Here is a 112159-nt window from a genome sequence, read left to right as displayed (position 1 = left end):
GTGGCGACAGGATGCCACGCCCGAGCCGGAGCGACCGGTGCGGTCGGGGGGAGAGACGCGTCATGGAGTCTGGACGAAGACTGAGCCGCCGAAGCGTGTTACGGACGGGCCTCGGCGCCGGGGGGGGGCTGGCGGTGGCGGCGAACCTGATGCCCTTCCTGCCCGGCAGGACCCGACCCGCCTGGGCCGACGCGTCCGCCGCCGGGGTTGCCTTCCCGGACTGGGCCAGGTTCGCGCGGCTCGCAGACGGCACCTTCGAGGACGACGCCGACCCCGATCGCGACATGGCGCCGGTCATCAGCGCGCTCAAGGCCCAGAACGTGAGCGTGATCGAGCTCGACACGATCCTGTCGAACTGGCTGACCGACCGTCAGTTCACCGACCACATGGCGAAGGTCAAGAGCTTCGTCGGCCTGGCGCACGCCGCCGGAATCCGCGTGGTCATGTACTACCCGTCACTCGAACTCATCAGCCCGGGAGGGGAGAAGGGGCCTTCCTTCTACAAGGACGGCAACGGCAAGGACTGGGTGCAGCGCGGCCTCGACGGCAAGCCGAACGTGTTCTACGGCAGCCTCGTCGTCTGGGTGGACCCGGGCGACGAGAGCTGCTGGCTGAGCCCCAACTCACCTTGGCACGACTACTACTTGACGCGCATCCGGGCGCTCGCCGCGACGGGTGTCGATGCGATCTGGCCGGACGTTCCGATCTACTTCGACGGCGCCCTGAGCTGGTGCGACGCCTCGACGTGGGCGACTTCGGCATTCAAGGCGGACACCGGCCTCGACATGCCCCGCACGGCCGACTTCAACGATCCCGCCTTCCGCCGCTACGTCGACTGGCGGCACCACAACCTGTTCCAGTGGCAGCTCGACATCGCCGCCGCCGGGCGCTCGGTCAACCCGGAGCTGGTCACGTTCGTGGAGACCGTGACCATGGACTACCAGTACGCCTCCACGGTCGGCCTCGACGGCGCGTACCTGCGCCGGACGGACGGCATCAGCCAGGTGTGGGAGGTGGACATCCTCGGCAACTACGACGGGATGCGCCATGCCACGGCGAGCGACTGGGTCTGCCTGATCTCCATGTACAAGTACGCGCGGGCCGCCAGCGGCACCAAGCCCGCCTGGGCGTTCTCGTACGGCTGGAAGGCGGACGACGCCTCGTTGGTGATGGCCGAGCTGCTCGCGGCGGGCTGCAATCCGTACGAGGTGAAGAGCCCGTTCAAGTCGGAGAGCACCGACACGGCGATGCGTACCCGCATGTTCGGCTTCGTCGCCGCCCACCAGGAGCAGCTGTTCAGCGCCACCCCCGGGGCGACGGTCGGCGTCTACCACTCGTCGGCGAGCCGCGACTTCGTGAGCCCCGTCCAGGGAAGCGGCATGTACGTCAACACCAGGCCGCCCGCCGGGGTCAAGGATCGAGGCCTCCGAGGAGAGCTGCACGCAGCAGAAGTGGCTCGGCGAGTTCCGCGGCACGGTCAAGGCGCTGGTGTACGCCCACATACCGTTCGACACCGTGCCGAGTCCCGGGATCACGGGCGCCGACCTCGCCGCCTACCGGGTGCTGTTCCTGCCCAACCTGCAAGCCCTGTCGGACGCCGAGGCGGGCGTGCTGCGGTCCTTCGTGGCGGGCGGCGGCACCGTCGTGATCACCGGCCCCGCGCCCACCGCCCTCGACGCGCTCGGCACCGCCAGGGCGGAGTACGCCCTCGCCGACGTGCTCGGCTTCCGCAAGGCCGACGCCCTGCCCGCCGGCAACCGTCATGCGTTCGGGGCGGGCACCTGCTGGTACTTCAAGGACCTGCTGGGTCTGTCCTACCTGTCGAGTACGGACCAGCCGAGCGCGGCTCAGCTGCTCGAACCGGTGCGCGCGGCGGCCCCGCCCGCCGTCTCGCTCAGCGGTGACCGCCGCATCCACCTGGAGTTGAGCCACCTCGGCAACGACACCGTCGTCCAGCTGGTCAACTTCACCAACTTCGCCGACTCCCCGGCCCCGTTCACGACGACCCCGGCCACCTGCGCGGTCACCCTGACGATCCCGGCAGGCCGGCAGGTGACCGCCGCCGCGGTCAGTTCACCGGACGGGGCCTCACCCGCACCGGTTCCGGTCCCGTGGCGGGTGACGGGCACGACGGTCACGATCGACCTGACGGTCATTCAGTACTCGCTGCTCACGGTGACGGTGAGCTGAGCCGTCACTGCCGCCGTGGGGCGGGGACGCGCCACAGCGTAGTCGGCCGGTCCTCGTCCCCGGGGTGGGACTCGAAGGCGATCCACCGCCCGTCGGGCGACCAGCTGGGTGCTCCGTCGTAGGTGCCGCTCTCGCTGGTCACCCGGACCGGGCGGCCGCCGGCGGAGGGGGTCACGAAGATCTTCGGGAGTTCGAGGCCGCCCGCGGTGGAGGAGAAGACCACCGAGGTGCCGTCGGGCGACCGGCTCGCGTCGGTGTGCTCGCCGACGCCCTCGGTGAGCCTGCGCACCGCGGTGCCGTCGGCGTTCATGACGTACAACGACCAGGCGTCGCCTGCCTGTTCACGCCGCTGGAAGACGAGCCGGTCGCCGCGCGGTGACCAGTTCGGCTGGCGGTTGTCCGTCCCGGTGGAGGGGCCGTCGAGCAGGCGGGTGAGACCGGAGCCGTCCTTGCGCACCTTCCACCTCGTTGTAGCCGCCGCGGAAGAGGGTGAACAGCAACGACTTGCCATTGGGCGAGAACGCGGGGTTCTGGGCGCTGGACTTCCCCGGGTCGCGGTAGAGCAGCTCGGCGCCGTCACCCCGTAGCGTCGGCGACGCGGTCGGAACAGGCGGACGCGGCGGCTCCGGATCGCTGCCGCACGCCGTCAGCACACCGGCGGCCAGGAGTGCCGCGAGGACGGGGCGACTGCGCACCAGGCGACCCTATGCGGCTCAACTCGCCCTGTTCAACGGACGTTTGCGCCATCCGCCCCGTCATCCCTCTGGGGTCCCGTCACTTACCCGGGCTGCACCGCGCATGCCGACCGCAACGACGGTCTCAGTCGTGCTTCCGGTCTTCGGGCCCGCCGTTCAGGCCCCCGCCGCGCCGCTGTCGAGGTGTTCGGCGATGCGCAGCAGGGCGGGCAGGGCGGCTCGTACGGCGGCGCGGTCGGCCTCGTTCAGGGCGTCGAGGGCGGTGTCGAGGCGGCGTTCGTGGGCCTCGGCCCAGGACATGAGCTGGGCGCGGCCGGCGCCGGTGAGGGTGACGACGGAGGCGCGGCGGTCGGCGGGGTCGACAGCGCGGGTGACGAGCCCGGCGGTGATCATCTGCCCGACGAGACCGGAGACCGTGCTCGCGGCCAGCCGCTGGCGGGTGGCGAGATCGCTGATGCGGGCCGGTGAGTGCTCGGCGAGGACTTGCAGCAGCTCGACCTGGGCCATGGGCAGGGTTTCCCACGGGTAGTCGGTGCGGATCGAGGCGCGCAGCGCGCGGCGCAGGCGAGTGACGGCCTCGGTGAGCAGGCGGGCGTCCGGCGTGGCGGCCCCGCCGGGCACGGGCGTCTCGGTGCGGGTCTGCGGCATGGAAGCAGCGTAGGGGGTGCCGGGTGGGTCAGGGCCGGGGTCGACTCCAGCCCGCTCCGACCCACCGGACACCCCGGGGGTGCCGACCACCCACCGTCATCCGAAAGCTTCGGGGTCCGATGTAATGTCGGGCGGGTCCTCCGGCAATGGCCCGGACCGTACGGCGAGAGCGATGATCCCCATGACGCTGGCGTATCTGCCGAGCCCCTCCCAGGGGGTGTGGCACCTCGGGCCCGTGCCGATCCGCGCGTACGCGCTGTGCATCATCGCCGGCGTCTTCGTCGCGGTGTGGCTGACCGGGCGGCGATGGGCCGCGCGCGGCGGCAACCGGGAGGACATCGCGGACATCGCCGTGTGGGCGGTGCCGTTCGGCCTGCTCGGCGGGCGGCTGTATCACGTGATCACCGATCCGGAGCTGTACTTCACCGCCGGGCAGCAGCCCATCCGCGCGCTGTACATCTGGGACGGCGGGCTCGGCATCCCGGGCGCCGTCGCACTCGGCGCGGTCGGGGCGTGGCTGGGCTGCCGCCGGCGCGGCATCAGGCTCGCGGACTTCGCGGACGCCGCCGCCCCGGGCCTGGTGCTGGCCCAGGCGATCGGGCGGTGGGGCAACTACTTCAACCAGGAGCTCTTCGGCGGCCCGACCGGCCTGCCCTGGAAACTCCTGATCGACCCGGCCCACCGCCCCGCGGACAGCCCCACCGTCGCCTTCTACCACCCCACCTTCCTGTACGAGTCACTGTGGGACCTCGGCGTGATGGCCCTGCTGCTGTGGCTCGACCGGCGCTACCGGCCGCGCCGGGGGAGGCTGTTTGCCTGCTACGTGCTGGCCTACACCGCGGGCCGCGCCTGGATCGAGGCGCTGCGCGTCGACCACGCCAACCACTTCCTCGGACTGCGCCTGAACGACTGGGTCTCCATCGCGCTGTTCGCCGGGGCCCTCGTCTACCTGTACGCCACCCGCCGCCCCGGGCCCCACGAGACACCGCCGGAGACGGTGAACACCGGGGCGGACCACGCGGACCATGAGGACAGGGAGCATTGATGGCAGGCGGCACCCCCACCGGCACCCCCATCGGCATCCCCATGGGCACCCCCACCGGCACGGCCCCGGCGGGGTGACTGGCTGGTCGTCGGCCTGAGGGCGGCCGGATTCACCCGCCAAAAACGATTATTTGACGGAATTCATAGGTGTACTGCGTATGTTTCGCCGTATGCCCTCGATGCGCTCCCGCCAGCCCGGATCCACCACCGTCCGCACCTTCCGGTTTCTCGGGGTCAGCATTCTGGCGGGCGCGCTGGCCGCCGGGATCGCGCTGCCCGTGGTGGGCGCGCTCGGAATGGGCGCCAAGTCCGCGGCGCAGAGCTTCAACGGCCTTCCCGACGAGTTCAAGACCCCGCCGCTCTCCCAGGCGTCCCAGATCTACGACGCCGACGGCGGTCTCATCGCCACCGTCTACGACCGCGACCGCACCGTCATACCCGGCGCGCAGATCGCCCCGGTCATGCGGAAGGCGCTCGTCGACATCGAGGACAACCGCTTCTACCAGCACGGCGCCGTGGACCTGCAGGGCGTGCTGCGCGCCCTGAACAAGAACGCGGCCAGCGGCAGCGTCGCCCAGGGTGCCTCCACCCTCACCCAGCAGTACGTGAAGAACGTGTTCGTGGAGCAGGCGGGCAGCGACCAGAAGGCGGTACTCGAAGCCCAGCGTCAGACCCTCGGCCGCAAGATCCAGGAACTGCGCTACGCGATCGAGCTGGAGCAGACCCTGCCCAAGGACCAGATCCTCACCAACTACCTGAACATCACCTTCTTCGGCGAGCAGGCGTACGGGATCGAGGCGGCCGCGGAGCGCTACTTCAGCGTGCACGCCAAGGACCTCTCGCTGCCCCAGGCGGCGCTCCTGGCCGGGCTCGTCCAGTCGCCGTCGATGTACGACCCGGTCACCAACGCCCGCCTGGCCAAGCAGCGCCGCGACACGGTGCTGACCAAGATGGCCCAGTACGGATCGATCACCACCGCGCAGGCCCAGCAGGCGATCGGCACACCGATCAAACTCCAGGTCAGCGCGCCGCGCCAGGGCTGCATCACCGCCCACCAGGGCGAGGGCTTCTTCTGCGACTACGTACACCGGGTCGTCGTCACGGATCCGGCGTTCGGCAAGACGGCCGCCGAGCGTCAGGCCCTGTGGAGCAGGGGCGGTCTGCAGATCCGCACGACGCTGGCCCCGAAAGCGCAGAAGGCCCTCCAGGAGTCGGTCACTTCGCATGCGTTCACGACGGACGATGCCGCCGCCGTGATGAGCCTCGTCCAGCCCGGCACCGGCAAGATCGTCGCGATGGGGCAGAGCCGCGACTACGGTCTGGGCGCCAACCAGACCGAGATCAACCTCAATGTCGGTACGGACATGGGCGGCGGCCTGGGCTTCCCGACCGGCTCGACCTTCAAGCCGATCGTGGCGGCCGCCGCGCTGGAGAACGGCACAGCGCCGGACCAGCAGTTCCCGGCGCCGTACTCCATGCCCTGGCCCGCCATGTCCGACTGCTCGGGCAACACCTACCCGGAGAGCGGCGAGGTCCACAACGACAGCCACTCCCTGGTCGGACCGTTCACCATGCCGGACGCCATGGCCCAGTCCGTCAACACCTACTTCGCCCAGCTGGAGGCCGACACGGGCCTGTGCCCGGTGGCGAAGATGGCCAACGCGCTCGGCATCACCGCGCAGGCGGGCGGCACCAAATTGCAGGTGGTCCCCTCGCTGACGCTGGGCAGCAACGACCTGACCCCGCTGCAGATGGCCAACGTGTACGCGACCTTCGCCAACCACGGCACGTACTGCACCCCGGTCGCCATCACCTCGGTGACCAAGCCGGACGGCCAGAACATCCCGGTGCCGCAGGCCAATTGCCACCAGGTGATGTCCCCGGAGACCGCCGACACCGTCACCACCATGCTCCTGGGCGTCGTCCAGGACGGCACCGGCAAGCCCGCCGGGCTGACCGACCGGGACAGCGCGGGCAAGACCGGCACCACCGACGCCAGCAAGCAGGTCTGGTTCGCGGGGTACACCCCCGAACTGTCCGGCGCCGCCGTCGTCAGCGACAGCAGGAGCCCGCGGGACCTCGACGGCCAGAGCATCGGCGGCACCACCGTCGGCCAGGCATTCGGCGGCACCCTCGCGGGCCCCGTCTGGCGCGACGCCATCGAGGGCGCACTCGCCGGAGACCCCGCCGGAACCCTCACCACGACCACGCTGCCCGGGGCCAAGGGCCCGAGGGGGTAAAAGGGGCAGGGGCCCGCCGAGGACCGGCCCGCGCCCGGGATCCCGGCGGCCGCCGCTCCTGTGCTCCCGGCCGTCTGTGCGGGGGCATTTCAGCCGCCCTTCGAACCCACGTCGCAGCATGTTCCGGCCAAACCCGTGACGGCGACCCCCCGCCATCACGGGGCCGGCAGCGCGGCCGCACCGCCTTACGACACGAAACGGAACGCGGAAGAGCAGGAAACGGCAGGAGCCGTTCCGTAGTGGGCAGTTGAAGATCCCGCACGTTATCGGTCTGTCGTACGATGCGTCATACCAGAGCGGGACGCTGTGCGTGGAACTTTGCCAACTGAGCACCGAGGGTGATGGATTGACGACTACCGTAAGTGGTCGCCGATCAATGTGGGCCCTACATCAGCCGAGTTGGGCCTGCCACAATGATCCCTGGGACCACCCCACGCACCGAGGACGCCGATGTCTCATCTCCGCGCACCTGCCGCGCGGCCGGACCGCCGCGAGGGCGGGCGGCACGGCCGCAACGCCACCCGGCCGCAGCAGCCCCCAGCCGGCGCCGGTCGCCAGGACCCGGCCGGCCGGGCGCCGATGCCCCCCGGACCGCGCCCGTCTCCCGAGTCCCGCATACGTCCGCAGCTGCTGCGCGCCGCCGTACTGCCCGCCACTGTGGCGGTGCTCTGCGGTGCGGCCGCCGTCGCCTTCACCCTGCACTCCACCGGCAAACATCCCTCGCCGGGACTCTGGGCCGCACTCGCGGGCCTGGCTGCGCTCGCGATCGCCGCACTGGTGGCGGCCGGAATCGGCGCGGACCGCGCCGCCAAGACCGTGCTCGGCCGCGCCAACGGACTGCGCCGCGGCAGCGCCCGCTCCGCCGCCGACCTCCGTACGGTCGTCGAGGCTCTGCGCCGCGGCGAAGGCCCGCCCGCGCGCCACGCTCCGGCCCAACTACCCGCGGGAGCGGACGAGTTCGAGCTGCTCGCGCTTGAGCTGACCCGCTCCCACGACGCGGCGGTGGCCGCCGTGGTGCAGGCCTCCCAGCTCTCCAGCAGCGTCGGCAACGAGCAGAAGGTCGAGGTCTTCGTCAACCTCGCCCGCAGGCTCCAGTCCCTCGTCCACCGCGAGATCCAGCTCCTGGACGAGCTGGAGAACGAGGTCGAGGACCCGGAGCTGCTCAAGGGCCTGTTCCACGTCGACCACCTGGCCACCCGCATCCGCCGGCACGCCGAGAACCTCGCCGTGCTCGGCGGCGCCATCTCGCGGCGCCAGTGGTCCCACCCCGTCACCATGACCGAGGTCCTGCGCTCCTCCATCGCCGAGGTCGAGCAGTACCCCCGGGTCAAACTGGTGCCGCCGATCGACGGGACGCTGCGCGGCCACGCCGTCGCCGACGTCATTCACCTCCTCGCCGAACTGGTCGAGAACGCCACCGTGTTCTCGGCCCCGCACACCCAAGTCCTGCTGCGCGCCCAGCATGTGACGGCTGGTCTGGCCGTCGAGGTCGAGGACCGGGGCCTGGGCATGCCGGTCACCGAGCAGAACAAGATGAACGCGCTGCTCTCCGACCCCGACCAGGTCAACGTCGCCCACCTCCTCCAGGACGGCCGCATCGGGCTGTTCGTGGTCTCGGCCCTCGCCCGCAGGCACGGCATCGCGGTCCGCCTCCAGACCAACATCTACGGCGGAGTGCAGGCCGTACTCGTGCTGCCGCAGGGCCTGTTGGGAGCCGAGCAGGAAGGCGTCAACCAGTCGGGCGACGCCCCGCAGCACGCCACCGAGAGCACCGGCCGGATGCCCGCGGTCCCGGCACCCGCCCAGGTCGCGCGATCCGCCGAGGTGAGCGCCCCGCTGCCGCCCGCCGTCCCCGCGCCCGCCCTCGCCTCCGTACCCGTACCCCCGCAACCCGCGCACCAGGCGCGGCCGAGCCACGACCTGCCGCCCGCGCCCAGGCCGCACCTGGCCGAGCCGACCACGGCCGGACACGGCAGCGTGCCCCTGCCGGTCCGCGGGACGCACGACGAGCGGCCCAACCCGGCGGCCGCGCCCCCCGGCATCCACCACGGCACCGCTCCCGATCCCGCCGACCCCCGGCTGCCCCCCGTGCCGCGGGCCCAGAACGGTGCCGTCCGCGGCACCATGGGCCGCCCCGACCTGCCCCGGCGCCGCAGCCAGGAGCACCTGGTACCCCAGCTGCGGGACGCACCCGTACCCCGCCGGGACGACGAGAACGCCCTGCACGACCCGGGGCTGATGGCCGCCTTCCAGCGGGGCATCGGACTCGCCGAGGCCCAGCAGAGCCACTCCGCACAGCCGACCCACCTCTCCCCCCAGGCGCACCAGTTGGACACTGACGCCGAACACTCCAAGGAGTAGATGCACCATGGCGAGCGATGCGCCGACCGGACACGTCTCGGACCTCGACTGGCTGCTGAGCGGACTGGTCCAGCGGGTGCCCTACACCCGCAATGCGGTTCTGCTCTCCTCCGACGGTCTGGTGAAGTCCGTTCACGGCCTGGACACCGACAGCGCCGACCACATGGCGGCCCTCGCCTCCGGCCTGTATTCGCTGGGCCGCAGCGCGGGGGCGCGCTTCGGCGACGGCGGTGAAGTCAGGCAGGTGGTGGTGGAGCTCGACTCCACGCTGCTGTTCGTGTCCACGGCCGGATCGGGCACCTGTCTCGCCGTCCTGGCCGGCCGGGAGGCCGACGCGGCGGTCCTCGGCTATGAGATGGCCATGCTCGTCAAGAGCGTACGGCCCTATCTCGTGACCCCGGCCCGGCAAGGCGCCGGATCACCGAGCGGCCTGAGGAGTTGACCGTGCCGGCCCCGCAGGACGGGCCGTGGCTGGACGATGCGGCGGGGCGGCTGATCCGCCCCTACACCGTCAGCAACGGACGCACCAGGCCGACCGCGACCCTGGACCTGCTCTCGCAGGTCATGGCCACCGGCTCGGTGCCCCAGGCACATCTGGGGCCCGAGCACTCGCAGGCCCTCGGCCTGTGCAAGGGACCCACCTCGGTGGCGGAGATCTCGGCGCACCTGCGGCTGCCGGCCGTCGTCACCAAGGTGCTCCTGTCCGACCTGGTGGACTGCGGGGCGGTGACCGCACGGGCCCCCCGCTTCCACCACACGCCCACCGACCGATCTCTGCTGGAGGCAGTCCTCGATGGCCTACGACGACGGCTTTGAAGCCCTCCCCACCGGGGACGCCGTGGACCTGTTCCCGACCGCGCTGAAGATCCTCGTCGCGGGCGGGTTCGGGGTCGGCAAGACGACCTTTGTCGGAGCGGTCAGCGAGATCGAACCGCTCTCCACCGAAGAGCTGCTCACCACGGTCAGCGTGGCGCACGACAGTCTCGAAGGGGTCGAGTCCAAGACGACCACCACGGTCGCCATGGACTTCGGCCGCATCACCCTCGACGACCGCCACGTGCTCTATCTGTTCGGCACGCCCGGACAGGTGCGCTTCTGGTTCATGTGGGACGAGCTGTCCGAGGGAGCCCTGGGCGCGGTGATCCTCGCCGACACCCGGCGGCTCGACGAATGCTTCTCCGCCGTGGACTTCTTCGAGCGGCGCGGGATCGGATTCCTCGTCGCCGTCAACGAGTTCGACGGTTCCTACCGCTACGAGCCGGAGGAGGTGCGGGCCGCCATAGACCTCAAGCCCGAGGTCCCCGTCGTGCTCTGCGACGCCCGCATCGGCAGTTCCGGCATCAGCACGCTGGTCACCCTGGTCCAGCACCTGCTCGCCACCATCCCGGCAGCCACCAGCCATGGAGCCTGACTATGACGTACGACCCGACCGGACACCTGCTGCTCACCCCCATCGACCGGGAGGCGCCGGTGCGTGTGCAGCGGCTGCGCCAGCTGGGGATAGGGGAGCAGTCCGACCCCGCTTTCGACGAATTCGCCCACAAGCTCGCCGAGGTGACCGGGGCGCCCTTCTCGATGGTCAACTTCATCGATGAGAACCAGCAGTTCTTCGCCGGACTGCACACCCCGAACGGCACCCGCACCGGCTCGGACCTCGGAGCTACGGCCACGGCCGGCGGGGTCAGCCGGATCATGGCTCGCGACCACGGGTACTGCCCGCACGTCGTGGTCCGCCGCAAGGCGCTGGTCCTGGAGGACGTCTGCGACTACCCGCGCTTCGCGGGCAATCCGGTCGTGGACGAGATCGGCATCCGGTCGTATCTGGGGGCGCCGCTCATCGACCGTACGGGCATCGCGCTCGGCACGATCTGCGTGGTCGACACCGAACCCAGGCCCTGGGGCCGGGCCGGGCTCGAAACGATCAAGTCGATGGCGGCGGAGCTGGTCGAGCAGATCCACCGGCGCGAGGACGGCGGCTTCTGACCGCCGTCCCGATCGTGCGGCGCGCGGTCAGTGGGCCGCGGCCAGCTCCTCCATGCGCACCAGCTCGGAGAGCCGCTGGGACCACTGGCCCTTCGCCGTGCCCAGCGCCACCTCGGCCAGCCGCAGCAGCTGTACGTCCGAGGTGCCGGCCGGGGCGAAGATGTGGTGGGCGTCGCGCAGATACCGCTCGATGGGGCGGTCGGTGAACAGGCCGGCCGCCGCGTGGATCTCCATGGCGTTGCGCGCCGAGTCCAGCGCCGACTCCACATTGACCACCTTGGCGTTCATCAGCTCGGCGTCGCACGGCAGGCCCTGGTCGAGCAGATGCACCGCGTGGTAGGCGACGAGCCGGGCCGTCATCAGCCGGGACTGCAACTGCCCCAACTTGATTTTGATGTTGGGGAGTTCGTACAACGGGCTGCCGTAGCGGATCCGCTCCGTGCAGAACTTGGCCGTCTCCTCCAGGATCGCCTGGTGGATGCCGAGCGAGACCGCGGTCAGGTTGGCCCGCCCGTACAGCACGCTGGAGGAGTACGCGACGGCGAGGCCGTCGCCCTCCTCGCCGAGCCGATGGGAGGCGGGAACACGGCAGTTGTCGAAGTGCAGCTCGCCGAAGCTGAAGCCGTGCAGCCCCATCGACTCGCGGTGCTCGCCCAGTGAGAGGCCCGGCCGGTCGGACTCGACGAGGAAGGCGGAAAGCCCCTGGGAGCCGGGCCCGGTGCGCAGCACCACACCGTGGAGATCGCCGACATGGCTGTTGCCGACATAGACTTTTCGGCCATTGAGTACGTAGTCGTCACCGTCGCGGACCGCGCTCGCCGCCATTCCCAGCACGTGGCCGCCCGACTCGGGCTCGGTGACGGCGATCGTGGGCAGGCACTCACCCGCGGAGACCGCCGGCAGCCAGGTCTTCTTCTGCTCCTCGTTCCCGAAGTGGACGATCTTGGCGACACCGAGCTGGGAGGCCTGAACCATGGCGCCCATCGCGCCGCTGACCCGGGACAGCTCCTCGATGATGATGGTCTTGCCGAGGTGCCCGACCCCCATCCCGCCGTATGCGGGGCTGACGGTGGCTCCGATCCAGCCCTGCCGGGCGATGAGCTGCGACAGTTCGTGCTGGACGGTGCGGGCCGCCTCCATCTCGGCGATCCGTGGCCGGACCTCGCGTTCCGCGAAGTGCCTGACGTCTTCCCTGAGTTGATGGTGCAGCCGGGTGTTGAAGTATCCGTCCATCCGTGAGCCCTCCTCCGCGAAACGCCTGTCGCGGGTGGCCCGCGCAGGTGGTGCATCGGCAGTGGTCCCGTTCCGAAGAGGCCGACCCCCCTCATGCTGTTGATCACCGTCGGCTCGTACAACATTCATCGTCAACTTTGGCCAGAATCCGGCGTGTTGACGTGTGATTGACGATGTGTTCTGTGTGGTCCGGCCCGTTCGGTCCCAGTCGATTGCATCCCCTTCACCCATGTTTCTGCCACATGCCCACGGCAAAGGTTTCGTGGGCATGTGGCACTGAGGGACAGCAAGCGGAATCAGATGGGCACGGTCGTGACATCGGAGGACAGTCGAAGAAGCGGTTCGGCTTCGAGATCGACGCAAACGGACTCTCCTTGATGCGTGTGGGTGACCGCCGGGGGCCTGTGCCGCCGTACTGACCGTCCCCGTCCCGCCGCTGGGGTGGCGTCGGGTGGCGGATCGCCCTGCCGCGGAACGGAGTTCATCTGCGAACGGGCGCCCCGAGCAACCGACCCGGAATGCCGTGCGAGCATCTCTGTCACACCTCTCACCTGGCCGTTTTCCATCCGGGGAGGAGCGCGGCGGAACCGTGTCCGAAGCCGGCGCGAGCGGTTGTGGTGCGCGGCGCGGCGAGTGGAGCGCTGAATCGACGGTACGGCACCGCCTCGGGGAGTCCGCGTCGGCTGAGGGTCCCGGTCTCTCAACTCGCGTTCACCGCAAGGGAGTAGATCACATACGGAGGGAGCGTGAACGCCCTCTCGCGCCAGAACGCCAACGCCGGTGAGCAGCGCGTTGGGGTACGGTGCGGCGCGAACGGCGTGACCAGGTGGTGCGGGGCGCATGCCGGTGTGGGCGATGCGGAACCAGGTGCCGCTGCGGCGGGCTCCCTCGGCATCGGCGTGATCCAGCCGGAGAGCAACTGTATCCGGACACGGCACGCCGAGGCCACACCCGGGTTGAACGCGCGGCCCGCGTGGCCGAACAGGCCCGTGTGGTCCCTGAGGTGTGGGGAAGTGGTGAGGAATCCGGCCACCGGTCGTGCCGCGCGGGCGAACGCCCGGCCGGAGCCCGTACCCGGCTGCCGCGATGTACCCGCATCGCGCACCGGCATCGAGAACAATGCGCAGCGTGCCCGTCGGCACCGGCACCCGGCCGGCCCTTCGCACCGGCGTTGCGCTCCGTAGCCCGCCCCTCGGCAACACCGCCCGACGAGAAGGAAGTTGACATGACCGACCTCCGTATCGGCGTCATCGGATACGGCATGCGCGGCAGCATCGCGCGCACCGCGCACCGGCCCGGACGCGGCTCGACCGTCGCCGCCGTCGCGGACCCCGACCCCCGGGCCCGCGCGGCCGCCGCCGCGGCGTTTCCCGGCGTGCTCGTGGTCGGTGACCACCGAGAGGTGACCGAGGCCCCGGACCTCGACGCGGTGCTCGTCCTCACCCCCGACCACACCCACGCCGACCTCGCCTGCGCCGCCCTGCTCGCCGGGAAGCCGGTCTTCGTGGAAAAGCCCCTCGACATCACGGTCGAGCGCTGCGACGAGATCCTGCACACCGCGCGCGAGACCGGCACCCGGCTGTACGTGGGCCACAACATGCGGCACATGCCCGTCGTGCGGATGATGCGCGACCTCATCGGCCGCGGCGCCATCGGCACCGTCAAGACGGTCTGGGTGCGCCACTTCGTGGGGTACGGCGGCGACTGGTACTTCAAGGACTGGCACGCCGAGCGCCGGTACACCACCGGTCTCCTGCTGCAGAAGGCGGCGCACGACATCGACGTGCTGCACTGGCTGTCCGGCGGCTACACGCGCGACGTCCAGGCCATGGGCGATCTGATGGTGTACGGGGACAATCCGCACCGCAGGGCTCCCGGCGAGCCCAAGACGGACGACTGGTACACCGAGGACGGCCACTGGCCACCGCACACCCAGCGCGCGCTCAACCCCGTCATCGACATCGAGGACGTCTCCCTGCTCAACATGCGCCTCGACAACGGCGTCCTCGCCTCCTATCAGCAGTGCCACTTCACCCCGGACTACTGGCGCAACTACACGGTCATCGGCGACGCGGGCCGTCTGGAGAACTTCGGCGACGGCCCCGGTGGCCACGTGAAGGTCTGGAACTCCCGGCGCTCCGAGTACCGCGCCGAGCCCGACGAGACGTACGAGATCCCCAAGGCCGAGGACGACCGCGGCCACGGCGGCGCGGACCCACTGATCATCGACGAGTTCCTGCGCTTCGTACGCGAGGGCGGCCGCACCGACACCTCACCGGTGGCGGCCCGGATGGCGGTGGCGGCGGGCTACCAGGCCACGGCCTCCCTGCGGGCCGGCGGCACCCCCCGCGAGGTCCCGCGGCTCGACCCGGAACTGGTGGCGTACTTCGAGCGGGGGCAGCGGTAGGGGTGCCGCCGGGCCCGGCCGGGCACCGTCGCGCGTCGTGCCGGAAACGGGTTCGTGACCACCCGGTGAAGTGCGGTATTGTTCTGATGCGCGTTCGGCCAGGGGAAACCCCAGGTCAGACGAGCACCGGGACGTGGCGCAGCTTGGTAGCGCACTTGACTGGGGGTCAAGGGGTCGCAGGTTCAAATCCTGTCGTCCCGACCAGCGTATTCGCCGGTCGGAGGCCGCTTTCGCAGAGATGCGAGGGCGGCCTTTCTGCTGCTTCCGGGGCTGCGCGGAGCCGAGCGGTCACGTTCTGCGACCGGCCTCGCGTCGGGGGTGTCACTGCGGTGACAGAGTGGATCACCGTGCCGGGGGAAAGCGATTACGATCCGGGCTCATGAGCACCTCGGATCAGGAGCAAACGGTGGACGCGGCCACGGGAGCGCCCGGAGCGGCGAAGGTGACGGTACCGGAACAGCCCCCGGCGCGGCGGCCCTCGACCCCGGAGAACGCCGAAGCCCGCGATGGCGCACAGGGCTCCGAGTCCCCCCGGTCCGAGGCTCCGGCAGTCGCCCAACAGGCCGATGGTTCCGATGAGTTGAACGACTCGAAGGACTCGAAGGACTCGAAGGGCTTGACCGCGGCCGCGAAGGAACCCGCCGGTTCCGTGGGCGACGTCATGGACCCGGAGGCCCCCGAGGACTCCGACGACTCCACGGACGAGCCCGTGCGGCAGGGCATGGCGCCCCGGCAGGCGCGGCGGCTGCGGATGGTTGCCGCCGGTGTGCTCATGGCGGCGATGGCGGTGGTCCTCGTCGTACGTCTGGCGACCCGTTCCTCCGTGCTCGTCGTCGGCGTGTACGGACTCGCGCTGATCCTGTGCGGTGTGGTCATCGAGCTGAGCCGCAACGGGCGTACCCGGCTGGGTTCCTGGCTCCTGGTGGTGGGTCTCGCCGCCGCGCTCGGCATGGACTGGTTCGTCCTGCCGTAGCGGGATCGGTCGGCCCGGCCCCGAATGTCCTCGGCTCCTTCGGCCGCCGCACCCTTCGAGGGGCGCGGCTGGCGAAGGGGCCGATCCTGTCCGCGCGCCCGCAACCTCCGTAAGGGAACGAGAGATTCACAGGGCCCCCAGCGCCCAGCCGTTGACATGTACCCGGCCCACGGTGAATCTTGATGCTCGAAACTCCACTGTTCCAAGCATGAACGCGCACGCCGCGCGCTCGGCTGCTGCTCGGTACGAACGGAGAACGACCCTTGCGGATCCACCGGCACCGTCCCCACCCGCCCAGACGGCCCGCCGTCGCCGTGCTCTCGGCGCTCGCGCTCGCCCTCACCGCCCTGACCGTTCCGGCCGCCCATGCCGAGGCCGCGGCGCCGCCCGGCGGCGTCCTGGACAGCGGTACGAAGTCCGTGACCTGGCAGAGCCCGGTCTACGAGAAGGGCACGGTCGGCTCGCCCGACAAGTGTCCGCCGCCCGAGCAGGACCCGGTGAACGCGGTCTGCGACCGCTTCGACCTGACCGTGAACCCGCCGGCCGGCCAGTGGGACGACAACCCGGAGGGCGGTGTGCCCGTCTCCATCCAATGGGCCACCCCCACCGACGACTTCGACCTGTACATCTACGACGCCGCCGGCAAGCAGGTCGCCTCCAGCGCGGGCACCGCCGACCCCGAGGCGACCGTCATCCCGAAGGCGTCGGGGACGTACCACGTGGTCGTCGTCCCCTACGACGTGCACCACACCTCGTTCACCGGCAAGGCCTACCTGCCCGAGCCGGCCGACGCCGGGAACCTCACCGGCTTCAGCGGCAAGGACGGCACGTACGACATCGCGGCGGGCGCGCTCAGGGCCCGCGCGGACTTCCTCGCCGACGACACTCTGCGGCTGCGCGCCGCCCCGGACGGCGCCTTCACCGACCCGCCCGGCAGCCACATGATCCGGACCGAGCCGAAGCCGCAGAAGGACACCAAGTCCTTTGACGCGGGCGCCTATTACGGGATCCGGAGCAAGGGCGTCGTCCTGCGCGTCTACAAGAAGCCGCTCCGCTTCGCCCTCTACAAGGCCGACAACCGCACCGCGATCTGGTCGGAGGCCGACCCGCTGCGCTGGACCTCCGGTGGCATGCGGCAGAGCCTGACCCGCGGAGCCGCCGAGCAGTTCTTCGGCGGCGGCGAGCAGAACGGCAGCTTCTCCCACCGCGACCAGGTCAGACACGTCGGCAACAACACCAACTGGAACGAAGGGGGCTGGAACAACTCGCAGCCCTTCTACATCTCCTCCGCCGGATACGGCGTGTTCCGCAACACCTTCACCCCGGGTGTGTACGACTTCGGGCCGCGGGTGCGCACCGGTCAGCAGGAACGGCGCCTGGACGCCTACTACTTCACCGGTGACGTGAAGTCGGTCATCAGCAAGTACACCTCCCTCGTCGGCAAGCCCTTCATGCCGCCCGTGTACGGGCTCGAACCGGGCGACTCCGACTGCTACCTCCACAACGCCAACCGGGGCGAGCGGCACACCCTGGACGCGCTCAAGGTCGCCGACGGCTACGTCCAGAACCAGATGCCGCTCGGCTGGATGCTCGTCAACGACGGGTACGGCTGCGGCTACGAGAACCTCGCCGAGACCGGCAAGGGCCTCCGGGCCCACAACACCCAGCTGGGCCTGTGGACCCAGGACGGCCTCGACAAGCTCGCCGAGCAGGTCAAGGCGGGCCAGCGGGTCGCCAAACTCGACGTCGCCTGGGTCGGCAACGGGTACGGCTTCGCCCTGAACGCCTGCGACCAGGCCAAGGCCGGCATCGAGGACAACAGCGACGCCCGCGGCTTCGTATGGCTGCCCGTCTCCTGGTCCGGCGCCCAGCGCTGCGGCGTCCTGTGGAGTGGCGACCAGAAGCTCAGCTGGGACTACCTCCGCTGGCAGATCCCCACCTATGCGGGCGCCACGCTCTCCGGCATCGCGTACAACACGGGCGACATCGGCAGCATCTTCGGCCATGACCCCAAGATGTACACCCGGGACCTCCAGTGGAAGGCCTTCCTGCCCGCCGTGATGACCATGGACGGCTGGGCCAAGAACCTCACCACCGGAAAGGCCGCCGACCAGCAGCCCTGGCTCGACGGCGAGCCGTATGCCGCCATCAACCGCAAGTACCTCCAGCTGAAGGAGCGGCTCATCCCGTACATGTACGGGCTCTCCAAGGACGCCACGAAGACCGGCGTCGGCGCGGTCCGCCCGCTGTCCCTGGAGTACCCGGACGACCCGGGGACCCTCGGCCCCGACGCCAAGTACGAGTTCCTGGCCGGACCCGACTTCCTGGTCGCACCCGTCTACAGCGACACTAGCGTCCGCAACGGCATCTACCTGCCCAAGGGCACCTGGACCGACTACTGGACCGGCAAGACCTACCAGGGGCCCACGACCGTCAACAACTACGCGGCACCGCTCGACACCCTCCCGCTCTTCGTGAAGGGCGGCTCGATCGTGCCGATGTGGCCCAAGGGCACGACGTCCTGGCAGACCCGGGACAAGGGCGAACTCGACTACGACATCTACCCGCAGCGGGGCAGCTCCGCCTACACGCTGTACGAGGACGACGGGGTCACCCGGCAGTACGCCCAGGGCTCCTCGGCCACCCAGCGGGTCGAGGTCACCTCGGCCGGGCGTGCGTCGGTCGTCAACATCGGTGCCAGCGTGGGTAGTTACCAGGGGAAGCCGTCCACCCGCTCCTACCGCTTCACCGTGCACACCAAGTCGGCGCCCGCGATCGTCGCCCTCGGCGGGGACCGGCTGCACCGGTACGGTTCCGCCGCCGAGCTCGACGCGGCGGGCACCGGATGGTTCCACGACGCCGCGACCGGAGTGACGGAGGTCAGGACACCGTCCCTGTCCACCGGGCACGGCTTCTCGGTCGAGCTCGTCTGAACGACCGCCACAGGGCGGGGGCCGTACCGTGAGCCGTCCGGTACGGCCCCTTCGCATGTCGGGAACCGGGGTGGGGCAAGATCGAGCCGCGGGCGGCCGCCTGCCGCGAACTGGGCGAGGTGCCCGCCGTCGCGGAGCGCATCCGCGCCGGGCAGGTGCGCGGCCGCACGGTCGTGGACGTCAACGCCCGACCGGCGGGTCCGGTGCGGTCCGGGTCGCCCTCAGGCGGCGATCCGGACCGGCTCGGGGGCCGGCAGCTCGGCGGGCAGTTCCGCGGGGGCGGCGCCGGTCAGCATGATCACGCCGCGGGCGGCCACGCCCGCCGACGCGACGGCGACGGCCCAGCCCAGTGGCCCGCCGTGGAAGCTCTCGCCGAGCAGCGCGACACCGATCACCGCGGCCGCCGCGGGGTTGGCCAGGTTCACCACGGCCAGCGGGGCGGCCAGGCCACCGCGGTAGGCCGCCTGCGAAAGGAGCAGCCCGCCGACCGCGAACGTCGAGACGAGCACCGCGACCAGCGTCGTCTGCCACCAGGCGAGCGCGCCCCCGGGCAGCTCGCGGGCCAGGGTCGCGGTGACCGTCTGGGTCAGCGCGGACGCCACCGCGGAGGCGATGCCGGACGCGGTGGCGAGGCCGAGGCGGCCGCCGTGCGCGGAGTGCGCTCCGGCCCGTACCAGGAAGGCGAGCAGCAGCGCGGTGGCCGCGGCGATGGAGAGGGCCTCGCGCAGGTTCAGCGCGTCGCCGGGGGTGGCGGGTCCGGTGACCGCGATCAGTCCGGTGAGCCCGGCCAGCGTCCAGGCCGCGCCGCGCCACTCGCGCCGGGTGACGCGGCGCCGCTCGTAGTACGCGGACAGCGGCAGCGCGGCGACCAGGGTGAGCGCGCCGAGCGGCTGGACCAGGGTGAGCGGGCCGAAGTGGAGCGCGGCCACGTGCATCAGGGCGCCCGCCGCGTTGAGGCCGACCGCCCACCACCACAGCGGCCGGGTGAGCAGCCTGCCCAGACCGCCGCCGCCCTGGGCGGCGAGCCGGGACTGGCCGACGGCGGCCAGCGCGTAACCGGCGGCCGAGGCGAGCGAGAGCAGGATGGCGAGCAGTGCGGACTCGTTCATCGCACGGCCTCGGAGAGCTGGGGCGCGGCGGTGCGCGGGACCGGCACGGATGCCGCAGGCAACTGTGCGCGGCGCTTGGGTGCCGGGACGAAGAGGAGCGCCGCGCCGAGCAGCCCGGCGGCCACGATCGCGTCCAGCCAGTAGTGGTTGGCGGTGCCCACGACCACGAGCAGGGTGAGCAGCGGGTGCAGCAGCCACAGCCACCGCCGGCGGCCGCGGGTCGCCGCGATCAGCCCGATGGCGACCATCAGCGCCCAGCCGAAGTGCAGCGAGGGCATCGCGGCGAACTGGTTCGCCATGGCGTCGTTGTCCGGCGTCGCCGCGTACACGGAGGGCCCGTACACCTGCGCGGTGTCGATGAGGCCGGTCGCCGTCAGCATGCGCGGCGGGGCGAGCGGAAGCGTGATGTGCAGCACCAGGGCGCCGGCGGTGAGCGCGGCGAGCACCCGGCGCGACCACAGGTAGTGCTCGGGGCGGCGCAGGTAGAGCCAGACCAGGAAGGCGACCGTGGCCGGGAAGTGCACCGTCGCGTAGAAGGTGTTGGCGGCCTTGACCAGGGTGTCGCCGTGCAGCAGCAGATGCTGGACGACGCCCTCGCCGGGCAGGTGCAGCGCGCGCTCCCAGCTCCACACGCGGTCGGCGTTGTCGAAGGCCCTCGCCTCGTGCCCGTTCGCCAGCTGACGGCCGAACTTGTAGACGAGGAAGAACGCGGTCACGAGCAGCAGCTCGCGTACCAGGGGCGGCCGGGATGCGGTCGTCTCCGGTCCGACGGGACGGGTCTCACGACGCGTCCCCTTGGTTATACCGGCAGGCATTCTCCGGCCCCTTTGAACCTGAATCGAAACGTGGAAAAAACAGAAGCAAACGTAGGAAGGCTAGATCCAAACTCATCGAGACGCAAACGTCTCGATACGTTTGCGTCTCGGTTGAGCGGAGCCTACTCTCGTACGTGCAGGAGCACCCCGTGTTTTCTCCGGAGGGAACGATGTCGACGCAGGCCGCCACGGCCGCTGCCCGCCGCAGCAAGATCAGCCCCGAGCGCGAGCTGGAGCTGTACGAAGCGGTGCTCGACCTGCTCAGGGAGGGCGGCTACGACTCCGTGACCATGGAGGGCGTCGCCGCGCGCACCAAGTGCGGCAAGGCCACCCTGTACCGGCAGTGGAAGAGCAAGCCCCTGCTCGTCACGGCGGCGCTCGGCAAGCGGCGCTGTTCCTTCTTCTCCGGCATCGACACCGGCACCCTCGCCGGGGACCTGCGCGAGGCGGCCCGCGCGGTCGGCCGGCGCGAGGGGCCCGACACCGAGCTGATGGAAGCCGTCGGCCAGGCCTACATCAAGCACCCGGACCTGCGCGAAGCCCTCCGCGAGACCGTCCTGAACCCGGAGATCGCCGCACTGGACGCGATGCTCCGGCGCGGCGTCGAACGCGGCGAGGTGGCCGCGGACAACCCCGCGATCGGCTACGTCGCCCCGATGGTCATGGGCATGCTGCGCGTCGAGCGGCTCTTCGAGGACCGCTTCCACGGCGAGAACACCCTGCTCGGGCTCCTTGAGTCGGTGATCTTCCCGGCGCTGCGGATCGGCTGAGCGAAGGCGCGGCGCGAACCGGGCTCCCGGCGGGCGCGCCGATGGGGCCGCACCGGGCGGCCGAGGCGATCGAGGACTCCGCGGATCAACCGTCGCTCGCCCTCGGGGAGTTCACCGGGGGAGGCGGTAGGGGCGGCGGGCGAGCGGTCGGCCGCCCCTGGTTAGCATGCGCCATGATCTTCACGCTTCCCGACGGGATACGCCTCGACTACGACGACCGCGGTGAGGGCCCGCTCGCCGTCTACGCGCACGGAGCCCCACTGAGCCGCGAGGCCGAAGCCGGGCTCGGGATGTTCGGCTGGGGGCCGGTCGAGCGGCTGCCCGGACGCAGGTTCGTCCGCTACGACGCCCGGGGCCACGGCGCCTCCACCGGCCGCCCGGACCCGGACGACTACCGCTTCGAGCAGCTCGCGAACGACCTCGTGGCCCTGCTCGGCCACCTCGGCGGCGAGGCGCCGGTGACCGGCATGGGCTCCTCGCTCGGCTGCGCGACCGTGCTGCACGCCGCCGTCCGACAGCCGCTGCTCTTCGCCCGGTTGGTGCTGCTCATCCCGCCGACCGCCTGGGAGACCCGCCCGCCCCAGGCCGCCACCTACCGCAAGGTCGCCGACCTGGTGGAGGAGCGCGGCGCCGCGGTGCTGGCGGCCGCGACGGCCGCCACCCGGGTGCCGCCCTCCCTCGCCGGAGTGCCGGGGTACCCGCCGCGCGAGTTCGGCGTGTCCGGCGAACTCGTGCCCGCCGTGTTCCGGGGCCTCGCCGAATCCGACCTCCCCGACCGCGACCTGCTCGCCCAACTGCCGCAGCCCGCCCTGGTGTTGGCGCTGGCCGACGATCCGGCCCACCCGCTGTCGACCGCCGAACAACTCGCCGCGACGCTGCCCGGCGCACGCCTGCACGTCTCGTCGGACTCCGCCGACGTGGCCACCTGGGGCGAACGGATCGCGGAGTTCCTGGCCGCCTGAGGGCGGGGCGCCGGGCCGGGGATACGACCCGCCGTCATCCCCGCCGGCCGGTCACACCGCGAGGACGCGCACCCCGGCCTCGGTGAACAGCGCGGCCGTCTCCTCGGAGACGGCCGTGTCGGTCACCAGCGTGCCGACCTGGGCCGTCGCGCAGATCCGGGCGAACGTGCGCTTGCCCAGTTTCGTGGAGTCCGCGGCCACGATGACCCGCTCGGCCCGCTCGCACAGCAGCCGGTTGATGCCGGCCTCGTCCTCGTCGTGCGCCGATGCCCCGTGCGTCACGTCGAAGGCCCCGACGCCGAGCACCGCCACATCCATCGTGATCTGGTTCAGCACCCCGCCCGCGAGCGGCCCCGTGAGCTCGTAGGACTGCGGACGGGCCACCCCGCCCGTCACCACGATCTTGAACTGCGGGCGCACCGCCAGTTCGTTCGCGATGTTCAGCGCATTGGTCACGATCGTCAACGCCGGTGATCCAGCCGCCAGTTCGGGCCGCACGGCCAGCGCGCGGGCGACCTCCGTCGTCGTGGTGCCGCCCGTCAGGCCGACCGCCTCGCCCGGGGTGACCAGGGCCGCCACCGCCTTCGCGATCCGCTGCTTCTCCGAGGCCTGCCGCGCCGTCTTGTAGCGCAGGGGCAGCTCGTAGGAGACGCCGTGCACCACCGCGCCGCCCCGGGTGCGCACCAGCATCTGCTGCTCGGCGAGCTGGTCGAAGTCGCGGCGGATCGTCGCCGCCGACACCCCGAGGGCCGTCGCCGCCTCGTCGACGTCGAGGCGGCCCTGCTCCACGAGGAGTTCGAGCAGTGCCTGCCAGCGGGCGTCGCGCGACATCCGCACCCTCCGTTCTTCGTACCGGTAACCGTCCGTAATGACCTTAGCGCACCCCCAGATGCTTGATTGTGCTCGAAATCGAGCTATATTTTGCATAAACAAGCATGGAAGCGCGTTGAGATCCGGACGGTCAGATCCAGAGGGTGGGAGCCCGGCATGAGCCATGTCGAGAACGAACTGAGCAGTCAGCCCGAATGCTGGAAGCGGGCGGCGGAACTCGCCGTCCAGCACAAGGACGCCCTGCCCGCCCCCGGCGAACGCGTCGCCGTCGTCGGCTGCGGCACCTCCTTCTTCATGGCGCAGGCCGTCGCCGCGCTCCGCGAAGGCTCCGGCCTCGGCGAGACCGACGCCTTCGCCGCCTCCGAGTTCCCCGCCGGACGCTCCTACGACCGGATCGTCGCGCTGACCCGCTCCGGCACCACCACCGAGGTGCTCGACCTGCTCACGCTGGTACGGGGCCGGGCCCGTACCACCGCCATCACGGCCGACCCCGCCACCCCGGTCATGCGGGCCGCCGACGACATCGTCGTACTCGACTTCGCGGACGAGGAGTCGGTCGTCCAGACCCGCTTCGCCACCACCGCCCTCACCCTGCTCCGCGCCCACCTCGGACTGCACACCGAGCAGGCCGAGGCCGACGCCCGCACCGCGCTCGCCGAGCCCCTGCCCGAAGGGCTGGTGGGCTGCACCCAGTTCACCTTCCTGGGCCGCGGCTGGACCAACGGCCTCGCCCAGGAAGCCGCCCTGAAGATGCGCGAGGCCTCGCTGTCCTGGACCGAGGCGTACCCGGCGATGGAGTACCGGCACGGCCCCATCAGCATCTCCACCGCCACCACCGCCACCTGGATGTTCGGCGAAGCCCCCGAAGGCCTCGCCGGCCAGGTGGCCGCCACCGGCGCGCTGTGGATCGACGGCCGCCTCGACCCGCTCGCCGAACTCGTGCGCGCCCAGCGCCTGGCCGTCGCCGTCGCAGCCGCCCGCGGACTCGACCCGGACCGGCCGCGCCACCTCACCCGCTCCGTCATCCTCGACGGCGCCTGAGCCGGCCGGGCCCGTGACGGAGATCAACACGACGCAGGTGAAGGGGAAGCACTGATGCCACTCGCACGGACCGGCACACTCGTCGCCGAAGCCGCCGTCAAACGCCGCGCGGTCGCGGCCTTCAACATCATTACGCTGGAGCACGCCGAAGCCGTCATCGCGGGCGCCGAGGCGGCCAAGTCACCGGTCGTCCTCCAAGTCAGCGAGAACGTGGTCAAGTTCCGCTACGGCCGGGTCCTGCCGCTCGCCCGCGCCGCCGCCGCGGCCGCCGAAGCCGCGTCTGTACCGGTCGCGCTCCACCTCGACCACGTCAAGCAGGACGAACTCCTGCGCCAGGCGGCCGACGCCGGATTCAGCTCCGCCATGTACGACGCCGCCCACCTGCCGTACGAGGAGAACCTGGCCACGACACGCGCCGCCGCCGACTGGGCGCACACCCAAGGGCTGTGGATCGAGGCCGAGTTGGGCGAAGTCGGCGGCAAGGACGGCAGGGCGCCGCTCGACGCCCACGCGCCCGGCGCACGCACCGACCCCGACCAGGCGCGGCAGTTCGTCGCCGAGTCGGGCGTGGACGCGCTCGCCGTAGCCATCGGCAGCTCGCACGCCATGACCTCGCGCACCGCCGAGCTGGACCACGCCCTGCTCGCCAGGCTCGACGACGCACTAAGAGTGCCGCTGGTCCTGCACGGCTCCTCCGGAGTCCCGGACCAGGCGCTGTCGGCCGCGGTCGTCGGCGGCATCGCCAAGGTCAACATCGGCACCGCGCTGAACATCGCCATGACCGACGCCATCCGCAGCTACCTCGCCGCCCATCCCGAGGCCGTGGACGCCCGCACCTACCTGACGGTCGGCCGCCAGGCGATGGCGGCGACCGTCACCCGGCTCATCGGGGTGCTCGACGGGACGAGCTGAGGCGTACGTCAGTCTGAGAGCGCTCTCGCGCGTCCCATCTCAGGGAGCGCTCTCAAGCCCCCGGCTGAACGGGAGCGCTCCCACCACCGTCCGCCCCCACACCCGCCCCCTTCCGCCCGCCCGGCGCTCTTCCGATGTCGCCGGACGTCGTAGACGATGGGCCTGTGGACCGGCATGAGCACGCTCGGCTCGACGCGCTGCAGCGCGACCCCTATCCGCACTATGAGCGGGCCCGGCGCGCCGAGGGTCTGACCTTCGTGCCGGAGCTCGACGCCTGGCTGGTGGCCCGCGACGCGGATGTGCGCGAAGTGCTGCGCCGCCCCGAAGCGTTCTCCTCCGCCAACGTGCTGCGCCCCGATGTCCTGCCGGGGCCCGCGGTGCTCGCCGAGATGGGCCGCGGTTTCGGTGGCCGCCCCGTCGTGGTCAGCTCCGACGGAGCCCTGCACCAGCGGCTGCGCGCCCCGATCGTGCACGGCCTCTCGCCCTCGCGCGTCGCCGCGATCGTTCCGTACGCCGTCGAACGGGCCACGGCGCTGATCGACGCCTTCGCGGACCGCGGTTCGGCCGAACTCATGGCGCAGTACGCGCTCCAGCTGCCCGGCGAGGTGATCGGGCGGCTGATCGGCCTGGACCCGGCCGATGTTCCGCTCGCCGTGCACGGCGGCCACCGGGCCGAGCAGTTGCTGTTCCGGCCGATGGAGGAGGCGGATCAGCTCGCGGCGGCCCGTGACGTGGTCGCGATGCAGCATCTCCTCGACACGTACATAAGGGACCGGTACACCCGCCCCCAGGACGATCTGTGCACCGGTCTGATCACCGCGCTCGCGCCCGGCGGCGGGTCGGCCGTCGCCGAACTCACCCTCGACGAGCGCCACGAAATGGTCGCCCATCTGCAGAACTTCCTGCTCGCCGGGCATCTCACCACCAGCGCCCTGATCGGTTCGACGCTGCTGCATCTGATGCGCCACCGCGCGCAGTGGGAGCTGCTGTGCGAGAAGCCCGACATGATCCCGGCCGCAGTCGAGGAGGCCGCCCGCTACGACAGCCCGATCCAGGGCTTCCGCCGCGTCACGACCCGCCCGGTCGTCCTGTCCGGCACCGAACTGCCCACCGGAACCGTGGTGTTCGTCGCGTACGGCTCGGCCAACCGCGACCCCAGCCGCCACGAACGGCCCGACGTCTTCGACATCACCCGCACTCCGGCCCGCCATCTCGCCTTCGGGTACGGGGTGCACGGCTGTCCCGGCTCCCAACTGGCCCGCGAACAGCTGAGGATCACCCTGGAGCAGCTCACCTCGCGGCTGCCCGGACTGCACCTGGCCGAGGACAGACCGGTCGCCATGCGGCCGACGATGATCCACCGCTCTCCGGAGGAACTGCCGCTCGTCTGGTGAACCGATCACGGTCCTACCGTGGGCCCCCGGTGCGGCATATCCTCCGACCATGCGAGTCGCACTCTTCGTCACCTGCGTCAATGACGCGGTGTACCCGGCCACCGGCATCGCGACGGTGCAGCTCCTGGAGCGGCTCGGGGTGGAGGTGGCGTTCCCCGCCGGGCAGACCTGTTGCGGGCAACCTCAGTTCAACACCGGCTACCGGCACGAGACCGAGCCCCTGGTGCGGCGGATGGGCCGGGTCTTCGAGGGCTACGACCACGTGGTCACCCCGTCCGGCTCCTGCGCGGCCATGGTCCGCGACAACTACCCGCGCATCGCCCGCAAGGCGGCCGCGGAGGGGAGCGGCGCGGAGCTGGGGAAGATCGCGGAATCGCTGGGGCCGCGCACGTACGAGCTGACGGAATTCCTCGTCGACGTGCTCGGAGTGACCGATGTGGGCGCGTACTTCCCGCACACCGTCACCTACCACCCCTCCTGCCACGGCCTGCGCACGCTCGGTCTCGGCGACCGCCCCCGCAGACTGCTCGACGCCGTGAAGGGCCTGGAGCTGCGCGAACTCCCGGGCGCCGACGAGTGCTGCGGCTTCGGGGGCACCTTCGCCGTGAAGAACCCCGACGTGTCCGCCGCGATGGGCACGGACAAGGTCCGCAACGCCGCTTCGACCGGCGCGGACGTGCTGTGCGGCGCCGACAATTCCTGTCTGATGCACATCGGCGGCATCCTCCACCGCCAGGACGCCCCGCTGCGGGCGCTGCACATCGCCGAGATCCTCGCCAGTACGGAAGCGGAGCCCCACCCATGAGCGGCACCTTCGTCGGCATGCCTGCCTTTCCCAAGGCGGCGCACGACGCCGTACGCGACAAGACCCTGCGCGCCAATCTGCGCCATGCCACCCACACCATCCGCGACAAGCGCGCCAAGGCGGTCGCCGAACTGGCCGACTGGCAGGAACTGCGTGAGGCGGGCAAGCGCATCAAGGACCATACGCTCCGTCATCTCGACCGGTATCTCGTGCAGTTGGAGGAATCGGTCACCGCGGCCGGGGGCACCGTGCACTGGGCCGCCGACGCGGACGAGGCCAACCGGATCGTCGCCGATCTGGTCAAGGCCACCGGTGAGAAGGAGGTGGTGAAGGTCAAGTCGATGGCCACCCAGGAGATCGGCCTGAACGAGGCGCTCGCCGCCGAAGGCATTCGCGCCTACGAGACCGACCTCGCCGAGCTCATCGTCCAGCTCGGCGACGACCGGCCCTCCCACATCCTGGTCCCCGCCATCCACCGCAACCGGGGCGAGATCCGCGACATCTTCCTTGAAAAGATGGACAGTTGGGGAAAAGCGGCCCCGGAGGGTCTCAGCGACACGCCCGCCGATCTCGCCGAAGCGGCCCGCCTGCACCTGCGGGAGAAGTTCCTGCGGGCGAAGGTGGGGGTGTCGGGCGCCAACTTCATGGTCGCCGAGACGGGCACACTCGTCGTCTTCGAGTCCGAGGGCAACGGCCGGATGTGCCTCACCCTCCCGGAGACCCTGATCTCGGTCGTCGGCATCGAGAAGGTGGTCCCCACCTGGCAGGACCTGGAGGTCTTCCTCCAGACCCTGCCGCGCTCCTCGACGGCCGAGCGGATGAACCCGTACACCAGCATGTGGACCGGCACGGCCGACAGCGACGGTCCGGCGGACTTCCACCTCGTGCTGCTCGACAACGGCCGCACCGACGCGCTGGCCGACGAGGTGGGCCGGCAGGCGCTGCGCTGCATCCGCTGCTCGGCCTGCCTCAACGTGTGCCCGGTGTACGAGCGGGCGGGCGGCCACGCCTACGGCTCGGTCTATCCCGGCCCGATCGGCGCCATCCTCACCCCTCAACTCCGCGGCATCACCAGCGAGATCGACGCCTCGCTCCCGTACGCCTCTTCGCTCTGCGGCGCCTGCTACGAGGTCTGCCCGGTCGCCATCGACATCCCGGAGGTCCTGGTCCACCTCCGCGAGAAGGTCGCCGGACAGGGCGGCCGGGGACACCGCCTGGAGAAGGCCGCGATGAAGGCGGCCAGTTGGGCCATGGACCATCCGCGGGTGATGGCCGCGGGGGAGCGGGCGGCGGCCAGGACGCGCGGGCTGCACCCGAAGCGCCCGCCCGGCGCGACGGCCTGGACCGACAGCCGGGACCTGCCCGAACTCCCCGAAGAGCCGTTCCGGGACTGGTGGAAGAAGAACCGCTCATGAGCTCACGCGACCGCATCCTGGCCCGGGTCCGCGCCGCCGTGGACGGCACCCCCGCGGCCCCCGCCGTCACCCGCGACTACCTGACGAGCCACACCCCGGACGACCCGGCGGCCGTACTCGACCTGCTGCACGAGAACCTCGCGGACTACCGCGCGATCGTGCACCGCACGGACCCGGCCGGGGCCGGGCCCCTCGTGGCGCGGCTCCTCGCCGCCCGAGGGTCCGCGAGCGTCCTGGTGCCTGCGGGACTGCCGCCCGAGTGGCTGGCCTGCTCCACCGCCGTGCTCGTCGACGACAGCCCGGAGACGACGGCCGCCGAACTCGACGCCGTGGCGGGCGTCGTCACCGGCTGCGCCCTGGCCATCGCCGAGACCGGCACCATCGTCCTGGACGGAGGACCGGCTCAGGGGCGCCGCCGCATCACGCTCGTCCCGGACCACCACATCTGCGTCGTACGGGTCCCGGAGCAGGTCGTCGCGTCCGTACCGCAGGCCATGTCCCGCCTCGACCCCGCCCGGCCGCTCACCTGGATCTCGGGCCCGTCCGCCACCAGCGACATCGAACTCGACCGGGTGGAGGGCGTCCACGGCCCCCGCACCCTCGAAGTGATCCTGCTCAGTCCGTGATCCGGGGAGCCTCGGCCGCCGCGTCCACCGGGCCCGGCAGACGGTCCGTCAACTCCCGTGCCCATGCGGTGAGTTCATCGAGATCGAGGCCGTAGGTCGGCACGCCGTCCTGCTCCGCGTAGCGGGCCAGCGAAACCGTGCCCCGCTCCAGCAGGGAGGCGGCGCCGGTCGTGTTGCCGCGCGCCGCGTGAGTGAGCCCCACCGCGAGCTGCGCCAACCCCCGCCACAGAGCCTCCTCCTGGGCGGGCCCCGACTTCCACGCGTCCTCGAACACCTCGTGCGCGTGGAACGGCATCCCGGCGTCCAGCAGCCGCTGGGCCTCGCGGAGCGTCTCCTCGGGCGTGCGCGCCACTCCTTCCGGCTGCCGTGCCACCCCTTCCGCTCCATAGGGCAGGGGCCGGCCGAGCCCGTCCCTGGGCCGGGCGTTGCGCGCCCGTCCCTCGGCGTCACGATCCCGGCGTGCAGAACTCTCCATGCGCCGATTGTCCCCCGTTCCTGATCGGGGCCCGGAGTGCGGTATGGTTCTCATGCACGAACGGCCGGGGGAAACCCCAGGTCAGACGGGCAACGGGACGTGGCGCAGCTTGGTAGCGCACTTGACTGGGGGTCAAGGGGTCGCAGGTTCAAATCCTGTCGTCCCGACTTGAAAGAGTCGTAGCAGCAGAGGCCGTATCGGATTACTCCGATACGGCCTCTGCTCGTTTCGGGCACGCGCGCGCCGCCGGCCCCGGCGGAGAGGCGGCGCGTCATGGAAAGTGGCTGTATGGGGAGGGGAAGTAAGGGAAGCCTATTCATACCGATGGGGAAGTCTGGGTAGGAAGGGGCGGGATATGGCGCTGCTGACGGCGGAGGGGTTGGAGCCGAGCGGGCAGGGCTGGTTGCAGGCCGCCGAGTTCGGGCTGGCGTTCCTGCTCTCGGCGGCCATCGGGCTGGAGCGGGAGATCCGCCAGAAGGCCGCGGGCCTGCGGACGTACACCACGGTCGGCGTGGGCGCGGCGCTGTTCACGCTGGTCAGCAAGTACGGCTTCGGCGACGTCCTGCACATCGGGACCATCCAGCTCGACCCGTCCCGGGTGGCGGCCCAGATAGTTTCCGGGGTCGGCTTCATAGGAGCCGGGGTGATCTTCGTGCAACGGGGGTCGGTCCAGGGGCTCACCACGGCGGCCACGATCTGGCTGGCGGCGGCGGTGGGCGCGGCAGCCGCCTCGGGGCTGCCCCTGCTCGCGATACTGGCGACCGCCGCGTACTTCGTCGCCGCGTACGCGGTCCGCCCGCTGGTCCACCGGCTGCCGGTCATGCGGTCGCTGGCGCTGACCTTCCGGATCGCGTACGAGCAGCGGCCGGGGCTCCTCCAGGAGATCCTGGAGCAGTGCGAACGCGGCGGGTTCACCGTCGCCGGATTGCAGATGCTCGGGGCGGGCGGCACGGGGGACGTGGCCGAGGTCATGGTCTCGGCGGTCGGCCGCGGCGACCCCGGCGTCCTGGCGGCCCGGTTCGCCGATGTGGCGGGCGTCGTGGCGTGCAGCCGCAACGGCTACGAGGACGAGTGAGCCGGGTTGCGCAGGGCGGTCTTCCTGGGCCTGCGGGTGGCGAGGAGGCCCAGGAGCACGGCGACCGTGATGGCCACGATGTGTTCGCGGCCCGCCAGGTTCGGCTTCTCGAAGGCTCTGACGATGGTCGGGACGACGGCGATCAGGAACAGGACGGGCGCGCGCTTCACCGTGGCGATATGGGCGAAGAGGCCGGCCACCGCCGCGGAGGCCCCGGTGTCGATGACATGGGCCGCTTCGGGCGGCAGGCCCCACCACCCGGGCCCCGCAGCGATCATGATGCGGGCGCTGAGCGTGCCCGCGAGCGACACGGCGTACGCCACCAGCACGGTCCGGGCGCGGCCGAGCACCAGCTGGGCCAGCGCCACGCAGAGGAACAGGACGGGTATGCCCGGCCAGGCCGCCAGGTTGCGGGCGGGAACGAACAGGGAGAGGGGGGTGCGCAGCAGAACGACGGGGATCGAAACGTCGCCCCGGACGTGCGAGGTGAGCCGCACCAGCGTCGCGCCGGTCGGTGACTGGTCCACCGCGTGCAGAACGAGCACCGCCGCGGACGCGAGGATCGCCAGGAGGACGCCGGACAGGCCGCGCCGCACCAGGGCGCGGGCCGGCTCGACGACGATGCCGCGGAACTCGCGGTGCAGATTCCGTCCGAGGAAACGTACGAACCGCTTGAGGTTGCGTTCGCCGGCGCCGATCCGTCCGGCCTTCGGAGCGGCGACGGGGCGCCGTACCTCCGTGGGGGCCGCTTCCGGCTCTCCCGCCCGCACCCGGGCCTCCGTGTCGCCGCGCACCATCAACCCCCAGACCCGCCGCGGCCAGGGACTCCCCACCGACCTTCGGTCGATCTTGCCATGGGGCACACGCGGGCCAAGGGCCGCCCCCTGCCCCATTCGACCAGGTGTACGGCGCCTTGTCGCGGGGCTGCATATCTGCGCATAAACCTATTTAGCTTACCTTTCCGGCTCTAATCGATAATCCGGCCACTCGATGGGGTGAAGGGCGTATCGGGCATAACCGATCCGGTCTCTCGCGCGTTGATGGCGGTGCGGGCGAGTGTCCCGCGACAGACTCTGGAAGGCAGGAACCCATGAGACGGGTCGCTATGAAAGGCCTGGCCACCGCTGTGGCCACGGGCGGCGTGCTGGCCGCGACCGGCTATGCGTACGCGGACTCGACCGCTGCCGGCATTGCTGATGCCTCCCCGGGAGTGCTGGCGGGAAACGCCATCCAGCTTCCGGTGAACGTCCCGGTCAACGCGTGCGGAAACACCGTCGACGTGCTCGGCCTCCTCAACCCGGCAGCGGGCAACACCTGCGCCAACGTCTCGTCCGCCCACCACGAGGGCAAGCGGGACTCCTCCCACCACGGAGGCAAGCCGGGCTCGTCGCACGAGGGAGGTAAGCGGGGCTCCTCGCACGAGGGCAACGGCGGCGGTGCCTCCGCGACGGGCGTGGCAGCGGATTCGCCCGGAGTGCTCTCCGGCAACGGCCTCCAGCTGCCGATCGATCTCCCGGTGAACGTCAGCGGGAACTCGGTCAGTGTTGTCGGGGTGGGGAACCCGGCCGTCGGCAACACCTCCTTGAACGAGTCCGCGCCGCACCACCCCGCGCCGCAGCACCACCGGGTCACGCCGCCCGCGCCGCCCGCGCCCGTGGTTCCGGCCCAGGCCCCGGCCGAGGCCGCCCCGGCGGAGACCGCCATTTCCGCGACGCAGGGTGCCGCCCTCGCCCAGACCGGCGCCGACGGCCTCGGCTTCGCCGTTCCCGCGTCCGCGGCCCTGGTTCTGGGCGGCGCGGTCCTCTACCGGAGGTTCCGCAGCGTCAACCAGTAGTGCCCACGATGTCAGCCTGGCCCCGGCCTTCTGGCCGGGGCCATCGTCTTGCTGCACCGGAGCTCCGACGACTCGGCGCCGAACTGGGCTGATGTGTCAGGGAGTTGGTGGGGCGGCAACCCGGGCGGGGAACAAGGGTGATGCGCTCGGGCGTTGGGCAGGGAAGCGGGGTACGGCTTCGTACGAGTCGGCAACGCGACCGCATTGGGGGCGGATGACGTGATGGAGCAGACGGCCTGGCGATTCTCGGACGACCGCGGACAACTGTCGACGGCGGCGGCACCGCCGTCCCGCGTGGTGGCCTACATCCAGGCCGGTGCCACGCTCTGGGACCTGGGGATCCGTCCGGTGGCGCTGTTCGGGTCCTTCCACGACGGCGCGGACCCCGACCCCGCCAAGTCCGGCGCGCTGCCGCTGGACGAGGTCGGCTACCTCGGGGCGGGTGCGGAGCTCGGCGCCGAGACACTGCTGGGCGCCGCACCGGAGCTCGTCGTGGCCGTCAGCTACGGCGGCGGCCAGGTGTACGGGCTCGACCCCGAGACGGCCAAGCACCTGGAGGAGCGGGTTCCGCTGGTCGTCCTGGATGTGGGCCAGACCCGCACACCGGCTCAGGTGCGGGACCGATTCGCCGATCTGGCACGGTCGTTGGGGGCCGCGCCGGAGGACACCGCCGAGCTGGCCGCCGCCGAGGCCCGCCTGCGGGCGGCCGCCGCGCGGATACCCCGGCCGCGGGTCCTCGCGCTGTCCGCCGCGAGTCCCGACCAGGTCCACCTCGCCAGGCCCCGGGCCTGGCCCGAGCTGCGGGACCTCTCGGCGTACGGGGTCGACCTGATGGAGCCGGGCGAGGGCGAGGGCGCCAACTGGTCCACGACCGGGTGGCGAGAGGCGGCCGGACTGCGCCCCGCCATCGTCCTCGCGGACGTGCGATCGAATGCCGCCCCGCGCGAGGCGCTGCGGCCCGACCCCTCGTGGCGCGCCCTGGAGAGCGGGGCCCGCGTCCTTGCCTGGAACCCGGAGTCCCCGTGCAGCGCCCGCGCTCACGCGGCCTTCCTGCGGCTCGTCGCGGAGGCGTTGGAAGGGGTGTGAGGGGAAGGGGTTGCGAGGGGATCGTGCGCGGGCGTGGTGGTGCGCGGGATTGCCTATGGGCTCGGCTAAAAGCGGCGCAGCATCGGTCAATGCCGGTGTGTACTGAACAGGTTAATCACCCGTCCAGTCAGGGAGTGACAGAGGATGACCGTGCTCACCCGTGTGCCCCTCGACCCGTTCGGTAAGGACATCGCCGCCGAGAGCGCCCGCCTGCGCGCGCTCGGGCCGATCGTGCCCGTCACGCTGCCGGGCGGCATCCCCGCCTGGGCGCCCACCGGCTACGACACCCTCAAGGCGCTGATCCTCGACCCCCGCGTCAGCAAGGACCCGCGCAAGCACTGGTCGCTCTTCCCGGAACTGGACCAGCACCCCGACTGGGGCTGGATCCTGGGGTGGGTCGGCGTGGTCAACATGCTCTCCACGTACGGTCCCGACCATGCCCGGCTGCGCAAGCTGGTCGCCCCCAGCTTCACCTCGCGGCGGACCGAGGCGATGCGGAGCCGGGTCGAGGAGATCACCGCCGAACTCCTCGACGGCCTCGCCGAAGCGGCCGCCTCAGGCGGGCCCGTCGACCTCAAGGCGGGCTACGCCCATCCGCTTCCGATGCGCCTCATCTGCGAACTCTTCGGAGTTCCGGACCACTTGACCGAGTCCACCGGCCGGTTGATCGCCGCCATCATGGACACCTCCGACCCCAGCCCCCGGCACGCCGCCTTCGTGCAGGAGCAGATCGCCACCGTGCTGCCCGCGCTCGTCGCGTACAAGAGGGAGCGGCCCGGCGACGACATGACCACCGAACTCATCAAGGTGCGCAACGACGACGGCGACCGGCTCAGCGAGCAAGAGCTGGTCCACACCCTGCTCCTGGTCATCGGTGCCGGGTTCGAGACCACGGTCAACCTCATCGGCAACGCGGTCGTGGCACTCCTCGGCCACCCGGATCAGCTCGCGGCCGTCCGCTCGGGCGAGAGGAGCTGGGAGGCCGTCGTGGACGAGACGCTGCGCGTCCACCCGTCGATCGCCAGCCTCCCGCTGCGGTTCGCGGTCACGGACATCACGGTCGACGGCGTCACCATCCCCGCGGGCGACGCCATCGTCACCACGTACGCGGCGGCGGGCCTCGACCCGGCGCACTACGGCGCCGAGGCGGACTCCTTCGATGTCGCGCGCGGTGCCGACGACCATCTGGCCTTCGGCATCGGAGTGCACCGCTGCATCGGCGCCCCGCTCGCCAGAATGGAGGCCCTCACCGCGCTCCCGGCGCTCTTCGACCGCTTCCCAGGGCTCGAACTGGCCGTCAAATGCGAGGAGTTGAGTCAGGTTCCGTCGTTCATCGCGTACGGGTGGCAGGAGATTCCGGCACGGCTCGGGGATTAGCCCGGCGCACCGCCCGGGATGGTGGGACAGGAACTCCCGGGGCCGGTCGGGCGCGAGTGCCCGGGGACACCCGGGTGTGAGGCAGTTGGTTCTCTGTGACAGGTTGCAACGCGAGTATCTAGATTGGCCGTTGACGCAGCGCCGCACCTCCAGAATTCCAGGAGAGACACCCGTGACCGAGAACCCCGCACCCGCCTCCACGCCCGAGCATGTGCGCGACCGCATCAACACCGCGCAGCCGCACACCGCCCGGATCTGGAACTACTGGCTCGGCGGCAAGGACAACTACCCGGTCGACCGCGAGGCAGGGGACCAGATCCGGTCGCTCCACCCGGGCATCGGCGACTACGCCCTCGCCGACCGGCTGTTCCTCGGGCGGGCCGTGCGCCATCTGGTGGCCGACCGGGGGGTGCGCCAGTTCCTCGACATCGGCACCGGGCTGCCCACCGCCGACAACACCCATGAGGTGGCCCAGCGGCTCGCGCCCGACGCCCGGGTCGTCTACGTCGACAACGACCCCCTCGTCCTCGCGCACGCACGGGCCCTGCTCACCAGCACCCCCGAAGGCCGCACGGACTACCTCGACGCCGATCTGCGCGACGCCGGCGCGATCCTGGAACACGCGGCGAAGACCCTGGACCTGAGCCGGCCCGTCGCGCTGATGCTGCTCGGCGTCGTCATCTTCATCCCGGACTACACCGAGGCACGCCGACTCGTGCGCGACCTGATGAAGGAGCTCCCGGCGGGCAGCCATCTCGTCCTGTCGCACACCATCACCAGCCCGGCCATGCCCGATGTGGACGCCGCCGTGGCGTTCTGGAACGAGCACGGCACGCCGAAGCTGACCCAGCGCACCCCGGAGCAAGTGGCCGGGTTCTTCGAGGGACTTGAGCTGCTGGAGCCCGGGGTCGTCTCGTGTTCGCGCTGGCGTCCGGAGGCGGGCGAGGGCGCACTGCCCGACGAGGTCGCGATGTACGGCGGCGTCGGCCTCAAGCGCTGACACACCGGCCCCCGGCTGCCGTGTCACCGGCGGGGCCGCCCCTGCGTGGGCGCCCCGCCGCCATGCAGGCTGCCCACGAGGGCGAACAGCGCCTCTTCGTTGCCCGCGAGGCCCGCCAGCGCGAGCGCCTCGTCCGCTTCGGCGATCACCCCCTCCAGGGCGAGCGGGGCCTGCGGCCGGTCCGCCGGTGAGTCGAGGGCGGCGCGCACGGTGTTCAGCAGCCGCAGATAGGCCTGGGCGGCGGAGCGTTCATGGGACGTCATCACAACGGTGGCGGTCATCGGCAGCCTTCCCTCGGTAGTACGGGCTCACCATCACGATGCCGTACGCCACTGACAATCGGCCGTCACGGCCCGCTGAGGCGCGGCCGGTCCCTGTCCTCGGAGTGCTCGGCGTTCACAGCTGTCTCAACTTTCTCGCGCGTTGTCAGCCCACCAATCGCAGTGCCGTGTCCGCGACGCCCACGCTCACCGACTGACCCCAGGTCAGGTCCAGCGCATCGCCCTCCATGCCGTCGCCGAACGCGACGAGGTGGTCGGACTCGACGGTGATCCGGAGCCGCTGCGGGCGCGACAACTCTCCTTCGACCAGCGAGGTGCCGGTCACGGGCGAGGGCCACGCCTCGCGGACGAACCACACCAGGCGGGGATCCGCGCGGGACGGCAGGGCAGGAGCGTGCTCGCGCTGAGACCACAGCGAACGCAGCCAGCCGGTCGCCCCCGTGCCCGTGCCGATCAGGACACCGGAGGAGGCCTGGGCCTCGGCGCCGTCCTGGGCTTCGGCGGCGATGCGGTAGCGGGCGGTCCGATGGCCCGGGGCGCCGAGGTAGATCTCGTTGAGCGCGAGCAGGCGCTGGGCGTCGTCGGTCACCGCCTCCACCATGGTGAGTTCCTCGACCGCGCAGCCCCGCGAGGCCGCCGCGGGCAGCAGCGCCGCCGCCGCGGACGGCCGGTGGCGCACCAGAACCCCGGGATTGCGCCCCGGCTCGGTGTCGATGCCGATCACCGGCTGCCCCGACAGGTATTTGGCGGCGTTGGCGACCAGACCGTCCTGTCCGACCACCACGACCACGTCCTCGGCGGCGAACAGGAAACGGTCGAGGTCCGCGCGCTCGACCCGGGCCTGCCGCCACTGCGAAGGCACCACCGCCGCCACCTCGGCGAGGGCGCGCTGCACCCGGTGATGGCGCTCGGCGACCTCGCGGATGCCGCGCCCCCGCGAGGAGAGGAAGAACTCCGCCTGGCCGCGCGTGCCGTGCCGGGTGAGCAACTCCTCGTACTCCGAGGTGCGATGGACGAGCACCGCTCGTGGGGCCGGGCTCACGGCCGCTCACTTCGGCCGAGCCGGGCGACGAGTGCGGTCAGTACGTCGGGGGACAGGGTGAGGCTGTCGATGCGGGGCAGGTTCTCGGCCAGCCGGGTCGCGGCCAGGGCGTGCAGCGTGGCTGGGTCCGCATCGCCGTGCACCCGCAGCCAGGCCGCCTGCGCACTCGCCCGCGCCTCTCCCGAAGCACGGGCCGCCTCCGCCTGGGCCTGCGCGAGCCGCACCGTGCGGGCGGCCTCCGCCTCGGTGCGCACCGCGTCCGCCGCCGCTTCCTCCTCCGCCTCCCGGCGGGTGTTGGTGCCGCGCTGCTCGACCAACTCCTCCTCGCGCCGGGCCAGTTCGATCCGGCTCGCGAGTTCGTTCTCGGCGATGGCCCGCTCGCGCTCCACGGCCACGGCCCGGCGCTCGTACGTCGCCCGGTCCGCCTCCTGCTGGATCTGCTCCCGCGCCGGCGTGCGCAGCGCCCGCTCCACCTCGGGCTCGGGGCGGATCGCGACGACCCGTACGGCCACCACCTCGATGCCGGTCGCGGGCAGCCGGGCCTCCGCCGCGAGACCGGCCGAGATCCGCTCCCGTACCGCGGCGACACCGTCCGCGAGCGCGGCCGACAGCGGGGTACGGGCGAGCACGTCGAGGGCGTGCTGCTGGGCCGTCTCGGTCAGCAGGGTCGACAGCTGCTCCAGGGGATCGCCGCGCCAGATGCCGGTGTCCGGGTCGATGGAGAAGTCGAGCCGGTCGGCGGCCCTGCCCGGCTCGCTGATCCGGTAGGTGACGGTCGCCTGCACGGTGACGTCCTGGAAGTCGCAGGTGCGGGCGTGGAAGGCCATGGCCAGTTCCCGGTCGCTGACCGGTACTTCGCAGAGCGCGGCGCTCAGCGGCCGGAACCAGAAGCTCAGCCCGGCGCCGTCGTGGGCGAGACGGCCGTTCTTGTGGTGCCGGACATGAGCGGTGGGCGCGGAGCGCAGATGGCGCCAGCCGAAGCGCCGGGAGATGTCGGCCATGACGGAACCCCTCTCTTTTCGTCTTGATGACGATATTGGGATTCCGCTTTATCGTCAAGATGACATGAATGGAGGAAGGGTGGCTCGTTCGATGCGAGTTGAGCGGGGGGAGCCCCGAGGCCGGAACGGCTGGATTCAAGCCATGCTTGCCGGATGGTCTGCAGAGAGTCAAGGGCTGGTCACGTGTGGTGATGGTGATGCCGGAGTGACGAGGCGGGAGGCTCAATATCAGCTGATATTGGGTTAATTCAGTCTGCCGTGGTCTACACATCAGAGGTCCGCTGGATGAGTGACGGGAGCAGGCATGCGGGACATCGATCGAAGGGGATTGCTGGGCGCGGGACTTGGGGCGGTCGCCGCGGCGGGGCTCGCGGGATGCGGCTCGGCGGGCGGTGAGGGCGCGGGCCGACCGGGCCTGCCGGGCCGCGGGGAGGGGGCGGCGAAGCCCGCACAGCAGCAGGCCAGGCTGATCGGTGACGGTTCGACGGCGGACACGGGCAAGCAGCCGAACCAGCCCGACAGGCCCGTCCCGCTCGAACCCGGCCAGACCCCGCCCCAGTTCGTGATCTTCTCCTGGGACGGCGCGGGCGAGGTCGGTACCGGCCTTTTCCCGCGCTTCCTCGAACTGGCCAGGAATCACGGGGCGGGCATGACGTTCTTCCTCTCCGGCCTGTATCTGCTCCCCGAGTCGAAGAAGAGCCTCTACCGGCCGCCGAACAACCCCGTGGGTGCCTCCGACATCGGCTACCTCACCGACCCGCACATCAAGGAGACGCTGAAGTACGTCCGCCAGGCCTGGGCCGACGGCCACGAGATCGGTACCCACTTCAACGGCCACTTCTGCGACGGCCCAGGCTCCGTCGCCAACTGGACCGCGTCCCAGTGGCGCAGCGAGGTCGAGCAGGCGGTCTCCTTCGTCACCGAATGGCGCACCAACACCGGCTGGAGGGACGCCGACCCGCTGCCTTTCGACTACGGCAAGGAACTCATCGGCGGCCGTACGCCGTGCCTGCTCGGCCAGGACAACCTGCTGCCCATCGCGAAGGAACTGGGCTGGCGCTACGACGCCTCCTCGCCCGGCGGCCGCCAGAGGTGGCCCGGCAAGCGCCAGGGAGTATGGGACCTTCCGCTGCAGGGCATCCCGTTCCCCGGGCACTCCTTCGAGGTCCTGTCGATGGACTACAACATCCTCGCCAACCAGTCGAAGAACAGCACCAAGGGCATGCCCTCGCGCTATCCCGGCTGGCGGGAACAGGCCACCACCTCCTACGTACAGGGCTTCAGGCGCGCGTACGAGACGAACCGCGCGCCCTTCTGCATCGGCAACCACTTCGAGGAGTGGAACGGCGGCATCTACATGGACGCCGCCGAAGAAGCCCTGAAGGGGATGGCGGGAAGGAAGGACGTACGCCTGGTGTCGTTCCGGCAGTTCGTGGACTGGCTCGATGTGCAGGACCCGAAGGTGCTGGACAGGCTGCGCAGCCTGGAGGTCGGGCAGGCGCCTCCGGGCGGCTGGAACGCCTTCTTCAAGGCGGCGTGAGCTGTGGGTGTCAAGGTGGCGCGAAGGGTGCGGAGTTGACGTCCGAACATCGGTGATCACTCGTTCGGGCGCCTGACGCGGCATTTTGCCCGAATCCGGCCTGACCGCCGCATCCTGCGGCGATGTATGCCGTCAAGTACAACACGCCGGATCCGGCGGGGCGGTCCGGGCGCCGCCGGGAGGCGGCCGCGCGGGCCGCGGGGTCTGCTGGAGGTGACGGCGCCGGCTCCGCGCGGCCGCGAACGCCGGCGGGGACACCTGCGGGGCCTTGAGTATTCGGATCTTCAGGCCTCGGATCTTCAGCACTCACAGCGGAAAGCGGCCCCGGTGCAGCCGGGGCGGAGGGAGCAGACCATGCGTGAACTGCGAGCGGAAGCGGTTCTCGACCGGGCGGGGGAGGAGGCCCGCGACGCCCTCCTGTGGCACGTCATGAGCGCTGACGACCCCACCACCCTGTGCGGACGCAGCCTCGGCCGGCACGAGGCGGCGACGCCGATGAAGTCGGACCTGACCAACGCCGACCGCTACTGCAAGGCCTGCATGGCCGCCTGTTGACCCCGGCGGCGTGAACGGGCGCCGCCCACAAGGAGGTCAGGACGGGACCCGGCCAACCACCTTGCCGGGCAAGGTGGTTGCAGGCCGTGGACCCGGGCAGGCCGGATCTCCGTCAGGCCAGCGGAGCGGGCGGTTCGGCCAGGGTCTCGGGGCCGGAGATGTGCGTACGTACGAGAGGAGCGGTGGCCAGGGCCGCGAGGCAGAGCCAGAGCGAGGCGAAAAGCCACCCGCCCAGCACGTCGCTCGCCCAGTGCACGCCGAGATAGATCCGGGACAGGCCGACGGCCGCCGCCCAGAGCAGCAGCAGGGCGACCGTGACGCGGGCGGCCGTGGCGCGGGACCGGGTCAGCACCGCCCAGGCGAGCAGTGCGGCGGTGAGCGCGCCCGTGGTGGCGTGCCCCGAGGGGAAGGAGTGGCCGGAAGCGGTGGTCGCCCAGTCGACGGCGGCCGGGCGCGGCCGGGCGACGAGCGCCATCAGGCCGTACCGCACAGCCTGGCCGAGGGCGAGCACCGCGAGGGCCCCGGCCACCGCGTACCAGCGCTGTCGGCGGCCGGATCCCGCTATCAGGCCCGCGACGACGGCCAGGACGTAGGGGAGGACCCCGGTGCCGGTCGCCGTGACGGCGCGGGCGGTGGCCACGGCGACCGGCGGGCGGTGGTCGAGGGGCCAGCGGTGCAGGGCCAGGTCGCCGGGCAGCGGCGCCCCGTGCCGCACGGCGACCAGTGCCGTGAGCAGCACGAGGAGGAGTAGCAGCACGCCGGCCGCCGTGCCCGTGCGCCGGGCCTTCGTCATCGAGTGGTCACCAGCGGCCGCAGCCGGGTGTCGCCGAGCCGTTCCGCGAGGGGCGCTGCGCGGCGGGCCGCGGGTGCCAGGACGGCGGCGATGGCCGCACCGACCAGCAGGCCGATCACCACGTCGTGCGGGTAGTGCGCCCCGATCCACACCCGCGAGGCGCCCATCAGGATCGCGGCGGGAACCGCGATCGCGCCCAGCTTGCGGTCGGTGAGGAGGATCGCGACGGCCGCGGCGGCGGCGATCGCCGCGTGGTTGCTGGGGAACGACCAGTCGCCGAGCGGCGGACAGGCCTCGACGGTCACCGTGTGCAGGGTCTGACAGGGGCGCTGCTCGTGGACGGCCATCTTGAAGAGGTCGTTGATGACATAGGCCGCGACCACGATGAGCGGAGCGGTCAGCGCCATGGCGGTGCGGGCACTGCCGAGCGGGCGGGCCCGCCACCAGGAGGCGACCATCAGTACCGCGAACAGCGCGAGCCCGTAGTCCGACCAGACCGAGATCAGCGTGTCCAGCGGCCCCGGCGCGCGGTGCGCCAGGTCGGTGATCCAGGTGTACAGCCCGTCGTCGAAGTGCATCAGCGGGCGTCCTCGGAGGCCGTACGGGCGCGGCGGGCGCGCAGGACTTCCAGCGCGACCGGAATGAGAGAGACCGCCACGACCAGCGCGACGAGCGGCAGCAGATAGTGGTCGATGTTCGGCACGGACGAGCCGAGCGCGTAGCCGCCGAGGACCAGCGCGCAGGCCCACACCAGGCCGCCGACGATCTGCCAGAGGGCGAACACCCGGGCCGGTACGCCGAGGGCGCCCGCGAGCGGGTTGAGCACCGTACGGACGATCGGCACGAAGCGGGCCAGCACGATCGCCTTCGCGTGGCCGTACTTGCCGAGCAGCTCCTCGGCGCGGGCCGCGCCCTCGTGCAGCTTGCGGGACTTGCTGCGGGCGAGCAGGGTGCGGCCGCCGCGGCGGCCGATCCAGTAGCCGGCCTGGGCGCCGACGAGGGCGCCGGCCACCGAGGCGATCAGGACCTGCGGCAGCGAGAGCTGCACCGGCCCGTTGCCGCCGGGCACGCACAGCAGGCCCGCGGTGAAGAGCAGCGAGTCGCCCGGCAGGAAGAAGCCGACGAGCAGACCGGTCTCGGCGAAGAGCACCACGGCGATGCCGAGCGCGCCGAACGTGGCCAGCAGCGACCCGGCGTCGAGAACGTTCACGGCCTGCGGAGCCGCGGCTGCGAACAGGGGTGCGACAGCCATGTCAGTGGGCCCTCCCATAATGGTGGTCGGGCCGTTCGTCCTGCGGATGCGCGCGGCCCTGATGACTACAGTGATGTAGACGGTCTACAGCACTGTAGACGAACGAAGCGGGAGGAGCGTTCCATGACCGCCATGGGAGAGGCCGAGCACGCGGACGCACGACGGCCGGCGGGCGGGCTGGAGGGCGGTGTCCTGGCCGCGCTGTGGGCCGCCGACGCGCCGCTCACCCCCGGCGAGGTCCAGTCCGAGCTCGGCGGCCATCTGGCCCGCACCACGGTGACGACGATCCTCACCCGGCTGTACGAGAAGGGCGCGGTCACCCGCCAGCGCGCCGGGCGGGGCTACGCGTACACGCCCACCGAGGACGCGCCGGGGCTCACCGCCCGCCGCATGCACACCGAGCTGGCGAAGGAGGAGGACCGCTCCACGGTGCTGGCCCGGTTCGTCTCCCAGCTCAGTGACGAGGACGAGCGGCTGCTGCGCTCCCTCCTGGAGGACTCCGGAGGCGACGGGCGATGATCTTCTCCGTCTGGATCCCGCTCCTCGTGCCGTTCCTCGCCGTGCCCGCGGCGCGCCGGCTCGCCGAGGCGTTGCCACCCCGGCCGGCCGCCTGGCTGCTCGCCGTCGCGGCCACCGGCCTCGCCGCCTGCTCGACCGCGGCCCTGGGCCTGCTCGCGCTGGCCGGGGCGCTGCGGCTGCCCTTCTTCGCCTCGCTGGAGCACCTGGTGGCCCCGATGGACGCGCTCCCGGCCTGGCTCGCCTTCCCGGCCGCGGCCGCCGCGGCCGGGCTGTTCGCCGTGTCGGGGACCGCGCTGGTCCGCACCGCCCGCCGTCAGTTGGGCGAACTGCGCGCCGCCCGGCGCCGGTTGAGGCCCGGCACCGGCGAGCTCGCCGTACTGCGCGACCCGAGCCCCGACGCGTACGCGCTGCCCGGCAGGCCGGGCCGGATCGTCGTCACCACCGGAATGCTGCGCGCCCTCGAACCCGCCGAGCGGGAAGCCCTGTTCGCCCACGAGCGGGCCCACCTCGCCGGCCGCCACCACCTGTTCTTGGCCGCCGCCGAACTCGCCGCGCACTGCCACCCCGCGCTGCGTGCGCTGCGCGACCCTCTCGCGTACGCCCTGGAGCGGTCCGCCGACGAGTACGCGGCCGGAGCCGTGGGCGACCGCAAGCTCGCCGCGCGCGCCATCGGCCGTGCCGCCCTCGCCTCCCGCGCCGCCGCCCCGGGCCCGGCCCGCCCGCGCGCGGTGCTGGCCGCGGCGGCCGGACCGGTGCCGCGCAGGGTCGCAGCACTCCTCGACCGCCGCCCCGCGGCGCGGCTGCCCCGCTCGCGCGGCGCCCGGCTGATAGCGGCCGTCGTGCTGAGCTGCCTGTGCGTCTCGGCCGCCTCGGCGATCGAGGCCGCCGCCGATCTGCACGGCGGCATCGAGACCGCCCAGGGCGAGAGCGGCCGCTGACGGGTGCCCGGCGGATAGTGGCGGGGGCCGCGCCGGGCGGGCGCGGGCTCGTGACCCGTACGGCCCAGCAACACTGAGGGTCGGCGCCGTGCGCCCCGGAGAGTGGGTCCCGAGCCCATCGCCGCACGCTCCGGGAGACGCCATGACCTGCCTCAGCCGACGTGACCTCGGGCTGCTCGTCCTGCGGGCCGGCACCGGCGCGGTACTGATGGCGCACGGTGCCCAGAAACTGTTCGGCTGCTTCGGCGGCGGCGGGCTCGAAAGCACCTCCGCCGCCATGGAACACATGGGCTTCCGCCCCGGCAAGCAGAGCGCGATCGCGGCCGGGCTCGGCGAGATGGGCGGCGGCGCCCTGCTGGCCGTGGGCCTCGCCACCCCGGCCGCCGGAGCCGCGGCGGCCGGCGCCATGGCGGGTGCGGTCGCCGTGCACGCACCGGCCGGATTCTTCAGCCAGGGCGGCGGCTTCGAATACCCGGCGTTCCTCGGCTTCACCGCCGCCGCGATCGGCCTCACCGGCGCGGGCCGCTACTCCCTCGACCACGCCACGGACCACGTGGTCGACCAGCCCTGGACCGTCGCCATGGCCTTCCTCGGCAGCGCCGTGGCGGCCGCGGCGGTGGTCGGCCGACGAGCCAGGGAACAGGCCCAGGCCCAGGTGGAGACCTTCGACTGAGGCGGCCGCCGGGCCTGGCTGCCTGCGCTCCGGACGCCCGGCATCCAACCCCGGCTCACCACCACGTCAGTCGGGCACCAGACCGGACCGTGCCGCCGCGACCCCGGCCTGGAATCGGCTCTCGGCGCTGAGCTGCTGCAATGATGTCGGCGATGTGCCGGCGAGCGGTGCGCAGGGACAGCCCCAGGCGTCGGGCGACGGTCTCGTCCTTGAGGCCGGCGGCGAGGAGCTCCACGATGGTGCGGTCGAGTTCCTGGGCGACCCGTTCGAGCCCCTCGTCGGTGGCGGCCGTGAACGGCCGGCCGTGGGCCCAAGCCTGTTCTAAGATCTCGCAGAGGCAGGCGACGAGCCATTCCTGACGGATCGCCACCGCGCCCCAGGAGAAGTCGCTGGCGGGGATGAAGGCCGGTTCGCGGTCGAAGACGATGAGACGGCCGAAGAGTTCGTGGCACGTTCGATACTGTCCGCCCAGGCGCGAAGTCGCCTCGACGTACGCCTGACTCGGGGTGTTGAAGCGCGCGGTGTGGTGGTAGAGCGTGCGCATGCTGACGCCGCGGCTGAGCAACTGCTTGTCGCGGCCCAGGGCCTCCTGCATGGCCTCGGGTACGCGGCTGCCACCGGGCTGGCCGGCCGGCACCTCGCTGCGGCACTTGTCCGCGGCCTGGTTGAGGGCTTCCCGTACCTCGTCGCGGTGGATCCGGGCCGTGGCCGGTGCGGTGAGTTCGGAGATCGCGGTCCTGGGAACGACCGCGTAGCCCACCCCGGCTTCCGAGGCCAAGGGGACGACCAGGCGTAACTCGGCCAGTCGTGCCACGCAGGCCGCGGCGGCTCGCGAGGTGATGTACGTCCTTGAGGGACCGATGTGGGATCCCGCGGAATCGATGGCCTGCGCGATCCTGGTTCAGTCGCGACCGCCTGCGTGCGCCGGCAGAGCGAGCGGTTGAGTCAGGCGGTGCGGCGGGTGGAGTCGACCGGACGGGGACGCCTCGTCACGGCGTGTGTCACGAAGCGAGTTTCGCGGCGATGAGCTTCCTGGCGCTCTCCGGCTCGTCGTTCATCTTGAGTCCCTCCCAGTCGAGCCCGAGAGCCGCGACGGTCTTGCGTGCTTCCTCCGTACGGACGGAGTCCGCGTCCTGCCCGCCCTTGGCCATGGTGTAGAGCGCGGAGGCGTATTCCTCGCGCTTGCCCGGTCCCGCCTTCTTCCAGAAGGCGAGGGTCTTGCCGAACCGTTCGAGAAGGGGACGAGTGGGGTTGCCGTCGGCGTCGGGCTCGGCCGTCTGCTCCCAGCGCTTGGCGAAGTACTTCCACAACTTGTACGCGGCGAGGCCCAGGCCCGCCGCGGAGGCCGTGCCGGCGAGTGCCCAGCCGACCGGAGTCGCCAGGAGGGCGCTCGCACCGGCGGCCGCTCCCGCCGCGACGGCGATCGAGGCGACGAGGGCCGCGACGGCACCAGCCGACCCCAGGGCCCCGCCCGCGGCCGCGATGATCTTCTTGATCCGGCCGCGCTCGTTCTTCCGTACCGCGTACGCCTGGATCATGCGCAGTGAGATCTCCTTGGGTGCGCCCGCCCGATGCTGTCTGACCTCCGCGGCAGCCTCACCGAGCGCCCGGTCCATGGCGTCCCGGGCGTCCTCGCGCTCCTTCTGCTTCGCCAAGGCCTCCAGGAGACCGAGGTCGGCTTCCTGGAGCTTCCGCTCCAGTCCATGGACCTCCATCTTCACCTGCGTCAGGATGTCCAGGTCCGTTCCCAGGGGCCGGTCCAAGGGGGAGCGGCCGATCTCCTGAAGATGGTCCTGGTACCTATCACTCTTGATCTTGAACAGCTCCTCCACCGCGTTCACCAGCTCGCGGCAGGCCTCGACTTCCTGGTCCGCGGCCGCCAGCGCCTTCTTCGGCTCCGCCGCCTCCGAGGCCATGAGCGCGCGCAGGGCCACCACCCGGGCCTGCGCCTTCGCGGCCTTACGGGCGTACCGTCCGGTCTGCACCAGTGAAGCGGGCAGCGCCGCCGCTCCGCCGGCCGAGAGGACCGCGTTGTACACCGCGGGGCTCTGTCCGGCGAAGTTCATCGCTCCACCGGCCCCGTTGAGCATGTTGCCCACCAGGCCGGAGGCGCTCTGGCCGACGTCCGCGCGAGCGCTGCCGAGACCGCGGACGGCCTCCCGGTGCGGCGCGCTGCCCGCCTCGTGCGCGTCCTTGCCGCGCCGGCCGTCCCGCATCGCCCCGATGCCGGTGACGAGCCCGGCGCCCGCCGCGATGCCCGAGCCGAAGGGACCGGCCATGCCTCCGGCGTACGAGGCGGGCGTGCTGAAGGTGGGGTCGATGAACTGATCCCCGACGGTCATGGCGGTCGTCGTGCCGACGCCCTGAGCGGTCGCGTCGAGCGTGTCCTTGACCCGGCCCGTCGTGACCTCGGCGTCCTCGGCCTCCCGTTGCACGCTGACGGACGCCGACCGGAGCGCCGCCGCGACGGCGGCGTTCCCCGCGGTCCGCTGCAGCGCCAGCACCTCGGACCGCGACATGCCGGCGCCGCCCGGACGGGCAGCCGGTCCGGCCGGCCGGACCGGAGCAGGCGCCTTCGCGACCCGCTGCGACAACTCGCCCCGAGCGTCCCGTCCGTGCACGCTGCCCTCCCGACCAAGTCCCGCACACCTCACGAACCAACGCTTGGATCCTTCACCCCGCGTTCCACCAGGCGCAAGATCGAAAGCATGGGAGGAGGATCAAGGATCTGCTAACGCTCCGCGGACCCTCCGCCCGGGGCACGGACGGATTTCTGCACCATGTGCGCGCCGCCTTGGCGCGTCCTTGACGGCCTGCGCCGCGGTCGGCCCGGCACACTGTGCCGGGACAGCATCCGCCCTCTGCCCCGCGAGGTTGCCATGGCGTACGGACTGGCCCGGCGCGAGCTGCGGCCCAGGGTTCCGCTGCGACACGGGGAGGGCGACAAGTACCGCCTCACCAGTATCGAGGGGCTCGCCGCGCTGTCCCTCGACGCGCTGAGCTCGGTCGCCTACGGACCGGAGGCGATCGTTCTGGTCCTGGTCGCCGCCGGGACCGGGGCGCTGACCGCCACGCTGCCGGTGACCCTCGTCATCGCCGCGCTACTGGCGGTCCTCGTCGTCTCGTACGGGCAGGTGATCGCCGTGCACCCGGACGGCGGGGGTGCCTATGCGGTGGCCAAGAAGGACCTCGGGCCCAGGACGAGCCTGCTCGCGGCCGCCAGTCTCGTCGTCGACTACGTCCTCACCGTGACCGTGAGCCTGGCCGCCGGTGCGGCGAGCCTCGCCTCGGCGTTCCCCGCCCTGGGGCAGCACCTGCTCGCCGTCTGCCTCATCGGGCTCGCCCTCCTCACGGCCGTGAACCTGCGCGGAGTGGCCGAGAGCGCCCGGGTGCTCATGCTGCCCACCGTCCTGTTCATCGTGAGCATCCTCGGCATCATCGTCCTCGGTCTGCTGCGCTCGCACCCCGCAGCCGTCGTCGGCAGCGCCCAACCCGTGCATGCCACCGAGGCGTTGGGGGTGCTGCTGCTCCTGAAGGCGTTCTCCTCCGGCTGTTCCGCACTGACCGGCGTGGAGGCCATCGCCAACGGAGTGCCCGCCTTCCGTACGCCGCGGGTCAAACGCGCACAGCGCACCGAACTCATGCTGGGAGCGCTTCTCGGGCTGATGCTGATCGGTCTCGCGGTGCTGATCCGCCGCGACCATGTGGCCCCCCGCGGTGGCGTGACCGTCCTCGCCCAGCTGACCGCGGGCTCGTACGGAACGGGCTGGCTGTACTACGCGACCAACCTCATCGTCACGCTCGCCCTCGCCTTCGCCGCCAACACCAGCTTCGGCGGGCTGCCCGTCCTGATGAGCCTGCTGGCCCGCGACCACCGGCTGCCCCACCTCTTCGGGCTGCGCGCGGAGCGGCCCGTCTACCGCTGGGGAGTGGTGGCCCTCGCCCTGCTCGCGGCGCTGCTCCTGATCGCCGTGAACGCCGATACGCACCGGATGATCCCGCTGTTCGCGATCGGCGTCTTCATCGGATTCACGATCAGCCAGATCGGGCTCGTGCGGCACTGGGCAGGTCAGCGGCCGCCCGGCTGGCTGCCGCGCGCACTGCTCAACGGTGTCGGCGCGGTACTCACCACGGTCGCGGCGATCGTCCTGCTGGCCACCAAGTTCCTCGAAGGCGCCTGGGTGGTGGTCGCCACCGTGCCGTTGCTCATGCTGCTCTTCGCCCGAATTCAGCGCTACTACACGGCAGTTGGGGTAGAACTCGGACTCGGCGAGATCCCGCCGCCGCCCGTGCGGCACACCGATTCCCTGGTCATCGTGCCGGTCGGCGAGGTCAGCAAGCTCACCCAGTACGCGCTGACGGCCGCCGGCACCCTCGGCCGCGAGGTCGTCGCGGTCGCCGTGCACAGTGATCCCGACAAGGTCCGTGCGCTGCGGGAGAGTTGGGCCCGCTGGAACCCGGGTGTCCGGCTGGAGGTCATCGACAGTCCGCACCGCTCCCTGGTGCAGCCCATCGTCGACTACGTCCTGGAAGCGGCGGAAGGAGGACGGCAGATCGCCGTTCTCATCCCCGAGGTGGAGCCGCGCCACCGCCGCTATCAGATCCTGCAGAACCAGCGCGGCATCCTGCTGGCCACGGCGCTGAGAGTGCGAACGGATGTCGTCGTCTGCATCGTGCCGTACCGGCTGAGCCTGTAACGGGCCGCAGGCCCGGCCGGCGGCGCGTCACGACGAGCACGGCCCGCACCGCTCACTCGGCCAACTCGCGGGCGTCAAGGGGCATTCGCCAGGTGATCCGGCGCTGGAGGGCATCGATCTCGTCCTGCAAGGGAGAGGGGGGCACCGCCAGTACGGGGCACGTGGCGTGCGCGAGGCAGTAGCGGGCGACCGACGGCCGCAGGGCACGACGCAGCCGCCCCCGGGGCCCGGCCCCGACCACCAGCAGGTCGCCGGGGCGGCAGGCCGCTTCCAGCAGGGCGGCGCCCGGGGTACCCAGAACGACCAGGCCCGCCATCGGCACCCCGGGCCCGGTGCTGCCGAAAGCGGTGTCCAAGGCTTGGAGCAGCCGCTCGCCCGCAAGCCGACGGCATTGGGCAAGGAGTTCCGGGCAGCCCGCGTTGCGCTGCCCCATCTCACCGCCGGGCGGTTCCCAGGCCAGCACGGCCCACAGTTCAGCTCCGGTACGCCGGGCTTCGGCCGCCGCGCGGTGAAGCGCGGTGAGGCTCCCCAGCGATCCGCTGACTCCGGCCACAACACGCGGGCCGTCGGCTCCGTCCATCCGTCCCCGCTCCTCGCCGTACAACAGGTGCCGGCACCCATGAAAACGCCGAAGAGTGCGGAATCCTCACCGTGTTGGCACTTCCCTGACGCGTGGTGAGGACTCCATGACGCTCCCCTGACGCGCTGCACAGCAGCACTCCGCCGGCTGCCGCGGACGTGCAGCCGGGGCCGGGTGACGACGGCCTGGTCGTCGGGCACGGCGGCGTCACCTTCCACTACACCGTCAGCCCGCCCCTGCCCGAGGTGGTGGCCGGGGCCTCCCGCGGGCGTCCGCGACATCACCGTCGACCTCGTCCTCAGCGAGCCCCGACCGAGGAGCCCCATCACCGCTTCACCGTGCGGATCGCCTGGACCCCGCGGATTGCTCGGACGGACGCCGGTCCGCCGAGCCGGAACGGATTCCCGTGGATCACCTGGGGGCGACGGAAGGCGGTTGCGTAGGCTGGTCGGCGAACGGTCGGCGTCAGTCCTTGGCACCTGGGGAGATCTGGCCGCCGATGCGACTCGTTGTAAAGTAAGGAAACCGCACTTGACCTGCGCGAAAGCAGGCAGGGAGCATAGATCCGGGAGTGCCTCGATGCTGCGCACCATGTTCAAGTCCAAGATCCACCGCGCCACCGTGACCCAGGCCGACCTCCACTACGTGGGCTCGGTCACCGTCGACGCCGAGCTGATGGAGGCGGCCGACCTGCTCCCCGGTGAGCTGGTGCACATCGTCGACATCGACAACGGCAACCGCCTGGAGACGTACGTCATCGAAGGCGAGCGGGGCTCCGGCGTCATCGGCATCAACGGAGCCGCCGCCCACCTCGTGCACCCCGGCGACCTGGTGATCCTCATCAGCTACGCCCAGGTCGACGATGCCGAGGCCCGTACGCTGCGGCCCAGCGTGGTGCACGTGGACGCCGACAACCGGATCGTGGAGCTCGGTACCGACGCCTCGGCGCCGGTACCCGGCAGCGACCAGCAGCGCAGCCCGCACGCCCGGATTCCCGCCCCGCAGAGCTGAGAGGCTGTGGCCGAACCCGCACGCCGCCCGCGGTCGGAGCTTGGGCACAGGCTCTGAACGGCCGGCCGCCGCCACCGGAGAGGACCCCGCACCATGGCAGAGATCCGAGACGACCGCGCCAGAGGGCTGCTCGAAGTGTCCGACGGCGGTGAAGTGGCCGGTCGCATCTCCTACTTCACGCTCGACGGCCGGTCGCCCGCGCTCGTGGCGGTGCACACCGTCGTGGAGGACGCGCACGCGGGCAAGGGCCTGGCGGGCGCCCTGGTGCGGGAGTTCTACGCCATGGCCGCGCGCGAGGGCGTGCCGGTCGTGCCGCTCTGCCCGTACGCCGCGAAGTGGGCGGAACGCCACCCGGACGAGGCGCCCGCCGCCCCGGCCGAACTGATCGAGGCCGCCCAGGCCCAACTCGCCGCGAACCCGGAGCTGTGGTGACCACTCTCGCGCTGCTGCACACCTCACCGGCCCACATCCCGGTCTTCGACGCCCTGCGCGACGAGGACGCCCCGGGCCTCGAACTGCGCCACCTGGTGCATGAGCAACTGCTCAGCAGGGCACGGGAGTTGGGGCCGCAGGCCGTGGCCGATGCCGTCCGGACCGTACTCGCCGGGGCGGTGGCCGCGGGAGCGGACGCGGTTCTGTGCACGTGCTCCACGATCGGCGCGGTCGCCGAGGAGGCATCGGCGTCGCTCGGTGTCCCGGTACTCCGCGTCGACCGGCCGATGGCCGCAGCCGCCGTCGCGCAGGGGCCCCGGATCGCCGTGGTGGCGACCGTGGCGTCCACCCTGGAGCCGACGGTGGCGCTGATCCGCGAGGAGGCCGGTGACCGGCCCGTCGCCCTGCGCACGGTCCTCGCGGAAAACGCCTGGGCGCACTTCGAATCGGGCGACCCCGAAACGTACGTGGCGGTGATCGCCGAGGCGCTGGACGCCCTGACGGACGTCGACGTCGTCGTCCTGGCCCAGGCCTCGATGACCGCCGCCGCCACCCGGACGACGGCCTCGGTCCCAGTGCTGTCCAGCCCCCGCCCGGGGCTGCGGGCGGCGGCCGCCGCGGTGGGTGCCTGAGCCGTCCGGTGGGGGCGGGGCCTTGCGGGGCCGGTGTTGTAAGTCGGCCCATCCGGCAGCGAGGCGCGCCCCTGATGGCCACCGTCACGGCGCCCCGATCCGGCCAGGCGCCGGCGGCGCGCAGACCCGGACGGGTTGAACCGGCGGGCGCCGGGCACGCGCACAGGTGAAGCTGAACGGAGACCCCAGGAGGCCGACCATGAACGATCCGCATGCGGGCCCTGCCGTGAACGCCCTCCACCCGGGCCCCGCCGTTAGCGATCCGCATGCGGCGCCCGCCGCGAACGCCCTGCACCAGGGCCCCGCCAGCCCCGCCGTAGGCGGTCCGCACGCGGGCCCCGCCACGACCAACCCCCAGCCCGGCCCGGTCACCCCCGCCCTGTCCGTCCCGCACCCGGAGCCCGCCCCTCCGTGGCCCTCTCCGCTTCCCGATCCCGAGCCTGGCCCGTTGCCCGGTCCGCCGAGACCGGGGCCGGGGCCCGATCCCGAGCCCCCCACCCCCGGTCCGGACCCCGTGCCGCCCAAGCCGGGGCCCGACCCCGATCTGCCGGACCCGGTGCCCCAGCCGCCCGGCCCGGACCCCGCGCCGTACCCGACGCGGCCCGAGCCGGCCACCTGAAAAGGCCCGGACCCGTTGATCAGCCGGTGCTCACCTCGGACCGGTCCCCGCCCCACAGCGTGTGGAACGAGCCCGCCCGGTCGGTCCGCCGATAGGTGTGCGCGCCGAAGAAGTCGCGCTGGCCCTGCGTGAGCGCCGCCGGGAGGCGCTCGGCGCGCAGCGCGTCGTAGTACGCGAGTGCCGCCGAGAAGCCGGGCACCGGCACGCCCTGCCGGGCCGCCGCCACGATCACCGCGCGCCAGTCGTCCTGTGCCGCCCCGATCTCGTCGGCGAACCGCTTGTCCGAGAGCAGGCTCGGCAGCTCGGGCTGTGCGTCGTAGGCGCCCCGGATCCGGTCGAGGAACGCGGCCCGGATGATGCAGCCCGCGCGCCAGATCGCCGCGACCGTGCCCGGGTCCACGTTCCAGTCGTACGTCTCGCTGCCCGCCTGGATCTGGTGGAAGCCCTGCGTGTACGAGACGATCTTCGAGGCGTACAGCGCCTGCTCCACCTGTGCGGCGAAGGCGGTCGCCTCGGCCGGGCTCAGCGGGGCGGCCGTCGGCCCGGTCAGTGTGCGGGCCGCCTCGCGCAGCTCGGCGTGGCCCGACAGCGAACGGGCGAACACCGCCTCGGCGATGCCCGACACCGGGACGCCCAGGTCGAGTGCGATCTGCACCGTCCAACGGCCGGTGCCCTTCTGCTCCGCCCGGTCCTCGACCACATCGATGAACGGCTTGCCGGTCGCCGCGTCGACATGGGCCAGCACCTCCGCCGTGATCTCGATCAGGTACGAGTCGAGGCGCCCGGTGTTCCACTGCTTGAACGTCTCGGCGATCTGCGCGGGGGAGTAGCCCGCGACCGCGCGCAGCAGGTGGTACGCCTCCGCGATCAGCTGCATGTCGGCGTACTCGATGCCGTTGTGCACCATCTTCACGAAGTGACCCGCGCCGTCGGGGCCGACGTGGGTGACGCACGGCGTGCCGTCCGGGGCCTTCGCGGCGATCCGCGCAAGCAGCGGTCCCAGCGATTCGTACGACTCGGCCGAGCCGCCCGGCATGATGCTCGGCCCGTGCAGCGCGCCCTCCTCGCCGCCCGAGATGCCGGCGCCCACGAAGTGGATGCCCCGCTCGCGCAGTTCGCGTTCGCGCCGGCGGGTGTCCTCGAAGTGCGCGTTGCCGCCGTCGATGATGACGTCGCCCGGTTCGAGAAGCGCCGCGAACTCCTGGATCACCGCGTCCGTCGGTTCGCCCGCCTTGACCATGACGACCAGTCGGCGCGGGCGCTCAAGGGCGGCCACGAAGTCCTCGGCCGACTCCGCCGCCACGAACGTGCCCTCGGCGCCGAACTCCTCGACCAGCGCACGGGTCTTGGCGGCCGTCCGGTTGTGGACGGCGACGGTGAGGCCGTTGCGCGCGAAGTTCCGGGCGAGATTGCGTCCCATGACCGCGAGTCCGGTGACGCCGATCTGGGCTGTTCCACTCATGTGTCTGCTCCTGGATCCTCGGGTTCGCGGGGCATGTGCGTGCGCCGCGGCGCGCACTACCCGCACACAGTACGTAACACTCAACGTCACGGCGTGCCTCGGGAGTCCCGACCCGCCGGGCCGAAGGACCCGTCCGCTCGGAGGGTCGCCCTCCGCTTGTCCGCCCCCTTGTCATGGCCTCTTCGCAGCCCCTATTTTGGCGGCTCTTGATGCCTTCGAGGGGGACTCATGGCCTTACGCGGTCGGCACCGCCGGTATCAGCCGAGCCGGATCAACCGAGCGTCGCTGACGGTCACGGTGGGCGGGGCGGGGATAGCGCTCCCGCTGATCGGCGCGGGCACCGCGGACGCCGCATCCGTCGACATCTGGAACAAGGTCGCGGCCTGCGAGTCCACCAGCAACTGGCACATCAACTCGGGCAACGGCTTCTACGGCGGGCTCCAGTTCACCCAGTCCACCTGGGAGGCGTACGGCGGCCACCAGTACGCGCCGCGCGCGGACCTGGCGACCCGGGACCAGCAGATCGCGATCGCCGAGAAGGTCCTCAAGGGGCAGGGTCCGCACGCCTGGCCGGTCTGCTCGGCGGAGGCCGGTCTCACCCGGGGCGGCGCGGCCCCGCGGCTGAGCACCACGAACGAGCACCGGACGGAGATCAAGCCCCAGGCCGCACCGAAGCCCGCGCCCAAGCGCCCCGCCGCGAAGAAGGCGGAGCAGGCGAGCCCCACCAAGGTCCCGGGCAAGCGGGAGTCGTACACCGTCGTGCACGGCGATTCGCTGTCCACGATCGCCGACCATGAACAGGTCCGGGGCGGCTGGCCCCAGTTGTACGCCGAGAACCGTACGGTCATCGGCTCGAATCCCGACCTCATCCGCCCCGGCCAGCATCTGACGCTGCCCGGCGCGGCCCCCGCGAAGCCGACGGCCCCGCCCAAGTCAGCAGTGTCCGCACCGCGGTCTCCGGCCAAGCACCCGGCCCCCAAGCAGCCCGCCGCGAAGGCGCCCACCAAGGCGGCGGGCTTCACCGCGCCGGTCGACGCGAGCCCCAGCACCCCGTACCGCAAGGCCGGTTCGTCCTGGGCGAGCGGCTACCACACCGGCGTCGACTTCCCGGTCTCCACCGGTACCACCGTGAAGGCCGTGACCTCCGGCACGGTCGTCGAGGCCGGCTGGGGCGGCGCGTACGGATACCAGGTGGTGATCCGGCACCACGACGGCCACTACAGCCAGTACGCGCACCTCTCGGCGCTCTCGGTGAAGGCCGGCCAGCAGGTCAACACCGGCCAGCGGATAGGCCGTTCGGGATCCACCGGCAACGCGACCGGGCCGCATCTGCACTTCGAGATGAGGACCGGCCCGGCGTACGGATCCGACATCGACCCGCTCGCCTACCTGAGGGCGGGCGGGGTCGCCGTCTGATCGGGGCTGTCCCCCTGGCGCCCGACGGGACCGGGCGCCGAGGGTATGCCCCCGGCCAGGACGTGCTCCCCGCGGCGGCCCGCGCTCAGCCGTTCCGTCGTGAGCAGGATCAGTCCGCCCGCGGCCACGACACCGAAGCCGAGGGCGATCGCGGTGCCCGCCGTCCCGTACCGGAAGGATTCGCCGAACAGGGTCAGACCGATGGCCGCGGCGACCACGGGGTTGACGACGGTCACCGTCGCGAGCGGCGCCGCGAGCCCCGCGCCGCGGTAGGAGGCCTGGGAGAGCAGCAGGCCCGAGAGCGCGAACCCGGCTATCGCGCACAGGCTGGGCAACTCGCCGAGCGCGAGCCCCGACTGCCAGTCCTCGGCGACGGACTTGGTGAACACCGAGGCCAGGCCGAAGGCGCCGCCGGCCGCGGTGGCGAGCACGACGCTGCGGATGGCCGGTCGGCGCAGGGCCTTGGACGCGATGAAGAGCGCCGCGACCGCACTGAACCCGGCCGCCGCGAGCACCAGCCGCTGCCCCATGGCGAGGGCGTCCGCGTCCGCACCCCGGGTCAGCACCAGGAGGCCCGCCAGGCCCGCGGTGGCCATGACCGCGCCGCGCCAGGCGGCCGCCCCGGCCCGGCGGCGGACCAGCGCGGCCGACATCGGCAGCGCGAACACGATGGTGAGCGCGCCCATCGGCTGCACCAGGGTCAGCGGGCCGAAGGCCAGGGCCGCCACGTGCAGCGCCGCGCCGAGGCCGTTGAGAGTGACCGCCCCCCACCACGCCGGGCGGCGCACCGGTGCGTACGCACTGCTCGGGGCGGACGCGGCGACCCGCTCCTGAACGATCGCCGCGGCCGCGTACGCGACGGCGGAGACCAGGGACAGCAGCACGGCCAGGACAAGGGCGCTCATAGTTCCACGATGTCTCGTTGCGGACCCCGTGTCGTCGTCCCTGAGCACCGATTGCCTTGTACTCCAGGAGGAGTAGGGACGTACGACCAAAGTCGTCCCAGATATCGGACTTTCAGTAAAAGCGCAGCTCAAAAGGGTCGTCAAGAGGGCCGAAAGGATGGCTTCCGGTTGCGTCGGCGGCCGTGGGCGCCGAGCACCCCCGTGCCGGGTATGCGGGGCGCTGGGCCATCGGGCGTCGAGTTCGTGCCAGGCCGGCACGTACTGCCAGTACGGGCGGGCGCGAACACGCCACGTTTCACATGAGACGGTGAGCGTGACGGTGACGGTGAAGACAAAGGGGGAATCAGGGGTGACTCCGGAGGAATGGGCCGAGACCTCGTCGGTCGGAGGCTTCTTCGCCCTCCGTGTCGGAGCGGCCACTCACCCGTATGTGCCGCTCGCCTCCCTGTACGGGGGACGCACGGCGCCGCTCACCGCGCGGATCGACACCGTGGCCGCACGGCTCCGCGCGCCCGAACGCCGGGCCGCCGCCTCCATCGCCCACCTGGGCCTCGCGGCCCGGCTCTGGTCGATCGCCCTCGGCCCGGCCGCGCTCCACGGCGTACTGCCGGACCTCGCTCCGGACCGGCTGCACTGGGACGGCGGCCGAACCTCGCCCGACGATCTGCTCCTCGCGCCTCCGGTGCGGTCGCAGGAGGCCACCGCCGGACGTCTGGTGGAGGCCGTGCTCGACGGCCACCTCGACCCGCTCGCCGAGGCCGTCCGCCGGGACACCCCGGTGTCGTACGGGCTGCTGCGCGGCAACGCCGGGTCGGCTCTCGCCGGAGCGGTGCGCGAACTCCACGTCTGGGCACGTAAGGTGAGCCGCCCCGAGGTGGGGGAGCGGGCCCTGGCCCTCGGCGCCGAACTGTTCGCGCACCCTCAACTCGCGGGCACCGGCGCTCTGTTGCCGGGTCCGGCCTTCCGGCGCCGCAGCTGCTGCCTCTACTACCGCTGCCCCGGCGGCGGGTTGTGCGGGGACTGCGTCTTCGAGCGACCGCCGCGGCGTTGCTCCCCGGGCGCGGTGGCCGAGTAGCCGCATCGCGGCGTGCACCTGGATGGCGCGGGGATCGCGTGCCCTCCCGTGCTCAGCAAGCAAACACCCTTCTTCGGGGGTCCACGAGCAGTGTGTCAGGATTCCTTGACAACGCCCTGCCCGTCAGGGCAACCTGACAGGTATGGGAGCTGAGGACACACCGGCTTCGCTGGCCGGACAAGTCACCAACAAGGACCCCGCCGTCGGTCTCTCGGCGGTCGTCGCGCTGCGCCGCCTGCTTGAGGAACTGGAGCGCGTCCACGTGGACAACGCCCGTGACCAGGGCTGGTCCTGGCAGAGCATCGCCACGTCGTTGCAGGTCAGCAGGCAGTCGGTGCACGAAAAGCATGCGAGCAGGCGCAAAGCCACGGGCAAGGAGGACTGAAGGTGTTCGAGTTTTTCACCGAGCGTGCCAAGCGGGCGGTGGTGGCCTCGCAGGACGAGGCGATCGCGCTCGGCCACGACTTCATCGGCACCGAGCACATCCTGCTCGGGCTCGCCGGAACCGAGGACAGCACCGCCTGGGAGGTGCTGACCGCCCAGGGCGTCGAGCTGGGCCGCACCCGCGAGGAGACCGTACGGCTCCTCGAAGCGGCCGGGGTGCCGAGCACCGGCGGGCAGCCCGCGAAGGACGCCCTCGCCTCGATCGGCATCGACGTCGAGGAGATCAAGCGCCAGGCCGACAACAGCTTCGGCCCCGGCGCGTTCCAGTACCCGAGGCCCGCGTACACTCCGCACGCGAAGAAGGCCCTGGAGTTCACCCTCCGCGAGGCGCAGGCCCTCCGGCATGAGCGGTTCGGCACGGAGCACATCCTGCTCGGCCTGCTGGCGGCCGGCGAGGGGCGAGGGCTTGAGGTCCTCGCGGTGCTGGGCGTGAAGCCGGCCGACCTGCGGGCGGCGGTCCTGACCAGGGTGGCCCCGGACACCCCTTAGGGGGTGTGGGTGGCTCCGGACACCCCTGAGGAGTACGGGAGTCGGAGGCGCGGCCGGAATTCCGGCCGCGCCTCCGGCGCCTGCCCGACCCGTGTCCCGACCCTTGACGCGTACATGCATGGAGCCCAAGAATGATCGCGCTCTGACAACGTTGTCCACGGATAGGGGAGGCGCTCCGCCCATGCATCCGAACCGGAGAACGCGAGGGGCGGGGATCGCGCTCGGCGTTCTCGCGCTCCTCGCCGGGGTTCTCGCCGCGCCCGCCGCCCAGGCCGCACCGCCCCGGAGCGGGCAACTGACCGATCTGGTCAACCCGTTCATCGGTACCGAGAACGAGGGCAACACCTACCCGGGCGCCGCCGTGCCGTTCGGCATGGTGCAGCTCTCGCCGGACACCGGCCACAACACCGGCTACGACCACGCCCAGGACCACATCCGGGGCTTCTCCAGCGTGCACCTCTCCGGAGTCGGCTGCGGTCTGGGCGGCGATCTGCCCACCCTGCCCACCACCGGCGACATCACCGAGACCGACTACGCGCGCTACGCCGCGAAGTTCAGCCACGGCACCGAGCAGGCGAGCCCCGGCTACTACAAGGTCGGCCTCGACTCCGGGATCACCGCCGAGCTCACCGCCTCCACCCGCACCGGCGTGCAGCGCTACACCTTCCCCGCCACCGGCAAGGCCAACGTCCTGCTGAACGCGGGCCAGTCGCTGCACCGGACCATCTCCACCACCGTCGAGATCCTCGACGCGCGCACCGTCCGCACCGCGATCACCGGCAGCGGCTTCTGCCAGGACACCAAGCCGTACACCGTGTACACGGTCACCCGCTTCGACCGGCCCTTCACCGCCTTCGGGACCTGGAAGGACGGAAAGGTCGGCCAAGGCACCACACGCTCCACCGGCAGCGCGGGCAACGGCGCCTGGCTGCGCTTCGACACCACCAAGGACCGCACCGTCGAAGCGACCACCGCCCTCAGCTACGTGGACGCGGCGGGAGCCGCCGGCAACCTCCGCGCCGAGGGCGGCCGGAGCTTCGACCGCGTGGCCCGTGCCGCCCGCGCCGCGTGGGAGCGGCGCCTGGAGACCGTACGGGCCCAAGGAGGCGGCGACACCCTGCGCCGCACCTTCTACTCCTCGCTCTACCGGTCGTTCCTGGCTCCCAACATCGGCAGCGACGCCGACGGCCGCTACACCGGCTGGGACCAGCAGATCCACCGCGCCGGCGGCTTCGACTACTACCAGAACTGGTCCCTCTGGGACACCTACCGCACCCAGACACAGCTCCTCTCGCTGCTCGCCCCGCGCGAGGCCCGGGACATGGCGATCTCCGTACTGAAGATCGACGAGGAGAGCGGCTGGCTGCCCAAGTGGGGCTACGGCACGGTCGAGACCAACATCATGACGGGCGACCCGGTCACCCCGTTCCTCACCAACGCCTACGCACAAGGACTCCTCAAGGGTTATGAGGAACAGGCCTACCGCGCGCTGAAGAAGAACGCCGACGGAGTGCCGCCCGCCGACTCCCCGGCCGTCGGCCGTGAGGCCAACTCCCCGTACATCAGGGATGGTTACGCCCCCTACGTCAAGGACCGCCCGCACGCCAAGCCCGGCGATTCGGACTTCGACCACGGCGCGTCCGCGACCCTGGAGTACGCGCTCGCCGACGCCATGCTGGGCAGGATGGCCCGCGAGCTGGGCCACCCCGAGGACGCCGCCCGCTACACCGCCCGCGCCCAGAACTACCGGAAGATCTTCGACCCCTCGACCGGGTTCTTCCGCGCCCGCGACGCGCAGGGCGCCTTCACCGGCCCCGCCGACCCGGCCAGGAGCGAGGGCTTCCACGAGGGCACGTCCTGGCAGTACCAGTGGCTCGTTCCGCAGGACCTGCCGGGAATGGTCTCCCTCATCGGCGGCCGGAGCGCGGCCAACCAGCGCCTCGACTCCTTCTTCGCCTACGACAAGCTCCTCGCCGACCCCGCGAAGACGGCCCGCGAGGTGTGGGTGAACGGGCCCTACTCGTACTACAACGCCGACAAGTACAACCCGCAGAACGAGCCCGACCTCATCGCCCCGTACACCTACCTCTCCACCGGGCAGCCGTGGAAGACCACGGACGTCGTGCACGCCGCGCTGACCCTGTTCACCGACACCCCGACCGGGATGACCGGCAACGACGACCTCGGAACCATGTCCGCGTGGATGGTGCTCTCCGCGATCGGGATCTTCCCGGTCCAGCCCGGCACCGACACCTGGGGACTGTCCGCCCCCGTCTTCGACCGCGTCGATCTGTCCCTGGACCGCCGCTACTACCCGCAAGGGCGGTTCACGGTGACCGCCCCGGGCACCTCGGACACCGCCCGCTACATCCGGTCGGCCCGCCTCGACGGCCGCGACCAGCCCCGTACGTATCTCACCGGAGCGGACCTCAGGGCCGGGCGGAACCTGACGTTCGCCGTCGCGGCCGCGCCCTCTGCCTGGGGCACGGCCCCCTGGGCCGCCCCGCCCGTGGTGCGCTGACCGCCCCCTGTGCCACCGCTCGCCCCCCGCTTCCCCGGGGCGGGCGGTTTGGTGCGGAACGCGATCGCTCCGTACCATGGCGCTTTTGGGAACGTGATGCTCACGACTGATCGAGGAACGCAGCGGCGATGACGGTGACAGAGGACTTCCAGGACCAGGAACAGGGTCCCGGCATCGACGAGCGGACCGAGCAGGACTTCGGGCCCGGCATCGACCCCGAGCGGCTCGCGCTCTGTCTGAGCGTGCTCGCGGAACTCGACACCATCGAGGTCGACCACCCCGACGCGATCGCCGTGCGCCGCGCCACCGCCGCGATCTACCGGACCGTGAAGCAGCGCCGCCGCCAGGAGCGCCGCGCCGCCAAGACCGCCCACGACCGGGCCGTCACCGAGGCCACCGCCACCGGTTCCGCCGAGCGGATCGACGACGAGACCGAAGGCCTGCTGCCCTCCTCGTCCGTCACCGGCGAGATCGCGGGCATACTCCAGCGCCCCCGGTCCTGCTACATCTGCAAGACCCGGTACGTCGAGGTCGACGCGTTCTACCACCAGCTGTGCCAGAAGTGCGCCGCCGAGAACCGGGCCCGCCGCGACGCCCGCACCGACCTCACCGGCAAGCGCGCGCTGCTCACCGGCGGCCGCGCCAAGATCGGCATGTACATCGCGCTGCGACTCCTGCGCGACGGCGCGCACACCACCATCACCACGCGTTTCCCCAAGGACGCCATCCGCCGCTTCAAGGCCATGGACGACTCGGCGGACTGGATGCACCGCCTCGAAGTCGTCGGCATCGACCTGCGGGACCCGGCGCAGGTGGTCGCCCTGGCCGAGCAGACCGCGGAGCAGGGCACGCTGGACATCCTGATCAACAACGCCACGCAGACCGTGCGCCGGCTGCCCTCCGCCTACGCCGCCCTGGTCGACGGCGAGAGCGCCCCGCTGCCGGCCGGCGAGCTGCCCGCCCACCACGTCATCGGAGCCTTCAACTCCGGCGCCGTCGACGGTCTGGCCGCGCTCCCCGTCGGCACCTCGGGCCTCGACGCCCAGCGGGTCGCCGACCTCGCCCTGGTCGCGGGCAACGCCAGCATCGCCCGGCACCACGACGGCACCGCCCTCGACGCGGGCGGCCTGCTCCCGGACGTGGTCGACAGCAACACCTGGGTGCAGTCCATCGACCAGATCTCCCCGGTCGAGCTCCTGGAGACCCAGCTGTGCAACTACACCGCGCCGTTCATCCTGATCAGCATGCTCCGCCCGGTGATGGCGGAGGCCGCCCGCAAGGCGCCGAACGGCCGCGCCTACGTGGTGAACGTCTCCGCGATGGAAGGCGTCTTCAGCCGCGGCTACAAGGGCGCCGGGCACCCCAACACCAACGCCGCCAAGGCCGCCATGAACATGGTCACCCGGACCAGCGGCCAGGAGATGTTCGAGACCGACAAGATCCTCATGACCTCGGTCGACACCGGCTGGATCACCGACGAGCGCCCGCACCACGACAAGCTGCGGCTCGCCGAGGAGGGCTTCCACGCCCCGCTCGACCTCGTGGACGGAGCGGCCCGCGTCTACGACCCGATCGTGCGCGGCGAGCTGGGCGAGGACCTGCACAGCGTCTTCCTCAAGGACTACGCGCCCGGCAACTGGTAGTCCGCGGTTTTCCCCTGTTCGAGGGCGGCACGCAGCAGCGTGCCGCCCTCGGCGTCAACAGGGGCCGTGCGAGGGCTACTTGAGCTGTCCGGCGACCCGTTCCAGGACCGGCCGCCAGTCCTCCATGACGCCCGCGTCCAGGCCCACGACCTTTCCCGCGTCGTCGGCCTGCCGCAGCGTCACCGCGTCCTCGGCCAGCGGATCCCGCGCGAAGGCCGCCGCCTCCGCGGGCCCCATCACTCCGCCCTGCGCCCGCAGCGTCAGCGCGCTCTGCGCGGAGAGGGTACGGTCCGGCTCGACGGCCGCCAGATAGCGCTTCGCGGGCACGTGCAGCCGTACGAGCCCGGCCACCCGCGCGCCGAGCAGCGGCCGCACGACCTGTGCCGCGGTGTCGGCGTGGCCCGCGTCGTCACCCGGACGGAGTAGATGGCCGAGATCGTGTACGAGGCCCGCGAGCTGGAGCTCCTTGTCGGCCGGGTGCGAACGGCGCAGCAGGTGGGCGGTCTGCAGGGCGTGGTCGTGAAGGTCGACCGGATCGCCGCTGCGGTCCGGGGTGTCCCAGGCCCCCCGGCAGGCTTCCAGCAGCTCCATCAGCTCGTCGACCGAGCGCACGGGCGCCACCGGACCGGGCCTGCTCGACAGCTTCATGTGGTCTCCTCCCCGCGGGCGGCAGCCGACCTCATCAGCAGATCATGGCGGGATGAACACCGGGCTGAACGCCCGGCGAAGGAAAGTCGACGCAAAGGAAGCGCAACTATCGAGCGCGACCGCGCTCATTTGGTTACTCTGGATTGAACGGTAGCCACAGCGGGTCCACCAACCCTCGAGGCCCGTTCCGGATCCGGCCCGCAACCTGTGGCCGTGATGCGGACAGAGTGCCGGCGCCACCGCGTCAGAACTGCCCTTGCCCCTGCCCTGCGGGTGGACGGACACCGGGTCGGTAACGACGCAGCCGGGACGGCCCCAGGGTTACGCGACACAAAGGAGTGCGCGGTGACACCAGAGACGACAGAGCGCGAACCCCGGACGCCGGAACACGACGGCGAGCGGGCCGGACGGCCCGAGAAGCTCCGCAACCTTGAGGTCTGGGCCAGATCGGCCCCGATCCGCCTAGCGGGTTACGAAGAGGACCTCGCCGAGCCGCACATCCTGCCCGGCATCGACTGATCCCGCGGCCGAAGGCCGAACCGTGCCCCCTGCCCGTGCAGGGGGCACGGTTGCACACCACGCCGCCGCGCTTCGGACGGTGAGCTCCCTCCTCGAACTGCCGCCGGGACGACGGGATGTGATGGCTCGTCAGAGTCGGTGCGACGCCCGGCGCCCTGTCGCCCGGGAGTGCCACGCGGCAGGATGACCCGCATGTCCGAGACGCCCGGTGACACCACCGCATTCCACGACCTGTCCGCCTTCCTCGCGACCCCGCGCATCAACGGCCTCGCGCTCTCGCCCGACGGGAGCAGGCTGGTGGCAGCCGTGCAGAGCCTCAACGGCGACGGCAACCGGTATGTGTCCGGGCTGTGGGAGATCGACCCCGCCGGGGTGCGCGAGCCGCGTCGGCTGACCCGCTCCCGCAAGGGCGAGTCCGCGCCCGCGTTCGCCTCGGACGGAACCCTGTACTTCCTCTCCGGACGCGAGAACAGCGACCCCGGCGCGGCGCGGGACACCGAGGAGGAATCCGGGGTCTGGGCCCTGCCCGGGAGCGGCGAGGCCGCGCTGATGGCCCGTCATCCCGGCGGCATCGCCGGCTTCGCGCTCGCCCGCGACACCGGCACCCTCGCCTACACCGCCGGGCTCCTGCCCGGCGCGGCCGACGCCGAGGCGCACGGAAAGCTCCGCAAGGACCGCGCCGACGCGAAGGTCACCGCGATCCTGTACGAGTCCGGGATCACCCGGTTCTGGAACCGCGACCTCGGCCCCGACGAGCCGCACACCCTCGTCCGCCGCACCGGTGAGGACAGCGCCGCGGTCGACGCGGGCGGGCAGGGCTTCGTGAGCGAGGCCGAGACCGCGCTGTCGCCGGACGGCACGCGCGTCGCCCACACGCGCTTCGTGCACGGCCGGGTGCCCGACGAGAACCGCACTGTCGTCGTGGTCGCCGACGCGCGGACCGGCCGGGAAGTGCGCCTGGTCGACCGGGACGGATACACGTACAGCGCCCCGCTGTTCACCGCCGACGGCGCCGGTCTGATCTGCGCCCGGCAGTTGCGGGAGACGTACGAGAGGCCGTACAGCTGGACCCTCGTGCGCATCGACCTGGCGAGCGGTGCGGAGAGCGAGCTCGTGCCGGACTTCGAGCACTGGCCGGTCGGGGCCGTCGTCTCCCCGCGCCCCGACGACGCCACCCTCTGGTTCGCCGCCGACGAGCTCGGCCACTCGCCCGTCTTCCGGCGCGACCCGGACGGCACCGTCACCCGGCTCACCGCCTCCGGCGCGTACACCTCGCTGTGTGTCGCGCCCGACGGACGCACGCTGTACGCGCTGCGCAGCGCCGTCGACGCCCCGCCCACCCCGGTCCGGCTGGACGCGGCCGAGCCCGACCAGGAGCCGGTCGTGCTCAAGGCGCCCGGCGGGACGGGCCGGCTGCCGGGCACCCTGACCGAGGTGCACGCGGTGGCCGACGACGGCTTCCCGCTGCGCGCCTGGCTCGTACTGCCGCGAGGGGCGTCCGCCGAGCGGCCCGCGCCGCTGCTCCTCGTGCCGCACGGTGGCCCGCACACCTCGTGGAACGGCTGGACCTGGCGCTGGAACCCGTGGCCCTTCGCGGCGCGCGGCTACGCGGTGCTGCTGCCCGACCCGGCGATGTCGTCCGGTTACGGGCCGCGGATGCACGAGCGCGGCTGGGGACAGTGGGGTGGTCAGCCCTACCGGGACCTGATGGCGATGACCGACACCACCGAGGCCCGCCCGGACATCGACGCGACCCGCACCGGCCTCGCGGGTGCCTCCTACGGCGGTTACATGGCCAACCGGATCGCCACGCTGACGGACCGCTTCAAGGCGATCGTCTCGCACGCGGGCCTGTGGGACCTGCCGTCGCACCAGGCCGTCACGGACGCTTCGGCGTACCACCGGCGGATCTTCGGCGACCCGCTGACCCGGCCGGAACGCCACGAGGAGAACTCGCCGTCCCTCGCGGCGGACCGCATCCGCACGCCCATGCTGGTGGTGCACGGAGCGAAGGACTACCGGGTGCCGGTCGGCCAGGGCATGGCCCTGTTCCAGGAGCTCCAGCGCCGTGAAGTCCCGGTGAAATTCCTGTACTTCCCCGACGAGGGCCACTGGATCCTCGGCCCCGGCCACGCCCGCCTCTGGTACTCGGTGCTCCTGAACTTCCTGGACCACCACGTCCTCGGCGAGGAGTGGCAGCGGCCCGAACTGCTGTAAGCAATACGCCTAGTGACGGTCAGTCAGCTCATTCCGTAAAGGACATCTGCAAGAGATCGGATGAGTTCGGGAAGGGATTGCATCCTTGGCGTGCAAGATGCATTGACATGCCTTCGATTCGCTTCAATCATCGGATGTCATGACCGAACTTCCCAGACGCCATGTACTCGGAATGACGGCGGGGGCGGCAGTCGGCGCCGCCCTTCTCTCCCCGGCCACGGCCGACGCGAGCCCCCTGACCCCGTCAACCGGCAGGCCCGGCAAGGGCGGTGAGTGGGGGACGGTCCCCCCGGCCGTCCCGGTCGCCCTGGACCGCTGGTTCGACAACGACGGCATCGACACCGCGAACGCCCGCGGCGGCGACTTCGACGGCTCCGGATACACCTTTCCCGGTGAGGAACTCCCGGCCGGGAACGTGCAGTTGGACGGAGTCGCGTATGTGTTCCCCGGCGCCGCCGCCGGAGCGAAGAACAACATCGTCGCGCTCGGACAGCGCATCGAGCTGCCCCGGGGACGCTATCTCTCCGGCCTGTTCCTCGTCGCCGCCAGCTACGGTGACGCATCGGGGCAGGCGACCGTCCACTACGCCGACGGCGGCACCTCCGCCGCCGCGCTAGGCGGCCCCGACTGGTACAGCGGCAGCGGGCAGTTGACCGCCGCCTACCGCTATGGCCCTGGCGGGGTCAAGGATCCGCACCAGGTCGTCGTCGCCACCGCCGAGCTGCCCATGGACCCCGGCCGCGAGGCGGTCGCGCTCACCCTCCCCGTCACCAACCCCGCGCAGCCGAACAAGCCGTCCCTGCACGTCTTCGCGCTCTCCCTGCAACCCGCCGCCGAGGGGCGAGCGGTCACCCTGCGGGACGCCCGCTCGACCACCATGACGCTCGCCTCCGGCGCCCAGAGCGTCGAAGCCACCGTGATCAACGCGGGCACCGTCACCCTGCTCGCCTCCGACGCGCTCAGCGTCCAGGTCGAGGTCGACGGAGCCCGTACGGTCGCACCCGCCCCGATCACCCGGCTCCACCCGGGCGACCAGGCCAGGGTCCGCATCGGCATCCGGCCCGGGACCGGCACCTCCCCGGGCACCGAGCGCGCCGGGCGCGTGGTCGCACGCGGCCGGGGCCGGGAAGCAGCCTCCGCCACCCGCCAACTCACCCTCGGCGTACCGGACTTTACGCCCACCGACGCCTCGCTGTCCTCGCACCAGGCGCCCTACTGGTTCCAGGACGCCAAGTTCGGCATCTTCATCCACTGGGGCGTCTACTCGGTACCGGCCTGGGCGCCCGTCGGGGTGCAGTACGCCGAGTGGTACTGGGCCCAGATGCAGGACCCCAACAACCCCACCCACGCCTACCACCGCCAGACCTACGGCGAGTCGTTCAACTACGACGACTTCATCCCCCGCTTCACCGCCGAACGGTTCGACCCCCGCTCCTGGGTCGAGCTGTTCCGCGACGCGGGCGCCCAGTACCACGTCCTCACCTCCAAGCACCACGAGGGCTTCGCGCTGTGGGACACCAAGGTGTCCGACCGCAACGCGGTCAAGATGGGCCCGAAGAAGGACCTGGTCCGCGCCCTGTTCGAGGCGTCCAAGCAGTACGCGCCCGAACTCCACCGGGGCCTGTACTTCTCGATGCCGGAGTGGTTCAACCCGGACAGCCCCTGGCAGGGGCACGGCCCGCGCAACCCGTACACCCTCCAGCCGCTCCCGTACACCGGCTACACACCGGGCAAGGACTACATCAAGGACCTCCAGGCACCGCAGATGCTGGAGCTGGTCGAGGGGTACGACCCGGAGATCCTGTGGTGCGACATCGGCGGCGCCAACGACAGCCACCGGGTGCTCGCCGAGTACTTCAACCACGCGAAGAACCGGCCCCGCCCCATCGAGGTCACCGTCAACAACCGCTCCGGCATCGGGCCGCACGACTTCACGACGCCCGAGTACGCCACGTACGACACGGTGGTGACGGCGAAATGGGAGGCGAGCCGGGGCCTGGACCCGTTCAGCTACGGCTACAACCGGGCCACCCCCGACGACAAGTACATGAGCACCGAGGAGGTCGTGCACACCCTGGTCGACATCGTCAGCAAGAACGGCAACTTCCTCCTCGACATCGGGCCGCGGGCCGACGGCACCATCCCCGAGATCATGCAGCGCCGGCTGCGCGAGACCGGGCAGTGGCTGAAGACCAACGGCGAGGCGGTGTACGGATCCACGTACTGGGCGCGGATGCCGCAGCTCGGCGCCGATCTGCGGTTCACCGTCCGGCCGGGCCGGGCCTTCTACATCCACTCGCTGGCCAGGCCGGGGGCCACACTCACCGTCGGGGCACCGGTGCCGGTGCGGGCCGGGGACAGGATCACGATGCTCGGCCACGGGCGGCCGCTCACCTGGCGCACGAGCGGCAGCGGCCTCGTCATCGACGTACCGCCCGCCGCGCGGGCCGCGGGCAGCCACGCCTGGGTGTTCAAGGTGGAGTGGCTTCGATGAGCGGTTGACCCGGCCGGACCCCCTCCGTTTGCGGGACGCGTGCGGCTGCGGCACACAATGGGGGAGCAACTCGGGGCGTACAGGTGGGAGATCCACGTGCCCTCGACCCTGCGCAGATTCGCCGCTGCCGCCGCCGTACTGTCCGTCGGCGCCTTCGCCGCCGGATGCGGTGGCGGCGCCAGCGGCGCCGACAGTCAACAGGACCTCAACCTCCAGCCGATCGCGGCAGCCGGACCGGACCCGTTCACCCAGTCCACGGCCGCATCGACGGCGACCCCCACGCCGCCCGGCGCACCGTCCGGCGCGCCGAGCTCCAGCGTGTCGACGCGTACCGTCTCCGGCGCCACACCGGGCCTGTACGGCGGTACGCAGTCGGTCGCCAGCTGCGACGTGGAGAAGCAGATCCGCTTCCTCGGCGGCGACCAGGCCAAGGGGCGCGCCTTCGCCGACGCCGCAGGGATCGACCCGGCCTCCGTACCGGGCTTCCTGCGCGGCCTGACCCCGGTCGTGCTGCGGGTCGACACCCGCGTCACCAACCACGGCTTCCGCGCCGGCGCCGCCACCAGCTTCCAGTCGGTCCTCGAAGCGGGCACCGCCGTGCTGGTGGACGACCACGGCGAGCCGCGCGTGCGGTGCGCCTGCGGCAATCCGCTGAAGCCGCCCAACGCCCACCAGGGCGGCTGGAACAACAAGGGCAAGCCGTGGCCCGGCTACCAGCCCAACCGGGTCGTCGTCATCCGGCCCACCACGGTGATCATCAACAGCCTGGTGATCGTGAACATCACCAACAACACCTGGATCGAGCGGCAGACCGGCGACGACGGGCAGCGCGACCGACGGCGCCCCGACATCACGATCGACCCGAACAAGCCGCCGGTCCCCGAGCGGCCGTCGCCGAGCCCCAGCACCTCGCCGTCGACCAGCACTTCTCCGTCGACCAGTACCTCGCCGTCCACCAGCACTTCTCCGTCTGGCAGCACGTCGCCGTCGCCGAGCTCCTCGTGCCCGACCCCGGCGCCGACCGTCACGGCCCACGGGACGCCTTCGGCACCGGGCCAGTCCGGGCCGCCGGTGGCGCTGCGGACTCCGGCGGCACCGGCTCCGAGCGGCTGCGCCACGGCGACCACGACGGTGACCGCGTCGCCGTCCGCACCGGTGCCGGGCCCGTCGACGCCGTCGCCCGCGACGTCCTCGCCCGTCACGTCCTCGACCTCGACCCCGCTGGTACCGTCCGACAACGGCGGGACCAGCACGCAGCCCTCGTTGCCGACGGAGATCCCGACGAACCCGCCGAGCGGGCCTGAGTCCGGCATCTTCGGGCCCTCACCGGATTCGGAGAACATCTGAGACCGGCCGAGGCCGTCAAGATCGCCGGGAGCCCCACCGCACCGCGCGGTGGGGCTCCCGGCGATCCCGGCGGCGGCCGTCAGCACCCGGTGCCTCCCGCATGCGAGCGCTCCGGGCTGCGCCTAGCGTGGCCCCATGGACGCGGGTGCAGGGGGCGCAGGGGCAGCACAAGCGTGCCGGTGCGGCGACCTCGACGAGGGCGCGGAATGCCGCTTCCTTCACTCGTACGGCCGAGACCTGCGCATGGGCAGTTTCGACTGGGACCTGGTCACCGGCCTGATGCACATGGACGAGCCCGCGCTCGACGTGTTCGACCTGCGCCGTGACGAGTACGACAACAAGCCCGACACGCTGGCCCGCCGGGTGCCGCCCGCCGAGGCCGTCCGGCTCGACGCGCTCGTCTCGCAGGCCCTGAAGAACGGCAGCGTCAACTACGGCGTCTACTTCCGTATCCGCCGCCGCGACGGCAGCCTGCGCTGGACCCACACCCAGGGCTTCGTGCGCCGGGACGACACCGGCCGCCCGCTGCGCATCGTCGGCATCGTCCGCGACGCCACCCAGGAGCTCGCCGAGTCCACCGCCCGGGTCGGCCTGGACGACGAACGGCGCCGCACGACCAGCGTCGTGGAGGCCACCACCGCGGCCCTCGCGCACGCCAGGACCGTCAAGGACGTCATCGACGTCATGAAGGACTCGCGGGGCCCCGAGTACCTCGGCGCCACCAGCCTCGTGATGGGGCTCCTGGAGGCGGGCCGCATCCATCTGATCGCCGAGGGACCCGAGGGCAGTTTCGTGCCGGGCACCCGGTGGACCCGGGTGGACGAGCGGTACCCGATGAGCGAGGTGGTGCGGACCCTCGCGCCCCGCTTCATCGAGTCGCCCCAGGACTTCGCCGAGTCCTACCCCGGCCTGTGGCCGAACATCAGCGGCCTCGGCATCACCTCCGCCGCCTATCTGCCGCTGATCGCCCAGGCCCGCCCCATCGGCGCGCTCGGGCTGCTCTACAGCGACAAGTCCGGATTCACCAGCGACGAGCGCAACCTGCTGGTGGCGCTGGGCAGTTCGATCGCCCAGTCCCTCCAGCGCGCCATGCTGTACGAGCAGGAGCACGACCTCGCCGAGGGGCTCCAGCAGGCGATGCTGCCGCGCCGGATCCCGGAGGTGCCCGGCGCCCAGCTCGCGGTCCGCTACCGTTCGGCGCGGTTCGGCCGGGACATCGGCGGCGACTGGTACGACGTGATCCCGCTGCCCGGCGGCCGGGTCGGCGTGGCCATCGGCGACGTACAGGGACACGACACGGACGCCGCCGCCGTGATGGGGCAGCTGCGCATCGTGCTGCGCGCGTACGCCGCCGAGGGGCACTCGCCGGCCACCGTGATGGCGCGGGCCTCGGTCTTCCTGCACGAACTGGACACCGACCGGTTCGCGACGTGCACCTATGCGGAGGCCGACCTGAGCACCGGTGTGGTGCAGATGGTGCGCGCCGGGCACGTCGACCCGCTGGTGCGCTTCCAGGACGGCAGCTGCCGCAGACTGCCCGTGGAGGGCGGCCTTCCGCTCGGCCTCTCGGCCGAGTTCGGGCGGCTCGAATACCCGGTGTCGACCGTCGAACTCGACCCGGGCCAGACCCTGTTGCTCTACACCGACGGACTCGTCGAGCAGCCCGGGGCCGACCTCGACGACGGGATGCAGCTCCTCGCCTCCCTGGTCCGCTCGGGCCCCGAGGACCTGGAGCAGCTCGCCGACCGGCTCTGCGACGTGACGGACGAGCGGGGCGGTGACGACGACGTGGCCCTGCTGCTGCTGCGCCGGCGCGCCACGGAAGCACCGCAGATCGGCGGCAGGCTCCGCCAGCACGTCGCGCAGAACGACCCGGAGGCGCTGAGCTCGTCGCGGCACATGATCCGCGCGGCGGTCCGCGCCTGGGGCGCCCGGGAGCGGTCCGACGAGGTCGAGCTCGCCGCGGACGAGCTCATCACCAACGCCCTGATGCACACCGACGGCGGGGCGATCGTCACCGTCCGGGTGCTCTCCGGGCCCGAACGCCGGCTGCGCGTCGAGGTGGAGGACCGCTCCAGCGCCCTGCCGCGCCGCCGCGAGGCGGGCGACTCCGGGGTGTCCGGGCGCGGCCTGATGCTGGTGGACCGGCTCGCCGACGTATGGGGCGTGGAGCCGCGGGGCAGCGGCAAGTGCGTGTGGTGCGAGTTCGTCGTGCCGGAGCGCAGAGCCCGCTGACCAGCACAGCCGGCACGCCCCGCACGGTCGGCACTTGAACAGCGGCTGATCGGAAGCTGATCAATACCTGGCAGTAACTATACGTAACAGTCCATTACTTGACCGTAACCGTGCACCGGGGTTTGACTGCTCACTCTGTACGGGCGTCACCGTCGCCGCCCGATCGGCACCGAGCGACATGAGGAACCCCTTGAGCAGTGAGCTGCTGGCACCTCTTGATCTGGCGTTCTGGCACCTCGAATCGGCGGAGCACCCCATGCATCTGGGTGCGCTGGCGCATTTCGACGCATGGCCCGGCAGCGGCGGCGAGCGGATCCTCGAACTCCTCGCGGAGCGCGCCGCGGCCATCGGGCGCCTGCGGATGTGCGTACGCGGCGTCTGGCTGCCCGTCGGCGGCGCGGCCTGGGTCGCCGACAAGGACTTCGACGTCCGCCGCCACGTCCGCCGGGTCCAGCTGCCCGCGGGAGACTTCCGCGCCGAAGCCGCCCGCGTCGCAGGGGAGTTGATGGAAGATCCGCTGGAGCGCGGTCTGCCGCCCTGGCGGATGTATGTGCTGACCGGTGAGGACGACGGAGCCTTCGCCGTCCTGGTCAAGCTGCACCACGCGCTCGCCGACGGCATGCGCGCGGTCGCCATCGGCGCGGGCATCCTCGACCAGCTCGCCGAGCCGCGCGCCCGCCGCCGCCCCGTCCCGCCCCGCTCCTGGCTGCCCGGCCCCCGCCAGGTCGCCGGATTCGCCCGCGACCGGGTCGGCGACCTCACCCGGGCCGTGGGCATCGGTGCCTCCGTGATGCGGGCCAGCCGCCTGGAACTCGGCGCGGGCTCCGCACTCGCCGCCGACTCCAGCGGCACCCGCCGCCTCGCCACCGCCGTACTCGACCACGAGGACGTCCAGCGCATACGCCGGGCCGAGGGCGGCACCGCCAACGACGTGCTGCTCGCGGTCGTCGCGGGCGGGCTGCGCCGCTGGCTCCTGGAGCGCGGATCGAGGATCCCGGGCGCCGAACCGCGCGCCCTGGTCCCGGTCTCGCGCCGCCGCCCCGGCGCCCCGCCCGGCTCCGGCAACAAGCTCTCCGCCTATCTGCTCGGCCTTCCGGTCGCCGAGCCCGACCCGCTGGCCCGGCTCGCCTTCGTGCGCACCGCCATGGACCGCAACAAGGCCGCCGGACCCGGCAGGGGAGCCGGAGCCGTCGCCCTGCTCGCCGACCAACTCCCGCCGCTGGCCCACCGGTTCGGCGCACCGCTCGCCAAGAACGCGGCCCGCGTCCTCTTCGATCTGCTCGTCACCAGCGTGCCGCTGCCCCGCTCCCAGCTCTCGCTCGGCGGCTGCCCGCTGCGCGAGATCTACCCGATGGCCCCGCTCGCCCGGGGCCAGTCCCTGGCGATCGCCCTGTCCCCGTACGGCGGCCGGGTCCACATCGGCCTGGTGGCCGACGGCAAGGCGGTGCCCGACGTGGACCGCCTCGCCGCCTGCTTCGGGCAGGAGCTCGCGGAACTCCTCGCGGCCACCGCGGCTCGCTGAGCCCGCGCGGCCGGGGCACCCTGGTAGGTATGCCGGAACTGCCCGAAGTCGAGGCCCTGCGGGACTTCCTGGCCGACCAACTGGTCGGCCAGGAGATCGCGAGCGCCCTGCCCGTCGCGATCAGCGTCCTCAAGACGTACGACCCGCCGTACACCGCGCTGGCCGGGCGCACCGTCACCGGTGTGGCCCGGCACGGAAAGTTCCTCGACATCGACGCCGACGGGCTGCACTTGTGCGTCCACCTCGCCCGCGCGGGCTGGCTGCGCTGGCACGACACCCTGCCCGCCGCCCCGCCGAAACCCGGCAAGGGCCCGCTCGCCCTGCGCATCGCGCTGACGGGCGGCGCGGGCTTCGACCTCACCGAGGCGGGCACCCGCAAGAGCCTCGCCGCCCACCTCGTCCACGACCCGTCCGAGGTCCCGGGCATCGCCCGGCTCGGCCCCGACCCGCTGGCCCCCGGCTTCGGCCGCGACGACCTCGCCGCGCTGCTCGCCGGAGAGCGCCGCCAGCTCAAGGGCGCGCTGCGCGACCAGTCCCTGATCGCCGGAATCGGCAACGCCTACAGCGACGAAATCCTCCACGCCGCCCGCATGTCACCGTTCAAACCGGTCGCCCATCTCACCGAAGAGGAGATCACCGCGCTGTACGAGGCGCTGCGCACCACCCTCACCGACGCGGTGGAGCGCTCGCGGGGCCTCGCGGCGGGCCGCCTCAAGGCCGAGAAGAAGAGCGGCCTGCGCGTGCACGGCAGGACCGGCCTGCCCTGTCCGGTCTGCGGCGACACGGTGCGCGAGGTGTCCTTCGCCGACAGCTCCCTCCAGTACTGCGCCACCTGCCAGACCGGCGGCAAGATCCTGGCGGACCGGCGCCTGTCGAAACTGCTCAAGTAGCCGCCGTTCACCCGGCCGGGCCGATCGTCGCGAGCCGGGCCCCTCCCGCCGTACGCACCTCGAACCGCGCGATGGCGTTCTGCGCCAGCGCCGCCGCGCCCCGCATCCGTACCGGCTGCCCGCCCCGGTCCGCCCAGGTCGCCACCGTCTGCTCGGTGCCGTCCCGGCCCACCGCGACCAGCGTGCACGAGGCCGGCGGCGCGCCCGCGAGGCCGAGTTCCACGTCCGTGCCCCAGTCCTTCGGCGCCGTGACCAGGGACGCGGTCACCCCCGGCGCGTGCGAGACCACCCGCCACGGCGGGGCCGCGGGCTCCAGGGCGATGCCGATCCCGCCGGCCATCAGCACCCCCGCCGCGGCCACCAGGGCGATCCGCGCCGCGCGACCTCGCCGGCGCCGCCTCGCCACCGCCCCCAGCATCCGGTGCAGCACCTCCGGCGACACCGGGCCGGGCTCTGCCACCCCGCCCGCCGTGTACGCGGCGAGCAGCGCCGTCACGCCGCCGAACTCGGCGAGCAGCCGTCTGCAAGGGGCGCACCCCGCCAGATGCTCCTCGAACCGGAAGGCGTCGGCAACGCCGAGCACGCCGAGGGCGTAGGCCCCGACGTCCTGGTGGATCTGCGGCGAACTCATGCCGTCAGGTACGCAGGAACCGGCCCGAACACTCAAGACACACCCGCACCGCCGCACCTAAACTCCGGCCTCATGCTGCGCGTACTGGCGGTCGACGACGAAGCCCCCGCCCTGGAAGAACTCCTCTACCTCCTGCGCTCCGACCCCCGGATCCGCTCCGCCGAAGGCGCCACCGGCGCCACCGACGCGCTACGGCTGATCGGCGCCGCCCTGGACGCGGGGGCCGACGGCGAGCAGGGCGTCGACGTGGTCTTCCTCGACATCCACATGGCCGGGCTCACCGGGCTCGACATCGCCCGGCTGCTCGCCGGATTCGCCCGCCCGCCGCTGATCGTCTTCGTCACCGCCCACGAGGGCTTCGCCGTCCAGGCCTTCGACCTCAAGGCCGTCGACTACGTCCTCAAGCCCGTACGCGGGGAACGGCTCGCCGAAGCGGTCCGCCGCGCGGCCGAGTTGATCGGCGACCGCTCCGCGACCGTCCAGGAACCCGACCAGATACCCGTCGAACTGGGCGGTGTCACCCGCTTCCTGGCCGTCGGCGACATCGCGTACGCCGAGGCGCAGGGCGACTACGCCCGGCTGCACACCGCCCACGGCAGCCACCTCGTACGGATCCCGCTGTCCACCCTGGAGGAGCGCTGGCGCAGCCGCGGCTTCGTCCGCATCCACCGCAGCCATCTCGTCGCGCTCGACCGCATCGACGAACTCCGCCTGGACGCGGGCAGCATGAGCGTGCGGATCGGCGGCGCCGAACTCCCGGTCAGCCGCCGCCACGCCCGCACGGTCCGCGACCGGCTGCTGCGGCGCCCCCGGCTCTGACCTGCCCTTCCCCGAGCCGTGATGCGCTGCGTACACTCCGCGCCATGTCCGCAGAGCAGGCAGCGCGGCGCGAGCGGGTCACCGGGGAGCCGAGGAGGGTCCGCCCGCTGCCCCGCCACCGCGCCCAGTCCGAGATCGACGAGCAGACCGCGCTCGGCGGCGCCTACGTACGCTCCCTGATGCGGGGCCAACTGCGCGCCGGGCTCACCGGCTTCGCCGTGCTCGCCCTCACCGTCGCCACCCTCCCGTTCGCCTTCCGCGCCCTGCACGACGACGAGGTCACCTGGTTCGTGCTCGGCTTCGCCGTCTATCCGCCGCTCGGCCTCATCGCCTGGTGGTACGTGCGCGCCACCGAGCGCAACGAACGCGACTTCGCCCGCCTGGTCGCCGACCGCCCGACGGATGGCCGCCCGACGGAAGGCCGCCGGGCCCGGTGAGCCGGACGTACGCCGTGGTGGCGGTGACCGCCGTCGTCCTCGCGACCGTCCTCGTCGGCGGGTTCGGCCTGCGCATATCGCGCACCACCTCCGACTTCTACGTCGCCTCGCGCACGGTGGGCCCCGGTCTCAACGCGGCGGCCATCAGCGGCGAATACCTCTCCGCCGCCTCCTTCCTCGGCATCGCGGGCCTCGTCCTGGTCCAGGGCCCGGACATGCTCTGGTACCCCGTCGGCTACACCGCGGGCTACCTCGTGCTGCTGCTCTTCGTCGCGGCCCCGCTGCGCCGCTCGGGCGCGTACACCCTGCCCGACTTCGCCGAGGGGCGGCTCGAATCGCGGGCCGTGCGCCGCCTGGTGAGCGTGTTCGTGGTCGGCGCGGGCTGGCTGTACCTGGTGCCCCAACTCCAGGGCGCCGGACTGACGTTGAAGATCCTGACCGGGGCGCCGAGCTGGCTCGGACCGGTGCTCGTCGCGGGTGTCGTGGTCCTCGCGGTCGCCGCGGGCGGCATGCGCTCCATCACCTTCGTCCAGGCCTTCCAGTACTGGCTGAAACTGACCGCGCTGCTCATCCCCGTGTTCTTCCTCGTGCTCGCCTGGCAGGGCGACGGCGGACCGCGCCCCGTCTACGACGAACCGGCCGCCCTGCGCCACCAGCAGACCGTGCGCTTCGCCGACCCGCTCACCCTGCGCCTGGCCCAACCCCTCGCCGTCCGCGCGAACGGCACCGTCGACGGCCGTCACCACGACGGCGAAGCGCTGACGCTCCCGGCGGGCGAGCACCGCATCGAGGCAGGCACCCGGCTCGCCCTCAGTGCCGGAACCCGCGTCCCCGGAAGCGCCGCCCGCACCGAACATCCGCTGTACGCCACGTACGGCCTCATCGTGGCGACCTTCCTCGGCACCATGGGGCTGCCCCACGTCGTCGTCCGCTTCTACACCAGCCCCGGCGGCCGTGAGGCCCGCCGCGCCACCGTCGTCGTCCTCGCCCTGATCGGCGCGTTCTATCTGCTGCCACCCGTCTACGGCGCACTGGGCCGCCTGTACGCCCCCGAACTCGCCCTCACCGGCGACGCCGACGCGGCCGTCCTGCTCCTGCCCGAGCGGATGATCGGCGGCGTGGGCGGCGATCTGCTCGGCGCGCTGGTCGCGGGCGGTGCCTTCGCCGCGTTCCTGTCCACCGCCTCCGGGCTCACCATGGCGGTCGCCGGAGTCCTCACCCAGGACGTGCTCCCGTCCCGGGGCGTACGCCACTTCCGCCTGGCGACCCCGCTCGCCATCTCCGTACCGCTGCTCGGCGCGCTGCTCGTCAGCGGGGTGCCGGTGGCCGACGCCGTCGGGATGGCGTTCGCGGTGTCCGCCTCCTCGTTCTGCCCGCTGCTCGTGCTCGGCATCTGGTGGCGGGGCCTGACCCCGCCGGGCGCGGCCGCCGGGCTGCTGCTGGGCGGAGGCTCGGCGCTGCTCGCCGTCGCCGCCACCGTGCTCGGGGCAGCCCCGCCCGGACTCCTGCACGCGCTGCTCGCCTGGCCCGCCGTGTGGTCGGTGCCCGTCGGCTTCCTCGCCATGGTCCTGGTCTCGCTCGCCACCCCGGGCCGGATCCCGCCCGGCACCAACGCCGCCCTGACCCGCTTCCACCTGCCCGAGGCCCTGGCCCGCGGGGGAGGGGGCCGGTGATGACCCTGGCCGCACTGCTCTTCCTCGGCCCGCTGCTCGCCGGCGCCGGATTCCTGCTCGGGCGGCGCACCGCGCGCACCCGCCGTACCAGCGATGTCGGAACACCCGTCGAACACGCCACCTTCGAGACCCTGCACACCGCCTCGCTCGCCGCGCCCCCGCTGCGGGCCGGCCTCACCGGCGAGGCCGCCCGCAGATCGGCCCGCCGGCTCCGCTCGCTGCTCGGCACCGACGCGCTCTGCCTCACCGACCGCGACACCGTCCTGACCTGGGACGGGGCGGGGGAGCAGCACCACGGCGCGCAGGTGATGGAGCAGGTGCGGGCGCTGCTCGGCACCGGACGCGACAAGGCGTTCGCGCTGTCCTGCGAGGATCTGGACTGCCCGCTGCGCTGGGCGGTGGCCGTCCCGCTGACCGTGGACCACCGCGTGCTCGGCGCGCTGATCGCCTACGCGCCCCGCGAGTCGGCGGTGCTCGCGCGGGCGGCGGGCGAGGTCGGCCGCTGGGTCTCCGTACAGCTGGAGCTCGCCGAGCTCGACCGCTCCCGCACTCGGTTGATCGAGGCCGAGATCAAGGCCCTGCGCGCCCAGATCTCCCCGCATTTCATCTTCAACTCGCTGGCCGCCATCGCCTCGTTCGTCCGGACCGACCCGGAGCGGGCCCGCGAACTCCTCCTGGAATTCGCCGACTTCACCCGCTATTCGTTCCGCAGGCACGGCGACTTCACCACGCTCGCCGACGAACTCCACTCCATCGACCAGTACTTGGCCCTCGTGCGAGCCCGCTTCGGCGACCGGCTCTCGGTCACCCTCCAGGTGGCGCCCGAGGTCCTGCCGGTCGCCCTGCCGTTCCTGTGCCTCCAGCCGCTCGTGGAGAACGCCGTCAAACACGGCATCGAGGGCAGGGTCACCACCAGTCACATCACCATCAGAGCCCTGGACGCGGGCAGCGAGGCCGAGGTCGTCATCGAGGACGACGGCGCCGGCATGGCCCCGGAGCTGCTGCGCCGCATCCTGCGCGGCGACGGCGGATCCTCGGCCGGCATCGGCCTGCTCAACGTCGACGAGCGGCTGCGCCAGGTGTACGGCGACGCGTACGGCCTGGTCATCGAGACCGGCGTCGGCGCGGGCATGAAGGTGACGGCCCGCATTCCCAAATACCGTGCCGGTGTGCACAGCTGACGTGATATCAGAAGAGATGGATCGCCAAGTGCCCCAATGGCAGGCCCAGTTCCCAAGCCGGCGTCCACACCCGGGGCTCGTCCTCCTCGCCCGCGTGCGGATCGACCCCGCCCGGCACCACCGCGTCCAGATCGGCCGCGAGCAGCTCGGTCTCCTCCAGCCACCGCCAGGCGGCCCGCGCCAGCGCCAGATCGGGCCCCGGATCCTCCTCGCGGACCAGCCGCCGCAGCCGCGAACAGACCCAGCGCCGCCACGGCCGCCCGGCCGCGGTGAGCGAACTCCACTCCTCCAGCCGGGCCACCACCCGGGCCCCGCCCACCGCCCCGTCGGACAGAAAGATCGTCAGGGCCAGCGCATTGCGCCCCGCCCGGAACTCCAGCGTCGTCGGCGGCATCAGATCGCCGGTACGCAGTAACTCGTCGGCGATGTACTCCGCGTACATCCATGCCATCGGCACCACCAGCTCGCCACCACTGGTCCCGCTACTTCCCTCCGGACGCATCCTGTCTCGCCTCTTTCATCGACCGTTCCCGGCGCTCCCGGGGAGCTCCAGGGAGCATTGAACCGGGGGCGCGTGCCCGCCGTGGCCAGAAGGGCAGGATCCGTCACAAGACACGAGGTGCTCATGCATGTGCGGCAGCTGCTCGGCGCGTACGTACTCGGCGCTCTCGCGCCCGGTGAGGACCGCGATGTCGCCGCGCATCTGCGCCGCTGCGCCGGCTGCCGCACCGCCTACCTGGAGGTCGCGGACGCGCCGTCGCTGCTGGCCCTGCTCACCGAGGCGGACCTGGCGCCGACCGAGCAGAGCCCTTCGGGGCCTGAGGAAGAATAGCCGGGCAGCACCCGGGCGAGTGCGCGCAGGGCGTAGTACGAACGGGACTTGACGGTCCCCGGCGCGATGCCCAGCGCCTCGGCGGCCTCGTTCACGCTCAGCCCGCGGAAGTACAACTGCACGAGAACCGCACGGTGTTGGGGGCTCAGCGTCTTCACGGCCTCGCGGACATCGAGCGCCGCGGCGGAACGCTCCGTGTGATCGCCGGGCTCCGCCGTCGCCAGCAGCACCTCGTCGCCGACCTCGGCGGGCCGGGCAAGGCGGCCCCGGCGCGCGTCGATGGCGAGCCGCCGCGCGACCGTGAACAGCCAGGGCCGCATCGAGTGGTACGGCGCCTCGAAGGCCTCGGGATGCTGCCAGGCCCGTACCAGCGTCTCCTGCACGAGATCCTCGGCCCGCTGCCGGTCCCCGTAGGTCAGCCCCAGCAGGAAGCGCAGCAGCGCGGGACCGTGCGCGCGCTGGAGTTCGGCCAGATCCCGCTCGGGGGCGTACCGCCGGGTGTCCGCGACTGCCGTGCCCACCGTGAACGCCCTTTCCCCGGATGCCGTCGACCGCAGTCCGTATCCGAGCGCATCCGGGCGGAAGAGGACAGGTCGTGCACCGCGCGGTGCGACGAGCGGTCGAAGCGAGCGGCGAGTGGTGCGCCGAGCGGTCCGCGGACGAGGCCGGGCGGGCGACGGCGTGCGTCCGTTCCAGCGAACTTCGGGCATATGAGCGGCCTTTCGGCTTGACCGGCCCGTGCTCGGGGGGTGGATTTCGGACAGACGACCGACCGCACCCGATCAACGGAGCCCGACGCCGATGCAGCAGCCGACCCAGCGCGCGCGAGGCAGGGCGGCGGCCGTCGCGGCCCTGCTGCTCGCGGCCACAGCAGGATGCGGCGACGGGCACCAGCCCTCCGTCGAGCCCCCGCACCGCCAGGACCTCTTCCGGCGGCCCCCGGCCTCCGGGCCCGCGTTCGCCCGGCGCCCGTTCACCCTGGTCGCCACCGGCGACGTGCTCCCGCACGAGTCGACCATCGCGCACGCCAACTCCGATGCGGACGGCCGGGGTTACGACTTCGAGCCGATGCTCGCCGGGGTCAAGCCCATCATCTCCGGGGCCGATCTGGCGATCTGTCACATGGAGACCGTGTACGGGCCGGACGAGGGCCCCTTCACCGGCTACCCGGACTTCACGTCCCCGCCGCAGATCGCGGCCGCGCTCAAGGACGCCGGATACGCATCCTGCTCGACGGCCTCCAACCACACCCTGGACGACGGCGCCGACGGCATCGCCCGCACCCTGAAAGCCTTCGACAAGGTGGGCCTGAAACACACCGGGTCGGGCCGCACCGCCCCGGAGTCGGCCCGCCCCGCGCGGCTGTCGGCGGGGGGAGCGAGGGTCGCGCAGCTCGCGTACACCTACGACACCAATGGCCATCCGATGCCGGAGAGGCAGCCGTGGGCGGTCCATCTCATCGACCGGAAGAAGATCATCGCGGACGCGCGGGCGGCCCGCGCCGCGGGCGCCGACGTGGTGGTCGTCAGCGTCCACTGGGGCACGGAGTGGCAGACCGAGCCCGACGAGCAGCAACTGGCGCTCGGCAAGGCGCTCACCGCGTCGAAGACCGGCGGCCGCCCCGACATCGACCTGATCCTCGGCACCCACGCGCACATCCCGCAGGCGTACGAGAAGGTCAACGGGACCTGGATCGTGTACGGGGAGGGCGACCAGATCGCGGGCAAGATGTTCAACGAGACGGGTGCGCGCGACCACCGCGGCAACATGAGCTCGATCGCCCGCTTCACCTTCACGCCGCCGGTCAGGCGGGGGGCGCGGTGGGAGGTCACCAAGGCGGAGTTCATCCCGCAGTGGATCGACGTGGACCGGGGCCGCGTGATGAGCCTGCCCGAGGCCCTCGCGAAGTCACCCGGCCGGGAGGACTACACGGCGGCGCAGGAGCACATCCGGGAGGCGGTGCTGAGTCGCGGCGCGGCGAAGGACGGCCTGATGATGTCGCGCTGAGCGGTACCGCGCGAGCGGCCACGGCCCGGCCCGCAGCCGACGAACGACACTTCCCGCGGAGCGCTACGGGACTACCGTGACCGGCCAGCGGCCCGCCTTCACCAGGCGGACGGCCACCGAGCCGATGATGCGGTGGCCGGCCGACTCCGAGGCGCCCACCACCACCGCGTCCGCCGTGAGTTCGTCGGCCGCGCTCACCAGTCCGGCGTAGGGGTCGCCCCGGAAGGTGTGGAACTCCCAGCGGACGTCCCAGATGCCCCGGACCCGCTCCGCCGCCGCCCTGATCTCGGCGACCAGGCCCTCGGCGATCTCCCCGGTGGTGTCGGCGACCGGCGCGCCGAGCGCGGCCCCCGCCGACATCACGGGCTGCACGTACACGATGGCGAGCAGGGCGTTCTGCCGCCGGGCCAGGCCACTGGCGTACGCCGCCGCCCGGAGCGAGGACTCCGAGCCGTCGACGCCGACGACGATCACCTTCGGACCGTCGGTACCGCGTTCGAACCGCTGGGACTGGTGGTGGGGCTGGGGCTGCTGCTCTGTCACGGAGTGAGGCTAACCGGCCGGGTGCCCCATCCGACAGGCGCCCCGGCGCGGGTCTCCCTAGAGTGCTGAGCATGAGTGTCAGCGAGGCGGCGCCGATACCGTCCCGGACCGGCTTTCTGGGGCGGGTGCCCGAAGCGTTCGCGATGTTCTTCGCCGTGCTCGGGCTGTTCTGCACAGTCATCGCGCTCATCCCCCCGCTGCGCCGGGTGCTCTTCCCGATCGCCTGGTTCCTCGACCGGGTCACGGTGCCGGTCAGCGGCAACCTCGCGTACGCCGTCTTCCTGCTGCTGCTCGCCGCCGCGATCGGCGCCCGCAAGAAGGTCGCCTGGTGGCTGGTCGTCTGCTATCTGGGCCTGCTCTTCCTGCTCGACGCCCTGCTGATCGTCGTCGCCGAGTGGATGTGGATCCCCAACGGGGTGTTCTGCGGCGCCGCGCTGGTGGTGCTGATCCTGGCCCGCAGGCAGTTCTACGCCGAGACCCGGCGGGGCGCCTTCCGCCGGGCGGTGGGCGTCCTGTTCCTCGGGCTCGTGGCGGGCGTGCTCGTCGGCTGGGGACTCGTCGAGCTGTTCCCCGGCACCCTGCCGCGCGGCCAGCGCCTGCTGTGGGCCACCAACCGCGTCTTCGGCGGCCTGGTCTCCAGCGGCCAGTTCGACGGGAAGCCGCCCAGGCCCCTCTACTTCTTCCTCGGCCTGTTCGGCGCGATCGCCCTGCTGAACGCCGCCGCCACCCTCTTCCGCTCGCAGCGGATGGAGGCCGCCCTGCACGGCGACGAGGAACCGCGCATCCGCGCACTGCTCGGCGCGTACGGCCGCCAGGACTCGCTGGGCTACTTCGCCACCCGCCGCGACAAGGCGGTGGTGTTCTCGCCCAGCGGCAAGGCCGCCGTCACCTACCGGGTCGAGATGGGCGTGGCGCTCGCCAGCGGTGATCCGGTCGGCGACCCCGGGGCCTGGGGCCCGGCCATCGACGCCTGGCTCGACATCGCCCGGCAGTACGCCTGGGCGCCCGCCGTGATGGGCGCGTCGGAGGAGGCGGCCACCGTCTACGCCCGGCACGGACTCGGCGCCATCCAGCTCGGCGACGAGGCGATCCTGCCCATCGCCAAGTTCGACCTGGACGGGCGCGACATGCGCGTCACCCGGCAGGCCGTCCACCGGGTCGCGCGGACCGGCGCGACCACCCGCATCCGCCGCCACTCGGCGCTCACCGACGAGGAGATGCAGCAGGTCATCGACCGCGCCGACGCCTGGCGCGACACCGAGACGGAACGCGGCTTCTCGATGGCCCTCGACCGCCTTGGCGACCCGGCCGACGGCAACTGTCTGCTCGTGGAGGCCTTCGACGCCGACGGCACCCTGATCGCGCTGCTCTCCTTCGTGCCGTGGGGCCCGGACGGCATCTCGCTCGACCTGATGCGCCGCGACCGCACCGCACCCAACGGGGTCATGGAGTTCATGGTCGCCGAACTCTGCGCGCACGCACCGAAGTTGGGGGTGCACCGGGTCTCGCTCAACTTCGCGGTGTTCCGCTCGGCCTTCGAGGAGGGCGCGCGGATCGGCGCGGGACCGGTGCTCCGGCTGTGGCGCAAGCTGCTGCTGTTCTTCTCCAGGTGGTGGCAGCTCGAAGCGCTCTACCGCTCCAACGTCAAGTACCAGCCGCAGTGGTACCCCCGCTTCCTCTGCTACGGCGACGCCGGCTCGCTCGCGCGGGTCGGGCTGGCATCAGGCATCGCCGAGGGCTTCGTCTCCGTACCGAGCCTGCGCAAGCTCTGGGGCAAGGGCCGGCCGGGCGGCGTCAGCAAGCCCGTCACCACCGCGGGGCTGCCCTCCATCGAGGCCCTCGGGCTCGCGGGCCCCGGAGCCGAACAGCTGACGGAGCGTCAACTCCCGGAACAGGTACGGGTACGCCACCGCAAACTGGACCGGCTGCGCGCGGACGGCACCGACCCCTACCCCGTCGTCGTCCCGGCCCGCACCCACACCCTCGCGCGGCTCAGGGCCGCCGGTGAGGGCGAGAGCGCCACGGTGGCCGGCCGGGTCATGGCCGTACGCGACTTCGGCGGCGTCGTCTTCGCCGTGCTGCGCGACTGGTCCGGCGACCTGCAACTGGTCCTCACCCGCGCGGGATCGGGCGCCGCCGTGCTCGACCGGTTCACCCACGACGTCGACCTCGGCGACCAGATCACCGCCACCGGCACCACCGGCACCAGCGACAAGGGCGAGCTCTCGCTGTTCGCCACCGGCTGGCAGCTGACCGCCAAGTGCCTGCGCCCGCTGCCCGACAAGCGGCGCGGCCTCGCCGACCCCGAGGCCCGGGTACGCCGCCGCTACCTCGACCTGGTGGCGAGCCCGCAGGCCCGCGAGGTCGTACGGGCCCGGTCGACCGCCGTCCAGGCGCTGCGCCAGGGCCTGCTCGACCGGGGCTATCTGGAGGTCGAGACGCCGATGCTCCAGCAGATCCACGGCGGCGCCAACGCCCGCCCTTTCACCACCCACATCAACGCCTACGACCTGGACCTGTATCTGCGCATCGCGCCGGAGCTCTATCTGAAGCGGCTGTGCGTCGGCGGCGTCGAGAAGGTCTTCGAGATGGGCCGCACCTTCCGCAACGAGGGCATCTCCTACAAGCACAACCCCGAGTTCACGATGCTGGAGGCCTATCAGGCGTACGCCGACTACGACGTGATGCTCGACCTGACCCGCGAACTGATCCAGGGCGCGGCCACCGCCGCCTTCGGCTCCCCGATCGCCCGCAAGGCAGGGCCGGACGGCAAGGTGGCCGAGTACGACATCTCCGGGCCCTGGCCGGTCAAGACGCTGTACGGCGCGGTGTCCGAGGCGCTCGGCGAGGAGATCGACGCCGACACCGACGAGCGGACGCTGCGCCGGCTCTGCGACCGGGCCGGGATCCCGCACACCGCGGACAACTCCCGCGGCGACGTGGTGCTCGAAATGTACGAGCGGCTGGTCGAGGAGCAGACGCGGCTGCCCACCTTCTACAAGGACTTCCCCACCGAGGTGTCCCCGCTGACCCGGCAGCACCGCACCGACCCGCGGCTCGCCGAGCGCTGGGACCTGGTGGCCTTCGGCACCGAACTGGGCACCGCCTACTCGGAGTTGACCGATCCCGTCGAGCAGCGGCGCAGGCTCACCGCGCAGTCGCTGCTCGCGGCGGGCGGCGACGCGGAGGCCATGGAGCTCGACGAGGACTTCCTCGACGCGCTCGAATACGCCATGCCGCCGACCGGCGGTCTCGGCCTCGGCGTGGACCGGCTCGTCATGTTCCTCACCGGTCTCACCATCCGCGAGACCCTCCCCTTCCCGCTGGTCCGCCGCACCTGAGGACCGCCCCGCCCGGTGACTCCATTCGTGCTGGTGTGGTGCCGGTGCTGACGTTTCGCGGACCCCGGAACGAGCCGGGCGCCTAATCTTCCGACATGACGAACAAAAGCCGCATGTCGTGAAAAGGGATCAGATGCTCCCCAGCCGACGGACGTTGCTGCGCGTCGCCGCCTGCGTCGGAGCCGCTGCCGCGGTACGGATGCTCACAGCGGAGGACACCGTCACCCCCGGGACCCCGCACCGGGCGGCCGGTCCCGCCGCCGGTCCCGCCGCCGGGCCCCGGGCCCCCGCGCCCCGGCTGCGGGCGAGCGCGTACCGCCTGGAACCCATGACCGACTACACCCCGCCCCGCTACCACACCGCGCTGCCGCCCGTGCGGGTCAGACCCTTCCTGAGCATGCCTCAGCTGGGCCACCGCTCGATGGTGCTCACCTTCGACGACGGGCCCGACCCGCGCTACACCCCGGGCATCCTGAAGACGCTGCGCGACCACGACGTGCGCGCGATGTTCTTCGTCTGCGGCGAGATGGCGACCGACAACCGGGACCTGCTGCGCGAGATGCAGGACGACGGGCACGTCGTCGGCAACCACACCTGGACCCACCCGCAGCTCAACAGGACGGCCCCCGCGGTGATCCGCTCCGAGATCGGCCGCACCAGCGAGGTCATCGAGCAGGTACTCGGCGAGCCGCCGCAGTGGTTCAGGGCGCCGTACGGGGCCTGGAACCGCAATGTGTTCGAGATCGAGGCCGAGATGGGCATGGAGCCGCTCGCCTGGACCGTCGACTCCCTCGACTGGACCACGCCCGGCACCCCCACCATCGTCCGCCGGGTCCTGGACGGCGCCGCCCCCGGCGTCGTGGTGCTCTCGCACGACGCGGGCGGCGACCGTTCGCAGAGCGTCGCCGCCCTGCGCACCTACCTTCCCCAACTCCTGTCCGAGGGCTACGAGTTGAAGGTGCCGCCGCGCCGCAGATGAGCGGGGCCGGCTACTTCACGGCGATCAGGCGGGCGAAGGCCACCACGTTCCCCTCGTACCCCCGGGTCCTGGAGAAGCCGCCGCCGCAGGTGATCACCCGGAGCTCCGGGTGCCCGGTGTCGCCGTACACCCGGGCACCCGGGAAGGTGGCCTTCTCGAACACCTCGACGCCGTACACCTCGAACACGGCGGTGCGGCCGTCGAAGCGGGCCACCTCGATGTGGTTGCCCTTCTGGAGCAGGCCGAGCCCGTAGAAGACCGCGGGGCCCGTCGCGTTGTCGACGTGGCCGACGATCACGGCCGTGCCGCGCTGACCGGGGGCGACGCCGTTCTGGTACCAGCCCGCGATGTTCGGGTCCTGCGGCGGGGGAGCCTGGACCCAGCCCTGGGCGTCCGTGCCGACGTCGAGGATGGGCGCGTCCACCTTGAGCGCGTCGATCCGGATGCGGGCGGCGGGCGCGTAGGGCAGTGGCTCGACCGCGGCAATCGGCGACGCCGAGGCGGCAGTGCTCGACCGGTTGTTCAGCGCCGCCGCGGCGGCGGGCTGCGGCGGGCCCATCGTGACGTCCGCGCCGTTGCGCATCAGCGCAAGGCCGGTGAGCATCACCAGGGCCAGGACTCCCCACGGGGAGCGCCTTCGACGCTCCACGCCGCTCTCTTCCTGCGCCATGTCTCTCCGTGTCTCCTTCGCCGTGGGCCCCAGCGCCTTCGAGCACCGTAAGGGAGCGGCGCCGGGTCGGCGATCGGGCAGCGGCGAACGGGTGGCGGTCCACCGGTCCTGACCCATCCGGGTATTGCGTCGGCAAAACCGATCTGACGGTCTGTGACCTGCGAGTCCGTCAGATTCCGTGGGCCGTACGGGGGCGGGCCGGTTCACCAGGGTGGATCAGTGCCGAAATGCGGCTTGTATGAGCGGCGGTGAGTGTTCGTCATGGGAGGCGTACTCGTCGATCATCCCGGAGCACGGCTTTGGGGCGTCCTCCCATGGAGGTTCAACCATGCGTGCTTCACGCGCTCTCACGGTGGCGCTGGCCGCCGGTGCCGCGGTCGGGCTCGCCGCCCCCCTGGCCGCCGCGACCGACGGCCCGATCAATGTCGACGTCGACCCCTCCTCGGTCCACCAGGGCGCCACGCTGAGGATCAGCGCCAGGGGCTGCGGCCACGGCGGCAGAGTCACCTCGAACGCCTTCGAGGAGATCCACCTCTCGGCGGGCGACAGCAATTTCGCGACCGCGAGGATCCACGACCACACCACCCCGGGGAACTACAACCTGGCGGTCAAGTGCAACGACAACGACCGGGTGGCGACCCGCAGTTTCCGAGTCCTCGAAGGCCGGGGCGCCGAGGGCGGGCTCGGCGGCGCGGCCGGCCCGAGCGGCACCGAGATGGCGGTCGGCGGCGCCCTCGTCGGCATTGCGGCGATCGGCGGCGCCGTGTTCGTGGCCCGCCGCCGGCGCGCAGACGTACGGGTCTGACGGGACGCACCTCTCTGACCGGACGAACCTCCCGGAACGGCCCCAACGGCCCGTCGCCCCCGAGTCCTGGCCAGGACTCGGGGGCGACGGGCCGTTGGGGCCGTGGACGCTAGTGATACCGCCGGGGCGAGCGGTGGCGCAGGCAGAAGAGCGCACCGCAGCCGGCCACCGCGACCAGAGCGGCACCCACCGCGAAATCGACGTCGTCCACGCCGCCCATGCTGCCGCCGAGGCCGCCGCGCACCCCGCGCGGAGCGGTGGTGGGGGTGAGGGGCCGGACGGTGGAGCTGATGGTCGGCTGCGAGCCGCCGGTGATCGTCAGCTGCGTGGTGCCGCGCTCGCTGCCGCAGGCGAACGTCACGGTGTACGAGGCGCCGAGCTTGGCATCCAAGTCGACCGTCGCGAATCTCGAACTGTCCCGGGGGATGGTGACGGTGTTGAAGACACCGGAGGACGCCGTGGCATCGCCCGCACAGCCCGTGACGTTCAGCGTGACCTGACCGCCGGGGGCGATCGTCGAGGGGGTCACGCTGAAGGCGAACGACGTGATGTTGCCTCCGCCGGCGCTGCCGGCCGCCGCGGCGACGGGCGCGGCGAGCGGCAGGGCGGCAGCGCCGAGCAGGGCTGCGGATGCGATGCGTATCGCGCCCATGGTCAATCCTCCGGTCCCCGAGGGGCAGCTGCGGACCGATTCCACAGATACGGGTGAATGCACCTCGATGCCCGAAACGCTAGGAGCGGGCGCGGCGTGTCGCGATCGGTGTCCGGCGAATGGGGCATCGAGGTCCCCCGCGCGGCCGAGCGGGCCCGACGCGCCGTCAGAGCGGGCCGGCCCCGCCCGCACCGGCCGGGCGGCGCGTCAGCCGATGCCCGGGAACAGCTCGTAGAACGGCCCCGCCGTAGCCGAGATGCCCCGGCCGAAGGGGGCGTCGAAGTCCCAGATGAGGAAGAGCAGGAAGGCGATCAGAGCACTGAAGAGCCCGGCGAGCAGCAACTCCCGCCAGGTGCGCCTGATCTGGAGCGTGAAGATCATCCCGACCGTGACGACGGCCCCGACGATCAGTCCGAACCAGACGACCCCCGGCATGGTGGCCCTCGCGCCCTCCGCCCTCCCGGTCCGCGCGTCGTCGACGGCGCCCACCTGGTCCACCAGCGGCTGGTAGGCCTGGGTCTCGAAGTCGTTCTGCGGGTGGTAGTCCGTCACATCGCGGCGGATCTTCTCCAGTTTCTGGCCGCCCTCGGCGGTGACGTCGCCGTGCTCGGCCATGTGGCTCCACTCGGTGTGCACCACATAGGAGGCGTACGCCTCGACGTCGGCCCGGGTCCGGTCGCGTACCTCCGCCGGATACACCTGGACCCGCCGGTCGATCTCGTGCAGCGCCTGCGCCTCCTGCCGCACGTCCTCCTGCGCGGCGCCGCGGCCCTCCCAGACGCCCGCGATGGCGAGGCCGAGCACGATGGCGTACACCACGCCGACCATCATCGTCATGTATTCGATGACGTCCGGGGTCTCGGAGGGGTCGTCGTCCGGGGCGAGCCGCCGGTTGCTGAACAGGGTGATGGTGAGCACGACCGCGCATGCGGCGGCCATGGCGATGGCCAGGACGAGCCAGTCGGACAAGGGGACCTCTCAGAGGGATCGGGCTCAGCGGGTGCGCGAGCCGGAGCGGGTGCGCAGCAGAGCCGCGCCGAGTACGGCGGGCGCGGTGAGGAGCAGTGTGAGGGTGACGGGGGACAGCCGCGGCGCGGCCTTCTTGCGCGGCGGCATCCGGTAGTTGCGCAGCGCGACCCGACGGGCGGGCGGGGGCGCGGGGTGCGCGGACGGAGCGGGCGGGGGAGGCGCCACAGGGGGCGCGGGTGGCGCGGGTGCCGGCGCGGGCCGGTGCACCGCGGGCGGCGGTGTCGGCGGGGGCTCCGGGCGGGGCGGAGGCGTGGGCCGGGGAGCGGGTTTCGCCGGCGGTCTGGGCGGCGGTGCCGACGGGGGAGCCGGCGGGCTGGGGGGCGGCGGGGTGGGGCGCGGCGGGGTGGGCTCCGGCGTGGGACACAGCGCGTGGCCCGCGCCCGCGACCGCCCAGTTCGAACCGCCCGTGTCGTCCTGCGAGACGGAGGCGTACGCGCAGGCGTCGGCCAGTGCGGCCGGTGCCGGGGCGGCCAGCAGCAGGGTGAGGGCCGATGCGGCGAGCAGCCGTTCGGCGAGGTGTCGTCCTTGCACGGGGTGATCATCGGTCCGTCGGACCGTCGTAACGGGGGGCGTCGAACCGATTCGCCTGAAGGGGGGAGATACCTCGCGTCTGCGGTCGGGACGTTGACCAGTTGTTCGGGGCGGTCCGGAAAATTCCTTCGCCCGCGTTGAACACACCATCGCCCGCCGCCCGTACTTAGGGCCATGAACCGGCGCCCTCCGCGCCACAACATCCTTACGGACAACGGGAGTTGACATGGGTACCTGGCGCAGCGCATCGCTCGCGGCAGCGGCGGCAGCAGTACTGGCACTGACCGCGACGGCCTGCGGCCAGGACAAGGCGAGCGGTTCCGGCACCGGTCAGTCGGTCGGCAACGCGAGCCCCGCCCAGCAGCCCGCCGACAGCGGCTACGGCTCCAGCGGCGGCTACGGGCAGGCGGGCGGCGCCGAGTCCGCCGCCAAGCAGGCCGGTCAACTGGCCGTCACCGACAGCAAGGAACTCGGCAAGGTCGTCACCGACAGCGCCGGGTTCACGCTCTACCGCTTCGACAAGGACACCGCGAGTCCGCCCCAGTCGAATTGCTCGGGCGACTGCGCGAAGGCCTGGCCCGCGGTCCCCGCCAACGGCGTCACCGCGGCCGCGGGCGCCGATCCCTCGCTGCTCGGCTCGGTCACCCGCGCCGACGGCACCAAGCAGCTCACCATCGGCGGCTGGCCGATGTACCGCTACGCCAAGGACACCAGCCCCGGCGACACCAACGGACAGGGCGTGGGCGGCACTTGGCACGCGGCCGCGCCCGACGGCAAGAAGGCCGCGGCCGCCGCCCCGGCGCAGTCCCTGCCGGGTCTCTCGGTCCGTACGGACCCCAAGCTCGGCGACGTCATCGTCGACGCGCGCGGCATGACCGTGTACCGGTTCAAGAAGGACTCGGCCTGGCCCATGAAGTCCGCCTGCACCGGCGCCTGTCTGCAGAAGTGGCCGGTGGTCGCCCCGGTCGACAAGAGCAACACCAAGGGCATCGCCCTCAAGGGCTTCGTCACCTTCGACCGGCCCGACGGCGTCAAGCAGCAGTCGATCACCTGCTGGCCCGTCTACACGTTCTCCGGTGACACCAAGCCCGGAGACACCAATGGCCAGGGCGTGGGCGGCACGTGGTACGCCGTGTCCCCCGAGGGAAAGCTCATCGGCGCACCCAAGTAACCCACGGCCCAATCCAGTCGGCCCGCCACCGCGACCCCCCGCGCGGTGGCGGGCCGCTGCTCGCGCCGCCGACCGTCTCGATTGCGTACCCGCGCTCGTATACCCGTACGATGCGGCGCACATGCCCTGGGCGTGTGACCAAATAGCGGACGGCCATTTTCCGTTTTTACTCGCCCTCCCGGCGGACGATCAGTAGCCTCAGGCGCGAACATGGTCATGGTCATGGCCGTGCTGCGGCGACTTGTTGGAGACATTGATGGAGCGTCCTGCCTGGGCCCCCCAGGGCATCGACATCTCGATGCCGAGCGTGTCCCGCATCTACGACTACTACCTGGGCGGTTCGCACAATTTCGAGGTCGACCGGGAGGCGGCCCGCGAAGCCATGCGGCACATGCCGGGACTCCCCAAGATCATGCAGGCGAACCGGGCCTTCATGCGCCGCGCCGTGCGATTCGCCGTGGACGAGGGCATCACGCAATTCCTGGACATCGGCTCCGGAATTCCGACCTTCGGAAACGTCCACGAAGTCGCCCAGAAGGCCAGCCCGGAAGCCCGCGTGCTGTACGTCGACCACGACCCGGTGGCCGTCGCGCACAGCCGGGCCGTCCTCGAAGGCAACGAGCGGGCCGCGATCGCCGCAGCCGACCTGCGCAAGCCCCAGGACATCCTGAACGCCCCCGAGACGGCTCAACTCCTCGACCTGTCAAGGCCGGTGGCGCTGCTCCTGGTCGCCGTGCTGCACTTCGTCGAGGACCAGGACGACCCGTACGCCGCCGTGGCCGCGCTGCGCGACGCGTTCGCCCCCGGCAGCCTCCTCGTCCTCACCCACGCCTCCTACGAAGGCATCCCACTCAGCGAGGAAGAGGCCGTCGGCACGGTGGACGTCTACCGCAACATCAGGAACCCTCTGGTGATGCGCTCGCACGAGGAGATCGCCGGGTTCTTCGAGGGCTATGCCATGGTCGAGCCCGGTCTGGTCTCGATGCCGCTGTGGCGGCCGGAGAACGCGCCCGACCAGGAGGATCCGTACGCCTTCTCGGGCTTTGCCGGTGTGGGGCGCAAAGCGTGAGCATCCCGCCCCAGGCACAGGGCCCGGACACGGAGCCGGACAGCCCCGAGGACAGACTCAGACGGTTCGCGACGATCTGGGGCCGGGCGATCTTCCCGGTGACCGCGACCTCGCTGACCCGCCCCGAGTTCGAGCAGCACCTCGTGCCGCTGGCCCGCCGGCTCATCCACGCCCTGCACGCGCGGCACTTCGACCCGGCACCCGCCCACGAGGCCGGTGCCGCTCTGGTCGCCGTGCACTGCACCGACCCGGACGCCCTCAGCCGCACCCTCGGCGTGGTCGACTCCTACCTCGTCCTGTACTGCGGCGCGGGTGACGAACTGGCCGCCGACGAGGCGCGGGCCCGCTGCGCCCGGCTCCAGCACGCGCTCGCGGCCGGCTTCGCGGCGGCCCTGCGCGAACGCACGCTGGTCGAGCAGGAGGCCATCGCCCGCTCCGCGATGTCGGCCCGCAGCGCCGCCCTCGACGCCCTGCACGCCACCGAGACCCGGTTCCGCGCGGTCTTCGAGGGCGCCGCGATCGGCATCGGCATCGCGGACCTGGAGGGCCGGGTCCTGGAGGTGAACGAGACCCTCACCCGGATGTTCGGCGGCATCGAGGGCCAGATCCGCAGCCGCAACGTCAGCGAGTGGGTGCACCCCGAGGACGCCCCGCAGGTCTGGAAGCTGTACGAGGAGCTGGTACGCGGCGAACGCGACCACTACCGGATCGAGAAGCCCTACTACCGCGGCGACGGCACCGTCCTGTGGACCAATCTCACCGTCTCGCTCCTGCGCGACGCCGAGGGCCGGCCGCAGTACCAGCTCGCGCTGATGGAGGACACCACCGAACGCCGGCTGCTCAACCTGCGGCTGCGCTACGAGGCCACCCACGACGCGCTCACCGGACTGCCCAACCGCACCCTGTTCTTCGAGCGCTTGGAGAAGGCGCTCGCACCGGGCGACGGCAAGCGGTTCGGGCTCTGCTACCTCGACCTCGACGGCTTCAAGGCGGTCAACGACAGCCTGGGCCACTCGGCGGGCGACCGGCTCCTGGTGGAGGTCGCCGACCGGCTCCAGACGTGTGCGACCGGACCCGGCGAAATGGTGGCCCGGCTCGGCGGCGACGAGTTCGTCGCGCTCACCACGGGTCCGGACACCGAATTCGAGGCCGACGAACTCGCCTCGCGCATCCTGAACACCCTCGCCACCCCGATCCGCATCGAGGGCCGCGAGCTGACCGTGCGCGGCTCGATCGGCGTCGTGGAGGGCCCGGCGGGCGAGCGCAGCCCGGCCGAGGTGCTGCGCAGCGCGGACATCACGATGTACCGGGCCAAGTCGGCGGGCGGCAACCGCTTCGAGTGGGCCGACGCCGAGGCCGACGCCCGCGCGATCACCCGGCACGGGCTCACCAACGCGCTGCCCGCCGCCCTGGAGCGCGGCGAGTTCTTCATCGAGTACCAGCCGCTGGTGCACCTCGGCGACGGCAGCGTGCACGGCGCCGAGGCCCTGGTGCGCTGGTCGCATCCGCAGCACGGGGTGCTCGGACCCGACCGGTTCATCCCGCTGGCCGAGCACACCGGGCTCATCGTGCCGCTGGGCCGCTGGGTGATGCAGGAGTCCGTACGCCAGGCCAGGGCCTGGCAGGAGGCCCACCCCGGCGCCACCGACGGCGGCCCGCTGCGCATCAACGTCAACCTGTCGCCGACCCAGCTGCACCACCCCGGTCTGGTCGCCGACACCGTGGAGATGCTGGAGCGCACCGGGCTCGTCCCCGGCGCGCTCTGCCTGGAGGTCACCGAGTCCGCGCTCATCGGCGCCGACGACGACCTCCTGAAGCCGCTGCGCCAGCTCGCCGAGATGGGCGTCGACATAGCTCTGGACGACTTCGGGACCGGCTACTCCAACCTCGCCAACCTCCGCCGGCTCCCGGTGAGCGTGCTCAAGCTGGACCGGTCCTTCACCCAGTCCATGCAGCAACTGCCCGCCGACCCCGTGGACATCAAGATCGTCGAGGGGATCGTGTCCCTCGCGCACAGCCTGTCGCTCGCGGTGACGGTGGAGGGCGTGGAGACGGGGGCCCAGGCCGAGCAGCTGAAGGAACTGGGCTGCGACACGGCTCAGGGCTGGTACTACGCGCGACCGGGCGCGCCGGACCGGATCCACAGTCTGGCGCTGGTCGACGCGGTGTGACCTCTCGGGGCGGGGCTCGGCGGAACTGGAGCCGCACCCGGGCTCTGCCCGTCCCCCCGTCGATCGTCCGCGGACCGTGTCCGGGGGCGCTGCCCCCGGGCCCCCGCTCCTCAAGCTCCCCCAAGGACCAAAGGTCCAGGGGGGACCCCCATGAGGGGCTGGTATTTGGCCGGGTGGAGGGGGCTGGGATTCAGCTGGGCGACGGGCTGGAATTCAGTTGGCCGGTGCCGATGCTCAGGAGTACCCGCTGCAACTCCCGTGCCGCGCGCGGCGGGTCCACGTCGCTGCGGTGGGCCAGGGCGATCGTGCGGCGCAGGCCCGGACGGGCCAGCGGGGTGACCCGTAGGTCACCGGCGCGCGCCGCCACCATGCTCGGCACCACGGCCACACCGAGACCGGCCCGTACGAAACCGAGCACCGCGTCCATCTCGCCGCCCTCCACGGTGAACGCGGGCTCGAAGCCCTCGGCCCGGCAGGCGGCCACCGTCAGTTCCCGCAGGTCGTAGCCGTGCCGGAACATCACGAGCGGTGCCTGGCGCAGATCGGCGATCCGCACCCGGGGCCCGTCGCCGGGCGGCGCTTCGGCGGGGGAGGAGACGACCACCAGGTCCTCCTGGAGCAGCTCGATCGTGGTGAGGGCGGGGGAGGCGGCTGGGAGCGGCAGCACGATGAGCGCCAAGTCCAGTGCGCCGCGCGCCAGTTCACGTACGAGATCGTGGGAGCCGCCCTCCTCGATGAGGAGCTGGATGCCCGGATGCCGGTCGTGGAAGGCGCGGAGCACGTCCGGGAGCAGACCGGTGCACAGGCTCGGGGTCGCGCCGAGCCGGACCCGGCCGCGGCGCAGCTGGGCCAGCTCCTGGACCTCGATGCGCGCGGTGTCCGCGTCCGCCAGGATGCGCCGGGCCAGCGGGAGCAGCGCCTCGCCCGCGTCGGTGAGCGCGATGTTGCCGCGGGCGCGGCTGAAGAGCTCGGCGCCCAGCTCGTTCTCCAGCGCCTTGATCTGCTGGGAGAGCGAGGGCTGCGAGACATGGACGCGCTCGGCGGCCCGGGTGAAGTGCCGGGTCTCGGCGACCGCCACGAAATAGAGGAGCTGCTGGAACTGCATGACTCCACGATAGGTCATCGCTATGAAGATGAGCCGAACCATGTCTTGGACCTCTCAGGTCCTTCGCCCCTAGCGTCTATGACATGGCTCTGGCAACGCGGACGGACAAACGGCCGTCCATGACGCGCACACTCTGGGACTCGACCGTCGGCAAGAAGACGGTCATGGCCGTGAGTGGTCTGATCATGCTGCTCTACCTGGTCGTTCACATGATGGGCAACCTGAAGATCTTCTTCGGGGCGGGCCAGTTCAACGCGTACGCGCACTGGCTGCGGACCATCGGCGAACCCTTCCTGCACTACGAGTGGGCCCTGTGGCTCATCCGCGTGGTGCTCGTCGCCGCCGTCGTCGGACACGCGGTCTGCGCCTATCAGCTCAGCCGGCGCGACATCAGGGCGCGGCCGAGCAAGTACGTCCACCAGCGGGCCCGCGCCAGCTACGCGACCCGCACGATGCGCTGGGGCGGCATCATCCTCGCCCTGTTCATCGTCTGGCACATCCTCGACCTGACGACCGGCACCGTGCACTCCGGATTCCGGCCGGGGCACCCCTACCAGAACGTCGTGGACACCTTCTCGACCTGGTACGGGAATGTCATCTACATCGTGGCGACGGCCGCGCTCGGACTGCATGTCCGGCACGGCTTCTGGAGCGCCGCCCAGACCCTCGGCGTGGGCAGCGCGACGCGTGACCGGATCCTCAAGTTCCTTGCCAACGCACTGGCGTTGGTGCTGTTCGCCGGATTCATCTCCGTACCCGTCGCCGTCATGACCAAAGTGGTGAGCTGAGCATGACCTCGTACACCGAATACACCGTGGGCAGCGCGGTGGCCGATGCGAAGGCCCCGCAGGGGCCCATCGCCGAGCGCTGGGACACCCGGCGCTTCGAGGCCAAGCTGGTCAACCCGGCCAACCGCCGCAAGCACACCGTGATCGTCGTCGGAACCGGGCTCGCGGGCGGCTCGGCGGGCGCCACACTGGCCGAACAGGGCTACCACGTCGTCCAGTTCTGCTTCCAGGACTCGCCGCGACGCGCCCACTCGATCGCCGCGCAGGGCGGCATCAACGCCGCGAAGAACTACCGCAACGACGGCGACTCCGTCCACCGCCTCTTCTACGACACCGTCAAGGGCGGCGACTTCCGGGCCCGCGAGTCCAACGTCCACCGCCTCGCGCAGATCTCCGTCGAGATCATCGACCAGTGCGTCGCGCAGGGCGTGCCGTTCGCCCGCGAGTACGGCGGGCTGCTCGACACCCGCTCCTTCGGCGGCGTCCAGGTCTCGCGTACGTTCTACGCCCGCGGCCAGACGGGCCAACAGCTGCTGCTCGGTGCCTACCAGGCCCTGTCGCGTCAAATCGCCTCCGGGAACGTCGAGTTGCACGCCCGCACGGAGATGCTGGACCTGATCGTCGTGGACGGGAAGGCGCGCGGCATCGTCGCCCGCGATCTCGTCACCGGGAAGATCGACACGTACTTCGCGGACGCGGTGGTCCTCGCGAGCGGCGGCTACGGCAACGTCTTCTACCTTTCGACCAACGCCATGAACTCCAACGCCACGGCCATCTGGCGGGCGCACCGCCGCGGCGCGTACTTCGCCAACCCCTGCTTCACCCAGATCCACCCCACCTGCATCCCGCGCACCGGCGAGCACCAGTCCAAGCTCACCCTGATGAGCGAGTCGCTGCGCAACGACGGCCGCATCTGGGTCCCCAGGGCCAAGGGCGACCAGCGGCCCGCGCACCAGATCCCCGAGGACGAGCGCGACTACTACCTGGAGCGCATCTACCCGTCCTTCGGCAATCTGGTCCCGCGCGACATCGCCTCGCGCGCCGCCAAGAACGTGTGCGACGAGGGGCGCGGAGTCGGACCCGGCGGGCAGGGCGTCTACCTGGACTTCGCGGACGCCATCGCCCGGATGGGCCGCGCCGAGGTCGAGGAGAAGTACGGCAACCTCTTCGACATGTACGCGCGGATCACCGCCGAGAACCCGTACGAGACACCGATGCGGATCTACCCCGCCGTGCACTACACGATGGGCGGACTGTGGGTCGACTACGACCTCCAGACCACGATCCCGGGCCTGTTCGCGATCGGCGAGGCCAACTTCTCCGACCACGGCGCCAACCGGCTCGGCGCCTCCGCGCTGATGCAGGGCCTCGCCGACGGCTACTTCGTCCTGCCGTCGACCATCAACGACTACCTGGCACGCAACCCCCACCAGGACGCGATCACCGCCGCACACCCGGCAGTTGCCGAGGCGGTCGCCGAAACCGAGGACCGACTGAACCTGCTCCTCTCCGTCGACGGCGACCGCACCCCCGACTCCTTCCACCGCGAGATCGGTGAACTCATGTGGGAGTACTGCGGGATGGCCCGCACGGAGGAGGGCCTGCGCAAGGCGCTCGACCGGATCCCGCAGATCCGCGAGGAGTTCTGGCGCCGGATCAAGGTGCCGGGCACCGGGGAGGAGTTCAACCAGTCCCTGGAGAAGGCCAACCGCGTCGTCGACTACCTGGAGCTCGCCGAGCTGATGTGTCTCGACGCGCTGCACCGCGCCGAGTCCTGCGGAGGCCACTTCCGCGAGGAGTCCCAGACCCCGGACGGTGAGGCGGCCCGCCGCGACGAGGAGTTCTCGTACGCCGCCGCCTGGGAATTCCGGGGGGCCGGGGGGCGTCCCCCGGGAGAGCACAGCTCCGGCGACGCCCCCGTCCTGCACAAGGAAGACCTCGTCTTCGAGTACGTCCACCCCACCCAGCGGAGCTACGCATGAAGCTCACCCTGCGCGTCTGGCGCCAGAAGAACACCAACTCGCCCGGCGCCATGGCGACTTACGACGTCGACGGCATCTCCACCGACATGTCGTTCCTCGAAATGCTCGACACGCTCAACGAGGAACTCATCCTCAAGGGCGAGGAGCCGGTCGCCTTCGACCACGACTGCCGCGAGGGCATCTGCGGCGCGTGCTCGCTCGTCATCAACGGCGACGCCCACGGCCCCGAACGCACCACCACCTGCCAGCTCCACATGCGGTCCTTCAGCGACGGCGACACCATCGACGTCGAGCCGTGGCGTGCCTCGGCGTTCCCGGTGGTCAAGGACCTGGTCGTGGACCGCTCGGCGTTCGACCGGATCATCCAGGCCGGCGGCTACATCAGCGTGCCGACCGGCGCCGCCCCCGAGGCGCACGCCACGCCGGTGCCCAAGCCGGACGCCGACTTCGCCTTCGAGCACGCCGAGTGCATCGGCTGCGGCGCGTGCGTCGCGGCCTGCCCCAACGGCTCGGCGATGCTGTTCACTTCGGCGAAGATCAACCACTTGAACGTGCTGCCGCAGGGCGCGCCCGAGCGCGAGACGCGAGTGCTCGACATGGTCGGGCAGATGGACGACGAGGGCTTCGGCGGCTGCACGCTGACCGGGGAGTGCGCGACGGCCTGCCCCAAGGGCATCCCGCTGCCGTCGATCGCGGCCATGAACAAGGAGTGGCTGCGGGCGACGAGGAAGGCGAAGAAGGTCGGCCGCTGACACACCTCCTCGCCGCGCGACGAGAACGCCCCCGGTGATCCCGGGGGCGTCTCGCTTGCCCAACTCCCGTGCTGGATCAGCCGGTTACGGTGATCTGCTGCGCCGGGTCGGTCGTGTCGGTGACGTTGTACGTGGCCGAGAAGGTGGCGCTCTGGCTGCCCGTCGGGCAGAGGAATCCGCCGGTCACGGTGGCGGCCACGGGCGCGCCGCTGATGGCCAGCGAGGACGGCGCGCCGTTGGTCCAGGCGCCGGAGACGGTGGTGGGGCCGTCGGGCGACGCGGTGATCGTGCAGCTGGCCAGGCCGCTGGTCGTGAGGACGAACCCGCCCTGGGGCATGGTCAGTCCGGCCGCGACGGGCGCGCCGTTCTGGGCCGAGATGCTCCACGAGCCGTTGTCCGTGTTGGTGCTGGCGGTCACGCTCACCCCGCCGATGCTGGTCGAACAGTCGCTGAACGTGGGCGGGTTGATGGGTGCGGACACCGGGCCCGCGTCGTTGTGGTTGCCGGGCTCGGCCGGGACCTGGTTGTTGGAGTCGGTGGTGGGGACGGACGCCGAGACGTTGCAGGTCATGGTGGTGGACCCGGCCGTGAAGGTGGCCTGGCCGGTGAGCTGGGCCGCGAAGGAGTGGCCGGCCGGTGTCACGGTGGTCGGGTCGGCCGCGGGGCGGGCGCTCGCGCCCGCCGTACTGCCGAGCACGAGGGCCGCGGCGGCGGCCGGAGCGAGTATCGCGAGCATGCGTGAGCTGCGGATTGCCATGGGGGGACTCCTCGGTCGAACGGATTCGATGGTGTGGGGATGCGAGGAGGAACTGAGGTGACTTGAGAGTAAGTCCGGGGCGGAGGGGCGAAAAGGAGACTCCTCGCCAGTAATTTGACGGAGCATCAGCTTGCCGGTGGATCCAGTCGTGCTACAGATCGTCAGCAAGGGGGCGCTGGGTCCGGCGACGGGCCGGGGGCGGCGGCGCCTCGGTGGGGTCGTGCAGCGGGCGGACGACGATGTCGCCCCTCGCGCGTCCGGTGGCGGTTCGGCCTCGGCGTGGTCACGGGCCGCCTGCCGCAGCGCGTCGGTCGCCACCCGGGCGGCCGCGGCGGTGCCGCCGCGGCCGGTCCGGCCGCGGCTGGGAGCGTGTCCGGGGGCGGGAGTTCGGACGGCGGTGGCGTCGGCGGGGCCTCGTGGGTGCTCAGTGCCCCGCGGGTCGCGGCCGGTTATCCGCAACCACCGCCGCCGGTATCACCCTCATCTCGAAGGCCGACGGCACCAGCGCCAAGATGAGCTTCACCGCCGCCGACGTCGCCCCGATCATGCGGGCGATCCGCGCCGAGGTGGAGACCCCCCCGGGGCACCTGACCGACCGCACGTCCCCTAGCTGACAGAGAAGTCGTCGCCGTACACCGCGCCCTGCCCGTACCAGCCGTGCAGATAGACGGTCACGGTGCCCGAGGCGCCCGTCGTGAACGGCACCGTCAGCTTGGACCAGCCGGCCGAGCTGGTCCAGGTGCTGCCCGTCGCGCCGTCCCGCACACCGAGGTAGGCGTAGCTGCCCTGCACCCAACCGCTCAGCGTGTACTGGGTGTTGGGGGTGAGGGTCAGCGTCTGGGAGCACTCGCCGGTCTGCGCGGAGGTCGGTGCGGTCTGCACGGCGTACGAGCCGCCGTGCACCGGGCTCGACACCACCGCGGCGCCGCTCTCGCAGGTCCACGGCGCGAGGGAACCGCTCTCGAAGCCGCCGTTGACCAGCGCGCCGGTGCCGCCGCCGGGGCCCGACACGGTGAGCGTGAAGGTCGTGGAGCGGGTGAGCGTGCCGGCCGTTCCCGTCACGGTGATCGGATAGGTGCCGGGTGCGGCCGAGGCCGAGGCGCTGACCGAGAGCTGCGCCGAGCCGCCCGCGGTGACGAAGGCGGGGCTGAGCGTGGCCGTCACCCCGGCGGGCGCGCCGGTCGCCGTCAGCGCCAGCGTCTTGGCGCTGCCCGAGGTCACCGCCGTGCTCACGGCCGCGATGGTGGACCCGCCGGGCGCGATGGACGCCGAGCCGGGTGCGACGGCCACCGAGAAGTCGTCCTGGACCGGCCCGCCGCCCCCGGTGAACGGCTCGAAGGTGTGGCTGAAGTACCACGGGTCCTGGGCGATGCCGGAGCAGGTGTCCTTGCCACCGGTGCCGGGGCAGCCGCCGTTGTCGCGCTGGAGGGCCCAGAGGGAGAGGGTGTTGATGCCCTTGGAGGTGGCCCAGTTGGAGACGGCGGTCGCGTCGGCGGTGCTGAAGGTCTCGGCCGCGCCGTAGTCGTCGATGCCGGGCATCTCGGTGACGCCGACCGTGCCCCACAGCTGGGCGGGCGTCTTGCCGGGGTAGAGGGAGGCCAGCTGGTTGTAGAGCCCGGTGGCGGCGGACTGGGTGTCGTTCGCCATGTTGTGCGTGGCACCGTCGTAGTAGTCGAAGGTCATGATGTTGACGACATCGACCTTCGCGCCGTACGTGACCGCGCTCTGGAGCACCGAGAGACCGCTGGAGGCGAGTCCGCTCGTGGTGGTGGGCAGGGTGTAGGAGAACTGCACCGACCGGCCGTTGGCCGCCGCCCAGTCCTGCACCTTCTTGATCGCCTGGTTGCGGCGGTCGATGCCCGCCTGGTTGGTCAGCGAGTTGTCCTCGATGTCCATGTCGAGCCGCGACATGTCGTAGGTCGTGATGACCTTCTCGTACGCCGCCGCGATCGAGTCCACGCTGGTGCAGCTGTCCGCGATCTCGGTGCCGCCGTTGTCCGCGGCGTACCCGCCGAAGGACGGGATGACGTCGCCGCCGCGCGAGCGGATGGTGGTGAAGTCCGCGCCGAACACCGACGAGGAGATCGGCTGACCGGTCGAGCCGTTCCAGTACGGGGTGCAGGAGCCCTTCGCGTCGGCCTGGACGAAGGCCATGGTCAGGTATGCGGCCCCGGACTTCTGCGCCAGGTCGGCGGGGCTGTCGGAGGAGTACGCCTCGAAGTACGGCGCGAAGACATGGGCGGGCAGGGGAGTGGCGGCGTGCGCGGCGCCGCCGGCCCCGATGACGAGGCCGGCGGACGCGGCGACTGTGCTGAGCGTGGCGAGCAGGGCGCGGACGGATCTCGGGCGTCTCATCGGGGCTCCGGGGAGGTGGGTGAGAGTGCGGACGCCTCATGATTGGTCTGGACCAACAGTCGGTCAAGGGTCTAGGCCAATTCATTCCGCGCTGTTTGCCCGGTGGGTCAACTGGCCTGCGGCACAGGCGAGTCGGGGCCCCGGCGGCCGGTTCAGATCCCGGCCAGCGCCTTCGCGAGATACGGCGCGGTACGGCCCGCCCCGGCGTCGGCGACCTCGGCCGGCGGTCCCGCCGCCACGATGCGGCCGCCCTCGTCGCCGCCGCCCGGACCGAGGTCGAGCATCCAGTCGGCGCCCGCGACCACCGCCATGTCGTGCTCCACGACGACCACCGAATGGCCCGCCTCGACCAGGCCGTGCAACTGGCGCAGCAGGATCTCGACATCGGCCGGATGCAGCCCCGTCGTCGGCTCGTCGAGGACGTACAGCGTGTGGTCGCGGCGCACCCGCTGGAGCTCGGTGGCGAGCTTGATGCGCTGGGCCTCGCCGCCCGACAGCTCGGTGGCGGGCTGCCCCAGCCGCAGATAGCCGAGCCCGACGTCGAGCAGGGTGCCGAGGCTGCGGGCGGCGGACGGGACGTCCGCGAAGACCTCGGCCGCCGCCTCCACCGTCAGGTCGAGGACCTCCGCGATGGTGCGCCCCCGCAGGGTGACTTCGAGCGTCTCGGGGTTGTAGCGCGCACCGCGGCAGTCCGGGCAGGGCGTGTACGTACTCGGCAGGAACAGCAGCTCCACCGACACGAACCCCTCGCCCTGACAGGTCTCGCACCGCCCGCCCGCCACGTTGAACGAGAACCGCCCCGCCTTGTAGCCGCGCGCCTTCGCCTGGGCCGTGTCGGTGAAGAGCTTGCGTACCACGTCGAAGAGACCGGTGTACGTGGCCAGATTGGAGCGGGGTGTGCGGCCGATCGGTTTCTGATCCACCCTCACCAGCCGTCCCACGCCCGGGAGTTCATCGGTCAGCGCATCGACCAGGGTGGACTTGCCGGAGCCGGAGACGCCGGTCACGGCCGTGAACACGCCGAGCGGGAACGTCGCGTCGACGCCGCGCAGGTTGTGCCGGGTGATCCCGGTCAGCTCCAGCCGGCCGCGTGGCTCGCGGACCGCGCGACGCGGTGCGGGGGAGCGGTCGAACAGGAAGCGGCGCGTCGCCGACTCCGCCACGTCGGCCAGCTCGGCCGGCGGACCGCTGTGCAGCACCCGGCCGCCGTGCTCGCCCGCCAGCGGACCCACGTCGACCAGCCAGTCCGCGTTCCGCACCACATCGAGATGGTGCTCCACCACGAACACCGAATTGCCCGCCGCCTTCAGCCGGTCGAGGACCGTGAGCAGCGCCTCGGTGTCGGCGGGGTGCAGGCCCGCCGACGGCTCGTCCAGGACGTACACGACGCCGAAGAGCCCGGAGCGCAGCTGGGTGGCGAGCCGCAGGCGCTGGAGTTCGCCCGCCGAGAGGGTGGGGGCCGAGCGGTCGAGGCTCAGATAGCCGAGGCCGAGTTCGAGCACGGGGCCGATGCGCGCGAGCAGGTCGGCGGTGAGGGCGTCGGCGCTCGTGCCGCCGCCCGCGGTGGGCAGCAGCTCCGCAAGCGCGCTGAGCGGAAGGGCCGCGAGCTCGGCGATCGTCCGGCCCGCGAAGGTGACGGCGAGCGCCTCCGGGCGCAGCCGGCGCCCGCCGCAGGCCGGGCAGTCGGCGGCGGTCAGGAAGCGTTCCGCCTTGGCCCGCAGCGACTGGCTCTTGCTCTCCGCGAACGTCTTCATCACATAGCGGTGGGCGCTGAAGTACGTTCCCTGGTAAGGGCGTTGGATGCGGCCCGCCTCGCGCACCGGGTGCACGGTGACCACCGGCTGCTCGTCGGTGAACAGGATCCAGTCGCGGTCCTTCCGGTCGAGCTCGCGCCAGGGGCGGTCCACGTCGTACCCGAGGGTGTCGAGGACGTCGCGGAGGTTCTTGCCCTGCCAGGCGCCCGGCCAGGCGGCGATCGCGCCCTCGCGGATGGACAGCGAGGCGTCGGGGACCAGCAGCTCCTCGCTGGTGCGGTGGATGCGGCCGAGGCCGTGGCACTCGGGGCAGGCACCGGCGGCCGTGTTGGGCGAGAAGGCGTCCGAGTCGAGGCGTTCGGCGCCGGACGGGTAGCTGCCGGCCCGCGAGAACAGCATCCGCAGCGAGTTGGAGAGCGTGGTCACCGTGCCGACCGACGACCGCGAGGAGGGCGCCGAGCGGCGCTGCTCCAGGGACACGGCGGGCGGCAGCCCCGAGATCTCACCGACCTTCGGCGCGCCCACCTGGTGGATCAGACGGCGGGCGTACGGCGCGACCGACTCGAAGTAGCGCCGCTGCGCCTCGGCGTAGATCGTGCCGAACGCGAGCGAGGACTTCCCCGACCCGGAGACGCCGGTGAACACGGCGAGACAGTCACGCGGAATGTCGACATCGACCCCGCGCAGATTGTTCTCGCGGGCACCGCGGACACGGACGAACGGGTCAGGGGGGCTTTGCATACCGGAATTCTACGGTCGCGTCCCGCTCGCCGATCTTCGGACCACGGGGGCCGGTCAGTCCGCCGGGCGGCCGGTCAGACCCGCGAGGCGGGCGAGCCGCCGGTAGGAGTCGAGCAGGGCGGCCCGGTCGTACGTGCTCGTCGTGACGAGGAACTCGTCGGCGCCGCTGCGCGCGAGGAGCTTCTCCAGAGCGTCGGCCACCTCCTCCTCGGTACCGTGCACCTGGCCGCGCAGCGCCTCCTCGAACAGGGCCCGTTCGCGCTCGGTCATCGCCGCCGGGATGATCCCCTCCGCCGGGGACAGCGGCGGGAACTCTCCGCGCGTGCGCGAGTACGCCGTCGCCCAGGCCTCCGGAAGCAGGATCCGGCGGGCCGTCTCGGTGGTCTCGGCGACGGCGACGGTGCCGGAGAGCACGACGTACGGGTGCTCCGAGTGGGCGGAGGGGCGGAAGGCGTCGCGGTAGTCGTCGATGGCGCGCAGCATCGCGTCCTCGCCGCGCACGTTCGCGATGACGAGAGGGAGCCCGGCCGCGGCGGCGACCTCGGCGCCCTTCCCGGTGGCGAGGACGAAGGCGGGCACGGCCAGGCCCTCGGCGGGGCGGGCCCGGACGTGGGGGTGCGCGGTCTGCGTACCGTCGAAGTAGCCGAGCAGCTCGGCGAGTTGGGCCGCGAAGTCGTCGGCGTCCTTCTTGTCGCGGCCCAGCGCCTTGCGTATCGCGTCGGTGAACCCCACCGAACGCCCGAGCCCCATGTCGATCCGTCCCGGGAAGAGCGACTCCAGGACCCCGAACTGCTCGGCCACGACCAGGGGTTGGTGATTGGGCAGCATCACGCCGCCGGTGCCGACCCGGATGCCGGTGGTGGCCGCCGCCACCGCTGCGGCCAGGACGGCGGGTGCGGAACCCGCGACGCCGGGCACCGCATGGTGCTCGGACACCCAGAAGCGGTGGTAGCCGAGCCGCTCGGCCTCGCGGGCCAGCGCCACGGTGTCCCGCAGTGCCTGCGGTCCGCCGTGCCCGGCGCGGATGCGCGAGCGGTCGAGGACGGAGAAACGGGTCGACGCGATCACTGAGCTCACACAGGGTTCAACACCTGCGCCGCGCCAGGATTCCCGAGGGGGCGGCGGCCGTGACGATGCTCTGGCCCGCGTCGGACGTCCCACCCGATTCCGGCCCGCCGCGCGCCCCTACCCTGGAGGCGTGATCGACAACAGCAGGCCCCTGGCCGTGTTCGACCTGGACGGCACCCTCGCGGACAGCGCCCACCGTCAGCACTTCCTCGACCGCAAGCCGCGCGACTGGGACGCGTTCTTCGGCGCGGCCCCCGCCGACCCGCCGCTGGCCGAGGGCGTGGAGCTGTGCCTGAAGACCGCGGAGGAGTGCGAGGTGGTGTATCTCACCGGGCGGCCCGAACGGTGCCGCGAGGACACCGTGGAGTGGCTCGCCGGGCAGGCGCTGCCGGCCGGTCGGATCCACATGCGGCGCAACGACGACCGGCGGCCCGCCCGCGCCACCAAGCTGGAGATCCTGCGCGGTCTCGGCCGCGGCCGCGAGGTCCGCATGCTGGTGGACGACGACGAGCTCGTGTGCGACGCCGCCGAACAGGCCGGGTTCCGTGTCGTACGGGCACGGTGGACCGGTGCGTCCGAGGCGCTGAAGGACGCGCAGGAGCGCGAGGGCCGCACCTGAGGCGGCCCGTGAGCGCCAGTGCCCTGCGACGCGGCTGAGCCTGAAGCTGACGTAGAGGGTCAGACTTCCGCGGTCGGGTATTTGCCGTCAGGTCGGCTTCTGCCGTCTGGCCTTAGCCGTCAGGCCTCCGCGTCGTCGTCCAGCCGGAAGCCGACCTTCATGCCGACCTGGTAGTGCTCGATCACGCCGTTCTCGATGTGGCCGCGGACCTGCGTCACCTCGAACCAGTCCAGATTGCGGAGGGTCTCCGCGGCGCGGGCGACGCCGTTGCGGATGGCCTGGTCCACCCCCTCGTGGGAGGTGCCGACGATCTCGGTGACGCGGTAGGTGTGCTGGGACATGGAGGTGCTCCCCTCTCGTCGCGTTACTCCACCGTGCCCCACCCGGCGGCACTCCGCGAGACATCGGCCGGTGGGGCGCGAGGGGGGTCCCGGGGCTGGACCGCCTCTGTGGTCGTACCAAACTCACGAGCCACACCCGAACAGGCCATACCGCGCTTGCCCCCCCCGCGTCGGGTCATGACTGCTGGCCAACGCGCAGGAGGTGACCTTTCGTGAAGATCCGCCGCAACACCCAGGTGCCCCAGTACGCGGCGAGCGGCGGTCTGCTCGACATGACCCTGGAGTCGCTGCGCGACTGGGGCAGCGGCGACTGGCTGCCCGGCCTCGCCCAGCCGGGCAACGTCGCCGACACTGAGAAGCTCAACTCCGGCTCCACGCAAGGGATTTACCTGGCGGGGCAGAACTGGTACACCCTGGCCGGGCCACGCCCGACCCGGCGCGGTGGGCGGCCGTCGAGGCCGACAACCCGATCAAGCCGTACATGACGGCCGTGCTCGATGGTGACGACCCCAAGAAGGCCGCCAAGGCCGCCTCCGACCGGATCACCACGCTGCTCTTCCCGTGAGGCTCCGGGACCGGTTTCGCGTCACGGCGGGGCCGACGGGGTGAGCCGGGATTGGGTCACGGGACGGCTGATGTCAGGATGGGGCCCATGCAGAACGTTTATTTCGACATCACCATTGACGGCAAGGACGCCGGCCGCATCGTCTTCCGGCTCTTCGACGACGTCGTCCCGGAGACCGCGCGCAACTTCCGCGAGCTCGCCACCGGCCAGAACGGCTACGGCTACGCCGGTTCCGCCTTCCACCGCGTCATCCCGGAGTTCATGCTCCAGGGCGGCGACTTCACCCACGGCAACGGCACCGGGGGCAAGAGCATCTTCGGCGCCACGTTCGCCGACGAGAACTTCTCCCTCAAGCACGACCGGCCGTTCCTGCTGTCGATGGCCAACCGCGGCCCGAACACCAACGGCTCCCAGTTCTTCGTGACGACCGTCGTCACCCCGTGGCTGGACGGCAAGCACGTCGTCTTCGGCGAGGTCGTCGAGGGCGAGGACCTGGTGCAGCAGATCGAGGGGCTCGGCACCCGCAGCGGCGCCCCGCGCGCCGACGTCGTCATCAGCGCGAGCGGCACCGTCGCCTGACGCCCCACGTGCCCGAACGGCGCTGCCCTTCCCGGACCTCCCGGGGAGGGCAGCGCCGTTTCACGCCACGAGGTCGGGGCATTCGGTGGTGCGGCCGCGTTCCGTTGATCACTATGGGGGTGTTGACGGACGCCGGTCAGGGGCACTCGGGCAGTGGACGGCCCGGTTCTCAGGTCCCCGTTCTCAGTCCCAGGGAAAGGACGCACACCGTGGCACGACCGAGGATTCTCGTCGTAGGTGCCGGATTCGCAGGGGTCGAATGCGTACGACGCCTGGAACGCCGGCTGACTCCGGGAGAGGCGGAGATCTCCCTGGTCACCCCGTTCTCCTACCAGCTGTATCTGCCCCTGCTGCCCCAGGTCGCGGCCGGAGTGCTGACCCCGCAGTCGGTGGCCGTCTCCCTGCGGCGCAGCGCCAGGCACCGCACCCGGATCATCCCCGGCGGCGCCATCGGGGTGGACCCCAGGGCGAAGGTCTGCGTCATACGCAAGATCACCGGAGAGACACTCGACCAGCCGTACGACTACATCGTCCTGGCCCCCGGCAGTGTGACCCGCACCTTCGACATCCCGGGACTGCTCGACCACGCCCGCGGCATGAAGACCCTCGCGGAGGCCGCGTACATCCGAGACCACGTCATCGCCCAGCTCGATCTGGCCGACGCGAGCGACGACGCGGAGGAACGGGCCTCCCGGCTGCGGTTCGTGGTCGTGGGCGGCGGCTACGCCGGCACCGAGACCGCCGCCTGCCTCCAGCGGCTGACCCAGAACGCGGTCAAGAAGTATCCGCGCCTGGACCCGCGGCAGATCAAGTGGCACCTCATCGACATCGCCCCCAAGCTCATGCCGGAACTCGGCGACAAGCTCGGCAAGGCCGCCCTGGAGATCCTGCAGAAGCGCGGTATCGAGGTGTCGCTCGGGGTGTCCGTAGCCGAGGCGGGGGCCGACAAGGTGACCTTCACCGACGGCCGCGTGCTGCCCTGCCGCACCCTGATCTGGACGGCGGGCGTCGCCGCCAGCCCCCTCGTCGGCACCCTCGACGCGCAGACGGAGCGCGGCCGGCTCCTGGTGACCCCCGAAATGACCGTGCCGGACCTCGACGGGGTGTTCGCGCTCGGCGACGCCGCGGCCGTGCCCGACCTCGCCAAGGGCGACGGCGCCTTCTGCCCGCCGACCGCCCAGCACGCCATGCGCCAGGGGCCGAAGGCCGCCGACAACATCGTGGCCGCGCTCCGCCACCAGCCGCTGCGGCCCTACGAACACAAGGACCTGGGGCTCGTGGTCGACCTCGGCGGCAGCGACGCCGTCTCCAAGCCGCTCGGCATCGAACTGCGCGGTCTGCCCGCCCAGGCCGTGGCGCGCGGCTACCACTGGTCGGCGCTGCGCACCAATGTCGCCAAGACCCGGGTCCTCACCAACTGGCTGCTGAACGCGGTCGCCGGTGACGATTTCGTCCGCACCGGATTCCAGGCCCAAAAGCCCGCCACGCTGCGGGACTTCGAGTACACCGACGCCTATCTGACCCCGGAGCAGGTCCGTGCGCACACGGCCTCACTGACCGTACGAGGCTGACGCGGGCGGCTCCCGGCGCGGTGTGCGGCGGCGGCTCTCACGCGCGAGCCGCCGCCCGCCGGCCGCGTACCACTGGGCCGCGACGGCCGCCGCGAGGACGATCTCGACGAGGTCGCCGCCGTAGTACATCGACTCGGCGGCGGCCGCGAGATCGGCCGGGGCGTAGTGGGTGCCGGGCGGGCCGCTCGCGTACAGGGTCCTGGCGAGGACGGCGTGCGCGCCGCCCGCCGCGACCAGGGCGGCCGCCCGCGGCACCACCCCGTGGCGGCGCCGCAGCGGATCCAGCCCGCAGACCGCGGCCGAGAACAGCAGCCCGGTCGCGAACACATGGGCATGGACCAGGGCCGCCAGCCAGGGCCGCTCGTGTGCGGCCGCGAACAGCGGCGTGCGGTACAGCAGCCAGAGCCCGCCCGCGTCGAGCAGCGCCGCCACCGGCGGGAGCACGAGCACCCCGGCCGGCCGCGAGCGCACCGCGGCCAGCAGACGGCGCCGGGGCCCCGGTGGCAGGGACCGCAGGGCGAGCGTGACCGGGCGGGCCAGTACGAGCAGCAGCGGGGCCGCCATGCCGGTGGCCAGGTGCTGGGCCATATGGGCCGTGAACGGACCGCCGGGCAGCGGGACGAGGGCAGCCGTCACCAGAGCGGCCGCGCCCGCACCGAAGGAGAGGTCCCGGACGGCGGGCCAGCGGTCCCCGCGGCGGCGCAGCCGGGCCGTGGCGAGCAGGTACGCCACCGCGCCGCACAGCGCGAGTCCGGCGGCGAGGAGCGCGGCCCCGCCCGGCTGGGCGGAACCGTGAGCGTGGGCGGTCACCTGAAGGACCGCCAACTCCCATGACATCAGCGGCGGTTGGCCGCACGCAGCAGCAGCACTCCGGCCGCGAGGAAGAGCACGGCGAGGACGTTCCACGTCAGGTCGTACGGGGTGAGATCGACGTGGTACCTGATCTGGTGCAGCTTCATCAGCTTGTGCTGGACCGTGCCGTCGTACAGCTGGAACGCCCCGGTGCCGGTCAGGATGCCCCCGGCCAGCGCGCGCCCCAGCAGCGCCGCCCGGCGGCGCAGATCGGCGACCATGACCAGACCGATGACGACGGCGAACCAGCCGACGGCGTGGAAGAGCCCGTCGGAGACCAGCCCGATGTCCGGTGTCGAGCGGTCGTAGAAGTGGTGCCAGTGCAGCAGCTGGTGGAAGACGGTCTCGTCGACGAAGGCGGCGATGCCGACGCCGATGAGCACCCCGGACCAGGCCGAACGGGCGCGTCGCGGTTGGCCCTGCGGCGGTTGGGGTGTGGTCCGGGAAGCGGATGGAGTCACCATCGGCGGCACGTCCTCGGTGGGAGTCTGCGGGAGATCGTCCGACGCGGAACACGACACCTGGTCCGGCTGCCCGCCGATGGCACGGGCAAGCGTCGGGATCCGGCCTTCCTGCCCCGTACGGCGGTGCCTCCCGGGGTGCCCGGGAATCGCCGAGGGGAAGATGGAGAGAGCCACCGGCGTTGTTCGTGCGCCGGCCGAAGCCGGGCCGGCCCGAAGTTTCTCTGACGAAGGGATCCATCCATGCCTCTCGACGGCGAGTACGAGCCGAGCCCGACCCAGTGGGTGCGTGAGCAGGTCGAACTCATCGAGAAGTCCGGCGGGAAGGAGGGGATGACACTGCGCGGCATGTCCGTGATCCTGCTGACGACGCGCGGCGCCAAGAGCGGCAAGCTGCGCAAGTCGCCCCTCATGCGCGTCGAGCACGACGGCACCTACGCGGCGGTGGCCTCGCTGGGCGGCGCGCCCAAGAACCCCGTCTGGTACTACAACGTCATCGCCGATCCCCGGGTGGAGCTCCAAGACGGCACCGTACGGCGGGACATGACGGCCCGTGAGGTGACCGGCGAGGAGAAGGCGCGGTGGTGGGAGCGGGCCGTCGCGGCGTTCCCCGACTACGCGGAGTACCAGAAGAAGACGGACCGGGAGATCCCCGTCTTCGTCCTGGAACCGGCGCCGCAAAGCCACTGAAGGCCCCCGTGC

103 protein-coding genes, 2 tRNA genes and 2 pseudogenes are annotated in these 112159 nt (G+C 71.9%); 70 read left to right on the top strand and 37 right to left on the bottom strand.

The features are described from left to right. Window positions 1-1030 precede the first annotated feature (1030 nt). Window positions 1031-1306 (bottom strand): hypothetical protein, encoded by a 276-nt coding sequence (locus tag ACIQ8J_RS21790; RefSeq protein ID WP_403275562.1) that lies wholly within the window; start codon window positions 1304-1306, stop codon window positions 1031-1033. 182 nt (window positions 1307-1488) lie between these two features. On the opposite strand from ACIQ8J_RS21790, the pseudogene ACIQ8J_RS21785 reads away from it, so the two are divergent. Beyond that, window positions 1489-1713 (top strand): annotated as a pseudogene (locus ACIQ8J_RS21785) (beta-galactosidase trimerization domain-containing protein); the annotation flags it as partial. A 150-nt stretch (window positions 1714-1863) separates the two neighbouring features. After that, the gene (locus ACIQ8J_RS21780) at window positions 1864-2190 is read left to right on the top strand and encodes a hypothetical protein (RefSeq protein WP_403275589.1); all 327 of its coding nucleotides are present in this window, start codon (window positions 1864-1866) and stop codon (window positions 2188-2190) included. A 4-nt stretch (window positions 2191-2194) separates the two neighbouring features. Here the strand turns inward: ACIQ8J_RS21780 and ACIQ8J_RS21775 are convergent, their stop codons facing one another. Both ACIQ8J_RS21775 and ACIQ8J_RS21770 read right to left on the bottom strand, forming a co-directional pair. Continuing rightward, window positions 2195-2647: a TolB family protein gene (locus tag ACIQ8J_RS21775; RefSeq protein ID WP_403275561.1), complete on the bottom strand. Its 453-nt coding sequence runs from the start codon at window positions 2645-2647 to the stop codon at window positions 2195-2197. Between the two features lie 394 nt (window positions 2648-3041). Further along, window positions 3042-3533, bottom strand: a complete 492-nt coding sequence (locus tag ACIQ8J_RS21770) for a MarR family winged helix-turn-helix transcriptional regulator (protein WP_403275560.1) — start codon at window positions 3531-3533, stop codon at window positions 3042-3044. Between the two features lie 181 nt (window positions 3534-3714). Between ACIQ8J_RS21770 and lgt the strand changes: the two genes are divergently transcribed. From lgt to ACIQ8J_RS21735, 7 genes are all read left to right on the top strand, one after another. Next, window positions 3715-4578: a prolipoprotein diacylglyceryl transferase gene (gene lgt / locus ACIQ8J_RS21765; RefSeq protein WP_403275588.1), complete on the top strand. Its 864-nt coding sequence runs from the start codon at window positions 3715-3717 to the stop codon at window positions 4576-4578. A gap of 169 nt (window positions 4579-4747) precedes the next feature. Then, window positions 4748-6817, top strand: coding sequence for a transglycosylase domain-containing protein (locus tag ACIQ8J_RS21760; protein WP_403275558.1), 2070 nt, complete (start codon window positions 4748-4750; stop codon window positions 6815-6817). A gap of 450 nt (window positions 6818-7267) precedes the next feature. Beyond that, on the top strand, window positions 7268-9178 hold the full coding sequence (locus ACIQ8J_RS21755) for an ATP-binding protein (RefSeq protein ID WP_403275557.1): 1911 nt from the start codon (window positions 7268-7270) through the stop codon (window positions 9176-9178). A 7-nt stretch (window positions 9179-9185) separates the two neighbouring features. Beyond that, window positions 9186-9620: a roadblock/LC7 domain-containing protein gene (locus ACIQ8J_RS21750; protein ID WP_403275556.1), complete on the top strand. Its 435-nt coding sequence runs from the start codon at window positions 9186-9188 to the stop codon at window positions 9618-9620. A gap of 2 nt (window positions 9621-9622) precedes the next feature. After that, window positions 9623-9994 carry a DUF742 domain-containing protein gene (locus ACIQ8J_RS21745; protein ID WP_399052044.1) on the top strand — a complete coding sequence of 124 codons (372 nt, stop codon included), beginning with the start codon at window positions 9623-9625 and terminating at the stop codon, window positions 9992-9994. Continuing rightward, on the top strand, window positions 9972-10589 hold the full coding sequence (locus tag ACIQ8J_RS21740) for a GTP-binding protein (protein ID WP_403607917.1): 618 nt from the start codon (window positions 9972-9974) through the stop codon (window positions 10587-10589). The genes ACIQ8J_RS21745 and ACIQ8J_RS21740 overlap by 23 nt, the downstream gene beginning before the upstream one ends. A 2-nt stretch (window positions 10590-10591) precedes the next feature. After that, on the top strand, window positions 10592-11161 hold the full coding sequence (locus ACIQ8J_RS21735; protein ID WP_403275554.1) for a GAF domain-containing protein: 570 nt from the start codon (window positions 10592-10594) through the stop codon (window positions 11159-11161). 27 nt (window positions 11162-11188) lie between these two features. Here ACIQ8J_RS21735 and ACIQ8J_RS21730 read toward each other — a convergent pair whose 3' ends face one another. Further along, window positions 11189-12394 (bottom strand): acyl-CoA dehydrogenase family protein, encoded by a 1206-nt coding sequence (locus ACIQ8J_RS21730; protein ID WP_403275553.1) that lies wholly within the window; start codon window positions 12392-12394, stop codon window positions 11189-11191. Between the two features lie 1225 nt (window positions 12395-13619). Between ACIQ8J_RS21730 and ACIQ8J_RS21725 the strand changes: the two genes are divergently transcribed. The 4 genes from ACIQ8J_RS21725 to ACIQ8J_RS21710 all read left to right on the top strand — a co-directional run bounded on the left by ACIQ8J_RS21725 (window position 13620) and on the right by ACIQ8J_RS21710 (window position 18707). Further along, entirely contained in the window at window positions 13620-14801 is a 1182-nt protein-coding gene (locus ACIQ8J_RS21725; protein ID WP_403275552.1) for a Gfo/Idh/MocA family protein, read from the top strand. Between the two features lie 127 nt (window positions 14802-14928). Continuing rightward, a tRNA-Pro gene (locus tag ACIQ8J_RS21720) sits at window positions 14929-15005 on the top strand. Window positions 15006-15180: 175 nt separating this feature from the next. Further along, window positions 15181-15774: a hypothetical protein gene (locus ACIQ8J_RS21715; protein WP_403275551.1), complete on the top strand. Its 594-nt coding sequence runs from the start codon at window positions 15181-15183 to the stop codon at window positions 15772-15774. Window positions 15775-16037: 263 nt separating this feature from the next. Beyond that, a complete protein-coding gene (locus tag ACIQ8J_RS21710; protein ID WP_403275550.1) occupies window positions 16038-18707 on the top strand; it encodes a TIM-barrel domain-containing protein in 2670 nt (889 codons plus the stop codon). 221 nt (window positions 18708-18928) lie between these two features. On the opposite strand, the gene ACIQ8J_RS21705 is transcribed toward ACIQ8J_RS21710, so the two are convergent. Next, on the bottom strand, window positions 18929-19816 hold the full coding sequence (locus tag ACIQ8J_RS21705) for a DMT family transporter (RefSeq protein ID WP_403275549.1): 888 nt from the start codon (window positions 19814-19816) through the stop codon (window positions 18929-18931). Next, on the bottom strand, window positions 19813-20631 hold the full coding sequence (locus tag ACIQ8J_RS21700) for a phosphatase PAP2 family protein (protein WP_403275547.1): 819 nt from the start codon (window positions 20629-20631) through the stop codon (window positions 19813-19815). The genes ACIQ8J_RS21705 and ACIQ8J_RS21700 overlap by 4 nt, the downstream gene beginning before the upstream one ends. A 170-nt stretch (window positions 20632-20801) precedes the next feature. Here ACIQ8J_RS21700 and ACIQ8J_RS21695 point away from each other — a divergent pair, with 170 nt between their 5' ends. Continuing rightward, window positions 20802-21401, top strand: coding sequence for a TetR/AcrR family transcriptional regulator (locus tag ACIQ8J_RS21695; RefSeq protein WP_403275546.1), 600 nt, complete (start codon window positions 20802-20804; stop codon window positions 21399-21401). Window positions 21402-21574: 173 nt separating this feature from the next. Beyond that, entirely contained in the window at window positions 21575-22363 is a 789-nt protein-coding gene (locus ACIQ8J_RS21690) for an alpha/beta fold hydrolase (RefSeq protein ID WP_403275544.1), read from the top strand. Between the two features lie 51 nt (window positions 22364-22414). Here the strand turns inward: ACIQ8J_RS21690 and ACIQ8J_RS21685 are convergent, their stop codons facing one another. Next, the gene (locus tag ACIQ8J_RS21685; RefSeq protein ID WP_403275543.1) at window positions 22415-23194 is read right to left on the bottom strand and encodes a DeoR/GlpR family DNA-binding transcription regulator; all 780 of its coding nucleotides are present in this window, start codon (window positions 23192-23194) and stop codon (window positions 22415-22417) included. Between the two features lie 156 nt (window positions 23195-23350). On the opposite strand from ACIQ8J_RS21685, the gene ACIQ8J_RS21680 reads away from it, so the two are divergent. The 6 genes from ACIQ8J_RS21680 (at window position 23351) to ACIQ8J_RS21655 (ending at window position 29387) form a co-directional block, all read left to right on the top strand. Continuing rightward, on the top strand, window positions 23351-24235 hold the full coding sequence (locus ACIQ8J_RS21680) for an SIS domain-containing protein (RefSeq protein WP_403275541.1): 885 nt from the start codon (window positions 23351-23353) through the stop codon (window positions 24233-24235). A gap of 54 nt (window positions 24236-24289) precedes the next feature. Then, entirely contained in the window at window positions 24290-25147 is an 858-nt protein-coding gene (locus tag ACIQ8J_RS21675) for a ketose-bisphosphate aldolase (protein WP_403275540.1), read from the top strand. A 164-nt stretch (window positions 25148-25311) separates the two neighbouring features. Beyond that, window positions 25312-26541: a cytochrome P450 gene (locus ACIQ8J_RS21670; RefSeq protein ID WP_403275539.1), complete on the top strand. Its 1230-nt coding sequence runs from the start codon at window positions 25312-25314 to the stop codon at window positions 26539-26541. A 49-nt stretch (window positions 26542-26590) separates the two neighbouring features. Further along, window positions 26591-27346, top strand: a complete 756-nt coding sequence (locus tag ACIQ8J_RS21665; protein ID WP_403275538.1) for a (Fe-S)-binding protein — start codon at window positions 26591-26593, stop codon at window positions 27344-27346. Further along, the gene (locus ACIQ8J_RS21660) at window positions 27343-28761 is read left to right on the top strand and encodes a LutB/LldF family L-lactate oxidation iron-sulfur protein (protein ID WP_403275537.1); all 1419 of its coding nucleotides are present in this window, start codon (window positions 27343-27345) and stop codon (window positions 28759-28761) included. Before ACIQ8J_RS21665 ends, ACIQ8J_RS21660 begins: the two co-directional genes overlap by 4 nt. Continuing rightward, the gene (locus ACIQ8J_RS21655; protein ID WP_403275535.1) at window positions 28758-29387 is read left to right on the top strand and encodes a lactate utilization protein C; all 630 of its coding nucleotides are present in this window, start codon (window positions 28758-28760) and stop codon (window positions 29385-29387) included. The genes ACIQ8J_RS21660 and ACIQ8J_RS21655 overlap by 4 nt, the downstream gene beginning before the upstream one ends. On the opposite strand, the gene ACIQ8J_RS21650 is transcribed toward ACIQ8J_RS21655, so the two are convergent. Next, window positions 29377-29862 (bottom strand): DUF309 domain-containing protein, encoded by a 486-nt coding sequence (locus tag ACIQ8J_RS21650; RefSeq protein ID WP_403275534.1) that lies wholly within the window; start codon window positions 29860-29862, stop codon window positions 29377-29379. The two genes, ACIQ8J_RS21655 and ACIQ8J_RS21650, sit on opposite strands and share 11 nt — an antisense overlap. Window positions 29863-29955: 93 nt before the next feature. Here ACIQ8J_RS21650 and ACIQ8J_RS21645 point away from each other — a divergent pair. Beyond that, window positions 29956-30029, top strand: a tRNA-Pro gene (locus tag ACIQ8J_RS21645). A 188-nt stretch (window positions 30030-30217) separates the two neighbouring features. Then, complete coding sequence (locus ACIQ8J_RS21640; RefSeq protein WP_403275532.1) at window positions 30218-30937, top strand: MgtC/SapB family protein; 720 nt, start codon at window positions 30218-30220, stop codon at window positions 30935-30937. Here ACIQ8J_RS21640 and ACIQ8J_RS21635 read toward each other — a convergent pair. Beyond that, window positions 30922-31731, bottom strand: coding sequence for a hypothetical protein (locus ACIQ8J_RS21635; RefSeq protein WP_403275531.1), 810 nt, complete (start codon window positions 31729-31731; stop codon window positions 30922-30924). The two genes, ACIQ8J_RS21640 and ACIQ8J_RS21635, sit on opposite strands and share 16 nt — an antisense overlap. Before the next feature lie 296 nt (window positions 31732-32027). On the opposite strand from ACIQ8J_RS21635, the gene ACIQ8J_RS21630 reads away from it, so the two are divergent. The 4 genes from ACIQ8J_RS21630 (at window position 32028) to ACIQ8J_RS21615 (ending at window position 36234) form a co-directional block, all read left to right on the top strand. Continuing rightward, complete coding sequence (locus ACIQ8J_RS21630) at window positions 32028-32771, top strand: chaplin (protein ID WP_403275530.1); 744 nt, start codon at window positions 32028-32030, stop codon at window positions 32769-32771. Between the two features lie 222 nt (window positions 32772-32993). Further along, on the top strand, window positions 32994-33857 hold the full coding sequence (locus ACIQ8J_RS21625) for an ABC transporter substrate-binding protein (RefSeq protein ID WP_403275586.1): 864 nt from the start codon (window positions 32994-32996) through the stop codon (window positions 33855-33857). Window positions 33858-34001: 144 nt separating this feature from the next. Further along, window positions 34002-35234: a cytochrome P450 gene (locus ACIQ8J_RS21620; RefSeq protein WP_403275529.1), complete on the top strand. Its 1233-nt coding sequence runs from the start codon at window positions 34002-34004 to the stop codon at window positions 35232-35234. 172 nt (window positions 35235-35406) lie between these two features. After that, window positions 35407-36234 (top strand): SAM-dependent methyltransferase, encoded by an 828-nt coding sequence (locus tag ACIQ8J_RS21615; protein WP_403275528.1) that lies wholly within the window; start codon window positions 35407-35409, stop codon window positions 36232-36234. A 23-nt stretch (window positions 36235-36257) separates the two neighbouring features. On the opposite strand, the gene ACIQ8J_RS21610 is transcribed toward ACIQ8J_RS21615, so the two are convergent. The 3 genes from ACIQ8J_RS21610 to ACIQ8J_RS21600 all read right to left on the bottom strand — a co-directional run bounded on the left by ACIQ8J_RS21610 (window position 36258) and on the right by ACIQ8J_RS21600 (window position 38558). Continuing rightward, window positions 36258-36515 (bottom strand): hypothetical protein, encoded by a 258-nt coding sequence (locus tag ACIQ8J_RS21610; protein ID WP_403275527.1) that lies wholly within the window; start codon window positions 36513-36515, stop codon window positions 36258-36260. A 145-nt stretch (window positions 36516-36660) separates the two neighbouring features. After that, the gene (locus tag ACIQ8J_RS21605) at window positions 36661-37557 is read right to left on the bottom strand and encodes a hypothetical protein (protein WP_403275526.1); all 897 of its coding nucleotides are present in this window, start codon (window positions 37555-37557) and stop codon (window positions 36661-36663) included. Further along, window positions 37554-38558: an SPFH domain-containing protein gene (locus ACIQ8J_RS21600; protein ID WP_403275525.1), complete on the bottom strand. Its 1005-nt coding sequence runs from the start codon at window positions 38556-38558 to the stop codon at window positions 37554-37556. Before ACIQ8J_RS21600 ends, ACIQ8J_RS21605 begins: the two co-directional genes overlap by 4 nt. Window positions 38559-38862: 304 nt before the next feature. Between ACIQ8J_RS21600 and ACIQ8J_RS21595 the strand changes: the two genes are divergently transcribed. Together ACIQ8J_RS21595 and ACIQ8J_RS21590 are read left to right on the top strand one after the other, a co-directional pair. Next, a complete protein-coding gene (locus ACIQ8J_RS21595; protein WP_403275524.1) occupies window positions 38863-40098 on the top strand; it encodes a hypothetical protein in 1236 nt (411 codons plus the stop codon). Window positions 40099-40452: 354 nt separating this feature from the next. Continuing rightward, on the top strand, window positions 40453-40653 hold the full coding sequence (locus tag ACIQ8J_RS21590; RefSeq protein ID WP_403275522.1) for a hypothetical protein: 201 nt from the start codon (window positions 40453-40455) through the stop codon (window positions 40651-40653). Window positions 40654-40765: 112 nt separating this feature from the next. On the opposite strand, the gene ACIQ8J_RS21585 is transcribed toward ACIQ8J_RS21590, so the two are convergent. The 3 genes from ACIQ8J_RS21585 to ACIQ8J_RS21575 are packed head-to-tail and all read right to left on the bottom strand — an operon-like array spanning window position 40766 to window position 42698. Further along, complete coding sequence (locus ACIQ8J_RS21585; protein WP_403275520.1) at window positions 40766-41446, bottom strand: phosphatase PAP2 family protein; 681 nt, start codon at window positions 41444-41446, stop codon at window positions 40766-40768. Beyond that, on the bottom strand, window positions 41443-42024 hold the full coding sequence (locus tag ACIQ8J_RS21580; RefSeq protein ID WP_403275519.1) for a phosphatase PAP2 family protein: 582 nt from the start codon (window positions 42022-42024) through the stop codon (window positions 41443-41445). Before ACIQ8J_RS21580 ends, ACIQ8J_RS21585 begins: the two co-directional genes overlap by 4 nt. After that, the gene (locus ACIQ8J_RS21575; RefSeq protein ID WP_403275518.1) at window positions 42024-42698 is read right to left on the bottom strand and encodes a DedA family protein; all 675 of its coding nucleotides are present in this window, start codon (window positions 42696-42698) and stop codon (window positions 42024-42026) included. The genes ACIQ8J_RS21580 and ACIQ8J_RS21575 overlap by 1 nt, the downstream gene beginning before the upstream one ends. 123 nt (window positions 42699-42821) lie before the next feature. Here ACIQ8J_RS21575 and ACIQ8J_RS21570 point away from each other — a divergent pair, with 123 nt between their 5' ends. From ACIQ8J_RS21570 to ACIQ8J_RS21560, 3 genes are all read left to right on the top strand, one after another. Beyond that, window positions 42822-43217 (top strand): BlaI/MecI/CopY family transcriptional regulator, encoded by a 396-nt coding sequence (locus tag ACIQ8J_RS21570; protein ID WP_403275516.1) that lies wholly within the window; start codon window positions 42822-42824, stop codon window positions 43215-43217. Continuing rightward, window positions 43214-44155, top strand: a complete 942-nt coding sequence (locus ACIQ8J_RS21565) for a M56 family metallopeptidase (protein ID WP_403275515.1) — start codon at window positions 43214-43216, stop codon at window positions 44153-44155. The genes ACIQ8J_RS21570 and ACIQ8J_RS21565 overlap by 4 nt, the downstream gene beginning before the upstream one ends. Window positions 44156-44297: 142 nt before the next feature. Continuing rightward, a complete protein-coding gene (locus tag ACIQ8J_RS21560) occupies window positions 44298-44828 on the top strand; it encodes a DoxX family protein (protein WP_403275514.1) in 531 nt (176 codons plus the stop codon). 55 nt (window positions 44829-44883) lie between these two features. Here the strand turns inward: ACIQ8J_RS21560 and ACIQ8J_RS21555 are convergent, their stop codons facing one another. Both ACIQ8J_RS21555 and ACIQ8J_RS21550 read right to left on the bottom strand, forming a co-directional pair. Beyond that, the gene (locus ACIQ8J_RS21555; RefSeq protein WP_403275513.1) at window positions 44884-45642 is read right to left on the bottom strand and encodes a LuxR family transcriptional regulator; all 759 of its coding nucleotides are present in this window, start codon (window positions 45640-45642) and stop codon (window positions 44884-44886) included. Window positions 45643-45829: 187 nt separating this feature from the next. Further along, on the bottom strand, window positions 45830-47347 hold the full coding sequence (locus tag ACIQ8J_RS21550; protein WP_403607915.1) for a hypothetical protein: 1518 nt from the start codon (window positions 47345-47347) through the stop codon (window positions 45830-45832). Window positions 47348-47707: 360 nt separating this feature from the next. Here ACIQ8J_RS21550 and ACIQ8J_RS21545 point away from each other — a divergent pair, with 360 nt between their 5' ends. Next, window positions 47708-49525, top strand: a complete 1818-nt coding sequence (locus ACIQ8J_RS21545) for an APC family permease (RefSeq protein WP_403275510.1) — start codon at window positions 47708-47710, stop codon at window positions 49523-49525. Window positions 49526-49577: 52 nt separating this feature from the next. Here ACIQ8J_RS21545 and ACIQ8J_RS21540 read toward each other — a convergent pair whose 3' ends face one another. After that, window positions 49578-50105: a universal stress protein gene (locus tag ACIQ8J_RS21540; protein WP_403275507.1), complete on the bottom strand. Its 528-nt coding sequence runs from the start codon at window positions 50103-50105 to the stop codon at window positions 49578-49580. A gap of 579 nt (window positions 50106-50684) precedes the next feature. Between ACIQ8J_RS21540 and panD the strand changes: the two genes are divergently transcribed. The 3 genes from panD to ACIQ8J_RS21525 all read left to right on the top strand — a co-directional run bounded on the left by panD (window position 50685) and on the right by ACIQ8J_RS21525 (window position 52180). Then, a complete protein-coding gene (panD, locus tag ACIQ8J_RS21535) occupies window positions 50685-51116 on the top strand; it encodes an aspartate 1-decarboxylase (RefSeq protein WP_403275506.1) in 432 nt (143 codons plus the stop codon). 93 nt (window positions 51117-51209) lie between these two features. After that, complete coding sequence (locus ACIQ8J_RS21530; protein ID WP_403275504.1) at window positions 51210-51548, top strand: GNAT family N-acetyltransferase; 339 nt, start codon at window positions 51210-51212, stop codon at window positions 51546-51548. Continuing rightward, on the top strand, window positions 51545-52180 hold the full coding sequence (locus ACIQ8J_RS21525; protein ID WP_403275503.1) for an aspartate/glutamate racemase family protein: 636 nt from the start codon (window positions 51545-51547) through the stop codon (window positions 52178-52180). Before ACIQ8J_RS21530 ends, ACIQ8J_RS21525 begins: the two co-directional genes overlap by 4 nt. Before the next feature lie 638 nt (window positions 52181-52818). Here the strand turns inward: ACIQ8J_RS21525 and gndA are convergent. Further along, entirely contained in the window at window positions 52819-54261 is a 1443-nt protein-coding gene (gene gndA / locus ACIQ8J_RS21520) for an NADP-dependent phosphogluconate dehydrogenase (RefSeq protein WP_403275502.1), read from the bottom strand. A gap of 228 nt (window positions 54262-54489) precedes the next feature. Here gndA and ACIQ8J_RS21515 point away from each other — a divergent pair, with 228 nt between their 5' ends. Next, window positions 54490-55677, top strand: a complete 1188-nt coding sequence (locus ACIQ8J_RS21515) for a transglycosylase family protein (protein ID WP_403275500.1) — start codon at window positions 54490-54492, stop codon at window positions 55675-55677. On the opposite strand, the gene ACIQ8J_RS21510 is transcribed toward ACIQ8J_RS21515, so the two are convergent. Then, window positions 55647-56582 (bottom strand): DMT family transporter, encoded by a 936-nt coding sequence (locus ACIQ8J_RS21510; protein ID WP_403275499.1) that lies wholly within the window; start codon window positions 56580-56582, stop codon window positions 55647-55649. The genes ACIQ8J_RS21515 and ACIQ8J_RS21510 overlap by 31 nt on opposite strands. A 349-nt stretch (window positions 56583-56931) precedes the next feature. Between ACIQ8J_RS21510 and ACIQ8J_RS21505 the strand changes: the two genes are divergently transcribed. The 5 genes from ACIQ8J_RS21505 (at window position 56932) to ACIQ8J_RS21485 (ending at window position 62754) form a co-directional block, all read left to right on the top strand. Beyond that, window positions 56932-57657: a (2Fe-2S)-binding protein gene (locus tag ACIQ8J_RS21505; RefSeq protein ID WP_403275497.1), complete on the top strand. Its 726-nt coding sequence runs from the start codon at window positions 56932-56934 to the stop codon at window positions 57655-57657. A 142-nt stretch (window positions 57658-57799) separates the two neighbouring features. Continuing rightward, window positions 57800-58042: a hypothetical protein gene (locus ACIQ8J_RS21500; RefSeq protein WP_403275495.1), complete on the top strand. Its 243-nt coding sequence runs from the start codon at window positions 57800-57802 to the stop codon at window positions 58040-58042. Between the two features lie 2 nt (window positions 58043-58044). After that, window positions 58045-58590 carry a Clp protease N-terminal domain-containing protein gene (locus ACIQ8J_RS21495; RefSeq protein ID WP_403275493.1) on the top strand — a complete coding sequence of 182 codons (546 nt, stop codon included), beginning with the start codon at window positions 58045-58047 and terminating at the stop codon, window positions 58588-58590. Between the two features lie 181 nt (window positions 58591-58771). Beyond that, window positions 58772-61111 (top strand): GH92 family glycosyl hydrolase, encoded by a 2340-nt coding sequence (locus tag ACIQ8J_RS21490; protein ID WP_403275492.1) that lies wholly within the window; start codon window positions 58772-58774, stop codon window positions 61109-61111. A 128-nt stretch (window positions 61112-61239) separates the two neighbouring features. Further along, the gene (locus tag ACIQ8J_RS21485) at window positions 61240-62754 is read left to right on the top strand and encodes an SDR family NAD(P)-dependent oxidoreductase (protein ID WP_403275490.1); all 1515 of its coding nucleotides are present in this window, start codon (window positions 61240-61242) and stop codon (window positions 62752-62754) included. A 75-nt stretch (window positions 62755-62829) separates the two neighbouring features. Here the strand turns inward: ACIQ8J_RS21485 and ACIQ8J_RS21480 are convergent, their stop codons facing one another. Further along, window positions 62830-63402 (bottom strand): inositol oxygenase family protein, encoded by a 573-nt coding sequence (locus ACIQ8J_RS21480; RefSeq protein ID WP_403275489.1) that lies wholly within the window; start codon window positions 63400-63402, stop codon window positions 62830-62832. Window positions 63403-63747: 345 nt separating this feature from the next. On the opposite strand from ACIQ8J_RS21480, the gene ACIQ8J_RS21475 reads away from it, so the two are divergent. The 7 genes from ACIQ8J_RS21475 (at window position 63748) to ACIQ8J_RS21445 (ending at window position 74626) form a co-directional block, all read left to right on the top strand. Beyond that, window positions 63748-63921 (top strand): hypothetical protein, encoded by a 174-nt coding sequence (locus ACIQ8J_RS21475; RefSeq protein ID WP_403275488.1) that lies wholly within the window; start codon window positions 63748-63750, stop codon window positions 63919-63921. Window positions 63922-64113: 192 nt separating this feature from the next. After that, complete coding sequence (locus ACIQ8J_RS21470; protein WP_403275487.1) at window positions 64114-66138, top strand: prolyl oligopeptidase family serine peptidase; 2025 nt, start codon at window positions 64114-64116, stop codon at window positions 66136-66138. Between the two features lie 139 nt (window positions 66139-66277). Continuing rightward, window positions 66278-68632: an alpha-L-fucosidase gene (locus ACIQ8J_RS21465; protein WP_403275486.1), complete on the top strand. Its 2355-nt coding sequence runs from the start codon at window positions 66278-66280 to the stop codon at window positions 68630-68632. A gap of 96 nt (window positions 68633-68728) precedes the next feature. Next, a complete protein-coding gene (locus ACIQ8J_RS21460) occupies window positions 68729-69979 on the top strand; it encodes a DUF6777 domain-containing protein (RefSeq protein WP_403275484.1) in 1251 nt (416 codons plus the stop codon). A 243-nt stretch (window positions 69980-70222) separates the two neighbouring features. Then, the gene (locus tag ACIQ8J_RS21455; protein WP_403275585.1) at window positions 70223-72214 is read left to right on the top strand and encodes a SpoIIE family protein phosphatase; all 1992 of its coding nucleotides are present in this window, start codon (window positions 70223-70225) and stop codon (window positions 72212-72214) included. A gap of 190 nt (window positions 72215-72404) precedes the next feature. Next, window positions 72405-73736 (top strand): wax ester/triacylglycerol synthase family O-acyltransferase, encoded by a 1332-nt coding sequence (locus ACIQ8J_RS21450; RefSeq protein WP_403278387.1) that lies wholly within the window; start codon window positions 72405-72407, stop codon window positions 73734-73736. Window positions 73737-73765: 29 nt separating this feature from the next. Continuing rightward, complete coding sequence (locus tag ACIQ8J_RS21445; RefSeq protein ID WP_403275380.1) at window positions 73766-74626, top strand: Fpg/Nei family DNA glycosylase; 861 nt, start codon at window positions 73766-73768, stop codon at window positions 74624-74626. Between the two features lie 7 nt (window positions 74627-74633). Here ACIQ8J_RS21445 and ACIQ8J_RS21440 read toward each other — a convergent pair whose 3' ends face one another. After that, entirely contained in the window at window positions 74634-75257 is a 624-nt protein-coding gene (locus ACIQ8J_RS21440; protein ID WP_403275378.1) for a zf-HC2 domain-containing protein, read from the bottom strand. A 72-nt stretch (window positions 75258-75329) separates the two neighbouring features. Between ACIQ8J_RS21440 and ACIQ8J_RS21435 the strand changes: the two genes are divergently transcribed. From ACIQ8J_RS21435 to ACIQ8J_RS21420, 4 genes are read left to right on the top strand one after another with little or no spacing between them, the layout of a single operon-like run. Then, window positions 75330-76076, top strand: coding sequence for a LytR/AlgR family response regulator transcription factor (locus tag ACIQ8J_RS21435; RefSeq protein WP_403275376.1), 747 nt, complete (start codon window positions 75330-75332; stop codon window positions 76074-76076). 44 nt (window positions 76077-76120) lie between these two features. Further along, a complete protein-coding gene (locus tag ACIQ8J_RS21430) occupies window positions 76121-76513 on the top strand; it encodes a hypothetical protein (RefSeq protein WP_403275374.1) in 393 nt (130 codons plus the stop codon). Then, window positions 76510-78186: a cation acetate symporter gene (locus tag ACIQ8J_RS21425; RefSeq protein ID WP_403275373.1), complete on the top strand. Its 1677-nt coding sequence runs from the start codon at window positions 76510-76512 to the stop codon at window positions 78184-78186. The genes ACIQ8J_RS21430 and ACIQ8J_RS21425 overlap by 4 nt, the downstream gene beginning before the upstream one ends. After that, entirely contained in the window at window positions 78186-79367 is a 1182-nt protein-coding gene (locus ACIQ8J_RS21420; RefSeq protein ID WP_403275371.1) for a sensor histidine kinase, read from the top strand. Before ACIQ8J_RS21425 ends, ACIQ8J_RS21420 begins: the two co-directional genes overlap by 1 nt. 7 nt (window positions 79368-79374) lie before the next feature. On the opposite strand, the gene ACIQ8J_RS21415 is transcribed toward ACIQ8J_RS21420, so the two are convergent. Continuing rightward, window positions 79375-79869 (bottom strand): hypothetical protein, encoded by a 495-nt coding sequence (locus ACIQ8J_RS21415; protein WP_403275370.1) that lies wholly within the window; start codon window positions 79867-79869, stop codon window positions 79375-79377. A 123-nt stretch (window positions 79870-79992) separates the two neighbouring features. Here ACIQ8J_RS21415 and ACIQ8J_RS21410 point away from each other — a divergent pair, with 123 nt between their 5' ends. Next, entirely contained in the window at window positions 79993-80199 is a 207-nt protein-coding gene (locus ACIQ8J_RS21410; protein WP_403275369.1) for a zf-HC2 domain-containing protein, read from the top strand. On the opposite strand, the gene ACIQ8J_RS21405 is transcribed toward ACIQ8J_RS21410, so the two are convergent. Further along, window positions 80100-80720, bottom strand: coding sequence for a sigma-70 family RNA polymerase sigma factor (locus ACIQ8J_RS21405; RefSeq protein ID WP_403275367.1), 621 nt, complete (start codon window positions 80718-80720; stop codon window positions 80100-80102). The genes ACIQ8J_RS21410 and ACIQ8J_RS21405 overlap by 100 nt on opposite strands. Window positions 80721-81000: 280 nt before the next feature. Between ACIQ8J_RS21405 and ACIQ8J_RS21400 the strand changes: the two genes are divergently transcribed. After that, on the top strand, window positions 81001-82206 hold the full coding sequence (locus ACIQ8J_RS21400) for a CapA family protein (RefSeq protein ID WP_403275366.1): 1206 nt from the start codon (window positions 81001-81003) through the stop codon (window positions 82204-82206). 63 nt (window positions 82207-82269) lie between these two features. On the opposite strand, the gene ACIQ8J_RS21395 is transcribed toward ACIQ8J_RS21400, so the two are convergent. After that, the gene (locus ACIQ8J_RS21395; RefSeq protein ID WP_403275365.1) at window positions 82270-82749 is read right to left on the bottom strand and encodes a universal stress protein; all 480 of its coding nucleotides are present in this window, start codon (window positions 82747-82749) and stop codon (window positions 82270-82272) included. Window positions 82750-82820: 71 nt separating this feature from the next. On the opposite strand from ACIQ8J_RS21395, the gene lysX reads away from it, so the two are divergent. Next, window positions 82821-86090 (top strand): bifunctional lysylphosphatidylglycerol synthetase/lysine--tRNA ligase LysX, encoded by a 3270-nt coding sequence (gene lysX, locus ACIQ8J_RS21390; RefSeq protein WP_403275364.1) that lies wholly within the window; start codon window positions 82821-82823, stop codon window positions 86088-86090. 118 nt (window positions 86091-86208) lie between these two features. Beyond that, window positions 86209-87069, top strand: coding sequence for a polysaccharide deacetylase family protein (locus tag ACIQ8J_RS21385; RefSeq protein ID WP_403275363.1), 861 nt, complete (start codon window positions 86209-86211; stop codon window positions 87067-87069). 10 nt (window positions 87070-87079) lie between these two features. Here ACIQ8J_RS21385 and ACIQ8J_RS21380 read toward each other — a convergent pair whose 3' ends face one another. Continuing rightward, the gene (locus ACIQ8J_RS21380) at window positions 87080-87739 is read right to left on the bottom strand and encodes a class F sortase (protein ID WP_403275362.1); all 660 of its coding nucleotides are present in this window, start codon (window positions 87737-87739) and stop codon (window positions 87080-87082) included. Window positions 87740-88067: 328 nt separating this feature from the next. Here ACIQ8J_RS21380 and ACIQ8J_RS21375 point away from each other — a divergent pair, with 328 nt between their 5' ends. Next, the gene (locus ACIQ8J_RS21375) at window positions 88068-88544 is read left to right on the top strand and encodes a hypothetical protein (RefSeq protein ID WP_403275361.1); all 477 of its coding nucleotides are present in this window, start codon (window positions 88068-88070) and stop codon (window positions 88542-88544) included. Between the two features lie 109 nt (window positions 88545-88653). Here ACIQ8J_RS21375 and ACIQ8J_RS21370 read toward each other — a convergent pair whose 3' ends face one another. The 3 genes from ACIQ8J_RS21370 to ACIQ8J_RS21360 all read right to left on the bottom strand — a co-directional run bounded on the left by ACIQ8J_RS21370 (window position 88654) and on the right by ACIQ8J_RS21360 (window position 90756). After that, window positions 88654-89196: a hypothetical protein gene (locus tag ACIQ8J_RS21370; RefSeq protein ID WP_403275360.1), complete on the bottom strand. Its 543-nt coding sequence runs from the start codon at window positions 89194-89196 to the stop codon at window positions 88654-88656. Window positions 89197-89403: 207 nt separating this feature from the next. After that, window positions 89404-90165 (bottom strand): DUF4239 domain-containing protein, encoded by a 762-nt coding sequence (locus tag ACIQ8J_RS21365; RefSeq protein ID WP_403275359.1) that lies wholly within the window; start codon window positions 90163-90165, stop codon window positions 89404-89406. Window positions 90166-90189: 24 nt separating this feature from the next. Further along, on the bottom strand, window positions 90190-90756 hold the full coding sequence (locus ACIQ8J_RS21360) for a hypothetical protein (protein ID WP_403275358.1): 567 nt from the start codon (window positions 90754-90756) through the stop codon (window positions 90190-90192). Between the two features lie 226 nt (window positions 90757-90982). Between ACIQ8J_RS21360 and ACIQ8J_RS21355 the strand changes: the two genes are divergently transcribed. The 3 genes from ACIQ8J_RS21355 (at window position 90983) to ACIQ8J_RS21345 (ending at window position 95167) form a co-directional block, all read left to right on the top strand. Beyond that, window positions 90983-91927 (top strand): SCO0930 family lipoprotein, encoded by a 945-nt coding sequence (locus ACIQ8J_RS21355; RefSeq protein ID WP_403275357.1) that lies wholly within the window; start codon window positions 90983-90985, stop codon window positions 91925-91927. 256 nt (window positions 91928-92183) lie between these two features. Further along, the gene (locus tag ACIQ8J_RS21350; protein ID WP_403275355.1) at window positions 92184-92996 is read left to right on the top strand and encodes an SAM-dependent methyltransferase; all 813 of its coding nucleotides are present in this window, start codon (window positions 92184-92186) and stop codon (window positions 92994-92996) included. Continuing rightward, on the top strand, window positions 92993-95167 hold the full coding sequence (locus ACIQ8J_RS21345; protein ID WP_403275354.1) for a putative bifunctional diguanylate cyclase/phosphodiesterase: 2175 nt from the start codon (window positions 92993-92995) through the stop codon (window positions 95165-95167). The genes ACIQ8J_RS21350 and ACIQ8J_RS21345 overlap by 4 nt, the downstream gene beginning before the upstream one ends. A 190-nt stretch (window positions 95168-95357) precedes the next feature. Here ACIQ8J_RS21345 and ACIQ8J_RS21340 read toward each other — a convergent pair whose 3' ends face one another. Further along, on the bottom strand, window positions 95358-96272 hold the full coding sequence (locus tag ACIQ8J_RS21340) for a LysR family transcriptional regulator (protein ID WP_403275353.1): 915 nt from the start codon (window positions 96270-96272) through the stop codon (window positions 95358-95360). 83 nt (window positions 96273-96355) lie between these two features. Here ACIQ8J_RS21340 and ACIQ8J_RS21335 point away from each other — a divergent pair, with 83 nt between their 5' ends. The 3 genes from ACIQ8J_RS21335 to ACIQ8J_RS21325 are packed head-to-tail and all read left to right on the top strand — an operon-like array spanning window position 96356 to window position 99794. Then, complete coding sequence (locus ACIQ8J_RS21335) at window positions 96356-97060, top strand: succinate dehydrogenase (protein ID WP_403275351.1); 705 nt, start codon at window positions 96356-96358, stop codon at window positions 97058-97060. A gap of 2 nt (window positions 97061-97062) precedes the next feature. Continuing rightward, window positions 97063-99042 carry a fumarate reductase/succinate dehydrogenase flavoprotein subunit gene (locus ACIQ8J_RS21330; protein ID WP_403275349.1) on the top strand — a complete coding sequence of 660 codons (1980 nt, stop codon included), beginning with the start codon at window positions 97063-97065 and terminating at the stop codon, window positions 99040-99042. Continuing rightward, a complete protein-coding gene (locus ACIQ8J_RS21325; RefSeq protein WP_403275347.1) occupies window positions 99039-99794 on the top strand; it encodes a succinate dehydrogenase/fumarate reductase iron-sulfur subunit in 756 nt (251 codons plus the stop codon). The genes ACIQ8J_RS21330 and ACIQ8J_RS21325 overlap by 4 nt, the downstream gene beginning before the upstream one ends. Window positions 99795-99870: 76 nt before the next feature. Here ACIQ8J_RS21325 and ACIQ8J_RS21320 read toward each other — a convergent pair whose 3' ends face one another. Next, entirely contained in the window at window positions 99871-100551 is a 681-nt protein-coding gene (locus tag ACIQ8J_RS21320; RefSeq protein ID WP_403275346.1) for a hypothetical protein, read from the bottom strand. Between the two features lie 416 nt (window positions 100552-100967). On the opposite strand from ACIQ8J_RS21320, the gene ACIQ8J_RS21315 reads away from it, so the two are divergent. Next, complete coding sequence (locus tag ACIQ8J_RS21315; RefSeq protein ID WP_403275345.1) at window positions 100968-101165, top strand: hypothetical protein; 198 nt, start codon at window positions 100968-100970, stop codon at window positions 101163-101165. Here the strand turns inward: ACIQ8J_RS21315 and ACIQ8J_RS21310 are convergent. The 3 genes from ACIQ8J_RS21310 to ACIQ8J_RS21300 all read right to left on the bottom strand — a co-directional run bounded on the left by ACIQ8J_RS21310 (window position 101158) and on the right by ACIQ8J_RS21300 (window position 106478). After that, the gene (locus ACIQ8J_RS21310) at window positions 101158-102906 is read right to left on the bottom strand and encodes a carbohydrate binding domain-containing protein (RefSeq protein ID WP_403275344.1); all 1749 of its coding nucleotides are present in this window, start codon (window positions 102904-102906) and stop codon (window positions 101158-101160) included. The genes ACIQ8J_RS21315 and ACIQ8J_RS21310 overlap by 8 nt on opposite strands. A 152-nt stretch (window positions 102907-103058) precedes the next feature. After that, window positions 103059-105401: an ATP-binding cassette domain-containing protein gene (locus tag ACIQ8J_RS21305; protein ID WP_403275342.1), complete on the bottom strand. Its 2343-nt coding sequence runs from the start codon at window positions 105399-105401 to the stop codon at window positions 103059-103061. Between the two features lie 54 nt (window positions 105402-105455). Then, entirely contained in the window at window positions 105456-106478 is a 1023-nt protein-coding gene (locus ACIQ8J_RS21300; protein WP_403275340.1) for an LLM class flavin-dependent oxidoreductase, read from the bottom strand. Window positions 106479-106599: 121 nt separating this feature from the next. On the opposite strand from ACIQ8J_RS21300, the gene ACIQ8J_RS21295 reads away from it, so the two are divergent. Then, window positions 106600-107088 (top strand): hypothetical protein, encoded by a 489-nt coding sequence (locus ACIQ8J_RS21295; protein WP_403275338.1) that lies wholly within the window; start codon window positions 106600-106602, stop codon window positions 107086-107088. A gap of 119 nt (window positions 107089-107207) precedes the next feature. Here ACIQ8J_RS21295 and ACIQ8J_RS21290 read toward each other — a convergent pair whose 3' ends face one another. Then, a complete protein-coding gene (locus ACIQ8J_RS21290; RefSeq protein ID WP_399051954.1) occupies window positions 107208-107429 on the bottom strand; it encodes a dodecin in 222 nt (73 codons plus the stop codon). Between the two features lie 227 nt (window positions 107430-107656). Between ACIQ8J_RS21290 and ACIQ8J_RS21285 the strand changes: the two are divergent. The 3 genes and pseudogenes from ACIQ8J_RS21285 to ACIQ8J_RS21275 form a co-directional block, all read left to right on the top strand. After that, window positions 107657-107851 (top strand): annotated as a pseudogene (locus ACIQ8J_RS21285) (sugar transporter); the annotation flags it as partial. 230 nt (window positions 107852-108081) lie between these two features. Next, entirely contained in the window at window positions 108082-108573 is a 492-nt protein-coding gene (locus tag ACIQ8J_RS21280; protein ID WP_403275335.1) for a peptidylprolyl isomerase, read from the top strand. 209 nt (window positions 108574-108782) lie between these two features. Beyond that, entirely contained in the window at window positions 108783-110144 is a 1362-nt protein-coding gene (locus tag ACIQ8J_RS21275) for an NAD(P)/FAD-dependent oxidoreductase (RefSeq protein WP_403275333.1), read from the top strand. Here the strand turns inward: ACIQ8J_RS21275 and ACIQ8J_RS21270 are convergent. Next, window positions 110124-110954 carry a cytochrome c oxidase assembly protein gene (locus tag ACIQ8J_RS21270; protein WP_403275331.1) on the bottom strand — a complete coding sequence of 277 codons (831 nt, stop codon included), beginning with the start codon at window positions 110952-110954 and terminating at the stop codon, window positions 110124-110126. The genes ACIQ8J_RS21275 and ACIQ8J_RS21270 overlap by 21 nt on opposite strands. A 26-nt stretch (window positions 110955-110980) precedes the next feature. Beyond that, window positions 110981-111460 (bottom strand): DUF2243 domain-containing protein, encoded by a 480-nt coding sequence (locus ACIQ8J_RS21265; protein ID WP_403275329.1) that lies wholly within the window; start codon window positions 111458-111460, stop codon window positions 110981-110983. Window positions 111461-111700: 240 nt separating this feature from the next. On the opposite strand from ACIQ8J_RS21265, the gene ACIQ8J_RS21260 reads away from it, so the two are divergent. After that, the gene (locus ACIQ8J_RS21260; protein ID WP_403275327.1) at window positions 111701-112147 is read left to right on the top strand and encodes a nitroreductase family deazaflavin-dependent oxidoreductase; all 447 of its coding nucleotides are present in this window, start codon (window positions 111701-111703) and stop codon (window positions 112145-112147) included. Window positions 112148-112159 lie beyond the last annotated feature (12 nt).

Source organism: Streptomyces sp. NPDC094147 (assembly GCF_044764265.1).
Classification (GTDB): domain Bacteria; phylum Actinomycetota; class Actinomycetes; order Streptomycetales; family Streptomycetaceae; genus Streptomyces.
The sequence above is the reverse complement of the archived record's forward strand: the minus strand, read 5'-3'. Positions and strand labels throughout refer to the sequence as shown.

Excerpts from the sequence above, each read along its gene's own strand:
- ACIQ8J_RS21500 (WP_403275495.1), top strand. The coding sequence starts at position 57,800 with ATGGGAGCTGAGGACACACCGGCTTCGCTGGCCGGACAAGTCACCAAC.
- ACIQ8J_RS21330 (WP_403275349.1), top strand. The coding sequence starts at position 97,063 with ATGACCTCGTACACCGAATACACCGTGGGCAGCGCGGTGGCCGATGCG.
- ACIQ8J_RS21590 (WP_403275522.1), top strand. The coding sequence starts at position 40,453 with ATGCGTGAACTGCGAGCGGAAGCGGTTCTCGACCGGGCGGGGGAGGAG.
- ACIQ8J_RS21465 (WP_403275486.1), top strand. The coding sequence starts at position 66,278 with ATGACCGAACTTCCCAGACGCCATGTACTCGGAATGACGGCGGGGGCG.
- ACIQ8J_RS21675 (WP_403275540.1), top strand. The coding sequence starts at position 24,290 with ATGCCACTCGCACGGACCGGCACACTCGTCGCCGAAGCCGCCGTCAAA.
- ACIQ8J_RS21750 (WP_403275556.1), top strand. The coding sequence starts at position 9,186 with ATGGCGAGCGATGCGCCGACCGGACACGTCTCGGACCTCGACTGGCTG.
- ACIQ8J_RS21725 (WP_403275552.1), top strand. The coding sequence starts at position 13,620 with ATGACCGACCTCCGTATCGGCGTCATCGGATACGGCATGCGCGGCAGC.
- ACIQ8J_RS21480 (WP_403275489.1), bottom strand. The coding sequence starts at position 63,402 with ATGAAGCTGTCGAGCAGGCCCGGTCCGGTGGCGCCCGTGCGCTCGGTC.
- ACIQ8J_RS21470 (WP_403275487.1), top strand. The coding sequence starts at position 64,114 with ATGTCCGAGACGCCCGGTGACACCACCGCATTCCACGACCTGTCCGCC.
- lysX (WP_403275364.1), top strand. The coding sequence starts at position 82,821 with ATGAGTGTCAGCGAGGCGGCGCCGATACCGTCCCGGACCGGCTTTCTG.
- ACIQ8J_RS21550 (WP_403607915.1), bottom strand. The coding sequence starts at position 47,347 with ATGTCGCGGTCCGAGGTGCTGGCGCTGCAGCGGACCGCGGGGAACGCC.
- ACIQ8J_RS21545 (WP_403275510.1), top strand. The coding sequence starts at position 47,708 with ATGGCGTACGGACTGGCCCGGCGCGAGCTGCGGCCCAGGGTTCCGCTG.
- ACIQ8J_RS21440 (WP_403275378.1), bottom strand. The coding sequence starts at position 75,257 with ATGAGTTCGCCGCAGATCCACCAGGACGTCGGGGCCTACGCCCTCGGC.
- ACIQ8J_RS21325 (WP_403275347.1), top strand. The coding sequence starts at position 99,039 with ATGAAGCTCACCCTGCGCGTCTGGCGCCAGAAGAACACCAACTCGCCC.
- lgt (WP_403275588.1), top strand. The coding sequence starts at position 3,715 with ATGACGCTGGCGTATCTGCCGAGCCCCTCCCAGGGGGTGTGGCACCTC.
- panD (WP_403275506.1), top strand. The coding sequence starts at position 50,685 with ATGCTGCGCACCATGTTCAAGTCCAAGATCCACCGCGCCACCGTGACC.
- ACIQ8J_RS21575 (WP_403275518.1), bottom strand. The coding sequence starts at position 42,698 with ATGGCTGTCGCACCCCTGTTCGCAGCCGCGGCTCCGCAGGCCGTGAAC.
- ACIQ8J_RS21415 (WP_403275370.1), bottom strand. The coding sequence starts at position 79,869 with ATGCGTCCGGAGGGAAGTAGCGGGACCAGTGGTGGCGAGCTGGTGGTG.
- ACIQ8J_RS21540 (WP_403275507.1), bottom strand. The coding sequence starts at position 50,105 with ATGGACGGAGCCGACGGCCCGCGTGTTGTGGCCGGAGTCAGCGGATCG.
- ACIQ8J_RS21580 (WP_403275519.1), bottom strand. The coding sequence starts at position 42,024 with ATGCACTTCGACGACGGGCTGTACACCTGGATCACCGACCTGGCGCAC.
- ACIQ8J_RS21700 (WP_403275547.1), bottom strand. The coding sequence starts at position 20,631 with ATGCCTGCCGGTATAACCAAGGGGACGCGTCGTGAGACCCGTCCCGTC.
- ACIQ8J_RS21445 (WP_403275380.1), top strand. The coding sequence starts at position 73,766 with ATGCCGGAACTGCCCGAAGTCGAGGCCCTGCGGGACTTCCTGGCCGAC.
- ACIQ8J_RS21280 (WP_403275335.1), top strand. The coding sequence starts at position 108,082 with ATGCAGAACGTTTATTTCGACATCACCATTGACGGCAAGGACGCCGGC.
- ACIQ8J_RS21490 (WP_403275492.1), top strand. The coding sequence starts at position 58,772 with ATGCATCCGAACCGGAGAACGCGAGGGGCGGGGATCGCGCTCGGCGTT.
- gndA (WP_403275502.1), bottom strand. The coding sequence starts at position 54,261 with ATGAGTGGAACAGCCCAGATCGGCGTCACCGGACTCGCGGTCATGGGA.
- ACIQ8J_RS21350 (WP_403275355.1), top strand. The coding sequence starts at position 92,184 with ATGGAGCGTCCTGCCTGGGCCCCCCAGGGCATCGACATCTCGATGCCG.
- ACIQ8J_RS21310 (WP_403275344.1), bottom strand. The coding sequence starts at position 102,906 with ATGAGACGCCCGAGATCCGTCCGCGCCCTGCTCGCCACGCTCAGCACA.
- ACIQ8J_RS21410 (WP_403275369.1), top strand. The coding sequence starts at position 79,993 with ATGCATGTGCGGCAGCTGCTCGGCGCGTACGTACTCGGCGCTCTCGCG.
- ACIQ8J_RS21735 (WP_403275554.1), top strand. The coding sequence starts at position 10,592 with ATGACGTACGACCCGACCGGACACCTGCTGCTCACCCCCATCGACCGG.
- ACIQ8J_RS21705 (WP_403275549.1), bottom strand. The coding sequence starts at position 19,816 with ATGAACGAGTCCGCACTGCTCGCCATCCTGCTCTCGCTCGCCTCGGCC.
- ACIQ8J_RS21510 (WP_403275499.1), bottom strand. The coding sequence starts at position 56,582 with ATGAGCGCCCTTGTCCTGGCCGTGCTGCTGTCCCTGGTCTCCGCCGTC.
- ACIQ8J_RS21305 (WP_403275342.1), bottom strand. The coding sequence starts at position 105,401 with ATGCAAAGCCCCCCTGACCCGTTCGTCCGTGTCCGCGGTGCCCGCGAG.
- ACIQ8J_RS21730 (WP_403275553.1), bottom strand. The coding sequence starts at position 12,394 with ATGGACGGATACTTCAACACCCGGCTGCACCATCAACTCAGGGAAGAC.
- ACIQ8J_RS21290 (WP_399051954.1), bottom strand. The coding sequence starts at position 107,429 with ATGTCCCAGCACACCTACCGCGTCACCGAGATCGTCGGCACCTCCCAC.
- ACIQ8J_RS21650 (WP_403275534.1), bottom strand. The coding sequence starts at position 29,862 with ATGGAGAGTTCTGCACGCCGGGATCGTGACGCCGAGGGACGGGCGCGC.
- ACIQ8J_RS21630 (WP_403275530.1), top strand. The coding sequence starts at position 32,028 with ATGAGACGGGTCGCTATGAAAGGCCTGGCCACCGCTGTGGCCACGGGC.
- ACIQ8J_RS21695 (WP_403275546.1), top strand. The coding sequence starts at position 20,802 with ATGTCGACGCAGGCCGCCACGGCCGCTGCCCGCCGCAGCAAGATCAGC.
- ACIQ8J_RS21375 (WP_403275361.1), top strand. The coding sequence starts at position 88,068 with ATGCGTGCTTCACGCGCTCTCACGGTGGCGCTGGCCGCCGGTGCCGCG.
- ACIQ8J_RS21455 (WP_403275585.1), top strand. The coding sequence starts at position 70,223 with ATGGGCAGTTTCGACTGGGACCTGGTCACCGGCCTGATGCACATGGAC.
- ACIQ8J_RS21665 (WP_403275538.1), top strand. The coding sequence starts at position 26,591 with ATGCGAGTCGCACTCTTCGTCACCTGCGTCAATGACGCGGTGTACCCG.
- ACIQ8J_RS21640 (WP_403275532.1), top strand. The coding sequence starts at position 30,218 with ATGGCGCTGCTGACGGCGGAGGGGTTGGAGCCGAGCGGGCAGGGCTGG.
- ACIQ8J_RS21380 (WP_403275362.1), bottom strand. The coding sequence starts at position 87,739 with ATGGCGCAGGAAGAGAGCGGCGTGGAGCGTCGAAGGCGCTCCCCGTGG.
- ACIQ8J_RS21370 (WP_403275360.1), bottom strand. The coding sequence starts at position 89,196 with ATGGGCGCGATACGCATCGCATCCGCAGCCCTGCTCGGCGCTGCCGCC.
- ACIQ8J_RS21755 (WP_403275557.1), top strand. The coding sequence starts at position 7,268 with ATGTCTCATCTCCGCGCACCTGCCGCGCGGCCGGACCGCCGCGAGGGC.
- ACIQ8J_RS21610 (WP_403275527.1), bottom strand. The coding sequence starts at position 36,515 with ATGACCGCCACCGTTGTGATGACGTCCCATGAACGCTCCGCCGCCCAG.
- ACIQ8J_RS21560 (WP_403275514.1), top strand. The coding sequence starts at position 44,298 with ATGACCTGCCTCAGCCGACGTGACCTCGGGCTGCTCGTCCTGCGGGCC.
- ACIQ8J_RS21625 (WP_403275586.1), top strand. The coding sequence starts at position 32,994 with ATGGAGCAGACGGCCTGGCGATTCTCGGACGACCGCGGACAACTGTCG.
- ACIQ8J_RS21320 (WP_403275346.1), bottom strand. The coding sequence starts at position 100,551 with ATGGCAATCCGCAGCTCACGCATGCTCGCGATACTCGCTCCGGCCGCC.
- ACIQ8J_RS21585 (WP_403275520.1), bottom strand. The coding sequence starts at position 41,446 with ATGACGAAGGCCCGGCGCACGGGCACGGCGGCCGGCGTGCTGCTACTC.
- ACIQ8J_RS21595 (WP_403275524.1), top strand. The coding sequence starts at position 38,863 with ATGCGGGACATCGATCGAAGGGGATTGCTGGGCGCGGGACTTGGGGCG.
- ACIQ8J_RS21335 (WP_403275351.1), top strand. The coding sequence starts at position 96,356 with ATGGCTCTGGCAACGCGGACGGACAAACGGCCGTCCATGACGCGCACA.
- ACIQ8J_RS21530 (WP_403275504.1), top strand. The coding sequence starts at position 51,210 with ATGGCAGAGATCCGAGACGACCGCGCCAGAGGGCTGCTCGAAGTGTCC.
- ACIQ8J_RS21760 (WP_403275558.1), top strand. The coding sequence starts at position 4,748 with ATGCCCTCGATGCGCTCCCGCCAGCCCGGATCCACCACCGTCCGCACC.
- ACIQ8J_RS21515 (WP_403275500.1), top strand. The coding sequence starts at position 54,490 with ATGGCCTTACGCGGTCGGCACCGCCGGTATCAGCCGAGCCGGATCAAC.
- ACIQ8J_RS21570 (WP_403275516.1), top strand. The coding sequence starts at position 42,822 with ATGACCGCCATGGGAGAGGCCGAGCACGCGGACGCACGACGGCCGGCG.
- ACIQ8J_RS21420 (WP_403275371.1), top strand. The coding sequence starts at position 78,186 with ATGACCCTGGCCGCACTGCTCTTCCTCGGCCCGCTGCTCGCCGGCGCC.
- ACIQ8J_RS21655 (WP_403275535.1), top strand. The coding sequence starts at position 28,758 with ATGAGCTCACGCGACCGCATCCTGGCCCGGGTCCGCGCCGCCGTGGAC.
- ACIQ8J_RS21485 (WP_403275490.1), top strand. The coding sequence starts at position 61,240 with ATGACGGTGACAGAGGACTTCCAGGACCAGGAACAGGGTCCCGGCATC.
- ACIQ8J_RS21340 (WP_403275353.1), bottom strand. The coding sequence starts at position 96,272 with ATGCAGTTCCAGCAGCTCCTCTATTTCGTGGCGGTCGCCGAGACCCGG.
- ACIQ8J_RS21565 (WP_403275515.1), top strand. The coding sequence starts at position 43,214 with ATGATCTTCTCCGTCTGGATCCCGCTCCTCGTGCCGTTCCTCGCCGTG.
- ACIQ8J_RS21620 (WP_403275529.1), top strand. The coding sequence starts at position 34,002 with ATGACCGTGCTCACCCGTGTGCCCCTCGACCCGTTCGGTAAGGACATC.
- ACIQ8J_RS21600 (WP_403275525.1), bottom strand. The coding sequence starts at position 38,558 with ATGGCCGACATCTCCCGGCGCTTCGGCTGGCGCCATCTGCGCTCCGCG.
- ACIQ8J_RS21740 (WP_403607917.1), top strand. The coding sequence starts at position 9,972 with ATGGCCTACGACGACGGCTTTGAAGCCCTCCCCACCGGGGACGCCGTG.
- ACIQ8J_RS21265 (WP_403275329.1), bottom strand. The coding sequence starts at position 111,460 with ATGGTGACTCCATCCGCTTCCCGGACCACACCCCAACCGCCGCAGGGC.
- ACIQ8J_RS21660 (WP_403275537.1), top strand. The coding sequence starts at position 27,343 with ATGAGCGGCACCTTCGTCGGCATGCCTGCCTTTCCCAAGGCGGCGCAC.
- ACIQ8J_RS21690 (WP_403275544.1), top strand. The coding sequence starts at position 21,575 with ATGATCTTCACGCTTCCCGACGGGATACGCCTCGACTACGACGACCGC.
- ACIQ8J_RS21715 (WP_403275551.1), top strand. The coding sequence starts at position 15,181 with ATGAGCACCTCGGATCAGGAGCAAACGGTGGACGCGGCCACGGGAGCG.
- ACIQ8J_RS21685 (WP_403275543.1), bottom strand. The coding sequence starts at position 23,194 with ATGTCGCGCGACGCCCGCTGGCAGGCACTGCTCGAACTCCTCGTGGAG.
- ACIQ8J_RS21400 (WP_403275366.1), top strand. The coding sequence starts at position 81,001 with ATGCAGCAGCCGACCCAGCGCGCGCGAGGCAGGGCGGCGGCCGTCGCG.
- ACIQ8J_RS21355 (WP_403275357.1), top strand. The coding sequence starts at position 90,983 with ATGGGTACCTGGCGCAGCGCATCGCTCGCGGCAGCGGCGGCAGCAGTA.
- ACIQ8J_RS21680 (WP_403275541.1), top strand. The coding sequence starts at position 23,351 with ATGAGCCATGTCGAGAACGAACTGAGCAGTCAGCCCGAATGCTGGAAG.
- ACIQ8J_RS21260 (WP_403275327.1), top strand. The coding sequence starts at position 111,701 with ATGCCTCTCGACGGCGAGTACGAGCCGAGCCCGACCCAGTGGGTGCGT.
- ACIQ8J_RS21435 (WP_403275376.1), top strand. The coding sequence starts at position 75,330 with ATGCTGCGCGTACTGGCGGTCGACGACGAAGCCCCCGCCCTGGAAGAA.
- ACIQ8J_RS21770 (WP_403275560.1), bottom strand. The coding sequence starts at position 3,533 with ATGCCGCAGACCCGCACCGAGACGCCCGTGCCCGGCGGGGCCGCCACG.
- ACIQ8J_RS21430 (WP_403275374.1), top strand. The coding sequence starts at position 76,121 with ATGTCCGCAGAGCAGGCAGCGCGGCGCGAGCGGGTCACCGGGGAGCCG.